We start from the raw sequence: 115,343 nt of genomic DNA on the forward strand, positions 1-115,343 counted from the left end.
AAAGTCGACACATTATTGAATTGGCTTCCATTACACCTTTTTCTGTTTACCGGATTGCAGTCGTTCGGCCAGGCGAAGCAGTTCATCCAGTTCTTCCTCGGATACGGATTCCTCGGAAGGTTGATCTTGTACGATCGGAATAGACGGCTTGGCAGGCCCATTGTTTTTGGCATACGTGCGGGATCTGCCTCCCGAAGAAGAAGCAGTAGACTGTTTTCCTTTTACCTTGGCTTGATCCCTTATATATTGAACGGCTTTTTCGTAAGTGTTTACCTGCTTTAGCAGCATGTTGGAGGCAACGGCCTCGACAAAGTTGCGGTTAATCCGTTGATCGCTCCCCGATACGAGCAGTGACATTAAATAATGGATCAGCACATTGATGACTTCACCAGGCAGCTTATAGCTGATATCTATCTTCTCGAATATATCCAGCAGGTTACCGGGAACCGTGCCAGGGAAAAAGGTTTGCAGCAAACGGCGATAAGGCTCGTTGCGCAGCATCATATTATATTGGTGAATGTCACACTTGGCTGTGAATTGTGGTGGTACCTCTACATAAAACTCCATTTCCACAGCCTGCTCTGCAGGCGGCTCATCAGGTGTGGAAGTTTCCCTCTGGCGCAAGGCAACCACCTTGGCGGCCTGCACCTGCTGTTCCTCCTGACGCTTCCGTTCCTGCCTGGAGTGCTGGCTAGCCCGAAGCTGAAGCTCGTCGAGCAATAAGTCACCTGCTTCGGTAAAAATGCCGTCCTCATCCAGCAAGCGGCTGATATCCTGTACAGAGAGATCAAATTTACGTACCACGTAATTGACCATACCTAATTGCTCGTGTTCAAATCGAAGACGCTCCACGTGCTTGCGATTGGCGGATTCACGCGGAAAACGAAGAATAATATCGGCATAGTTCAATGCTTCCTCCGATTCGGACGCTAATGCTCCAGTCTGACGGCTCGTGGACACCTCGGACAGCGCCTGTTCCAGCTCATAATCGATAACATGGGTGTTCAGCTCAAACAGCTCATAAAACGGAACCGAAATATTCTCTTTATTATGGGAAGATTGCGACCATTCGCTAGATTCCCTGCTCCACAACGATTCTCTCAGAGAAAGCACTGCAAACTTACCGATTTTGTCTCTCAACAAAAGGGTGAGGTGCTGCGTTCTGAAAAATTCAGCAGGTGCGAGCGGTGGCTGCATCTCATATTCATACATATAATCGTCCGTTTCAGGCGCATACAATCTGGACGTCTGCAACAGACCGACAGCCTCCAGCTTGGAGGTCTGTTCAATCAAATACTTGCGTCCCTTCTCACTTGGCTCCAGTCCCAGTGTCAGAAAAAGTCGACGTTGCTGTTCCAACGGCGAATAACCGATCTGTCCGACTGGCACATGCTGGAACAACAGTCGATATAGACTGACCGCAAATGCGCCTACCATCGGCTGATAGACACTTCCCAGCATCAATTCATCCAGTGCGCTCAAGCCAAATTCCCGATAAACGCAGTAGCGGTGGTTCTCAGTATAGTGCAGCAGGTTTTTCATCCGCATTCCGACATTCTTCCTTTCCTGACATAACGTTCTCCAAGATGTTTTACTATTCTATCATACTTGCCCTCGGGTGGGACCAACAAAATAAGGGCAATTGTCCTCCTTTTTGGCAGCCGTATTCGTCCGAGTTCTTCTTTTTTCGAGAATACTAACTATTTTATGACTTTTGTGACCTGCATCATGGAAAAATAATATTCTTCACACTTCTTTCATTGGTGAAAAGCTCCAAATTGAGCTACAATATAATGGTTAAACATCGTATTGGATACAGGAACGATATACGGAAGTACACATATTTCGGCTAAGCCGATTACATTTACAGATCGTAAAGGAGTGTAGATCGTGAATCAACATCAACCTCAACAAACCCCAGCAACACCCAACGAAGTAACCTCCACACTGGAAGGCTGGTATGCGCTTCACGATTTCCGGTCCATCAACTGGACGGCATGGAAAACCGCAGACGATGAAGAGCGCGCGGGAGCACTGGACGAGCTTCAAGAGTTTATGAAGGAATGGAGCATTACCGAGGAAGCAGGCCTGGGCAGCTCGGCTGTCTATACTATAGTCGGACAAAAGGCTGATTTTGTTATGCTGCACCTGCGTGAAACGCTGGAAGACCTTAATAAATTGGAGAATGAGTTCAACAAAACAACCTTCGCCAAATATACGACCAAAACTTATTCTTATGTAAGTGTGGTCGAACTGAGTAATTATTTGAGCAAGGAAGAAGATCCAATGCAAAATCCACAAATTGTCGCACGCCTGAAACCTGTATTAAACAAGGCTCGTTATATTTGTTTCTATCCAATGAACAAGAAACGTGATCTGGATGACAACTGGTACATGCTTTCGATGGACGAGCGTCGCACCTTGATGCGCAGCCACGGTTTAATTGGACGCAGCTATGCTGGCAAAGTAAAGCAAATCATCTCAGGTTCCATCGGCTTCGATGATTGGGAATGGGGCGTAACCCTGTTCTCCGACGACGCACTTCAATTCAAGAAGCTAATTTATGAAATGCGTTTTGATGAAGTCAGTGCCCGTTACGGTGAATTCGGCTCCTTCTATGTCGGCAGCGTGTTGAATGAAGAGACATTTGAAGACATGCTGAAGCTGTAAGACGCAGAAATCAACTCTTTACTGAAAAAAACCGAGGATTTCGTGAACTCCCACTTTCGGGACGACGGAATCCTTTTTTTATAAGATCTAAAACTATAATAGAAGAGAAAAGGCCCCCTCACGGGCGCCTGATAAAATGTATTTTTCATGATTGCCCAGGTAATAAGCCAAGAAATAATAGCTCAGATTATTGCATCACAGGCTCCACCACTACGGATGTATTCTCACTTTTCGCCAGCTTTCTTTTCTCCAGAGCAATCAAAATAAAGATAATAAGCAGCAAACCACTTAGTAAAACCAAAAAGCCTCCCAACTCGGGAATAAAATATTTTAAGCTCCCACCTTTAAAGCCCATACCTCTCAAAAACTTGAAATGCCAGGTCAATGGGAGAATGTTACTTACATATTGCAGCGATGGAGGCAGCATAGCCACTGGCAATTGAGCACCGCTCAGTAAAAACGAAGGCAGTATAATTAGCATGAGGCGTGAGGAAGCTTTTCCAGGATTCGCAGCATTCCACCCTAAAACCATCGCAAACAAACTCAACGTAATCGTGTATAGGAAAAATGGAATACTGAGCTGCCATACATTCGCTTCAAAGCGTAATCCCCCAATTTGCTTAAGTAAACCAATGGACAGGTAAAAGGACACACATCCTACTAACGCATACGGTAACACCCTAAGAATCAAGCTATACGAATGCTGAAGCTCCTCTTTTAATCTTCCTTGCTCCCGCAATCGCGGGACGATTGTCAGTACAGTAGCACCAATCAATGAAATCATGACCGTATTAATGAATCCCATAACCGAGGTCATCAAAGTAGCATTGGTAGGATTATATAACAGGCGCTGCTGAAGCAGCATATTAGAAGTAAGCCCTGTAACCTGGCTGTCACTCATTCCCATGCCCTTTAATCCACCACCAGCCAGCATCGCATTTTCCGTCGCCATAATCTCTGTGACTGCCGAGCGTAGATTTCCAGTAGCCTGACCTACCGTATTATCCACATAAAAACCGATGTTGCTCTGAACTCCTTTGATCCTATTTTCCTCCAACCCAGCCGGGAGGTAAATCACCGCAAAAAACTTTTCATTATATAAGAGTAAATTCGGATCGGCTTCATTCTCTTGCACATGGCGTACATCAATATACTGCGATGCATCTAATTTATTAATAAGCTGTCGGCTATAACTGCTATGATCTAAATCGACTACTGCTATAGAGGCATCGTTAAGCTGATTATTTTTAAAAACAAATCCAAAGGCTAGAGCTACTATGATAGGAACGAGCAGCATAACGAAAACCATCTTACCGCTGATCAACAGCTTCCATTCTTCTATAAACGCCTTCATTTCGTCACAACCTCTACCGTCATTCCAGGTAATAATTCAGATGTGCGCTGAACATCCACCCGTACTTGGAAGGAGCTTATATCCGACAGACCTTTGTCCCGACTCATTCTCATGTTGGTATACTGAGGAGCAGAAGTGATGTACCTCACCTTGCCTTGGACATCTTTATCTAAAGCTACAACGTGCGAAGTCACATTTCCCCCAGCTTTAAACTGTGACATGGAATCCTCACCCACATAAATATCGTAGTATAGCTGACTGGTTTCGATAACGGCGCCCGTTGCCCCCGTAGAAACGATCTCTCCCATTTTAGGTACAATACGCGACACCTTACCATCTGTGGATGCCTTCAGCACCATACGTCCCCGCTGTAATTCCAAAGTTTTGAGTTGAACACTTAATGCCTGCTTTTGTTGAGCCAGAAGATCCACATTGTATTCGCTATTCTTAACATCTTTTCGTGTTTGCGAGGTTTGAGTCAAGGCTTCCTTGGCTTTTTCTGTTTTGATACGAGCCTGCTGGCGTTCCTCAGCCGTTGCGCCAGCCTCCATTTTATCCAAAGCGGTTTGCTGCTGAGCGATCCCATTTCTAGCAATGTCCGATTGTTTGCTAGCCGCTGTAATCTGGTTATTAGAAATTTCAACCTGATCCTTAGCTGTATCCAACAAGATTTGGGCATTATCCAGTTGGTTTTTGGCGTTATCCAGTTCTGCTTTGGTTCCAGCTCCGGCATCATATAACGCTTTGATACGCTTGTAATTCACATTAGCCAAGTCCAGAGCCTGTTGTCTGGATGATACTGTTTTTTGCGCGATTTCCGCATTCCTTTTGGCTGTCTCTACTCCTGTCAGAGCTGCGTCCAACGATTGCTGTGCTGCTTCAATAGCCAGCTTTTGTCTTAGAATATCCTCCGCACGTGTTCCTTGATTTAATAAGGTCTCTCCTGCTTGCGCGGCTTGAATGTCCAATTGTCCCTGTTTTTCTGAAGTTGAAATTTTCTCCGACTGATTTTGCAGCCCGTCTTTAGCCTGTTTTATTTTCACATCAACCTGTGCGATATCCGTTTTTAATTTCTCAATTTGCAAATCAAGGTCTACAGGATCAAGAGTCATGATTACATCCCCTTTTTTCACCTGTTGTTCTTCCTTCACCTCAATCGTGTTTACTCTTCCCCCTACACCCTGAAAAGCAACATTCACGGTATCTGCCGTAAGCAGTGTGTTTTTTTGTTGGGCTGCCATACTCACAGCATCCTTGCCGCTCATTGCCATCAGCGTACCTCCAGTACCTAATGCGACAACAAGTAGCACGTACACAATGATCTTTTTATTCATTGCAACAAACTCTCCTTCATGATGATTTAACCAATGGTAGTTAAAAAAATAATTTTCAAAAACAAATAAGGAACCTGATAGTATGACGTCTAACTATTTAAGCCAGGAAATTAATTATTTCCGTTTTATCCGCTCAAGTCCTGAGGAAAGCTTATTTAATAACGTAGCAAATAGAATATGATCCTCCTGCGTAAATTCATTCATTAACTCCGAAAAAAGCTGGATGAACATCGGAATTTTTTCCGTCATTAACTGTTTTCCTTCATCAGTCAAGGAGATCGCAGTCATACGTCGATCCGTCAGCGTACTTCTGCGGATGATGCCGTCCCGTTCCAGCTTATCAATTACGCTGGTTACTGTTGAACGAGTAACCCCTGAATATTCAGCCAGCTCTGATGGAGTCAATGCACGTTCATGTAAAAACAATGGCACTAAAATTTTCAGGTTGCCTACAGATAACCCATATTCCGAGAGTCTGGAAGACACTCCATTGTACACTTCATGTGCTGCCTGCACGAAAAGTACGAACGTATTCAACGATTGGGAGTCCACATTTGGAAATTTTTCAGTCAATAAATTTATTCTCTTGGGATCGGCATTGATTTTAAAATCAGAATTCAACGTGAAGCTCCCCCTCTGTAATTAGTAATCATACTATACGTCGTCGAATAGTTATGAGTCAATATCTTTTTTTCGTTCACCTTAAAATAAAAAAGGTCTCCAAGCTCCTTTCAAGGAGTAATGGAAACCTTCTGACGTTAGAAAAACCGCCCTTTTTTCAGTACCAGTGGAATGCCGCCAATGATGAACAGATAGCGTAGATCTACGATTTTTTTCAACTGTGCGGCCACCCAGCCTTTGATTTTGCGTTTACCTACTACGGCGACGGCTTCGCCCTTTCCAAGAGATGCAACTGTACCCTTATTGGAGAATACGAACTTGTGCAGCTCCTTTTTGCGGAGCGTAGCGGCCAGATTCTTGGCACAAAGCACTCCTTGCTGCATTGCAATTTGGGCAGTCGGTGGATAAGGGCGGCCTTCGGGATTAAACATCAGAGAACTGTCCCCGATAATGAAAATATCATCGTGACCCGGTGCACGCAGAAAATCGTCGATTTTCACCCTTCCACGCATTACTTCGAATCCGGCTTTCTCGATCAAACCGTTCCCACGGATCCCACCCGTCCAGACGACCGTGCAGGCTTCAATTTTCTCACCCTCACCGACGATTACACCATCCTGCAGGCATTCCTTAATCGGAACTCCAATACGGAAGTTAACCCCTTTACGTTTGAGGACATCCATCGCATACTCCACCAGTTCAGGATCAAACCCTGGTAATGCTGTAGGAGCTGCCTCAACGTTAATGATTTGAATTCGATTAAAATCGATGTCGTAAGCTTTAGCCAGCTGTGGCAGACGATCCGCCAACTCCGCTACAAACTCAATGCCACTAAAACCAGCGCCCCCTACGACGAAATTTAGACGACCTGGCTTACCATCATTTTTATACAGGGCCAGCTGGTATTCAATATGCTCTCGAATCAGGCGCACAGAGTTAATACTGCGAATCGTCAGCGCGAATTGATCCATCCCTGGAATACCGAATGTTTCCGGCTCCCCACCTAGTCCGATAACCAAATAATCGTAGGATAGCGAGCCATCCTCCAGCACGATTTTTTTCTCCGTTGGTATGATTTCCTTAACTGTTCCTTTGACTAAATCCACCTTGAACTCATCGATGAGCTGCGCAATCGGAATCCTCGAATGCTCAATCGTATCCGTGCCTGCCGCAGGCATGTGAAGATGAGTCGTAATATAGTGGTAATCATGACGGTTGATTAGCGTGACAGTTGCCTCATTGTGCTTGAGCTCCTTTTGCAATTGCTGAGCCGTCAATATTCCGCCATATCCAGCGCCCACAATGACAATTTTGGGAATACTGCTCATGCTTCTACCCCTTCCGATATACATAATCATTCAATATTCACAACTTTTCTCTCAACACGGTTAATTTATACTCACAGGAAAGTCTTCATCAAATATTAATCGCTTTAACTTTGCAAGAGGAACCCAGCAGTTTATAATGATAAGCAGTGAATCATACGTTCGGCGGCTATCTGAACCTCTATGCGGCTGATTCAATATCTACAATTCATACTATCCCTTTCGGAGGTGTTTTTAGAGTGACAGCTCAATCCACAGGTGCGGAGATCCGCGATCTGATCATAATCGGAGGCGGTCCAGCCGGTATTTTCGCCGCTTTTTACGGAGGAATGCGTCAGGCATCCGTCACCTTAATTGAAAGTATGCCCCAACTGGGCGGCCAGCTTGCAGCCCTTTATCCTGAAAAATATATTTATGACGTTGCTGGCTTTCCTAAAGTGACTGCACAGGAACTGGTCAACAATTTGGTTCAACAAATGAACCATTTTAATCCAGAGGTGCAGCTAGAAGAGAAAGTTGTATCGTTAGAGAAGAAAGAAGAACGCCACTTCATCGTCAAAACAGACAAAGGTGGCGAGTATCATGGTAAAGCGGTTATCATTACCGCTGGCGTGGGTGCTTTCGAGCCGCGCAGACTGGAGCTTCCAGGTGCTGATCGTTTTGAAAAAACGAATCTGCATTACTTTGTCAGCGACCTGAGCAAATTTGCAGGCCGTAAGGTACTAATCAGTGGCGGCGGTGACTCTGCTGTAGACTGGGCCCTTATGCTGGAACCGATTGCAGAACAGGTTACATTGATTCACCGCCGTGACAAATTCCGCGCGCATGAACACAGTGTCGAAAACCTCCTCGCTTCCAAAGTAAACGTGATTACACCAACGGAAATTGCAGAATTGCATGGGGAAGATACGATTACGAAGGTCACTCTTGCTCATGTAAAAACCAAAGAAACTCAGGAAATCGAAGTGGACGATGTCATTGTTAACTTTGGATTTGTATCCACACTTGGCCCGATTGCTGAATGGGGAATTGAAATCGAAAGTAACTCCATCGTGGTCGATTCTCGTCAGGAGACGAATATTCCTGGCATTTTCGCTGCAGGAGACATCACCACCTATCCAGGCAAGCTCAAGCTGATCGCGGTTGGCTTTGGTGAAGCCCCTACGGCAGTCAACAACGCCAAGGTCTATGTAGATCCAGACGCCAAGTTGTCTCCCGGTCACAGCAGTAACATGAAAATGTAGTTAATTTAGACTATGACAAAAAAGGGTATTTTACTCCAGGTTTGAATCTCTGGAGTGAAATACCCTTTTTTACGGTGTGCCTATTCGTTGCAGTGATTGTCCGTAAAGTCATCCGAACCCTGAATGACTTTACAGTCGCAGTACGAGAGCTTGTCCGGTCTAATGAAGGACTACGGCTGTATTCATCTCTAGATTTCTTTTGTGAATTTCAGCCAGCAACAGTGCAATGAAGTCACATTCAAGTTTAAGCTCGATTGCCATCTGATAGGAATCCAAAAGCATTTCATCCGTCAGCATAGCCATCCTCGACACAACCTTTCCTTTTATTTCAAAATCTATTCTATCAAAATACCAAAAACGGAACAAGCGTTCTGTTATCCACAGTCAATTGTGGAAATCCTGTGTATAAATTGTTGGTAAGTGTCGTTAACCCTTATATGTGACAGGGGATAATGTGGACAATATTTATACACAGAATTTTGGCGATTAAACGCAAAAAAAATTTTTTTTATGTTTATACAAATATATTATATTTAGCATCTTGTTAATAGATTATAATGGAAACTTTTTGAAAAAAACATGAATTTATTGAGGCCTTGTGTTTACCTCTAAAATCCATATCCGTCCATTCCAATCAAGCCCGTAATCAAATCCCAGTTGTCCGATCCCGGGAAATCTCCTTTCGAGTATAGGAATACAGTGCTGTGTAAGTTCAACGATCTCCCGCCGCTTTCGTATAGCTAGCCGTCGCGGATATATCATCCGAAGTGCCTCTGTTCCCTTCAACAAAGTTCCTCCTTTGCACAGATTCGTTATGACCAGTCCGGGACGAGCATGACGCGCCACCACTGCACGAAACTCCCATTTCCCCCCTTCCTTTACGACTTTGACTCGATAGTCAACAGGTCTACCTTGGATACTTGCTAGTTGAATACCTTGCTGAATGAGATACGGACGTTGGATTCGGAGCTTATCGATTCCGACTACAAGCGCACTAAAATGGCTGAACCGATATGTTTGTTCCATACGCGTACAGGTATAGCCCCTCCCCTCCTTGGCCACGCGCATGACTCCGCCCCCTCCGCCTCCTTTTACGGGTTTTATAAATACAAAAGCATGCCGCCGCAGCATCATGCGCAATTGTTCTTCACTATATAGACAGGTTTCCGGTATATAAACGGCGGTATGTGGATGATGGAGGAGGGCCTTCGTCTTTAGCCATTTGCTGGCGAGTTGTCTCATCTAATTCTCTCCTTTCGCCGTCAGGTATACTTATACATACTCAATAGGGGTGTGCTATTCTTGGATGTTTGTCAGGATCATGTGTCTATTTCGACAAGATCATGGTGAACGGTAGCATGCACCGGACAACACTGGTACAATGACAATAATCTGAATACCATTTAGAACGGAGCAGTTGAATTTGCTGGCAAATGGTTTCTTTCAACAAGGAGGTCAACTCATGTATAGCAAAATTGGCATCATGGACATTGGCTCAAACTCTATACGTCTCGTGATCTATGAAATGACAGAGACAGGAGCTTATCGAATTGTGCAGGAATGCAAAGAAGCTGCTCGGCTGAGCGAAAAGGTTGGGGCCAACGGTCGTATGGAACGAGAAGCAATACGCAGCATCGCTCCATTGTTACGCCAATTTATGGAAGTTTGCCGTATGCACGGGGTTGTCCGAATGCGTGCAGCAGCAACAGCGGCCATCCGCAATGCGGCGAATTCGGACGAAATCGTTCAATGGATTGCGGAAGAGACAGATCTAACATTGGAAATCCTGAGCGGGGAGCAAGAGGGCTATGCCGGTTTTCTGGGCGTAGTGAATACAATGAATGTGAGTGACGGAATTATTATTGACATCGGGGGCGGCAGTACCGAAATTACGCTGTTCCGGGATCGGACACGACTGCATACAGTTTCATTTCCCTTTGGCGCAGTCAATATGAATTGGCGCTTTGGACGTGAGGTCAAGAATGGCGAATGGTCTCCTGGACAGATTGAGGAAATGGAGGGCTTTGTCCGTTCTTCACTGCAAAACCATGATTGGATCTTCTCCAATCCGGGTCTGCCGTTTATCGGGTTGGGTGGAACTCTCCGTACTTTGGCTAAAATCAATCAGAAACGGCGGGATTACTCGCTTCCTGTGACACACCATTACGAAATGACAATAGAAGATGTCGATTATTTCTATAGCAGTCTGCCTCATCTGCCCTATGAAAAACGCAAAAAAACAGCCGGCCTGTCCAAAGACAGAGCCGACATTATCGTACCGGGGCTCATTATATTGAAAACGATCTTTGAAGCTGCTCAAGGCTCCGCGTATTTGGTCAGTGGAGCGGGTCTGCGAGACGGCCTGTTTCATGAGCTAGTCAACGCTGAACAGCCTGTGGTGGCTAATCCGCTCATCGCGTCCATTCGCAATATCCTGTCGTTTGCTGTCCCGGTTAGCGAAGCGCATGTCAAGCGGGTTAACGAGTACGCCGTCCGGCTCTATGACACTTTAGCTGAAGGACCCTCAATCGCTATGGACAAACGCTTGTTACTGACCGCAGCAACTCTTTACAAGACAGGCGCAGCCTTGAATTACTATCACTTCCGCCAGCATTCCGTGTTCTGGATCTTGCACGCAGGCATTGGCGGCTTATCTCACCGGGAAACAGTGCTAGCCGCGCTGATCGCTGATTACCACCCCAAAAACCGGACCCCCCGCTTGCTGCGCACACATGCAGATATTTTGGAGCCTTCCGACGAAGAACGTGTACACCGGCTCGGCTCGCTGCTCCAGCTAGCAATCGGCATGGATCGTAGCGAATCCGGCATCATCTCCGACATCCATCCCACGACAGGAGACGATGCGCTGCATATTCGCCTGGAAAGCAAGAGTGAACCGATTCTGGAGCAACGGGAGCTGGTGGCTGTCGCAAAAGACTTTCAAAAGGCCTGGAATCTTACGTTGTCGTGGTCCATTCTTCCTTCTTCCAGTTTTTAACCTTCATCGCTTCGAATTGGCTCCTGATGGGAGCCTCTTCGTTGTTTCTTGCTACAAATTGATAGCTGCCATTCGGCATAAGCTGGCGCGCCTTTACATTATCTTTCAAGGATAAACGTAAAATATCCACTAGCATTTCTTTGATTCGGTCGTCATAAATTGGGCACATCAGCTCAATCCGGCGAGTCAGATTGCGAGTCATCCAATCCGCGCTGGACAAGAATAGCTCCGAATGACCTGCATTCTCAAAATAAAACAGTCTGGAATGCTCTAGGAAACGGTCTACAATACTGATAACCCGAATGTTCTCGCTAAAGCCCTCCACTCCAGGGCGTAAACAACAGACCCCTCGAATGATTAAATCAATCTTTACACCTGCTTGAGAAGCCGCATATAGTTCATCAATCATTTCCTGATTGGATAAAGAATTAATTTTGGCAATGATACGGGCTGGCTTGCCTGCAAGTGCTTGCTCCGCTTCCCTGCGGATCAGCTCAAACAGCTTATTTTTCATTCCCGTCGGGGCTACAGTGAAAGCTTGCGGTGTCTTGAGCGCCGAGAAGCCCGTAATTTCATTGAACAGCTCAGAGGCATCCTCACCCAGCACCGGATCCGCTGTGAATAACCCGATATCCGTATATACACGTGCCGTGCTTTCATTATAGTTGCCAGTTCCCACATGAACGTACCGTTTGAGCACGTTACGTTCATGGCGTACTATTAGAATAATTTTGGCGTGCGTCTTCAAGCCGACCAACCCGTATACTACATGACAGCCAGCTTTTTCAAGCGTACGCGCCCAAGCAATATTACGTTCTTCGTCAAAACGTGCCTTCAGTTCGACCACTACGGTCACCTGCTTGCCCGATTCGGCTGCACGTGCCAGAGCCGGAATGAGCTTCGATTCTCCATTGACACGGTACAGAGTCATCTTAATGGCCATTACATCTGGGTCCTCTGATGCCTCAATGATAAAATCAGTAACCGCATCGAATGATTCATACGGATGGTACACGAGCACGTCCCGTTTGCGAAGTACGTTAAAGATATCTTCTTGCGGAGGCAATTCTTCCGGATACAATGGTTTGATTGCCGGAAATTTAAGATGCGAATACCCCTCCAAATGATCAGCAAAAGACGACAAAAACGTCAGATCTAACGGACCGTCGATCTCAAACACATGATCGAACAGCTTGAATTCACGTTGAAGCTCCGTCAGAGCAAAGGGGCTAATCCCTTTCTCCACTTCCAGTCTGACCGGTGCTCCCCGCCGTCTTCGACGTAGTTCTTTTTCAATTTCTTCGAGCAAATCTTCGATCTCTTCTTCATTAATGGACAAATCAGAGTTACGCGTAACCCGAAAGGCATGAACCGCCTCGGGAATATATCCGGAAAACAGCGTTTGTATATGATGCTTAATCAGTTCCTCAATTAAAATAAATGATTTCTTCTTGCTATTGGAACGTAACGGCACCGAAACGACACGCGGAATATTGGAAGGCACCTGCACAATCGCAAAAAGCGGCTTATCCTCATCCGTATCTCCCGGACGTTTCAAGACAACTGCCAAATATACGTATTTATTATGAACCAGTGGAAAAGGACGGCTTTGATCGACCGCCATCGGTGTAAGCACCGGAAATATAATTTCATGAAAATATGCATCCAGCGACTTGCGCTGTGTCGTATTTAACTCATTATATTCAAGCAGCAAAAGACCTTTTTTTGTCAATAGGCGAGAAATATCACGATAGGTCCGGTATTGCTCGGATACCATCGAGACGGTACGCTTGATCAGGCGCTTGTACAAACCGGAGGGGGTATATCCCGTAAAATCCTTTTGCATAAAACCAGCTTTGATCTTCTCGCGCGTCTCTGCAACACGAACAGCCATAAACTCATCCAAATTGCTGGACACAATTGCTAAGAATTTGGCTCTCTCCAGCAACGGTGTATCTGCATCCTGAGCCTCCTGAAGCACACGGCGATTAAATTCAATCCAGCTTAAATCTCGGTTAAAGTAACGTTCTGACCCGGCTTTATCCTTCTTCTGACTCTCTATCAACATATGGCCTCCATCAATTTCATGCAGTATAGTTACCCTTTATTGTACTATTAGATGAAACGCACTAGCATCACAGAAGTGTAAACGCAATGTAAAATGTGTGTAAACACATAATGGATGTCGAAAAGGTCAAACGGATGCTTTACAAAAATAGCATTAAGCGGTACAGTGTTTACGTCTGTTTCATAGAGTATATTGACGAACCGTACCTTTTTCAGTTATTTAAGTTCATTATGATGTCTAATAACCACTTAGTAGCCACGTTCAATTGCTGATTTTCAAATGGCATGATATAGGGAGGATTTACGTTATGGAACCCAAGAAAACGCCACGTGTACTGCAAAAAAACATCGAATTTTTTACCGCGGCGCTGTCTCAACACCTCGTTTCGGTCTGGCAAGAAGACCCTGCAGGCGTATACTGTGAGATAGGCTGTGGCTATATCGAATTGTTCAGCAGCGAGATGATTCGGGTGCGCAATCAGGATGGGACCCCAAGCCATTATGACCGCAATATCACAATGTTTCAGCTAATCACGAAGGATCAGCCGATATAATTATTATATGCTATGTCTGCGCTGTTCTTCCAGATTAGAATGGTTATATGTTTAAACTACCAATTTTCATATCTGTTGAATCTTGCAGGTTTCTCCGAAAAAGCGCCATAGAGCGCTTTTTTTGTCGACTTTTTTTGAACATCGTTTGGAAAAGCAGTATGATAAGAAAGCATATTACCTAAATTTAAAGGGGAATCAACCGATGGAGCATACAACATCAGATGGGCGCATCCTGGTCATGACCGCGGTTGAAGGCGAACGGGAAGCTGTGCTGCGCGGCCTGAAAGGCGACACTCGCTTTGTGGTCGAACTGGCTGGTGTAGGCGCTCCGTCCGCAGCGGCTTCAACCGCGCTAGCACTGGCGACAGGCGACTACAGTCTGGTCATTAGCGCCGGAATTGGGGGCGGCTTCGTGGAGGCCGCTGCACTGGAGAGCGTCGTCGTCGCTGACGCGATTATTGCCGCCGACCTGGGGGCAGAGACGGCAGAGGGTTTCAGCAGCGTGGACGAGCTGGGTTTTGGCTCCAGCCGCATTGCCGTGAACGCTGCCACCACGCAGCGATTCGTTCAGGCGCTGCGTGATGCTGGCCAGACGGTCGTCGCCGGACCGATCCTGACCGTCTCGACGGCCACCGGCACGGCGGCAACAGCGGAACGCCTAGCCAAACGCATTCCCGGAGCTGCTGCCGAAGCGATGGAAGGTTACGGCGTTGCCGTGGCGGCCAACAGGTTCGAGCTGCCGATGATGGAGATTCGCACGATTTCCAATGCTGTTGGTCCACGTGACCGTGCAGCCTGGCGAATCAAAGAGGCTTTGCAAGCGTTGGAAGCCGCATTTTCTACATTAACGGAGGTTATATAGATGCAAATTGCTTTTTCACCTTGTCCTAACGACACTTTTGTCTTCCATGCCTTGGCTCATGGATTAATTCCGGGCGCACCCGCGCTGGACATTACATTCGCCGATATCGACATCACCAACAATCTGGCGATCACACCAGACGGACTTGATATCATGAAAATTTCGTATGCTGCACTTCCTTGGGTGCTGGATGAATACGCCCTGTTGCCTTGTGGCGGCGCACTGGGCCGGGGTTGTGGGCCGCTCGTGCTGACCAAGGAAGGTTCCACCGTCGAAGGTCCGGAAGCCCTGTCCGGCAAGCGTGTAGCTGTTCCGAGTGAACGCTCCACTGCTTATCTGCTGTTCCGCCTATGGGCGGCCAAGCATGTGCCTGGGGGTGTCGGCGAGATTGTCGTAATGCCGTTTGACCAAATTATGCCTGCTGTCCGTGACGGACATATAGATGCTGGATTGGTGATTCATGAAGCACGCTTCACATATCCATCCTATGGACTTAGCAAGCAAGTTGATCTGGGGAACTGGTGGGAAGAAGATACAGGACTGCCAATTCCGCTCGGAGCTATTATTGCCCGTCGTACGCTGGATCTGGATGCGATCACCAACTGGATACGCGCCTCTGTCGAATATGCCTGGAAACATCCCGAAGCTTCGCGTGAATATGTATTGTCTCATGCGCAAGAGCTATCACCCGATGTCGCCCAATCGCATATCGACCTGTATGTGAACGATTTTACCGCTAATCTGGGCGATAGCGGTTATGCCGCCATCGAAGCCTTGCTCGGTCGCGCCGCGCAGGAAGGGCTGGTGCCTTCGTTTGATTTAGCCAAACTGCGCCCTACGTCCACAACAACACGTTAAAAGGGGCAGACATGCCATGCGTGTTATCTCCTGAATAAAGCAGCTTAAACATATAAAACCTCCCGAACGAGCACATTGCCTAGCCATGCGCCCCATTCGGGAGGTTTTATGATTTCAATTCATGATGCAAATCTTCATGAGATCTCGCTTGATCTCTATTCTTAGCTCTGTTCTTGCTCCACGACCTCGGTCTTAAACACGTTATCCAGTTTGGTACCCAATCGTTTGACCAGCGGCACCTTGATATCCCGACTCAGCTCCTTGAAAAAAGCGTCCATGTCACAATTAATCTTATCCAACACGACCTTTACGGTGCCCTCTTCCAAAATCTGCTCATTCAGATCCTCAGGTACCGTAACCGAGATATCATACTTCTTGCATAACGTTTTAATGTAGCGGCTAAAGATTTCGATAAGCTCCTCATTGTTGAACTTCTCAACTGCAACTTGCCCTTTGTTCGTAAATTTCAAATTCACTCTCACGTTAGCATTTCCCCTTTTCCTTTTGACCATTTATTTTGGATAAACGTTGAACCCTTCAGAGGCTCTTCAAAGAAAGGGCCTTACCGGTCGTTTTAGACTCTTGTCCTTTGATATACTAAGTATAACACATTAAGTCCGTTTTCATTTCCCAACTTGTCGTTTTATGATAAAAAATGATACATTTTGCGCATTTTCAGCATAATTTCTTTCTTTTCATGCCAATCATTAGGAATAGTTTATACATAAATACACAAGAAAACGCCTATCTGGCAAAAGAAAGACGTCTCCACGTTGATGCTTAAGCAGTATGCATTTATAGAGGTTTCGTACATTCCCAACCGTGTGAACGATACTCACGCACAGCATCTCGTATATCCTCAATATCATCTGTATGCAGCAAAATGGCAGGTAGAATTACCCAGTACTCATTCTCCGCTAGATCAATAAATACGTCCTCGACATCATAATATTGCATATCGCCAAATGCCGTATCCCTGATTTTCTGTCCAACCAAAGGTGTAAAAGGGGAATCAAATGTTTTGGTCACCTTCGTATATTCCTTCACACCCGTTGCCGAGATTTGCTGTGAAACAATGACGCTCAATGGTGTTACCTCCCTGACCTAATAATGCTCATTATAACCTTCTCTCAGACCTTCTACAAAACCTTGCGCGAAAAAAATCATAAAAATCAACAGGCCAATGCCAATGGCGACGGAGCTGATGACGATAATCAGGATGCCCTGCGTGTTTCTTTGTTCCATCTTTCTAGTCAAAATTCCGAAAACAAGGCCGATAAGCCCAAACAAGCCTCCAATGACAAAAAAACTAAATACGAACCCCAAACCTGAAAAAATCCAGCCAAATAGAGCGAGCACCCAGCCCTGCGGCTGCGGCTCACTCTGTTTCATCTGCCAGCGTTCCCTCGCTGTAGGTGTGTATCTGTCCATTTCTTAGCTCCCCCGCTCAATTTACATTCCATAAGACAAAAATCTGTAATGCCCAGCATCGGATTAACGTTAGGTTCCTTCCTATTGCTGACCAGTGAGCTTAAAAGTGCCACCTTCCCGCTTACCAAGCGGATAATTTTGAACCGTCATTTCCACCTTCGTATTCTTATCCCATACCGGAAGCTTGTCAGATGTATTGTACTCTTTCATAGCTATGTTGATGACTTCCTCTGCCTTCTTCGTCAATGCAGCAGAAGACATATTATATTTGCCATAACCTTGATAAGCACCGCCAAAACCGAGATTAGGTTGGTTGTTCACATTCAGTAGCACACCCTTCAACTTGCCATCCTCTGCCACATTAAAAGTCACTTTTTCCAATACAAAATCATCAGTAACGACAGATGTCTGCTCTAACAGATGCGTTATGGATGACAGGTTGGCTGCTAATTTAACTTTTCCCAGTAGCGCCTCTGTATCATTTTGTTGCTTGGTTAAGACTTGTGTTGTCTGTTTTAGCGATGCATTCGCTATAGTTAAAGAATTGACCTTTGTATTCAGATTATAGTTCCATACCGCCAAGGCTATACAGCCTAGTACAGCTACTCCTGAAATGACCGTTGCCACAACTGCCAGCTTACGAATAGACTGTGGTTGCGACTCCATAGTCTGAGTATGACCGCTTAACTCTCCCATACCAAACTTCCTCTCTATTTATATAGTCACATTTTACTATTCTCCCCTCTGATATTCTAGTATATTTTTCCTAATTCTATATTTTCTAAGCATTTGTACAGGAATTCGTTTTATCAGCTTTCGAGCTTTGATTCGCTCTTTTCCCAGGAGAAGCTGTATTTACCAGATATACACTACCTGCAATCAGCACCAACCCTACTACAAATGTCAAAGTGAGGGATTCTCTGAGCATGACCATACTAAAGACCGTGGACAGTACCGGAATCATAAACGTATATGAGCCGACGGTTCCCGCATCTCCGTTGTCGATCAGTTTAAAATAAATCAGCCAGCCCATCGCAATCACGAATATTGAAATAAATAATAGAATCGTGATAAAGGAGGCTGTCCAGTGGATATCGCCCCATTTCTCGGTCGTAAACCCAATCCCGTTGAGTATGACCCCTCCCAGAATGAGTTGCATCGTCACCGCCCAAATGGAGTCCAGTTGTTTGCTTTTTTTCTTCATATAAATCGTTCCGAGCGCCCAGCATAGTCCTGAGGCTAGCCCCAACACAATGCCCAGCACAGACAAATGACCTGCCATTCCACCGGAGCTAATCACGATCACTCCGCCAAAACCCAGTACCAGTCCAATGACTTTCAGGGGAAACATACGCTCTCCTAACCACAACCAGGAGAATAATCCCAACAAGATCGGCTGAAGGAATACTAAAGTGGAGAACAACCCCGCGGGCAGATAACGCAGCCCTACCGTCTGCAAGCCATAGTAGCCTGCAATATTAAATATAGCCAGCACAAGATAAGTCCACGCATTTTGTCTAAGTCGTAAGGTTTTCCGGTTACGCATAGCGAACAACAGCAGAATTACACCACCCAGCAGCGTGCGGATTCCCGAAAAAAATATCGGCGGCGTATCTGGCAAAGCCAGCTTGGTCAACGGCCAGTTGATCCCCCATACCATCACTAATATCAAGACAAGCCACAACGTAGCTTTAGGCGTTAATTTTTTCATAGATGTCTCTCTCCTTAAAATTTCATTGCGCATTGCTTACGACTAAAATCTGAATAGCCGTTTGCAAAGTTTTGCTTTACTAGCTTATACTGTGGTCACTAATAAATAAAATGAATGTTTTCAATAAGGGAGATAACTTTTCACTTATGACTATAACTCAGATTATGATCTTTGTTCGCGTAGCTGAAACACTAAACTTTACTCAAACTGCTCATGAGCTGCATATGACGCAACCTGCGGTCAGCCATGCCATCGCTAGTATCGAGAACGAGCTTGATGTCCAGCTATTGCTGCGCGATCGAAAAAGAGGCGTGCTGCTGACAGATATTGGACACAAGGTGCTACTGCAATTTCGCATGATGCTGCAAAGCATGGAAAAAGTACAGCAGCAGGTGGCCGCTGAAAAAGGCTTGGACGTAGGTACAATCACGATTGGTGCCTTTCCTTCTGCCTCAGCCTATTTTCTGCCCCCCATTATTCATCATATTCGTCAGCACTATCCGAACCTTGTTTTCGATTTACATGAAGGCTCTACCAATGAGGTCAAGGAGTGGGTGCATACCAGAGAAATTGAAGCGGGAATCATCTTGTTGCCAGACCCTGAGGTAGATGTAATTCCTTTATGTCAGGATGACATGATTATTCTCTTGCCTGACGGTCATCCTTTTCAATCGCACGACAAAATCGCCATCCGAGACTTGAATCAACAGGAGATGATCTTTTGTAAAGGTGGACATGAAGTCGCCATTATGGAAGGGTTTGAACGCGAACAAAGTCAGTTGCAAGCACAATTTATTACTCACAATATCAGCACGCTGGTCAGCATGGTCCGACAAGGACTAGGTATGGGCATTGTCTCTTCACTCGCCTTATCTACGTTCCCCCATGATCTGACCGTCAAGGAAACCACGCCTCTAATCACGCGTCAAATCGGTATCGCTGTGCCTTCTCTACACAATGCTTCACTTGCTGTACAGTTATTTGTGCGAACCGCGCAGGAGCTGTTTACGGATTTAAAGCAATAGAGCAATGGTAACGGGATTTGGGTAGGTGTATAATGTTTCCATTACTTACTTGAATCATTGTCATAAGGAGGTCTATTCATATGCAGGTAAATCAAATCATTGAATACGAGGAAAAACTGCGTAAGGCGATGCTGACTAGTGATGTGAAGATCTTGGATGAGCTTATTCATGATAAGCTTATATTCGTGAATCACTTTGGACAGGTGTTGAACAAAGAAGCGGATCTGGAAGCCCACCGTTCGGGTGTTTTACATTTTACGGATATTCAAGTTCTTAATCAATCAGTAATTCCGCTGGATGATACTGTCGTTACGGTGACCCGCGTTTCTTTACGAGGAACGGTAGGCAATGATCCCATTGAAGATGAAATGTGCTATACACGCGTTTGGCACAATATAGATGGGGCGTTGAAGATCATTTCAGGGCATTGTTGCACGGTAAAATAAGATTAGTCGCGAATCCGCCATGGATGCGAAATCTGACTAAGGCAGGTGAGCAGCTACGGCAAGAATCTTCGTAATTAAATCAAATGGCACGGTGTAAGCACAAGAGCACTAACCATTTTAGGGATAGCGCTCTTCATTTTTACAGTCTTGTTAAGTCACTTGGTTGTAGCATCATACAAACGCTGTAAAAGGGTAACAGCTTCAGCACGTGTGACCTGTGCCTTTGGGCGAAGATATCCATTGTCAGCGGTAAGGACGCCCATCTTGGTAAGGGTGTAGAATGCTTCTGCCTTTTGATCCTGGAAATCTCCATCATAGGAGTACTCTTCTCCCGTTGTGTCGATGTACAGTACCGGATAGTAGGCTGAGAAATTGTCATTGTAATTTGCCTGACGAACTTTCATATCGTTGTACTGTGCAGCTGAGGAAATTACTTCGGCAATCTCAGGATGAAGAGTATGATTGGTATAATCTGTTCGAACAGAAGCAATCATCATCATATCCCAACGGGTCAGCGGTTTGTCAGGAGTAACATAGAATTGATAGTTTGGATATTTGCCCCCTACACTTTCAGCAAACGGCCACACATAATCCCCGTTGAATATAGCTGCAAAATCTTGATTCGCCCAGTGCTTGCGTGCATCTACAAACTCTGAGGATTTTCCAGCTGAATAATTGACTTCTGGAAAAAGTTTATGAAACATATGTACAAATTCTGCTTTTGTTATGGTTTTGCCTGGCTTGAAGGTCCCATCCTTATAGCCGCTGACAACACCTTTGTCGACCATCGAACGAATGGATTCGGCAGCCCATTCATATTTTGTACCATTCACATCAGGAAACGTATTTGCCGCCAATGCAGATTGACTGAACAACAGTGCCACCGCAACCACAGGGGTAATCAGCCATTTCTTTTTCAACATCTTGTTCCACTTCCTTTAGGTAAATTTACGTAGAAAATAGTTCTCCAGACTCAATGTTATATCGGTATTTCCTATGCAAAAGATGAACCTAAACACAAAAACGACCTTCGCAACGAGTAAAATTCGTTACAAAGGCCGTTATCCGTAACCTAAACGTGTATCTTTAGGAATAATTCAGACCACCATTCGAAAAATTAACAAGGCTCTTCGTTTGGTTTCCCTGCATCTGTAGCTGTACGGAAGCTTGAACCACAGCCGCATGTAGCTACAGCATTTGGATTATGAATTGTAAAGCCACCGGACATACCGGACTCTTCAAAGTCGATTTCCAGACCGTCCAGATAGCGGATGCTTTCCTTTTCCACGACTACTTTCATATCCTGTACATTCATATATATATCCTGATCCGTCTCGTTGTCGTCAAAGCCCATGGCGTACGAAAATCCTGTACAACCACCTGGCGTAACACCCAGACGTAAAAACATATTCGGCGTTTCCTGCTGCTCCAGCATTTCTTTCAGGCGTTCAGCAGCGGAATCGGTGATGTTAATCATAGCTCCATCCTCCTCTTTTACTTCATGCTCCCCTTCAGTATACTCTCTTATTTGCAGGTGCTCAAGTCATGGAATGTCCTTCCGTTACAGGCTTAAACACCTCTTTTTCTACTCGTTTGTATTGAACACCAGTGGTGTGAGGTTTATAATAGGTGAAGAGTGTGTTAAAGAAACTGTCGGAAATTTGTCATTTCAAAGGCGAAATTAAGAGACATTCGTCATTGTAGCCTGGCATTGTAACATTTTTCACATATCGTATATCCGCGCTGCCGGATTCTTACCGACGGAACGGGACATCCTGTGCGCATCAAGCGCTTGTGCCGCTAATTTGGCGGGCAGCCTCGCACAGAGCAACTTGAAGGAGGAATAGGCATGTCCACATTAGTTACACCTTTTACAGACCGCAGAATGGCGGAAATTGTGGAAAAGGTACAAAACGGGATTCGTTTGAACCTCGAAGATGGTATATATTTGTATGAAACTGACGATATTCTCACATTGGGCCAGCTGGCTAACGAAGCTAATTTACGCAAGAACGGAAAAAAGGTTTATTTTATTGAAAATATGAGCCTGTACTTCACCAATGTATGCGAAGCGCGCTGCGCGTTCTGCAATTTCCGCAAGGATCAGGGGGAGGAAGGCTCTTATACGTTGTCCGGACAGGAAATGATTGATTATGTAGAGCAACATATCCATCCAGGCGTAAGAGAATTCCATATCGTCGGCGGTCATAATAATCATGTACCTTTCCAATACTATGTAGATTCACTGAAAGCGCTGAACGAAAAGTATCCCAACGTTACACTGAAAGCATACACTGCGGCGGAAATTGACTTTTTCACACGCATAAGCGGCTTGAGTATTAAAGAAGTTCTTCAAGAGCTGCAAAAGGCAGGACTTCAATCTCTGACTGGTGGTGGCGCGGAAATCTTATCTGATGAATATCGGAAGAAGATGCGTGTTACCAAAGCCAATGTGGACCGTTATCTTGAAGTACATCGTACGGCCCATAATCTCGGTATGAAAACTCATACGACCATGCTGTACGGTTCAGTCGAAACTTATCAGGATCGTATTGAGCATATGCTGCAAATTCGTGAATTGCAGGACGAAACGAACGGATTTATGGTATTTATCCCACTGTCCATGCAGCCGAAAAGCAAAAACGCCAACATCATGCGTCGCAACTCTGCTTACGAGGATCTCAAAACCATTGCGATCAGCCGCTTGATGCTGGACAATATCGACCATGTTAAAGCTTACTTCATTAATATTGGTCCACAATTGACGCAGGTCGCTCTTACCTTTGGCGCATCAGATGTCCATGGTACGATTGTACGCGAGCAGATCAGCCATGCTGCAGGTGCGTTAACCCCTTCCGGCTTGACACGTAAAGAGCTAATCTGGCTGGTCAAAGGTGCTGGACGCATACCTGTAGAACGTGACACCTTCTATAACGAAATCGAAGTTTTCGAATAAGTGTAACATCGGATTCAGATTTCCCGCGTGCATTTTATCCCCATTACTCACACCATGCAGCCTCAAGCTGCCCCGGAACACACTGGTCTGTCTGCCAAAGGCAGGCCCGCTTTTCCGGGTTTTACAACAACAAAAACTTGTGGCTAGATCGACAAGACACCAGACCATTGCCGGGGACACGGTAACGAAAGGACGGCGGATTTTGATGAAAAATTTCGTTATTCTGGGGGGCGGCTATGGCGGCCTTACCATTGCCAAAGAATTGCTGGATAAACACATTCCCGACAATATTCAAGTTATTTTAGTGGATCGGATGCCCTTTCAGGGCTTGAAAACAGAATACTATGCCCTTGCGGCAGGTACCGTATCTGATTTTGATTTGCGGGTACATTTTCCCGATGAACAACGCCTTATTCGCAAATATGGAGAAGTCACATCGATGGATCTTGAGAATAAAATGGTCCATTTTCAAGACGGTGAGCCTTTGCCCTATGACCAGCTTGTCATTGCACTAGGTTGTACCGACCGCTTTCATAATACACCGGGGGCAGAAGAATACAGCTGTACAATCCAGTCCTTTAATCATACTCGCCAAACGTATCTGCGCTTGAATGAAATCAAGCCTTATGGACATGTCCATATTGTAGGTGGCGGCCTAAGTGGTGTCGAGATTGCTGCGGAGTTACGTGAAAGCCGCGCGGATTTGAATATTACGATTATGGATCGGGGCGAGCGGGTGCTATCAGCATTTCCGCAACGTTTGTCTGCGTATGTACATGCCTGGTTCAAGGAGCATCATGTGAATGCGCTAAACCATGTTGCGGTTTCCCGTATTGAGCCAGGAGCTATTTACAACCGTGACGAGCAAATTATGACCGATGCGGTTGTATGGACAGCCGGGATTCAGCCCGTTAAAATTGTACAGGATTTAGCAGTTCCTAAAGACCCTCAGGGTCGCATCGTGCTAAATGAATATTATCAAATACCGGATCATCCTGAAGTGTACGTCGTCGGAGACTGTGCGAGCCTTCCTTACTCTCCAAGCGCTCAGGCGGCAGAGGTGCAAGGAGAGCAGATTGCCCACATTGTACGCGACCTGTGGAAAGGCCAAACGCCTCACCCGCATCCTTTAAAGCTACGTGGTACATTAGGTGCGCTGGGCAAGAAGGCCGGATTCGGTTATGGCTTTATGGGCAGTACCTCATTGCGTGGACGAGTGCCACGTCTGCTGAAAAGCGGTGTGCTCTGGAAGTCCAAACGCCATTTTGGCTAATTGGATCTTTAATAAGCAAAAAGGACCTGCTTCCATAGCAGGTCCTTTTTGCTGGTGCATCTATGAATAATATATATTTTCTACAAGAGAAGGCTGGCCCTGCGGATGACTTCTATTTTCAATCCAAATCCAGGTTGTCCCATGCTTCGGCTTCTTTAATTTTGTTGAGAATCACTTCGTACAGAAGCTCTGCTGAATCTGCGGATACAATTTCACCGTTAACCATCGCATAAGGCTCAGCGTTACACTGACCGCAATTGCTTAGGCAGCCGTATTCAATCACATCATAATCTGGATTCTGTTCCAGTTTAGCCATAATCTCATCGGTACCAAAATGCATGTTACTGGTGCAAAATTCAATAATAGGTCTTAACATTTTTTTCACCTGCTTTGGATGACGGGCATTTTAATTTGGCCCGCTTTGTAATATAATAAACAAGGTATAGGAAAGGAGTTGAATTCTAATGAGCGAAGCACAAAGCGTTCAGATGTATGATGAAGTAGCAGACGTACTGGATAAGCTCCGTCCGTTCCTGCAACGCGATGGCGGTGACGTTGAGCTGGTTGACGTTGAAGACGGCATCGTTAAGCTGAAGCTGGTAGGTGCTTGCGGCAGTTGCCCAAGTTCTACAATTACGCTGAAAGCAGGGATTGAACGCGCTCTTCTCGAAGAAGTTGAAGGCGTCCAAGAAGTGGTACAAGTATTCTAATGCTAGATGCATAATGATCAGAGAGTCTTGAGTTCGGTAACGAAGCTCAAGACTCTTTTTTGTATTACAGCGTCTAAAGCTCTCTCAAGCTTATATGGTTGGCCTAATGGGGTCCAATCCTCCGGACACATCCATAATATTGCCTGTTATAAAATCTGAATGCTCCTCACACAAATAGCCGATCACTCGCGCAATGTCCTCTCCGCTTCCTGGACGCCCACGCGGTGTCTCTTTATCCCGCATGCCGATGACATCAGCAATCGACTTTTCCTTGTTCGCTCCTCGGATATCCCCTGGACAGATCATATTGACCGTGATGCCATAGGGAGCTTCCTCTACAGCTAGTGACTTCGTAAAAGACACCAGCCCCACCTTGGCAGCTGCGTAGACAGCCCGATGCGGCCAAGCCCTTGCTTCTCCAGCATGACCAAAGCCAAAATGAATAATACGTCCCCATTGCTGGCTACGCATGTGCGGCAATACCAAATGATCCAGCAACATGGTACCGACCAGATTCCCCTGTATCATGGCATGAATCTCAGCTACACTATAGTCCGCAAAAAGACGGCGTTCCCGGATGAAGGGTCCGGCATTGTTCACCATAATATCAACCCCGCCCAGACGATCCTGCACTTCACCGATCAGCCTCGTGATATCTTCCTGAACAGAGATATCTGCTTGTAAAGATAGACAGCGTACTCCCTTAGATTCAATTACCTGCTTAAGCGCTTCGGCTTCAACCTGGCTATGGACATAATTTAGTGCAATGTCACAACCTTCATCAGCCAAACGCAGAGCGGTCATTTTACCTAAACCTTTGGCACTGCCCGTTATGAGTGCGACTTTGTCTCTCAACAGTTTTCCTCCTCTTCACAGAGAACGGTCACCCCCAAGTATAAAATATTTAAGCAATCCCTACAACTCCAGCTAAGAAGAAACCCCAGTCCTCTTGTTCAAGAGAATCTGGGGTTTACGTTCAGCGGTTTCTTATTTTCTGCTTAAAATGCAGGGATAATTGCGCCTTGATATTTGTCTTCAATGAATTTTTTAGTTTCTGGAGATTGCAAAGCTTTAAACAATTTTTGGATCGCTTCGGAATCTTTATTGTCAGGTCGTGCTACCAGTACGTTAGCATATGGAGAATCTTTGTCTTCCAGTGCCAATGCATCCTTGGTCGGGTTCAGCTTGGCTTCCAAAGCGTAGTTCGTATTGATTAACGCAATATCTACTTCAGGCAACTGACGTGGCAGCATAGCTGCTTCCAGCTCTTTGAATTTCAGGTTTTTCTTATTTTCAGTAATATCTTTTACGGTAGCTTCAATGTTGCTTGCATCCTTCAGCTTGATCAGACCTTGTTTCTCCAACAGCAGCAATGCACGGCCTCCATTGGTTGCATCGTTCGGAATCGCTACTGTTGCACCGTCTGGAAGTTCATCAAGCTTTTTATATTTTTGGGAGTAGATACCGAATGGCTCCAGATGAACGGCGCCAATAGATACCAGATCCATTTTACGCTCTTTATTCATCACATTCAGGTAAGGTACATGTTGATAAAAGTTAGCATCCAGTTGCTTGTCGAACAATTGCACGTTCGGCTGTACATAGTCATTAAACTGAACGACTTGAAGGCGAACTCCTTCTTTTTCCAACTGAGGCTTGATCGCTTCCAAAATTTCCGCATGTGGCACAGGAGAAGCTCCAACTTTCAGTTCGACTTCACGTGGTGACCCGCCTGTATTTTCGGCCGCATTGTTTGTATCCGATGTAGTGCTCTTTGTACCGCAAGCAGCCAGTACCGCAATTAATGTCAAGCTCAATACAGCCAATACCCATTTCTTCATGTTGTTACCCCTCCAATAATTTGTAATATTCAGGATCAGACGTCCTGATCAATAAGGATATCTATATGTTTTCCCTATTTCCGAGTATAATGCCGCACAAGGCGATCTCCTGCCATTTGCAGCAATTGTACCAATACGACCATCAGTACGACTGCAACGATCATTACAGCCGTTTCGTAACGATAATAGCCGTAGTTGATTGCCAGCGTACCCAGCCCACCGCCCCCGATCATACCGGACATTGCCGTGTACGATACGAGTGTAACGACAGTAATGGTTAATGCGGCAAGCAGGCCCGGAAGTGCCTCACGCAACAGCACACGCCGGATAATTTGTCCTGTCGAGGCTCCCATCGCTTGTGCAGCCTCAATGACACCTTTGTCCACTTCACGCAGAGACGTTTCGACAAGACGTGCAAAGAAAGGGGCAGCCCCGATAACCAATGGCGGAATGGTTCCCAGCACCCCAGTCGAGGTACCTACCAACGATCGCGTAAAAGGAATAAGTGCAACGATCAAAATGATAAATGGTACGGAACGCAAAATATTAACGATGAAGGATAATACAATGTATATCACTTTCATCAGAGTCAACGAGGAGCGGCTCGCCAGAAACAACAATATACCGAGCGGCAAACCAATAACGAGGGTGAACAATGCAGATGCCCCGAGCATCTGAAGGGTTTCTAGAGTAGAATTCCCCAGCTCTTCCCAACTCACTTGCGAAAAATCAAGTTCGCTCATTGTCAATCACCTCCACATCAAGTCCTTGTCCAGATACTTCGCGCAGCGTATGCTCTATATCTGAATGGTTTCCTTCAAAACGAACGATCAGCTGTCCATACGGTACATTTTTAATCGTAGAGATGGTTCCCTGCAAGATTGCAAAATCAACACCTGTACTTCGAGCTGTACGCGACAGAATCGCATCATAAGTTTTGCTGCCCAAGAAGGAGATACGTACCACCTGTGCCGATTCCCCGCTACCTGCAGCTGCAATCGCTGCTTGTAACTCCTCGGGATGTTCTGCCTCCCGCTGGATAAAGTCCTTAGTTACCTGATGCTGTGGCTTCAAAAACACTTCCGCCACCGGACCTTGCTCCACGATATCGCCCTCATGAATGACGCCAACTCGATCACAAATGCTTTGAATGACATGCATCTCATGAGTAATCAATACGATGGTCAAATTAAAGCGTTGATTAATATCCAACAGCAATTTCAGGATAGACCCTGTCGTCTGCGGATCAAGCGCAGACGTCGCTTCGTCACACAGCAACACATGCGGATCACTAGCCAGTGCCCGTGCAATTCCTACCCGCTGCTTCTGTCCACCCGAGAGCTGTGACGGATATTTTCCACTGTGTTCTTTAAGCCCCACTAGTTCCAACAACTCACGAACTTTCTTGTCCATCTCCTGCTTAGGGGTATTTACCAGACGCAATGGAAACGCAATGTTGTCATACACTGTCGCCGAAGACAACAAATTAAAATGTTGAAAAATCATTCCGATTTTTCGGCGTTGCTTCTGTAACTGGGATTGACTCACAGTGGCAAGATTAACCCCATCTACCCATACTTCGCCTGAAGTAGGGCGCTCCAATAAATTAATACAGCGGATCAACGTACTTTTGCCCGCCCCGGAATGACCAATCACCCCGAATATTTCTCCACGCTTTATAGAAAGATTCAACCCGGACAACGCATTAACGCGTCGGTTGCCTTTACCATAATGCTTGGTTAATTGCTTAAGCTCTATCAACGTGCTGCGACCCCCTTCACTTCTTCCTTACCCTTTTAACCAATTGTCATCTCTCAGGATTGTATAAAATCGCTATTTATTTATACAAAAAAGAGCCCCTTTCACAGAATGAAAAGGGCCCCACCTTGCGAACCTTTTCTCATCTGCCAAAATCGCTATAACTCTAGCGGTTTTGTAGGAATTAGCACCATATGTTCCCTCCCGGTGCATTACACCGGGAAAGAACGGGTTGCCGGGCTTCATCGGGCCAGTCCCTCCACCTCTCTGGATAAGAAAAATATGTTAAACTCCAGCTTTAGCTGTCCGTTTAGTTTATATAAAAAAATAATTCAAGCATTTTTCTGAAACTAGGTTTCAGTATAGATAGTTTACATTGCTTTGTCAAAGGATATTTTCTGTCATAATTATGGGCGCACTGCCCGATTCTCCCATTGTTTCGCAGTATAAGAAAATGCATTTGATAGCGACCGGCATACCATTTCCAAGCCCTGCTGCAAATCTTCCAGATGGTGATCGAGGTCCTCCAGTTGGATTTTGCCATATAAAGCACGGTGACGTTGCCAGAGATCATCCTGCATTTCCGTGTTCATATAGTGTATCTCCGTATTTCGCCGCTTACGCAGGCGATTGATAGCATCGTTATATGTGTCCTTGATATCAATTAAATTATCGGTCAATATAGGATGCATTTTGAGATACTTCAGCTGTCGCAACACAGTAAAATACGAATAATGCGCCTTATACTGCCCTGTTTTCAAATCATACAGGTCATTCATCCAGTTACCCAACTTATCCAAAATAGAGAATACCCGCACAAATCCATCCTTATAAAAGAATACGTACAAGGCATAATCGGATTTTTCATCCTTGCTCATATCTTCAGCGTATCCGGCTTTTACTTTCATACGAAAAAAGGCGGCAGCATGATGGCTCTGCTCCAGTTCATCCAAAGACGACATCAGACCACGTGTTAAAATATCCGCCTTCCGAAAGTCATGAGTCGGATCACCACTGGCCTGGATTTGTCGTTCCAGCAAATGTAACATGTCTGACATGCTATTCATGGCATCCAGCAGGAAACCATTATTTACACGCGGGGGCTCGCCCAACAGCTTGCGTATCATGCTTCACGCCTCCTTGATATCTGTAAAATCCGGCTGTTAAGATGCTTTAATAGGCGTCAAGCGAAATAACTCGTCCATCGTTGATCTACAAGCTTAACAATATCTTCACGTGGCAGTACCTCATCAGGGTAGCCCGGCTTCATACGTGCATCCACCACAATCGGCAGCTTATAGTTCAGGTGATGCAAACGCACTTCGCTATCAGCGTACATATCTGTAGCCGGGTTAAAGCGTGTGAATACCGTCCACAGGAACGAAGCTTGGGAGCGAACAACTTCTTTGGCATCGTCCACGATAAAGACAAGTGGCCACTCTTGCTCACCCGCAGCTAATCGCTCCAATACACGCGCAGCGAGTTCAGGCTCCTGCTCAAAGGACGAGCCGGATACAACGAGGCATCCTCCGCAATAGGGTTCGATTTCACGAATGCCCGGCAGATTGCCGCCTTCATAAACGCGAGGCAATTCACGCACAGGCTCGCCTACCCCCATCAGAATCGCCTTGCTGCCGTGATTCAGCTTGCGGCCCGTGTAATCGAGTGTATCGTGAGACGTATGGTTGAAAATAAACAAATCTCTGGCTGGATTAAATCGTTCCAAAATGGTTTCGAGCAGCAGGTTAAAGTCGGATAAATCGATCACCCGATCCGTCAGCATCAGGAATTTGGTCAACGACAATTGACCTTGACCCAGAATGGTAAAGCCGGATACCAGCGCTTCACGGGAGTAGCTTTCACGTACGACTGCCGCTGCCAGCGCATGTACACCTGTTTCTGCATATGCCCATAACGACTTGACGGAAGGCATCACAAGCGGATAGGCGGGCGACAACAGACGTTGCAAAAATTCGCCGAGATAGTAGTCTTCCTGCCGTGGCTTACCTACAATGGTTGCCGGATAAATGGCATCTTTGCGGTGATGCATATGTTTGACATGAAACACAGGGAAATCATGTTGTAATGAGTAATAGCCAAAATGATCGCCAAACGGCCCTTCCGGGCGGCGTTCATGAGGCGGCACATAGCCGCTGATCGCAAATTCGGCTTCTGCCGGAATCCGGTGACCTCCGAGCGGGTCTTCCGTCATGGGCAGCTTGCCCCCCATAATCAGGGAAGCCAGCAATAGCTCAGGCAAATTTTCCGGGGCAGGAGCAATCGCAGATGCAATCAGAGCAGGCGGGCCACCGATGATGATCGTCGTAGGCAACGGCTCATTACGCAGCTCTGCTTCATGATAATGGAAGCCGCCGCCTTTATGGATCTGCCAATGAATCCCAGTCGTCTGATCATCATAAATCTGGATGCGATACATCCCCAAATTATGATCCTTGGACTGACCTGGCTTTTCGGTATACACGAGCGGAAGCGTAATGAACGGTCCTCCATCCTCGTGCCAGCTGGTCACTCTAGGCAGTGGAGCCAGCGGAGCATCAGTACGGCGAACGCCCAATACAGGAGCTTCGTTATGAGATACTGTTTTTAGACCTACTTTTAGCATGTCCTTAATCAGCCCACGTTCATTCCACAACGCTTTGGGGGTAGGTGGAAGCAACGTTTTGGTCGCACCTACAATTGCATCCATCAGTTGCTCTGGACGAGGGCCAAAAGCCATGTCCACACGGCGATTCGTACCGAACAAATTACTAGCTACAGGAAACGGGGTTCCTTTGACATTTGTGAACAGCAGCGCCGGACCTTCTTCCTCAATGACTCTTCGGTGGATCTCGGCCAGCTCCAAATAAGGATCGACAGGTGCTTCTATAATTTTAAGATCATTTTCTTTACGTAGCGCTTCAATAAATTGGCGCAAATTCTGGTAGATCAACTGGATGATTCCTCCTAAGCAAATCAAGCCCTCGAGAAACTCGTGGGCCTGGTTTGTTTCTTATGATGTTATTATACGTGTTCCAACGCCTCTTGGGCAAAAATACGCTTCATTATAATCTACAAAATGCTTAGGTACGCTGTGCTTGGGTCGGAACAAGCTTGCGGTCCGGTGACAATTGCCATACACGATAGCTCAGATAAGCCAAAATGGAGAACAACGATGCAATCACCAGCATATGTCCCAGCACGATAAACATGTAAATTTCAGGTCTGTTGACGTACAGCAAGATAATGCCAATCACCACTTGAAGAATAATCAATACGACCGATACGACACCCAGGGTACGAATATCCCGGTGATTCGGGTGATAACGGTATGAGTAGTGACCCACAGCCAAAATAATGACAAACAGCAGACCGGCTGAAATCTGATGAAGCAGCAGTGGAGATATGAAACCCCCAATATTTACAACCTTCTGGATGACCGAATGACTAAGCAACGCTCCTGAATAGACAGCAATATAGGTATAAATCGTTGATAGCCATATAAAGTTACGATAGCCGCGACTGACACGCCCAGGAATCAGACGGGGAGTGTAGCGTGAATCCGCATGCTCCTGCCAGGCCCCCAGCGTCATCATGGTCGCACTGGCAAAAGCAATAAGCGCAAAGCCAAAATGCAGCCCCATGACTGCAGCCGATTGGGAGAATATGACAGCCAATGCCCCCATCGCACCTTGTATGATAACAAACAATAGCGTGAGTAAGGAGAATAGCTGTAAATCCTTCCGATGCTTCATAAACAGCAAAAAGCCGACAAACGAGGCGATAGAAAGAATTCCGGCCATGGCACTGACGGAGCGATGAGAGAACTCAATAAGGGATGCGATGGTATGCGCCGGAACCAGCTTACCATTACAAAGTGGGAATTCTCTTCCACAGCCGAGACCCGAATCCGTTCGCGTCACGACCCCTCCACCGAAGGTGGCCAAAAACATGACAATACATGTTACGAGTGCCAGCCATTTTAATATTCTGATTTTGTTATTCAATGAATTCACCCGTATCCTTCCAAATATAATATTTATTCACTTTAGATGTTGTGAAATGATCACTTAAAGTAATTATAACTGATATATCGTTCCTTGACATACGAGCTTTGTTGACAAAATGTGAACGTGTCCGTAAGAAAGCCGCCTCCTTCGGAAGGAAGCGGCTTTCTGAATATCCTGATGATTAAGGTTCCCTGCGGAGCCCTCATACATACTATTATCTGTTATTTTGCCAAGTTAGCATGGACTTCTACAGCCCGGTCCAAAAACTGCTCAATTTCCTCGCGGGATTTACGCAATCTGTTCACCAGACGTACTAGTTCTCGCCCTTCACTGTAAGCGATAAAGCTAGGAATCCCTAGAACATTTTGCTCTTGGCTGACACTTTCGGCCTGTTCTACATCAATCTCAATTAATGTAAGCTTGTCTGCATATTGTTGCTCTACATCAGGCATGAATGGATCAATAAAATGACAATCCCCGCACCAGTCCGCCTTGAACACAGCTACAGTTACACCTGGAGTGGATATTGCCTTATTAAAGTCTTCATGAGAGACGATTTTTTGCATACATAATTCCTCCTTAAACTTCTTTTGTGCAGGAGATCCTGTACTTTCTATTGTAACGCCAAGTGAAGCTTTTGCACACTCCCCTATTATGCTCACATGCCGATTGGAAGCCCTCTCATTGAGACATACTATAGATATACTTAAGAATCCACATAGGCGACGACATCCCAATAGCATACCCAACATACTTGGTGGAATACGGGGATGCCTGCATTTGAAAGGAGGTTATTTAAACATGTCTCTCACCGAATGGCTCCATGTCGCATCTCGACAGCTTCAGGGGGGGCTCAAGTTACTGGGTTCCGTTCCGCGTGTTGCGGAGGAGGCATGGGAGGGCAAACGTGCGGCCTGGACCGAATCCCGTAAATTACGCTATCCCTTGCGTGATCTGCCGTGGGACTATCATTCGGCACAGGCCGCCATGAATGAAGCTGAAGCATTAATGTTGGTGAACGGACCCGCTACGCGTCCCTCTTCTCTAAATATGCCCTTATGCGAAACAGACTGTGAGCTGCTGGAGCGGATCAAAAACGATACAGCACAGGAGAATCGCAGCAACATCACGCGCACTGCCGCTTATCTTGAATGCTATCGTGGCTACCCGGAATTACACTGGGCATTACTGGCCCATCTGGTTTCTCGTAATGGCGGCTATAATATGACTGATCTGAAGGGGGAGCTCATTGGCAACCTGTTCGGCGAACAGGAAAAGGAGTGGCTATATCGGCTACTTGAGCGCTGTAACGCTCTTATTTTTCAAGACGCTTATCCACAGTTGCAGCTTTACATGCACAGCCGTCATTTGGGACGAAGTTGCTTCCATTTGTTGCCTCATTTTCACGTTTCGCCATTCATGAAGCCCTTTTGGGAACGTTTCTGGGCTTGGCGGGATAGTTCTCTTTTGACGGTGGCGCTCATTATTAATGAACAAAACTATATTGAAGGACGGGTTGTGAAAGACCCGTATTTTCAAAAATTTGTGACACATAAGCCAGGTTTTTATTTGCATGACTGGCTTCAGCTCAATCAGGTTATATTTCCGCTTGGGCTAAACGGTGGACTTGCCGGACTTGTCATGGAGCATTTCGGCCATCTGGACGAGCGGATCGGCTTTGGTAAAAGTCTTTACGCTATGTTATTTGGCCATCAGCAGGTACTGGATCAGGTATCCGCATTTGCAGCCAGCGTGCCGCATACCGGGTCTCGCAGCGACTATTGGCCCGGACTATTCACTCCGAATGTACAAAAAGCGCTGCGCTCTCCAGAAGAGAGTGCAACGCTTTTAGCACATGAATGGCTCCCGCCAAGTCAACGTCTGTACAGCCCGGAGCTGAACGCCGTCTGGTCAGATACAGCCTATGATCCGATTCCCCGTTATGACTGGTTTCAGGACGGTTCTACACTTGGGCATATCAGTGAACCAAGACGGCCTCTGTTATTTGCCATGCGCCATGAGCATCGCCATGGCATTCAAAAAACAGCAATGGCCCATGATGCTCATAACAGCTTAAGGTCCTTTCACTGAACAGATGAGAGGGCTTTTTTAGCCTCGTTGTCCAGTGGACTCACGCTGTAGGCGCATTAACGGACGCAATACCTTCTGCAACACGCGCGGATAGTTACCCAGCTCGTCCCTGCGCAATACGCGCAGTACAACCAGCAATACCAAGTAGCATACCAGTACAACCGCTCCGGCAATGCAGCACGCAATCAAGAAGGCTACACGCGCAGGCATCAGATGTACCAGCAAAATGCAGGCTTCATTTACTCCGTACCCGATAGCTCCCGAGACAACGACTGCGGTTAGGAAGCCAGCCCAGCGACGGCCCATGATTGAGAAGGAAACAATACCTTTCAGCACACGCAAATTCAGCAACGTAATGACGAGAAAACATAATCCGGTTGCGGCAATAATTCCGTAAATCCCTAGCCAACCAGCCAGCAGCCAGCTCGCTGCCAACTTCACGACGATCCCAACCATCACATTGACCATTGAAATACGCGGCTTCCCCATACCAATCAATATCGAATTAGAGGTCATCATCGTAATCTGAAAGATCGTTCCGAGTGTCAGAACAGCGATAATCCCGCTGCCTCCAAGCGAGCTGAACAGCAGGCCATTAATAGAATAGGCAGTCACACATAAAGCCAGCACAATCGGCATTCCAGTCAGAATAGAGATGCGCAAGGCAAGCGTCATCTGATTTTGTAAATGCTGTTCATCCTTACGGGCAAAAGCCGCTGAAATGATCGGAATGAGCGATTGACTGAGTGCAATGGCCAAAATCGGCGGAATGCCTGCCACACTCTGTGCCCTAGAGCCTAGATAACCCAACTGAGTAGTCGCCTGATCCAATCCCACTTGTCCAGACAGCAGTCTAACTACAATCGACGTATCAATAAAATTAACCGCCGGAACCGTCAGAGACGACAATACGATAGGAATAGAGAGTTTGAAAATATCTTTGTAAATGCGCATCATCGGTAGCGCGGAGCGTTCCTCTTGAAATTGCTCTTGACGATCTTGGCGATCCTGACGACGCAATTTCACCGTGTAGTACAGCATTACCGCCAGAGCGCCGAGACTTCCCATGACACCCCCAAAGGAGGCCCCCGCCGCTACCTCACGATCTCCATAGCCAAGCTTCAAAATAATAAAAGCGAGCAGAATTGCGGTGGCTACCCGTGCGACCTGCTCGACAATCTGTGAAATACCGCCTGCGGTCATATTACCGCGTCCTTGGAAGTATCCGCGCATCATCGCAATGGCAGGAAACAACAGCAAAGCGGGTGCCAAAGCCTGAATAGCCAAAGCAGACTGCGGAACCCCTGCTACATGCTCGGCAAAATAAGGCGCTCCAAAATACAGCAGCGCCGTAATGATAACACCGGCCACGGCCGCGAATATCAAAGCCGCACGATACACACGTCGCGCTTCCGCAGGACGATCCAGTGCGTAGCGTTCCGAAACCATTTTGCTCAGTGTGCTGGGAATGCCGGCCGTAGCGACCGTGAGCAGCATCAAATAAGCGTTGTTCGCAATAGTAAACGAGGCGTTCCCGACGGAGCCGAGCAAATGCTCCAATGGAACGCGCTGTACCAGACCAAGCACTCTGGCCACCAAGGCGGCAGCGGCTAAAATAAGCGTACCTTTAAGGAATGTTTCTTTATTGGACAAAATGCGTTCCCTTCTTTCTTGCTGTTCACATGCATGCAAAAGCCCCGCAACAAACAGTCATGGCCTGAGCCATCACCGGTGCGGAGCCGCATGTCGATTCTGTCTCTGCAAATCATAATAAACGAATCTCTGGTTAAAACACCCAAATCAAGAATACAATAATCATGGCAAGCTGCAAAATTACTTTCATCACGGTGCTAGTAAATAGACCCAAGACGGAGCCAAAGCCCACTTTTATAGCTCGATCCAGCGGGGCTTTGCCAATCAGCTCACCCAGCACAGCACCGATAAATGGTCCCAAAATCAAACCGAATGCTGGAATAACAAAGGGGCCGATTATGATTCCCACAGTACTAAGGATCGCTGACAGACGCGAGCCGCCAAATCGCTTGACTCCCCACGCATTCACAGCATAATCCGCAATAAAAAGGGCAACGACGATTAGTGTTTGTATAATCCAAAACAAAGCATTGTATGGAGCAAACGAGAAAAACCAGCCGTATACAAAAAATGCAAAATAAATGGCGAGCGCCCCCGGCAATACGGGATACACCGCTCCCGCCATGCCCACAATGAACAGTACAATGACAACAATCCAACCTACAACGTCCATGGGCCTCCTCCTTCTCGTCTATTCATCTTGCTTGTGCACCATCATTTTATTACACAAGCACATAATCTCGAATCACTTCTACAATGCCGTCCTCATTATTCGAAGCCACAACCACATTAGCGGCTTCTTTTACCGTATCCTGAGCATTCCCCATCGCTACGCCCAGTCCAGCCGCTTGAATCACAGCCAGGTCATTCAGACTGTCACCTACGGCAACCACCTGCTCCATGGTAATGCCGAGCAGGTCGCACACTTCAGCGATGCCACTGGCTTTGGATATACCGGCCGGATTAATTTCCAGATTCGTCATCGAAGAATTGGAAATTTCAAGTCCACCCATCTCCTGAAGCTTGAGCAAAATTTGATGGCGAATTTCGTCATTTTCCGTATTAAAACCGAATTTGAGCCATTCCTGTGTGTCCAATGTGTCCGGCCAACGATCTCTGTTGTATAACTCCTCGGTTGAGTAAGCCCAGAACCAGGAGCCTGTTTCTACGGCAATCTGGTGCATCTTGCGAATAAGCTCTTTATCAAGTAAATAGCGGCGCCACAATTCGTGAGGTGATTTCCATACTTCACTGCCGTTTACAGTTACCATTGGCGTCTCCAGACCGAGTTGCTGACCGTAAGGCAAAGCATGCATCGCTGCACGTCCGGTGGACAAGCATACATGAATCCCTTCCTGAATCGCCTTATTAATCCAGTTAATTGTTTCCAAGCTTATTTCATGATTATCATTCAGTAAAGTTCCATCCATGTCGAGCGCAAGCAGTTTGTATTTATATTGGTTTTCTCCCATGGTCTCTCTTCCTCCTGTTGTCCCTTATGTCCAACGACATTTTACCATGAAAAAGAGAAGCCCACAAAAGTATTCAAGTCCTTATTTCGCTACCAGAGGCTTTTTGGGAATACCATCAAGCCCGTATACTTCGTCATACGCATCAAATATTTTACGCGCAACCGGTCCCGCACTCGTCGCACCAAAGCCCCCTTCAGGAATGATAACCGCTACAGCCAGCTTCGGATTTTGGCGTGGAGCAAAAGCGATGAACACCCCATTATCTTTAACCGTACGTCCCACCACCTGCTGAGAAGTCCCCGTTTTGCGGGCATAATCATAGGGAAATCCGTTAAAGGCTTTAACATCGGTAGCCATGCCGCGAATCACAGTATTCCAGTACGTATCTGAAAAAGCGACCTCATTCAGCACCTTCGGCTTAAACTCACGTACGAGATTCCCCTGGTCATCCACAATTTTACTGACTAGATGAGGCTGCATTCGCTTGCCCTTGGTTGCCAGCACAGTCGTATACTGGGCCAGCTGCATCGCTGTATATTTCCCTTGCTGACCAAAGGATGCCTGTACCAAACGTGTCAGCGCACTTTCATGCTTGCTCGTATACTCAAGTCTGCCTGCCCACTCGCCCGGCAGATCGACTTCAGTCGGAACGCCTAATCCAAATTCCTTCATATACTTGTCCCATACATCAATTCCCTGATGCATATCTGCATTACTTCCGTATTTCGCATACAGTGGCTTGCCGATCATATCCACCATAAACGTATTCGACGAGACCTCAATTGCCCTGCTAGGTGTCAAAGAACCATACACATGTCCGCTAGAGTTCCCAACCCGGCTGGAGCGATTTTTGCCGTAATACGCACTTCCCGTATCCTGATAAGTCTGTCCGGGAGAAAACAGGTTTTCCTTCAACCCGATCAGCACGGTTAGCGGTTTAATGGTTGAACCCAGAATCACCGAAGATTCTGGATGTGGACCCGCTTTTCCGCTAGGTACGGATTTAATTGTTCCATTCCCCATTTTATGCTGAATTTCGTCATATACCGAAGGCGAGGTACTTCCACTTTTCCATACATTAGAGTCATAATCCGGCATGCTGGCCATTGCCACGACATTTCCAGTCTCTACCTCCATCGCTACAGCGAAGCCAGTGGTCGCGTCTTGATGAAGCTCCCCTGATACGGCATGAGTATGAAGCGAGCGAAGCTGATCCATAATGGCCTGTTCGGTTTTCTGCTGAATTTCCTTGTTGATGGTGGAGTATAGATGATGTCCTTTTTCCGGAGGAGTAATGGATTCAATACCCTCCGGCATGCTGCGCGGATTGACTTCTACCGTTTTATATCCGTTTTTTCCTCTCAGCTCATCCTGGTACTGAAGTTCCAAGCCATCATATCAGACCGTTTCACTTTCCGAATACACCTGTGCCGGTTTTAAAACCTCCGAATTAGCTTCATAGAGCTCTTTATATTTGGGCCGGTTCGTTCGAGCTCCTTTGAACTTGTACATATATCCAATCGTTTGTACCGCCACCCGATCCTGGTCATAATGGCGTACACTTTCTTCTACAACCTCTACACCAGGGAACTCTGTCCGATGTTCCAGAAAATAAGCGATTTCCTCCCGACTCAAGTCGGATTTGACCAAACGTGGGGTAAATCCCCTATATTGATTATAGTCCGGGTCCAGTCGCTTTTTTATTTCCTCTGCATTAAGCTGCTCTCCTTCGGTACGACCCAGTTCGTTTAATTTGGCAGCAAGCTTGGCAGCAAAAGCATTAAGCTCAGGGAGCAGCTTTTCCCCCGGTTTGCGATCTTTCTCCGTACGTTTGCTATAATCCTTAGATAAAGTTACATACAAGGACTGTACTGAAGTCGAATACGCCAGCTTAACCGTACCTGTGGAGTCATAAATCGTGCCGCGACTCGGGGCTAACGGGACATTTTTCATATTTACGGATTGCTGCTGGCCTTTGAGCTCCTCCGATTGTACAAACTGCAATACAGCTAGTCTGGTAATGATCAGGGCAAACAGCACAAAAGTACTAAAAAACAGTAGGTTGGTTCGTAAAACCGTCCGTTTTTTTCGTGACTCTTCATTCTCTTCAACATTTTTCTTTTTAAATGAAAACTTTTTATCCAAACTTCCTCTGTCCATATTAGCTGGTCATTACTCCTTTCAGTTAGGTTTTATATTCCTGATCCTACCATATCCAAAGCAATAAACGATGAATTCCCAGATGACAATTTTGTAAGAAAACGTAGAAAAAATACAAAAAAAGCTTCCCTTAGCCCAATGGCTAAGGGAAGCTTACCTGAAATAGTATCTGTATAAAAATAATTATGGCTGTTTGGCTGCATTGGAATCGGCTGTCGCTGCATCCTTTTTCTTAGGAACACCGTCCAGACCGTACACTTCGTCGTAAGCATCAAATATTTTACGTGCCACAGGTCCGGCGCTCCAAGCTCCGAAGCCTCCTTCAGGAATGACAACTGCTACTGCAAGTTTAGGATTCTGACGTGGTGCAAAGGCGATAAATACACCGTTATCTTTTAGTTCTCTGCCTACACTCTGCTGTGATGTCCCCGTTTTGCGAGCAAAGTCATAAGGGAAACCTTTAAATGCGCTGACATCTGTTGCCATCCCACGTATGACTTCATTCCAGTAAGCATCCGGAAATTTCACTTCATTCAGCACCTTCGGCTTAAACGTTTGAACCACATTACCGTTGGTATCTTTAATTTGACTGACCAAATGCGGCTCCATCCGTTTGCCCTTTGTTGCAATCATCGTTGTATACTGGGCAAGCTGCATAGGTGTATATTTACCTTGTTGACCAAAGGATGCATATGCCAGTCTGGAAAGGGCTGATTCTCCTTTATCGGTATATTCCAAAAGCCCCTTGAACTCACCTGGTAAGTCTACTCCAGTAGAAACGCCTAATCCAAACTCCTTCATATAACGATCCCATACGTTAATGCCCTGAGCTTCTGTGGCATTGTTAATGTATTTGTTATATAAACGCTTGCCAACCATATCGACCATAAAGGCATTGGAGGAATGACGAATAGCGGTAGCCGGGTCCATTGAACCGTACACATGACCAGAGGAGTTCCGCACCCGTGAAGAGTTGTTCCGTCCGAAATAAGCTGCTCCTGTGTCTTGATAGTACGTATTTGTTGTAAATAGTCCTTCTTCCAATCCAATAAGAACAGACAGCGGTTTAATAGTTGATCCGAGAAGCACGGTAGAATCTGGGTGCTGTCCAGATTGGCCTGAGCCAACGTTCTTTATTGTAGCGTTTTGATACACATGTTTTATTTCTTCATATTTGTCTTTTGAAATCGTACCCGTTTGCCAATAATTCGCATCATAATCCGGCATACTGGCCATCGCGACTACATTCCCTGTATCCACTTCCATGGCTACAGCAAAGCCTGTTTTCGCATAAGGATGAGTCCTGCCAGATACAGCGTGTGTATGGAGCCATCTCAATTGATCCATAATGGCATTTTCAGTCTTCACCTGAATTTCTTTGTTAATCGTGGAATAGACATTATCCCCTTTTTGCGGAGGTGTAACAGAATCTACACCCTCCGGCATATTACGCGGATCAATCGGAACCGTTTTATAGCCATTTTTTCCTCGTAATTGTTCTTGATATTGATATTCCAGTCCATCAAAGCCCACAGATTCATTATCCATATAGATGAGGCCCGGATCATTTTCAGCTGACATGGATTTTTGAATATTCTTATATTTAGCCAATGTTTCACGCGCACTTTTATAACTTTTAATATAACCGACCGCTTGAACAGCTACCGTATCAGGATCGTAATGACGTACCGTTTCCTCTACGACATCTACGCCTGGAAACTCACTTTTATGCTCCATAAAATAAGCGACTTCGTCTGGAGTAAGATTGGTTTTAATCAGACGCGGCGTAAAACCGCTAAATCGCTGATAGTTCCGATCCATAGCGTCCATAATTTGTTCTGCCGTCATTTGCGGCTCATCTTTATTACCATATTGGGCAAATCGATTTGCCAGCTTTTGTGTCATGTTTTCCAGCTCAGGCAATAGCTTTTTGTCATTATCACGCTTTTCTTCCATACCATCACTGTAGTTCTTGGAGAGCGTGATATAGAGCGACTGTACAGGTGTCGAATACGCCAGTCTGTTCTGTCCGGTTGAATCATAAATCGTTCCGCGAATCGGCGTAAGTGGTACATTTTTGGTAACATTACTGGCCTCCTGCTGTTTGAGCTGAGGGCCCTCCACAAATTGAAGTATCGCCAATCTTACAATGATGACTGTAAATATAATGAACGAGCTGAAAAAGAACAGATTGATCCGAAAGCTGAATCTTTTTCGATCAGACGTCCCATTGTCTGTTCCCTGCTCGTTGTCTATCTTTCTCATGTGCCCTTTTCCACTCCTTATTAAATCACTTTATCCTTGATATGTGTTTGGGCAAAACCAGGCGGATTAAACCAGTCCCCACTTTGCGCCCAGGTCGGGTCTAGCGGTACCCACTGATTCTGTCCGCTCAAATATACCTCATTCCAGGCATGGGACCCGTATCCTCCCTGTCCGTTGTACCCAAGGCCTGTTACAACCTTGACCTGTAGCCCCTGCGAACGAGCCATCATTGAGTAAAGGCGGGCATAATCAATGCACACTCCTTTACGTGTATCAAACGTATCTCTGGGAGTCTGTTCATGCCAGTCACCACGTTGCTCATAGGCTTCGACCTTACTGTAATCATAGCTAATACGGGTGCCTACCCATTCATACAACGCTCTAGCTTTTTGCTCGTCACCGCTAGCCCCTTCTGTAATCTTGGCCGCTGCCTGAACGATATCGCTTGGAATGTCCCGGTCGATTATTTCATATTTGCGCTGCATGATACCATTCAATTCCTTGGTAACAGCCTGCGTAAATACGGGCAGCTTATCCTTAATCAGAGTCCCGGACAACGGCTCAATGACCGATTGCGCACCTTGCTTATAAATCGGCGAAGCTTGCACGTAGCTGCTAAACCCGCTGTCTGGGTACAGACTAACGCCTATGAACAGCAGGGCTATGATCATCATGGCGCGAGCTCCACCAATAAGAGTACCTATTCCGGCCCCTGCCACCCTGCTGAAAAAGCCCGATTTTTTTGGATGCTCATGGAGGGAGGAATCTGACTTGCCACCTACCATCAACACATAAATGGCACGCAGTATAAACTGGGCAATAGCATAACTGAGCATGAACAATACGGCGAACCGCAGCAGCGGAAAACCCTCTATCCCCGCCACAAGCGTATAATAAAATTGCTCAATCCCACTTAGTTTTCGCTGTGGCAAATGCTCCATGTAAGCTGCCAGCCATTGTTGCACCTTCGGTGAAAGCCACATGGCTAATCCGAGCGAGCACAAAATACCCGCTACAGTCAGTATGCCATCCACAATAAGACTAAACAGCGCCCCTACAGATCTGGAAGCTCCTCGTCTCCAGCCCTGAATCAACGACAGCAGTACAATGACAATTAAAAACACCGTCACGCCATTCCAATGAAGAATAGGCTCCAGCCAGGATGGTTTCATTGTGTTCCTCCTGTCTCTACGGCGACTGTGGCGACTGTGTTACAGCCGAGCCTTTCGCACCTTCGATATATTTCTTGACGGTATCGCCCATACTCCACTCGCCCAGCGACATCCCCTGAAACCATACCTTGACCTTGTCACCATCAAATGGACCTTTCACTTCCAAGTTGGAGCTGGTTACCGAAAACGTACCATCCGCGTTGGACGTGTATTGGGCATCCCGTCCCTCTTTGATCATCATGTTCAAGGCCTCGCTCTGAACCTTGTTAATCGCATCATCCTTTGCCTGAGTAACGACCTTGCCGACCTGTTCAAAGGAAATGCCACTGTAGATAAGCAAGCCTGCAATTACGACGATGACAATCAGCCATTTTATGAGAGTTCTTACAACCTTCAATATGACTAACAATAGGACAAGCCCAATTAATATATACAGCCAATTATCTTGAACAATCTGCCAATTATGTTCCAAAAACTCTCTCCAGACGCCCTTATCCATTTCGCTACACTCCCGTTTTCAACTACATGATTCGAATTGCAAAATTGTCTCTGTAATTATACATGATTACGCAATGTCCTGTCAGCTTAGGTCTTATACATACCTTGTCTTTCAATTCTTGTCCATACAAAGTGGTCTATGTTCGTCCAATCCAGCGTACAACTTAGGAAGGGCCAATACGAAGTAACATGAAAGTTTACATTAGGGAAAGGGGGTCATTCACATGAAAACAGCCCTCTGGCTGTATCTCTTTTTGTTCATTGCCTTTTTTGATCTGCATGCGCAATATCCTATTTTGACGCCATTCGCCATCTCTCTGGGGGCAGCTCCTACCTTTATCGGTTGGATGATGGGGATTTACTCTCTGACTCACCTGCCTGGCAATTTGATGGCAGGTCCCAAAGTCGACAAACACGGCAGTCGCCGATATATTATGTTCAGCCTGACAGCTGCAGGCCTGATCCTGATCATTCAATCGTACATCCATACACCGTGGGAATTACTTTTTCTGCGTGCGATTAGTGGCTATGTGTTGGCCTTTTTATCTCCAGCCTGTCTGACCATGCTGGCGCAACTGTCTGATCATCCGGTTACCCAGGGCAAATATATGTCGGGACATGGTGTCGTCCACACGTTGGCCTCTGTTCTATCTCCAGCCGCAGGCGCATTTATCGTTGCCAGCTTTGGCTTTAGCGAGACATTTAGTTCCCTTGGTATCATTCTCGTAATCACGGGGCTTATGGCTTATTTCACCTTACCCAAAAAAGCACCCGCTCCGCAGGCCCAATTATCTGATGGTCATACGACACCCGCTCCACTCTCGCCAGCACAGACGCGGTTACCATTCAATTGGCGTTACCTGCTTTTACCTTTTGTTTTGGCGTGCGCACAAGGCATTTTATTTTACGAGATCCCATTACGAAATAACGGTTCTGCGTCCATGATGTCCACCGGATTGCTCTTTTCCATCATTAGTTTGGGAGCACTCTGTACGCTCAGTTTGCTTTTTCTGAACAAATATTCACCGATGGTAAGGCTACTTTGCGGCATTATTCTGATGTCTTTAAGCTTCTACGCACTCGCCACTACGCCCGAAGCGATAATAGGCATTATCCTGTTTATTTTGGGAACAGCCAAAGGCATCATTTTTCCAGCGCTGGCCTCTCTCTTCATACGGATTGGAGGTGCTCGATTGGGCAAAACCTTTGCCCTGCAATCCATTGCAACGTCTATCGGCTCCTTTGCCGGGCCTGTACTGGCGGGTCAGCTTCCGGATCACATATCTCCTTTTTTTATCGCATTTCTGATTCTGATGACTGGCCTGCTATTCGTTCCCATTCAGCGATTATCTCCTACACCACCACTGTCTGCCCCGGGTCCTTACCATTCCTAGTTACAACTAAGGGGACATGCTGAGATTCTACCTTTAAAGCCCAAAATACGTTCTAGAGGGCATACGCACAGTACCTAATCCCCTACTCAACATAGACTAATTTGACTGAACAATTTATTTACAAAGGGAGGTGCAGCCCGTGAGCCACTGTCATCCTGTAAGCCCTTGCCCTGTTTTCGGCACTTCGACTGGTATCATTCTTGTTCTTTATGTTCTGCTCGTCATCATTCTTCGTACTTGCTGGATCTGATGTCTGATATGCCCTAATATGCTGGCTATGTACCCATGCCTGCCACTTCTGGCAGGCTGTTTTGTTGTTTTTTGCATGAGAACCCCTTTTAGAGCTAAACTATACACATATTCTTTCATTTCCCGGGGAATTTCGAGCACAGGCATCAAGCAAGGGGTGAGCAAAATGGCGATAACCGTGATCGTCGAAGGAAAAAATGACCGCAGTAAACTCCGCCGATTACTCGATCCGGAGGTCAACATTTTATGCACCTTCGGCACACTAAACTCTATAAAATTGGAATCCCTCCGCCAGCGGACTAAGCATGACGAAATATATTTATTTATGGACAACGACAGCTCAGGAAAAAAAATAAGAGGGGTGCTTGCAGACGCTTTTCCAGATGCACTTCATATGTATACACGCAAAGGCTATGCTGGTGTAGAAGGTACTCCGGATGAATATGTGATTGCCCAGTTGGAAAAAGCAGGGCTTGAGGAATACATTATATACCCTCCTGTTCTTTAGTCCTGTAAATAAAAAAGCTGTCCTCAGGTCAATTTCATGCCTGTTGGACAGCTATATAGTGCACCATTACCAATGCCTCTAAGATTGGTATTAGAACTTATGAACCGTATCAACAATCATCAGCAAGAAGCTGAGTGTCAAATGGTTAATGGAAAAGAAAAATACTTTTTTTGCCCAAGAATCCGTTTCTTCTTCCTTAATCGTAAAGCCTTTAAAGGCATAAAACGCCCAAAGCACGGACAATAACACGGACACGATCATAAAAATCATACCGGCATATCCATAAGCATACATAAGGATGGGTACCGGAATCAGCAGCACAATATAAGGAATCATCTGAATCTTAGTCCGATGGATACCTTTTACGACTGGCAACAATGGAAATCCTGCTGCGCGATATTCCTCGACTCTGCGAATGGCAAGTGCCCAGAAGTGAGGCGGTTGCCATAAGAACAGTAGTGCGAATAAGAGCCAAGCGCCCATATCAATACGGCCCGATGCGGCCACATAACCAATTACCGGAGGCATAGCCCCAGAAATACCGCCGATGGATGTACTCCATGTAGACGAACGTTTCAACCAGAGCGTATAGATGCCAACGTAGACAATCATACCTAATATGCCCAGTAGCCCTGCCTTCACACCAGAGAAGGAGAATAAAACAGCCAATCCGACGATGCCCAAAATAATAGCGTATGACAGCACCGTTGTGGGGGTCAGACGCCCAGTCGGCAGTGAGCGATTACGTGTCCGCTCCATCTTCAAATCCAACTCACGGTCAAAGTAGTTGTTAAAAACACAAGAAGATGCCATAACCAACATTGTACCTAGAAGTGTAAGAATTAACTTTATATAGTCAACGTCCCATTGCGATGCTAACCAAAAACCACCGAAGGCTGCAACCAGATTAGTACGAAGGATGCCTGGCTTGGTAACTGTAATAAAATCTTTCCAAGTGCCCGCCTTGCCGGGTGGTTTAGATTTTACAGAATAGGTAGCCGCATCCGAAGAAGTCTTATAACTAATATTATCCATTGTGAGTAACTCCCCCTTAGAGATGTATGAATTCGGGAGTAAGTTGAACTCCGATATAAATTTTATCATATACCTACCCCAAAAAGTTTGACAGAAAACGCACAAAACGTTCACAATTCAGATGGCAAATCACCCCTGTTGATCGTTTACAGTAAATTTGGGTAGTAATAAGTACAGGAAACAATACAAAAGGAGCGACAGATATGGATACAGCCACACACTTTGTCATGGGAGTCGGGTTGGCCGGGCTGGCCTATACTGATCCTGTCGTCGCCGGAGATCCCAAGCTAGCAGCAGTCATACTGCTCGCTACAGTCGTAGGGTCACAAGCTCCGGATTTCGATACCTTGCTTCGGTTGAAAAATAATGCAGCCTATATTCGCAATCACCGTGGACTGTCGCATTCTATCCCCTTCTGGTTGATATGGATCTTGTCCATAACGGGACTGATTTGCCTGATCTTCAGGGATGTGCCCCCGGGTCATGTAGCATTATGGGTAACGATCGCCGTCTGCCTGCATGTATTCACAGATTTATTCAATACGTACGGAACCCAGGCATTTCGGCCGTTTACGAATAAGTGGATATCATGGAATATCATCCATATTTTTGATCCCTTTATTTTCGGCACCCATGTTGCTGCGATAATGCTGTGGATCACCGGATTAGTTCCGCCCGCTCCCTTATTTATTACGCTGTACGTCATTATTGGCCTGTATTACATTTGGCGAACCTGGAGTCATTTTATTACCAGAAAAGCGGTACGTGATATGGACAACAAGCGTCAGGAAGGCGACACCTATTATATCATTCCCACAGTATCATGGAACCGGTGGCATGTGGTAAAAGCTCATCAGAATGGAAGCTATGACATTGGTGGATTAAATGGTAAGCATTTATTTTGGACGAAACATGCAACTCCATCCACACACCCAGCCGTAGAAGCCTCCACATCCTATCGCGATGTGCAAGCATTTCGCTATTTTTCTTCCTTTGCCGTTGCCGAGGTGGAAGAACTGGAGTGGGGTTATATTGTGCGATGGGGAGACGTCAGGTATCGACACCGGAGGCAATATCCATTCGTGGCGGTGGTCGCGATGGATAAGCAATTCGGACTGATCAACAGTTATATCGGATGGCTCAGTGACGAAAAAATGCAAAAACGTCTTTCCCTGCATACGAATTAAAAACATTTACAAGCTAACAATAAGCCGCAGTGTATTACAGACAGCAAGTCTCCCTTAAACGGGGGCTTGCTGTTTTTTTGACCATTCCCGTAAAAAAAACATCTCATGTAAGCGCCCTCTTGACGAAGCAGACTGACGTGATTCACAATGGTCGTAAGCATGCGCAAAAAAATCCGGAGCATGATCGCTCCGGATTTCCTTCATCACAGCTGCTCATAATACAGCTTCCAAGATGGGAGTGTTTATGTGTATTACTGCAAGCGGCTGCTGCCCGACAAGGATTGTTCTGCTTGTTGGACCAGCTTTTTCGTGATGTATCCCCCAAGAGAACCTGTTTCGCGGGAAACGACATTACCGAAGTAACCGTCCTGAGGGATGGTGATGCCAAGTTCTTGAGCTGCCTCATATTTTAATTGTTGTAAAGCGGCGTTGGCCTGCGGTACTTGCAGGTTGTTTGAACGACGTCTGCTCATATTTGAATCTCCTTTCAGTTCTTTGTGAGTGAGGTTCATTGCAAGCTTGCAAGATTATTATGGCTCACTTACATCTACTTATTCCTGAAATTCAACATTCGAAAGCTGGAGGTTTTTACCATGAGCAAAGGTCTATCCCTATGGTTCGCCGTTTCATCCATTGTCCTGCTGACAGCAGCCGCTATATCCATCAGCTATTCTGCTTGGCTTGCTATATTACTGGGGCTTTTATCTGTCGGCAATATCGGTTGGGGCTTCGTAATCAAGGCCCGACAACGTCGTTCTTAAGTCAATTTGTAGAAAACCCCATCTGCCTTGTCTTCAATGGGCTCTAGCGTACACGTGGCAAAAAGCCCATGCGCTCTTTAACCGCAGACAGCGTGACTTCAGCAGCTTCTTGAGCACGCTCTGCGGATTGGGCCAAAATATGTCCAATTTCACCGGATTCCCGGATATCGCGATAGCGCTGCTGAATCGGTTCAAGCATAGCTACAACCGTCTCAGCCAGTTCTTTTTTAAATGTCCCGTACATTTGGCCTTCATAACGATCCTGCACTTCTTGGAGCGACAAACCGGAACACTGGCTGTAAATGCTCATTAGATTACTAATTTCCGGTTTATTGGCCGGATCATATTTAACTTCACTGCCCGAATCGGTAGTGGCGCGGCTGATTTTTTTGCGTATAACTTTCGGATCGTCCAGCAGCGCAATAAAACTGCCTGCATTCGGATTACTCTTGCTCATTTTTTTGGATGCATCATCCAGGGACATAATTCTCGCCCCTACTTCAGGGATATACGGCTCGGGAACAGTAAAATAATCTCCATAACGGTGATTAAAACGGCCCGCCAAATCCCGTGTCAGCTCCAGATGCTGTTTCTGGTCATCACCTACTGGAACAAGATCCGCATTGTAGAGCAAAATGTCGGCTGCCATCAACGACGGATATACGAACAGCCCTGCTCCTACGGAATCCTTGCCAGCAGACTTGTCCTTAAACTGAGTCATACGTTCGAGCTCGCCCATATTCGTCAGTGTCGTCATCAACCATCCCAGCTCAGCGTGCTGAGGAACATGGGATTGTAAAAAGACGTTGGATTTCTCTGGGTTAATACCCGCTGCGATAAATAATGCCGCCACCGCCTCCGACTGCTCGCGTAATTGAGCTGGTTCCTGCGGTACGGTAATCGCATGAAGATCTGGAACCATAAAGTAACATTGGTGGTCCTCTTGCAATTTAACAAAGTTTTTCATTGCGCCGATGTAATTACCCAAAGTAAGTTGTCCACTAGGCTGAATACCTGAAAGTACGGTTTTCATATTCTTCCTCCTCCGTTTATTTCAATATTTTAGAACGCAAAAAGGCCCCGCATCCTCAAGGGACGCGAGACCGTGGTACCACCCTTATTCATTGCCGTCAGCCTATTAGTTATCGGAGCTATCCTCCGTGGCCGCTGCAATCTTAAAGCTCCGTTAACGGGGAGCAATCGGCCGTCATACTGAGGAAAGCAAAATCCTGTTCTGTGCGGCACTCCAAGGTCCATTCAGCAGTGCAGGCTCACCGGTTCTCATCCACCACCGGCTTTCTGAAGAGCTTATGCAAAAGCTTACTTGTCCTCATCATCGTGTTATCCATGTCATTTCTTTCTAAGCTACATTAATGATAATTCCGCTTACTGTTATTGTCAAATGACGATTGTGCCATATGACCAAAAATCTGTTATCATAATGACACGAAGCTTCAACCGATTATAGTGGACAAAGGAGCATGAATATGAAACAAGTGACCAAAGAACACTGGAACGGTTACGACACGTATGTTTTACATAGTGGTGAATTGGAAGTTACAATGATCCCTCGTCTCGGGAATAATATTATTTCCGTGCGTGATCTGAAGCTGAACCGGGATATCGTACGTCGACCTGGCGAGGAAGAATTGGCATTTTATTTACAAAAGCCATATCATTTTGGCTTACCTATTTTGATTCCTCCTGGCCGAATTCGCAAAGGACAATTTGAGTTTGACGGCGTCCCATATCAGTTTGACCGTAATACAGCCAACGACAATCATATACACGGTCTGCATCGCAATCAATCCTGGCGTTGCAGCGATATTGAAGAGGATGAAGATGGTTGCAGCGTAACAACCGAGCTTCTGACAGAAAGTGATCCACACTGGATGGAACAATACCCCATTCCTTTGCGGCTGGAAATGACGTATCGTTTGCAGGGCACCGTATTAAGTCAAACTCTGCGCGTCACAAATCTAGGTAAAAAAACAGCCCCATTCGGCTTGGGATACCACACTTGGTTTATGGTGGATGGAGAACCTGAGCGCTGGCGCCTGAAGCTACCGGTGAATGGAGTATACGAACAGGATATTGAGCAGCTGCCTACAGGTGTCATTACTTCTTTAGATCATTTGGAACAGCTCTCCTCAGGTCTATCTCTGAAAGGAACAAACTTGGATACTGTGCTGCGAGCAACGGAAGGCCCTGCTGAAGCTGTTTTGACTCGTGATGATGGCTATCAAATCCGCTACACAGCAGATGAGCAATACTTTAAATATTGGGTGCTATATACCAAAGGGGAATGCGATCAGTATCTTTGCATTGAGCCTTATACCTGGCTATCTGATGCTCCCAATTTCCCAGACCCAGTCGGAGATGGTGGGTTGATCCGTCTAGAGCCTCAACAATCCATCGACCTCAAAACTCAGATTCATATCATATATCCGTAATTTCCCTATAGTCACTTTTCTTCCTTCGGCGCATATTTTCATAACTCTGTCGCATACTAACCTCATCACAGCCGAAGGAGGTGACTACACATGTATGAAGCCAATCAAGGCAGAGGACGTCGTAGCAATACTCTAGTCGTTCCTCAAGCCAACAACGCATTGCAACAATTGAAATATGAAGCTGCGCAAGAACTGGGCATCACCATTCCGGCAGACGGTTACTATGGTGATATGCCGTCCCGTGAAGCTGGGTCTCTGGGAGGCTATATCACTAAACGCTTAGTACAGCTGGCTGAACAGCAATTATCAGGTCGTTCAGGTCAATAAGCGTCATTATTCCACATGAGCATTCCGTTATCGTAATTTACCAAAATGCGTTATAACGGGTATATAACAAAGGCGGTCTTCCTTCGGAAGGCCGCTTTTCTTTGCTCTTTTTAATGTCGATGATTATTCAGATTTAGCCGCGCGATATGTAGGCTTGTTATAGCGGATCATGAGATTAGCCATGTTGTAGTTGGACTCTAAGGTTGCATCTACCAAGATTGTTCCTTGTCTGATGGCAAAATCGAAAGCAATCTCACCATGAGTCCAGCTACGCTTGTGATTTAGCGTTTCCAGAGCCATACGCCGAAAATGATCCCGATGCTGTACAGATAAGCCTGGTTCTACTGCTGCAAATGTGCCACCTTTGCCTGCAATTGGATTATGCCGAATCCCAAATTTACCAACTACATTATTCCGTATTTGTACAAATACGATGCCTGACGATAAACCCGCCAGTTCATTATCCAATTCTTTAAAAACGATATCCATCTGCCTCGCCAACGACAATCGACCTACTTCATCCATCAAAAAACCCTCCTATATACCTTGTATTAAAATATTTAATAGGTCTTACGACTCAATTATATGCGAAGGTTTTTAAGCTTACAATCAAATTCAACATAATTGGGTATTTATAACTATTTTCTAAGTATATCCATCATTTTAAATTTCGCTAACAGGTAGTGTCAATTACACTTCGACATTTTGCGACTTTATTCATCATCCTCTGCAAAAATTACAAAAAAGGCCCCCCTTACGGGAGACCTTCTAAAATAACTCGGTTATTTTGTCATTTGCAAAAATTGCTCAATATCCTGAACAGTAACTTGTGCGGCGTTACGCCAGAAGTCAGCCTGTGTTAAATCGGTACCCAAGTGCTTGGAGGCCAGTTCTTCTACTGTCATGCGACCTGTATCACGCAGCAAAGCATCATATTGGTCGGCAAAGCCATCCGAATTTTCCTTCGCAAAAGCGTAAATCCCTGCACTGAACATATACCCAAACGTGTATGGGAAGTTGTAGAAAGGAGTTTCCGTAATATAGAAGTGCAGCTTGGAAGCCCAAAAATGAGGATGAGCCTCATCCAGAACCCCACAAAACGCTTCACGCTGCGCTTCTTCCATCAACTCACTTAATTGCTGTGCTCCTACAACACCCTTTTTCCGCAGTTCGTAAAAACGGGTTTCAAATAGGAAACGGGCATGAATATTCATGAAGAAGGCTACACCACGCTGAATTTTATCCTCTAGCAAAGCTACCTTCTCCTGACCCTCAGCAGCTTCCAGCAAAGCATCTGATACAATCAGTTCTGCCAGCGTCGATGCCGTTTCAGCCACGTTCATAGCATAATTTTGATTCAATGGATGCAATTCATTCATCACATGCTGATGATAACCGTGTCCGAGCTCGTGGGCCAGTGTCGAAACGTTGGATGGTGATCCGGCATAGGTCATAAAAATACGGGTTTCTTTGCTTAGACGCAGAGATGTACAAAACCCGCCTGGACGTTTGCCTGGACGATCCTCTGCTTCGATCCAGCTTTTCTCAAAAGCCATCTGGGCAAAGTCAGCCATTCTCGAACTAAATTTACCAAATTGCTCAACAATCGTTGCAGCTGCATCGTCGTAAGGGATTTTAGTGGTTGATGTTCCCAGCGGAGCTTCAATGTCATGCCAGGACAGTTTTTCTAAGCCTAGAAGCTTGGCTTTCCGCTCCAGGTATTTAACTACAATAGGCTTGGTTTCATTAATCACTCGCCACATCGTGTCCAACGTTTGGGCTGACATACGGCTGATCTCCAGCGGTTCCTTGAGCACGTCTGTCCAGCCTCGGTTTTCATATAGCTTGAGGCGGAAACCTGCCAGATGATTCAGTGTATCGGCGCAATAGTCCTCAACCTGAGTCCATGCCTCTTCCCAACGTGCAAATACGTCTTTACGTACGCTGCGATCTGCTTCATCCAGCTTATTCGCTGCCTGACCCACAGACAAGTTTACAATCTCACCATTTTCAGGCACAGGGATCGTCATATTTTTGACAATGGTATCATAAAAGTCACCCCAGCCATGGTAACCATCCACTGCCAAATCCAATGCAAGGCTCTCCAGCTCAGGAGCCATTTTTTCACGCGCTTCGTTCCGGTATTCAGTCAGGACAAAAGAAATCGGCTTAATCGCTTCGCGCTCCATCCACTTCTGCCAAATGTCTTCACTGGTTTGTGCCAGCAAGTTCTGAAAAGCGACTAAAGCACTTTTCCCTTGGGCATATAACGAATTGACACGCGCCCCCAGTTGAACAGCCAGCTTGTCATGCTGATTTTGAGCAGTTAAACAAGATACAAAAGAACCTGCCTGCGATGCTCCATTAAACAGCTCCTGTATGCTATTCAGAACACTATCCAGACGCTCGGTATCCAACACCGTTTGTGGCACTTTGGCTACTTTAAGCTGGGATTGCAGCTGTTGGACCTTGCTCTCCAGTTCTTCCAAAAATGCATGAAATGAGGCAGAGGAAGAGCCTCCGCTAAAAATAGATTCCAGATCCCATGTTTGCTTTAACGGTGTTTTCATAATAGTTCCACCTTTCTTTTTTGGCGAATTCATGTGGTTTCATATACAATAAAGCTACATCGTGATGATACAATCACTACAATTAGGAGGAAAACAGGATGAGACCCTTACAAATTTCGCCGGAAACGGCTGTGAAATTATCCGAAAAACTCGGCATTCCGCTGGAACACCTTATGCATACACCCCAGCACATTTTGATGCAAAAGCTGGCCGAACTGGCTAAAGAAGACACCGCTGGCTCGAACGGCGGAGAATCGGACAAATCATGATTCCTTTTGATAAAACCTGGCCTTATGACATTGTCATGGGAGATGTTTATGTACAGTCTTGTCCGTTTTGCAATCATGATAACGTCTTGCTACCCCTGAAGCCCAAAGAGCTTAAGCTCATTCATGAAGGCATGAAAAAGCTGCTTGTGTTTCCATGCTGCCATAACAAGGTTACTTTGGTGGATTGTGACGACGATTATTTGCTGTCAGATACCACGTTGCGCCATCATTAACTTATGAGGCAGTTGCAAGATAACTCGTTTTACAAACAAGGTGTGAACCATGAGCCTAGATCGCTCATAGTGCACACCTTTATTTCTTCAAGAGGAGCTTGCGTTCTGCATTTCCTCAGGTAGCTGGAAGTTTTTTGCCAGCATTTGTTCACGCAGGACAGACCACTGTTCACGAGAAGCTCTAATCATCGCTGCATCCATAATTTTCTTGTCATTAATGACACGCGAAAACCAGCGCACTGCTTCGTTAAAGTTACCCGTACGTCGATGCAGTTCACCAATCAGATAAAGCAGTTTGGCATTATTCGCACCGACGCCCTCCAGCTCATAGACTCGAACATAGGAATCCAAACTAAATTTGAGAAAGCGAAGCTCCTGCTCCTCATTCCCCTGGTATCTGTACATCCATGCAATATGCTGCAATAGACTGGCTACTACGCGTTCCTTTTCTCCGATGACCTGTGCACAGAGTAAACCCAATTTGTACGTTTCTAATGCCTCTTCCCAGCTACGATGCCCGCCATATTCGCGAGGCTGCCAGCGATTACCGATTTTATCCTTAAATAGCTTGGTTTGCTGATCGCTTAACTGAACGGTAGAGTGCTCTGTCGAAGTAAATCCACAATGAGGACAGACCCGTACGACATAAAAATCCGGATTTTCGTTCTTATAATAAGCGCAAAAATCTGAATCGGTACGAATAGCCTTCTTTAGGCTTGGTCTGACACGGGATGTCTGAAATTCTTGTTCGCACTGTGGGCAGACGATTTTGATCTGATATAACGGTTCAAGTTCCAATGTTTTTACAACCCTCTCCAAAATTCGGCAATCCCCGAAAGCTTACGGGGTATTTACAAAATGATGCGCAGGACCGGACAAACGACTAAGTATGATGGAACGAAGCGGCTCCTCAATTCCCGTATCCGTTAACGCATCTGCCATACAAGACAACCATGCCTCTGCTCGCTCCTCCGTCACGGGGAACTTCATATGTCTGGCACGTAACATCGGATGACCATATGCATCAGAAAAGAGGGACGGCCCTCCAAAAAACTGGCTCAGGAACATAAACTGCTTTTCCTTTACCGGCTCCATGTCTTTAGGAAACAGGGGACTTAACAACGGATCTTTATAAACTCTCGGGTAGAAGGCCTCAATAATAGCACGAATACCTTCTGCACCCCCAAGGTTGTCATAAATGCTCAGGCTAGGATTCACTTTTCCTCCAACTTTCTGTGCTATGGTAATAAATATACACTCGTATTATAACAAAAAACAAAAAATGACGCTAAAAATAAGCGTCATTTTATCAATTTAACATATGAAGAGGTTTGCTTCGCTGCACATCGCTTCGTCATTCCATGATACCACTAATAACTCCGCCAATCCTCTTCACCGGGATGGACGAGAGAGGCACGAATTACATACACAAAAGCACATACAAACAGACCGGCAACGATACTCATCCTGATCACTCCATCCTTAAGGTTATGGAATCGTTGTTTTTTTATTTTAACATACTCTTTACAAAAAAACAGCATTCCATGTAATCGTTTTCTTTACTTTTTTGTACTCTTTGTCCATCCCCGACATAGGTATAATAGTACAACTCCAAAGGAGGGCCTCTATGTCGCTGTATCGCCGTTTCTCGCTTCCTTTGCTCATCCTTATGCTGTTATTCCTATTCATACTGATGGCCGCGTATCCGCAATCTTCTCTGAATGCCGGGCTTCGCGGTCTTGCCATCTGGTGGGATGTGCTATTCCCGTCCTTATTCCCATTTTTCGTTATTTCCGAGCTTCTTCTCGGCTTTGGAATTGTTCATTTCATAGGTGCGCTACTGGACCCACTGATGCAACCTCTATTCCGTGTACCTGGCTGCGGGGGTTTTGTCGCTGCGGTCAGCTGTGCATCCGGCTACCCTATAGGGGCCAAATTAACCGCAAAGCTGTGGGAGCAAAAATGGATCACACGCATTGAAGGTGAACGTTTGGTCGCGTTTACGACTTCCTCTGATCCGATATTTCTGATCGGTGCAGTTTCGGTTGGCTTCTTCCATCAACCCGAAATTGCACTCGTACTGGGAGCAGCCCATTACGGTGGTGTTCTCATCATCGGACTACTCATGCGTTTTCATGGTTCCCGTTCAGAAAAAAACGATATTCGCAGCGAACGTTCTCAGCCTCCTCAAAAAACCTGGTCGAAGTCTGCTAACACAATAACAACAGGTCGCAATAAGCAGCCTGGACCACTGCGCCAAGCGTTATATGCTATGCATACAGCACGTTTGGAAGACGGACGTCCATTGGGTGAGTTGCTTCGTCAGGCGATTGCTTCCTCCCTACGCCTTATTATTGTCGTAGGAGGGCTGGTTGTATTCTTCTGCGTCATTTTAGAAGCTTTGACGAACTCTGGCTTAATGAGCGGGCTACATCTGCTTACGGCTAGCTTATTGTCTGCCTGTGGTCTTCCTCCTGCATTAACAGAGTCCATCGTAGGTGGTATTTTTGAAGTCACTTTAGGTGCGCAAGCTGCAGGTGGAGCCGCAGCAGCGGCATTACCGTTCAAGGTAGCTGCAGCAGCTTTTGTTCTCTCCTGGGGCGGGCTATCGGTCCATGCACAGGTTGCAAGTATTTTAAATATGACGAATCTCCGCTATATGCCATTTTTGCTGGCCCGGGCTGCGCATGGGATCATCTCCGCACTGCTAGCTCTCGTGTTATGGCGCCCGTTAATGGGACAGGGAAGCTCTCCGGTCTTTTCTCCGGTACATGATATCGCATGGTCCCCTGGCTTCTCGTCCGCTATGCTACTGCAAAGTCTGCTGCTTCTTGCTTGTATACTGACTGGAATGCTGGCTCTCTCCTGGTTAAGCGTGGGTACAAATCGCTTATTCGTACGATTGAGAGGAATACACCGGCAATGAACGATTGTGTTCTTGCTCATAATTGATTATGATCGGTATATACCCATGACAAAGGAGCTTTTCATCTTGAGATATTATGTTCTGGATCGCGGGGATCAGCACTCCATGGACTTGAGTCAGCAATTTCACCGTCTTGCCCAAGAAAAGAATTTCAAGCTGGATGCCGAATCGCCGGAAATCGTCGTGTCTATAGGAGGCGATGGTACGATGCTTCATGCGTTTCATACCTTCATTGACCGCATTCCGGATATAGCCTTTGTTGGTGTACATACCGGTCATCTGGGCTTTTACGCGGACTGGCGCGCGGACGAGCTGGAGGAGCTAATCCACCTGATGAGCCAAAGCGGATCTGAGGGACCGCTTAACCCGAGAATCGTTAAGTATCCACTGATTGAGTTGGAAATTCACAAGAAATCAGGCAATGCTTCTTTTATTGCCCTGAATGAGTTTACGTTAAAAGGGGTAGATGGCACGGTCGTTGCCCAAGTAGATATTAACGATATCACCTTTGAAATGTTCCGTGGTGACGGTATATGTGTTTCTACACCTTCAGGAACGACCGCCTATAATAAGGCACTTGGCGGAGCTATGGTTCACCCTACCATCGAAGCATTGCAATTAACTGAGATCGCTTCCATTAATAACCGTGTGTACCGGACACTGGGATCACCACTGCTACTGCCAAAACATCATCATTGTGATATTTTTTCACGGAAAGATCAGCGTCTTCTACTGACAGTAGATCACCTGAACTTTCCTGTGGATGACTTAATCTCTGTTCGATGTCAGGTTGCAAGTCAGAAGATCAGCTTCGCTCGTTACCGTCCTTTCCCATTTTGGGATCGGGTACGCAACGCTTTTCTCAATTAGAACTTGTAAAAGAGCCGACTCCGGCTCTTTTTTTAATTGATCAGGAGGGCATATCCCCACTTTAAATAGGCAAAAAGTTGGTCATAACATTGCCAGCCTTGGAGAAACTTACAAACAAAACGGCTCCTGAAAATTCAGGAACCGTTTTGTTGTGGAGATGTAAATGTTTTATTTTTTTGACGCTGTCCCTCGGGTTCACGCGAGACACGAACTTGCCGTCCCTCCCGATTTTCCTTGGGCTGGCGATCATAACGTGGCCCACGCGATTCTTTTTTATCGAAATTCCCTTGCGGATTGCGCTGCCTACGTGGTTCACGGGCTTGCTGCCCTTCCCCCGAACTTCGCCCATCCTTTGCTTCACGCGGTTCTCTTGGCTGGCGGGAATCACGTGCTTCACGCTGCCGATTTCCTTCACGTCCTTCTCTGGATGGCCGACTTTCGCGAGCTTCACGTGGCTGTCGTTCACGTACTTCCTGAGCATCCTTCGGTTCCCTACGTTGCAACTCGCGTGGTTCACGGGCTTCTGAAGGCTGTTCCACTCGTGACTCCTCTGTAGCTGCGGAATCCTGCTGTGGTTGCGGCCATTCCGTTTGTCCAGCTGAAGGCTGCGATACCTCTTGGCGCTCTTCGGAATCTAACGTTCCCGCTTGTTCCCTTTGAGCATCTACCAACTGCTGGATGTCGGGAGGAACGAAGTCATCACTGGTGCCGTTCTTATTTTCAACTTCACGGCTTTTTTGCAGCACAAAATAGGCACAGCCAAAATTGCAGTATTCATTAATATAATCGTCCAATACCACAATGGATGTATCCTTATTGGCTTTGGGGTGCCCCTCTCGATAAAACCCCTTCAGGCGAAGCTGATTGTAACCCCAATCGCCAATAATGTAATCATAGCGATCCAACACTTCACTATAGCGATCACGAAAGGCTTCGGGATTCCACCCGTTCTTGTGATCCTGCAACACTTCATAGTTTTTACCACCGATTTGAAACAAGCTATTCTGACCGCCTTTCCCGGATCAAACCTGCGAAAGGGCGCTTTCTTCCTTATGCTGAGTGGCCGACTTCACCTGCTCATGCGCTTGGTAGGAGCTGCGGACCATCGGACCGGATTCGACGTGGCTGAATCCTCGCTGTAATCCCTCTTCCTTTAACTTCGCAAAATCTTCCGGTGGATAATATTTTTGCACATATAAATGTTTCTCGGACGGCTGCAAGTATTGACCAATTGTCATAATGTCACAATCGACTTTGCGCAGATCATCCATGGTTTGTATGATCTCGTCCCACTCTTCTCCGACACCTAACATGATGCTTGATTTCGTTGGGATCGCCGGATTTAATTGTTTTGCACGTTGAAGCAGCTCCAGAGAGCGATGGTATTTCGCTTTAGCCCGAACCTTGTCGGACATGCGTTCCACCGTTTCAATATTATGATTGAGAATATCGGGCTTGGCATCCATGACGATTCGCAGCGACTCAATGTCGCCCATAAAGTCGGGAATCAGTACTTCTACACTGCAAAAAGGCAATCGGCGGCGAATCGCACGAACCGTTTCTGCAAATATTGTAGCGCCCCCATCTTTCAAATCATCACGTGCCACACTGGTTACGACACAGTGCTTTAGATTCATGTTCTCAGCCGCTTCCGCGACGCGTTCAGGCTCCTGCAAGTCCAGTTCCGTAGGCATTCCCGTATTTACTGCGCAAAAACGACACGCACGCGTACAAATATCACCCAAAATCATAAATGTAGCTGTCCTGTTGGCCCAGCATTCATATATATTAGGGCACCGTGCCTCCTCACATACGGTATGTAATGTCTTGGAACGCATCATGCTCTTGATTTCCTGATAGTTATCGCCTGTCGTAAGTTTAATACGAATCCAGTCGGGCTTAGCTTCCTTCACTTTTTTAGACAATGGCATAGACCTTCTTTCTGATGTGCTTTAGCTGTCATTGCCATACATTATAGCATGAAAGCCATGGAAAAACCTCCATTCATTGTTCCCTTTTTGATATGACATTGATGCCGGAAAAAGTAAACTCTTGAGATGGATAAAAGCGGCGGATATGGCTCAATCTAATCAAAAGCGCCCTATTTACGCGAATACGGGCCAAGAATTTACCGGGCGGTTAAGCCCTTTTATAGGAGGTCGGTTCACGTGCCTTACCCTACGCGGGCAGTCCGCGCTGTTCGTCTGTTATCGCTGCTGTTGTGCGCTACTACACTGACAACGGCTTGTCCGCTTCCTGCTCATGCCTCTGCAGAGCACACAAAGTCCTCGTCAGCCGGAAATAACCTGACAGCAAATATCGATGCTTCACACGCTTCGTCTTCATTGTATACGTCCAGACTTGCTTTATATCACTCCATCGAAGCCCTGACAGGAGTCCCTTGGTACAGACTGGCTGCCATCGACCAGTACGAACGCACACTTACGGTGGCCCATCCCAAGGATCGCAAGCATGCGGAACGGATCATAGGTATTTTTGTGACAGGACCAGTATGGTCCGGTCTGTTGAACCCTGATTCCGAGGATCAAAATCCGCGTTCCATTGAACTATTTTCCGGGCTGGGACAAGACGGCTCAGGCGATGGAATCGCTGACCGCAATAATGACAAGGATTTGCTGTTCAGCATCGCTTCTTATCTCGGAAAGTATGGAAATAGCGAGGATGAATTTGGTATTGCCGTGTGGGAATATTACCATAACAGCCGCTCGGTTCAAAGAGTTCAGCAGTTTGCCAAGCTGTATCAGACGTATGGCAAGCTTGATCTGGTCAGTCAAGCTTTTCCGCTGCCTCTAGGCAGCATTTATAGCTACCGCAGCACTTGGGGAAGCCGTCGCAGCTGGGGCGGCTACCGTATACACGAAGGGACTGACCTGTTTGCAGGCTACGGAGTTCCGGTTCGCAGCACCTGCTACGGTGTAGTTGAAATGAAAGGTTGGAATCCCTTCGGAGGCTGGCGAATCGGTATTCGTGATCTCAACAACCGCTATCACTACTATGCACACCTTTCCGGCTTTGATAAAACCGTTCATAACGGAGACATCGTCAAGCCTGGTCAGACGGTTGGCTGGGTCGGAAGCTCAGGCTATGGAAAACCGGGTACCCAAGGCAAGTTTCCACCACATCTGCACTATGGTATATACCGGGACAATGGCTGGACAGACTGGTCCTTTGACCCATATCCGTTATTGAGACAGTGGGAGCAGAGCGAACGTAAAGCGCTCAAATCAGGAAAAACCAAAGGGACCTCCTCATAGGTCCCTTTGGTTTTTCCTGAGTATCTCACACCAATCCCCTCTTTGTTTATGGCGTTGGAGACTGCCTGAGGGAATTGGGTTCTTCCTGTATCTCTGGAACACTTTCTATGCTGGAATCTACAGCGCCGCTACTCTCTATAGAATGGGAAGGCAGTGCCAACTGCGGAGCGGTTGCACCATTTTTGCCGACGGGTTTACCCTGATTGTCATAGTAGTACATCGGGACGTTGCCCACCACCAACAGATAAGAAACCGGGATTTCCGTCTCCACAATCTGAGGTTGCATCTCAAACGGTATAACCACAGACACTTCCGTCGTAATTCGAATGTACACTTCCACCAAGATCATGTTTATGCCCGCATCCTGCTGACGTGTATTTAAATCCACCTTGATTGCTCCATGCGGCTCCACCTTTAGAGGGACCTTGGGTCCATAAGCTGCCAGCAGCGGACTCCCCAATGCCTGACCAATCGGAACGCTCTCGTCAAAATGACTCATACTGTCCATCGTTGCCTTGACTGCTTTGAGTGTGTCTGACGTAATTCTCATATGCTCCGCATAATTTAGAACAAATCCAGAGGTTCTCCCTTGTGTATCCGTTCTCCATTCGATCAAATTATCAGCAGTCTTCCCCTGCTCTACCTGCGCAGTAATTGCTGAATTAATTGCCTCCGTCGCCATTTGTTTGACCCGCACTTTAGCCAGATGCATCATGGGCGGCTTCAAATGCTGTTCCACATAAGCGGCCACCTGTACGATTCCTACCAGCAGCGCCAATGCCACAACGAGCCACATTCTGCGCCTGCCGCGTCGCCTTCTGCTCGGTCTGCTGTGCCATTGCGGTTTTCTATTCATTCTGATCCCCCCGCAGCGATGAGCTTACTTTAGAAGGATATGCCGCAAATAAACGAAAAAGAAGCCGCCCGTCCGGCAGCTCCTCCTGGTGTTAAACATATATGATTTCAAATCCGACTCAGTTCAACTCAACTTATTATTTGAAAATGTGGTCAATCTTTTCGATATCCGCCTGACTCAGTTGGACATTCAGCGTTTTCAGATTCGCCAGAACCTGCTCCGGTCCCTTCGCGCCTGGAATGAGGGCATCAATCGAATCGCGGGTCAAGTACCATGCAAGCACCACATGAGCAACCTCTGCATTCAACGCATTGGCAATCTCACGTACCTGCTCCACTTTGTCCAAATTACGGGCAAATGCATCTCCCTGAAACAGTGGATCTTTCGCTCTGATGTCCGTGAAGGTCATGTCTTTCGTATACTTACCACCTAGCAGTCCAGAAGCTAGCGGGAAATACGGCACAAACGAAATGCCATTTTCCTTAGTATAAGGCAGCAAATCCTTCTCAGCTTCCCGTTGCAACAGATTATAATGGGATTGAAGCACATCTACATAGCCGTCACTATTCGCATCTTTAAGTTGTTCAATGGTAAAGTTAGATACACCGATAGCCTTAATTTTACCTTCGTCTTTGAGCTTCTTCAGTTCTCCGACTGCTTCTGCCTTCGGTGTAGCTTCATCTGGGAAATGGATATAGAACAGATCAATATAATCTGTTTGCAATCTTTTCAGACTGGATTCGACGGATTCACGTAAAAAAGCAGGCGAGTTGTCAAAAACAACCTCTCCGTTCACAAACTTATGTGCTCCCTTGGTCGCTATGACAGCTTCCTCACGTTTGCCGCGCTCTTTAAGTACCTCACCGATCAACCGCTCTGAGTGCTCAGGCCCATAAATAAAAGCTGTATCCAGGAAGTTGATGCCGTTATCCAAAGCTGTGCGAACGACTTCTTTGCCCGTTTCATTGTTCAAACCGGAAAAAAGATTATGTCCTCCTACCTTATTCGCACCCAAACCGATTGGTTTTACATATAAATCTGTTTTGCCAATACGCACTTGCTCTGCCAATTCACGTCATCTCCTTTTCGAAAGTTACTTCCATTTTATTATTAAATTCCAAAAAAAGCAAAGTGCGTACCTGGCTGCTGCTCTTATCCCTTGATCCCCGTTAAGGCAATGCCTTCCATAAAATACTTCTGTCCTATGGCAAAAAGAATGATAGCTGGCAACACGACAATTAAAGAAGCGGCCATCAGAACACCCCATTGTGCCGAATATATTCCCTGAAACTGCTGTAGCCCAATCGCCAACGTAAATTTGCTTTCATCATTAAGATAAACGAGCGGTCCCATAAAATCATTCCATGTGTTCAAAAATGTAAACAATCCGATGACCAAAATCGCTGACCGGGACAAAGGTAAAATAATGCGAGTAAAGATCGTAAAATGGTTGCCTCCATCCACAAATACAGCTTCATCCAGCTCTCGCGGAAGAGTCATGTAAAATTGTCTAAGCAAAAAAATGTTAAAAACGCCTCCACCAAAAAACGAAGGTAATACCAATGGAACGTAGGAATTAACCATGCCTAATGCCTGCCAACCAATAAAAGACGGAATTAGCGTGACCGCAAACGGCAGCATCATACTGCTTAATAACACGGCAAAAACCTTATCTCTTCCTTTCCATCTCATTCGCGCAAAGCTATAGGCAGAAATGGTACTCGACAGAAGTACACCCACTAAAGTACCTGCAACGACGATAAATGTGTTCACAAAATAGCGCCCAAACGATAACTCTTCAAACGGCTGTAAAAAATTTTCGAATACAAAAGGCTCGGGAATCCATTTCGGTGGGATCAAAAAAATCTGACTTAAATCCATCATGGAGCTTCTCACCAGCCAGTAAAAAGGAAACATGCAAAAAAGTGACCCCACAATGAGCACTGTGTAGAGAAAAACTCTGCTCCAACGCAAGCCATGTTTTTTCATCCTCATGCCCCCCCGCCTTCGTAATACACCCATTTTCGGGCTGTCTTGAACAGAAAGGCAGTGAATGTTAAAACTACAATAAAGAGCACCCAAGCAATCGCACAGGCATAACCCATATTCGAAAAAGTAAATGCCTCGCGGAATAAATAAAATGTATAGAATAAGCTAGAATTGTTAGGTCCACCCTGAGTCATGACGTAAGGCTGGACAAACACCTGAAATCCACCGATGAAGCCCATAATCGTATTAAAGAAAATCGTAGGCGATGTCAATGGAATTGTGATATAGATAAGCTTATGAAGAGCGCTCCCACCGTCAATTTCAATGGCTTCATAATAATGCCTAGGTATATCCTGCAAGCCAGCCAGAAAAATAATCATCGTCCCCCCAACGGTCCACAAACTCATTAAAACCAGTGTAGGAACTACCGACCCTTCACTATAAATCCATTGACTTTCGGGCAAATGCAGCGCACGCAACACCACATTCAGCAAGCCAAGGTCCGGATCAAACAGCCACATCCAGATCATAGACGATGCTATGAGTGGGACAATCGTGGGCAGATAAAAAACGGTCCTGAAAAAAGCCAAACCTTTTACCTTTTGATTGAGCAATATGGCCAGAAAGAAAGCCACTATAATTTGCAGGGGCACACTCAAAAACACATAATAAAAAGTAACCCCAAGGGATTTGTAAAAAAATTGATCCGTACCGTCAAATAAGTGTACATAATTATCCAGACCAATAAAACGGGCCTGTGAAGCAACCTTGTAATCGGTAAGACTGAACCAGAGACTAGCGATCATCGGTCCCAGAACAAAAATGACAAAGCCCAGAATAGCAGGGGCGGCAAAAAGCCACCCCAACCCATTTTCCTTCTTACGAATAGAAGATAACGATTGCATTCTATCCCTCTCTTTCTGTCAAGACCCTCACCTTATTTTTTCGGATATGTTCCCTTAAATTCAGCGTTCGCCTTGGCGGAAACCTCCTTAAATGCTTGCTCCACCGTTTTCTTGCCCAGCCATACCTGATCTAGCGCCGGGTTAATAATAGCATTGATTTTTTCCGAGTTTTTCAGATAGTAGTCGTAAGAATTGACACCGTTATGCAACGTTTGGTTCATGACTGCATCCCGATATCCATCCGCATGGCCTGGCTTGACATCTGCCCATTTGCTAATCAAGTCTGGTTCGGTGTACCACTTTTTCATGACAGGCATCCACAATCCGCTGGAATGCATGTCAAGTCCGCTTTCAGCATCCAGCAAGAATTTATAAAACATCCATGCTTCTTTCGGATGTTTGGTTTTGGCAGAAATCACTTCCGGTTCACCAAACAGGATTGTTTTACTGCTTTTCAGTTTGGGTAACACGCCTACACCAAAATTCACCTTCGATTCTCCAAGATCCAATTGGACCCACTGCCCATCCAGATCCATCGCTACACGTTTGCTTTGCAATGCTACGGCCGGAGAAGGAATATTTTTGGACTGCGTCGGCGACGGTGCCACATGATACACGTTGATCAGATCCGCCATCTTTTGCACGGCTTCAATCACATCAGGGTTTTCAAGGTTAAGCGAGTCCCCTTTGTCGGAAATCACACTTGCGTTATTGGAAGGAACTAGCAGATGCCACATCCATGTGTCAAACCGAACTCCATACTGTTTGATGTTACTTGCATCAAAATTGGGGCTGAGCGCATTATTTCCCGCTTTATCAATGGTGAGCTTTTGTGCTGTCTCTAAGAACTGTTCCCATGTCCAAGCCTCTTCAGCTTTGACTGGCGGCAAGGCAACACCAGCCTCATCAAACAAATCCTTGTTGTAATAAAGCGCAAAGGCTTCCTCCGTCACCTTGACCCCTGCCACTTTATCCTTATCCCAATAGATAACTGAATTAGGAATGAGGCTTTCCTTCGTTAGCTCCTTATCCTCCTTCAAAAATTCATTTAAATTATATAGTTTGCCTTGTTCAGCCCATTGCAGAGCCTGTGCTTTATAAATAGGAAATACATCTGGTGCCTGGTTGGCGGCAAACATCGTCGTTAATTTAGTTACGTAATCCCCGGGGATGTGCATATAGTTGATTTTGATCCACGGATATTTCTCTGTGAATTTTTTGGCAATCTCCTGTTGAACCTTCTTTTCATTGGTGCTCCCCCAGCTGGCATAAGTCAGTGTCACTTGCTCGTGCCCCTGCAAATCTACTGGCTTGCTGCTCTCATTTGAACTACAGGCTGACATAAGTCCAACGATCAAGCACATGCAGACGATCCATAACTTTCGTTTTAACATGAGTAGCGCCCCCAAACCGTTTATTTTTTATCTTTTCGTTTGTTGCTTCGTCACTAAATCCATTCTAGCAAACGCTTACATTTTGAAAAGTCGTACTCTCATTGGATTGGTGTCATTTGATTAGATCTATGCGTTTCTCCGATTCGGATCAGGACAAATGTCCCCTTACCTTCTGGCGAGTGGAGCGCAATCCCATATTCCATCCCATATAACAGCCGCACTCTTCTATCTACATTTTTAATGCCCGTTGACCGGATTTCTCCAGCTTGAATTCGGCGTATATGATCTTCTTGAATTCCTAATCCATTATCCTCGACTTTAAAACACACCAATTGCGTTTCGATCCAGGCTGTGATCTTAATCTGACCGCCTGATTCCATTTCGGCGAAACCGTGAATAATTGAATTCTCCACAAAAGGCTGCAAGAAGAGTTTGGGAACCTCCATCTGAAGCAAAATGGGATCAATATCATATTCCACCGTGAACTTGTTCTCAAAGCGATTTTGCATAATGTAAATGTATTTTTCCAGCCAATTCAGATCGGTTTCCAGGCTCCATGTATCATTTTTGTTTTGAGTCGTAATTTGCAGCATTTCCGCCAGACTAATGATCAATTGGCCCAGTTCCTGTTGTTTATGCTCTAGTGCGATCCAATACATTGTTGTTAAGGTGTTATACAAAAAATGGGGATTAAGCTGTAAATTAAGTGCCATTAACTCCGACTCTTTGGCTCGCAGACGTGATTTGTAATTTTCTTCGATCAAATCTTTAATTTTCTCATTCATTTGATTAAATCGGATCACCAGGTCCCCCAATTCATCATAGCCACGTTCAGGAATTCGAATATCAAAATCTCCCTTCTCCATTACCTTCATCGCCTGTTTCATATCTGTAATGGGCTTACTGATGTATACAGACAGCAAATAAGCAAGGATAACAGCAATGAGCATCATAATGCCTAAAAAAAACAAGGTGTAGGTACGAATCGTTGACAGATGTCCCAGTACATCTTCCATGGGAATGGCTATATACGATACCCAGCCCGTCGTCTTCATCGCTTCGTAAACCAGTAATATGCTTTGACCCTTAACGTTTACCATTTTCGTCCCTTGTTCCGAAGTAATGGCCTTCTTCAGCCAATCTGCCACCGGCTCCCCCGCTTGTTGCTGTCGATCTGAACTCATGACTATCCCATTGTTATCGTGAATCATACCGTAGGATAGATGTGCAAATCCGCTGCGGGCTGCATAATCTTCAAAACCAACCTTTAGCAAATCAGGTCGGAAATTCAATATAAGTATAGGCTTTTCCTTGCCTTCAGGAAGCGTATGAAAGGTTCCAGCATCATCTAATGCAGTCAAATGAAGCTGCTTAACCACAGCAAATAAAGAACTAAAATCATAGGAACCTTGTTTTAAATCCTGCTGATGAAAGGTGTCGGCATACGAATAGGCAGGAATCCACTTGGTAGCCCCCTCTGCTTGCACCGCCGTTGTCGCCAAGGGAGAAGAATAGAACGGCAGAACGGGAATATACATCCGCTCTGTACTTCCGTATGCATACTTTTGCGTCATAATCTGAGAAGCGTATACTTCCTCTATATTGCCAAAGTATCTGTACAAAATTTTCGTAATGCTGCGATCAGCTCGTAAAAGCGATGAAGAATCCGTAGTATCCACGTCTGTGATGGTCTGTAAAAGATCATGATCAATTGGAATCATATCTACGGTTTTTTGAATAGCTGTCAGCTTGTTATCCAGCAGCTGGTTATTGCTACGCAATACACTTGTAACGCTCTCTGTTACGTTTGCAGTAATATTTCGCGCACTGGTTTCGAAGTAGACAAAGCCCAGGATCAAAACGATAAAACCAGACAACAAAAAATAGGACAGCATCAACTTCGTACGAAAGCTACTGTCCAAAAATTTTTGATATATATATTTGACTTGGCGCATTGTATCTTCCTTTCACCTAACGATTAAATGAATTTCCTACGAAACTCCTCGGGTGTGTGCTTAACGTTTTTTTTGAACACTTTAAAGAAGTACTTGGTATCTTTATAACCAACCTGTCTACTAATTTCTGCGACCTTGGCGTCTGTATGCAGCAGTAAGTGCTGAGCCTTTTGCATTCTGAGCTTCACCATATATTCCGTGAACGAGAGCCCAAAATAGTTTTTGAACAGAATGCTAAAATAAGACGCATTATAGTGAAAGCGCCGGGCCACAATCTCCAGACTTAGGTCTTCATGTAGATGTGTATCCAGAAATTCCTTGCATTTTTTCATGATGGGTTCACCTTTGGAGCTGCCATCAAGCTCAAGAATCAGCTCTTTTAACCATGCTGCAATACGATCCTCAAGATTTTGGAGAGATGTGGCCTCTTTGACAGCTCGATTCAACTGTTCCGAGTAACGTGAGTAGACTTCCTCACTCCACCCTATATTTAACCGTGGTAAACTAACTAGCAGAAGGTGTATTAATTTAGCTTTAAGCGCATCAGGTTGAGGATACCCTTGCGTCATTCGTCCAATGAAATGTTGCACCCGTTCCAATAGCTGATCGGGCTTCCGATTAGAGATAGCGCTTTCAATGGATTTCAGAAAGGCTATCTGTTCATGAGTGCTCATTTCCTGTATCGACTGTTCATCATCTAAAACGACAAGGTTCAAACATCTGGTGTGAGGTGTATAAAATCGCATGGAGATAAGGCGAACAGCCTTTTCGTGAGATTGGCTTATTTGCATTTCATCGAAGTCAAAAGGCTGACCCCAAGCAAACCAAATGGAGATAGCTTGCTGCTGCTCCACCTTTTTCAGTCCAGCTTGAAGTGCGCTTTTGGCCTCCTTGCCTTCAGCCCTTTCCCTCCAATTCACTACAACGACCATATGCTCTTTAGGGGTTTCAAGTGGGAACACGACAGAAGATGCCCACGGTCGCAATATTTCAACAACCGCGTTTCGTAGCTTAGAATCCCACGCATATATATCCTCGGGGCGGGATGCAGATGTCCCCAACGCGAGGACTTCTCCTACCCCCTGCCATCCAAAGTGACTCTTTAATAAGCTTTTCTCGTTAGGCTGTAACTTGTCTGTCACGCATCTGCTAAACAAATGCTCCACAAAGGCAGGCATGCTTTGCTCGATCTGATTCAACGCTGTTCGATTTTCACCGAGTGCTCCCTGCTCTTCTACAATGATTTTCTCCATCTGTTGAATCACTTCAATAAGCTGCTGTGATTGCACCGGTTTCACCAAATAATCATTCGCTCCGTACCGTACCGCCTGCTGTGCATAGCTAAATTCCTGGTAGACTGTCACTAAAATAACTTTGGTCTCATGCTGACCCGATATTCTCAATTGTTGTAGATATTCAATCCCATTCATAATCGGCATTTGAATATCTGTAAAAACGATCTGGATCGGCTGGGATAATGAAATGGTCAAAGCATCTTTCCCATTCTTGGCTTCCCATACCTCGTATTCTGGACGTAAATCCCGGATCATGGCAGCCAACCCACGACGCTGCCTAGTTTCATCATCTACAACAAGCACTCCCAGCGGGATCGAATTCACAGACTCCCCTCCTGTTGGTCTTATATACGTATGTTTTTTCAGTATAACACTTACAGGTGGGGACCCATCCTATTTTCTTTTTCGCTTCATACTACGAATGGTTGTTTTTGTGGCCTGATCCACCCGGTATGATTCTGTGATTTTTTGTAGAGCTTTATTGAAAGTAAAATCGTCTAATGTATTATGACTTAAATACGCCATCGTTACCTCTGGCAGCTTAATATAACAGATAGATATCGCCCATGCTACCGCCATTTGTACATAATAATCTTCCCGATGGGTCTGATCTAGCAAAGTAAGCACCCGGTTAATATACTGTTCCTCAATAAAAAAATTCAGAAGCATAACCACCCCAAACCGGATTTCATATTCTTTCTTAGAAAACAGGTAGGGCAGAATAAAATCCCATACTCTTTCTTTATGTTGCTTCGTAATTTTCAATCCGGCACAGAAACTGTCACATACGGACCAATTATCAATTTTAGGAACGAACTTGGCGGTATAACTCAAAACTTCCTCAATATCTGTTTTAACAGAACCAATCACCATACCTTGCAGCATCACTTCTTCAAAGTGTTCGCTTTCAGCGGTCTCCAGATAGAGGCGCCAATCTCCCTTGGCAATATTTTGAGCCAGCTTACGCAGTACTGGCAGACGTACACCCAGCACATTATTAATCGTTGGAAGCAATGCAGCCGTAAATTTCTGAAAATCTGTATCCACATGTGACAATATCTGTTCTCTGATGGTCTTCTCCATATTTTCCACTCCCTGTTTGTTAACGAAATGAAATGCTCCACAAATAAATAGAGGCCACTGAACCATAAGGCGAATACACTCGGCGATACTCCTCAAATTGCTGCTTGTTCAGTGTATCTAAATGGTACAGCTTCATCATTCCCCGCCGAATAGCCATATCGCCCCAACTGACGACGTCCGGACGTTCCATGCAATTAATCAACATCATTTCAGCTGTCCAAGGGCCTATCCCTTGTAGCGAGGATAATTTTTGGATCACCTGTGTATCGGAAAGCTCATATAATTCCTGTAAATCCAACAATCCCTGCTCGATCGTTTGGGCTATATTCAGGATACATGCTGCTTTTTTCATGGTTATGCCACAGCTTTGAATTTCCTGAGCCGTCTGAACGGCTATATTTTGTGGAGTGATCGCGCCTAATTTCTCCTGCATCCTTGTCCATATGGTCTGAACCGCCTTGGCGGAAATAAGCTGCCCCACAATCGCATGAACAAGCGCCGCAAACAGGTTGGGAATGATTACGCGTTCTACCTTGCCCATTTGCGTTATAGCGGCACCAAGTACGGTATCTACCGTTTTCAGGTAGTTGATTTCCTTTTCTCCATAGTCAAAGTTTTTGGTCATGACCGTTTCCATTTGTTCTCCCGCTCCCCTTGTATGGTACACTCTTCATTTTAATTGCATAGGCTGCTTTCATATCAGGGCTCAAATCCTTCTTTGCTCACATAGAGCTGTTCTTCGGGAAAAACATGAAGAAAACGCTCATAAACCGCCTTATAGGCGGCAGGGTGATACCATTCTTCCAGCCCCAATGACTCGTACAGCGCACCAATGTTCAAGCTGCGCGTCCGCCTTCCCCCGCTGCCGTCTCCCATAAAATAATCATCAATACAGACACGATTGACCAGAGGCACAAGCTTGTCTGCAAAATGCTCACTGCTTGGCAGCATCGGAGCAATAGTAGCTTGCGTCGGTACACCTGCCTCTTTTAAAAGTTGCAGCGTTTGGAGACGAGCCTGGATGGGAGGAGCTTCCGGAGTGAAATGTTTGCGTATATCCTCGCGGTCTGTTTCTACCGTGATACTCACACGTACACGTTCCTTCAATTGGAGCAATAAATCAACATCTCGTCGTACAAGCGGACTACGCGTCTGTACAAACAGAAAATCCGGCGGATCTTCCACCATCACTTCCAGCAGAGATCGGGTCACCTCTTCTTTGTACTCGGCCGGCTGATAAGGATCTGTGCTTGACGACATAAAAATCGTAACTTTACCTTTGGATTTGGTCCTGCGAAGCTCCTTGCGAAGAATATCTGCCGCCTCTTTTTTAATATCAACCCATGTTCCCCAAGCTTCCTTCCGAAACGTAGAGACTGGCAATTGACGTACATAACAATACGAGCAACCAAAGGTACAACCTGTATACGGGTTCAACGAGTGTGTATACCCTGACAAAAAGCCGGTCCCTTTATTCAAAAGAGTCTTGGGGGATTTGTAATATTCATTTTTCATATCTAACCCCCCAGGCTACAAACGAACTGACTGTCGTGTACGATTTTTTTCCAGCTGCAACAGTTTCACCTTCATGTCCAGACCCCCACGATACCCGGTCAAAGCTCCATTCTTACCAATGACCCGGTGACAAGGGATCGTGACCAAAATCGGATTAGCGCCGATGGCAGCACCTACCGCACGAACAGAGGATGGCTTTTGAATCGCGTGGGCAATGTCTGAATAAGATTGTGTTTCCCCATACGGGATATTACACAGGGCGTTCCATACAGCCATTTGGAATGTAGTCCCATGAAAGTCAACAGGCAACGTAAAATGTCTACGCTCTCCTTGGAAATATTCAATCAACTCCTTGGCATAGGGCTGTAAAACGGTATCCTCTTCAACGAGAGAACTGCCGGGAAATCGACTTCCTGCCCATGCAATCAATTCCTCTACAGGTTGATTAAGCGAACCGACATAACATAATCCATCCGATGTAGCTGCAATATATAAATTCCAATCCTCATGCCCCAATAATGACCAATAGATCGTTTTATTCATTTGATATACCATGCTGTGTATCTCCTTTTTGAGTTACTATGGATTCGAGTTGGCGATATTGCAATGGAGTGTAGCCTGTATTCTTTTTAAACAACGTAATAAAGTAAGGGGTATTGGACAGACCTACATTCTCCCCCACTTCCGCAACAGATTGTTGTGAGCAAATAAGCAGCTTCTTCGCTTGTTCCAACCTTGTACACTGTATATATTCCATCGGAGTTACATGCATGATTCGCTTGAAGGTACGATGTAAATGATACGGACTTCCATGACAGATCTCTGCCAGGACGTTCAATGTTAAGCCCTTCATATAGTTCGAATCTATGTATTCTGCAACTCCTGCGATCCAGTCGTGATCAGGCAATCGTTGTCTTGTTGGTTTACATCTTTTGCATGGACGAAAATGCTCAGCCAAAGCCTGCTCTGCTGATATAAATAAACGGATGTTCTCTCTTTTAGGAGGTCGGGATTTGCAGGAGGGGCGACAAAATATTTTCGTTGTCTTCACAGCATACAAAAATACCCCGTCATAAGACTTGTCATTTTCTACAATAGCTCTCCACTTCTCGTCTGTTATGGATAAATCGGATGTGCTCATGTTAATCCCCTCTCTTGTGCAATGTCCCCCTCCTCATATCCAAATTATAAACTAAATAGTGAACATATGTACCCCTCCTGGATTGTAAAAGCAAGATAACGAAAAAAAGATGACTCCGCGCGGAGCCACCTTTGATTTTAGTTCTCTATCTTATTTAGGCTTGAAGCTTACCCGGTTCAACCGTGATCGTCAACTCATCCGAAGGATGCTGATATGCCTGTGACCAATAATCTGCATTTGAAATTCCCGCCTGCTTCGGGTCAAATACCGGGTCAAGCCCTTGGCGCCGTTGCCGCTCGTAATCCTTAAGCACGAGAAGCGCAGGCTTGGCCAAAAGGATCATAGCAATCAGATTCACCCACATCATAATACCGACCCCCATATCCCCCAGTGTCCACGCCAAGGCCGATTCTTTGACGACCGTTCCATAAAAGGTCGAACCCAGAATAACCAACTTTAACAGGAACATAGGCCATTTGGCTTTACGATCGGCAATCAGGTAGGCCATATTCGTTTCAGCGATATAATAATAGGCGATAATGGTGGTAAAGGCGAAAAAGAACAATGTAATGGACAAAAGACTCGACCCAAAACCCGGAAATACCGATTCGATGGCAGCCTGTGTATATTGAGTTCCTTCTTCAACACCCGGAAGATGCTGCACAATATAACCCCCACCTGGTCCCTTCACATTGTACATCCCTGTAAACAAGACCATGAAAGCCGTAGACGTACAGACTAAAAAAGTATCTACATATACGGAAAAGGCCTGAACCAGCCCCTGTTTTGCCGGATGGGACACTTCTGCTGCGGCTGCCGGATGCGCACCAGAGCCTTGTCCCGCTTCATTAGAATAAATGCCTCGTTTAACACCCCAAGCAATGGCTGTACCTGCTATACCGCCGAACACTGAATCTACACCAAAAGCACTGCGAAAGATCAGGGCAAATACCTCGGGAAGCGCAGTAATGTTCGTCATCATAATGTAGAAAGAGACAAGGATGTAGCCTAGTGCCATAAACGGTATGACAACCTGAGCCACATTGGCAATTCTTTTGACACCGCCAAAAATGATAAGCGCCAGCAACACGACCACTAATATCCCAGAAACCTTCATATCCATACCAAACGAACTATGAAAGGCTACGGCGATGGAGTTCGATTGAGTTCCTGGCATCAACAAACACATAGCGACCAACGCTACTACCGCAAAAATAACGGCAAACCATTTTAAGCCTGTTCCTTTTTCAATATAAAAAGCCGGGCCGCCTCGGTACTGACCATCACGCTTTACCTTATATACCTGAGCCAGTGTAGATTCTACAAACGCAGTAGCCGACCCGATAAAGGCCATGACCCACATCCAAAATATCGCCCCAGGCCCCCCCATACCGACTGCCAATGCAATCCCAGCAATGTTCCCCGTCCCTACACGTCCCGATAGCGCCATCGTAAAGGCTTGAAAAGAAGAAACGCCTGCCTCTGAGCTTTTTCCTTTAAAGACAAGGCGAATCATCTCTTTGAAATGCCTAATTTGTAAAAATCGAGTCATGATCGAAAATAATAACCCCACGCCCAAACAGACATATACCACAGGATTGCTCCAAATGACGCCATTTACTGCCTCTGCCCACTTCTCTAACATTCCTTGCATTTCCCCCCTGATCCATCAATTCATATTTTAGTTTACGTTTTCAGAAAATTTGCATAATTACAAGAAATTATAGATTAATTTTTACAAGCGTACAAGTTAATTTAATTGACATATTGTCAATTACAAATCGACTTATCTGCTACCTGAAAGGACGACAAAAAAGCTCTGACGATCCAGGAAAGTGGATCATCAGAGCTTGGTCTTTAAAATATTTTAGGCGATGCCTTCTTGCTCATTTGGAGCGCCAGACAGTTTCAACAGGGGGGCTTGCTCCGCTATCTGCCCTTGAGGGATGGGGAGGATTTCTGTATATTCAGAAGAATTTGTGATGATAACTGGCGTAATCGTAGGATAACCCTCTGCCTTGATTTGCTCCACATCAAATTCGAGTAGCAGATCTCCTGCCTTTACTTGATCGCCTTCTTTAATATAGGAAGTAAAATGTTTGCCGTCCAGCTTAACCGTATCTACTCCGACGTGAATTAGAACTTCTGCGCCCTGATGCGAAACTACTGCCAGCGCATGCTTTTTCTTGAACGCCACAGTAATGGTTCCGTCGAACGGGGCTACGACTCTGCCCGTTGTCGGTTGGATGGCGATACCTTTACCCATAGCTTCTGAAGCAAATGCAGGATCGGGAACTTCCGTTAGAGCGACCACAGTTCCTTCAATCGGGCTTAATACCTCCTCATTAGAAACGACAACTGTAGAAGTCGACTCTTTAGTCGAATTGTCAGTGGTTTCTTCCTCTTCAACTGGATCTTCGAAGCCTAAAATATAAGTCAAGATAGCTGAAATCAAAAATGAAACAGTAATCCCTAAAATCAATCCCGGGAAACCTTGTCCGCCAGGACCGTAAAAGATCGGCAAGGTCAGCAATCCAGGTGCGCCAGAGGCAAATGCCTGCGTCCCAGCTTGGCCGATAATGGCACCACCGACAGCACCGCCGATAATACCTGCAATAAACGGACGTTTCAGCGGTAGCGTAACCCCATAGACCGCTGGCTCTGTGATACCGAACAACGCTGTAAGCGTAGCGGAACCCGCTAGCGTTTTCAGCTTTTTATTTTTCGTTTTCAGCATAACACCAAACGCTGCACCGGTTTGAGCAAAGATTGAAGCTGCAGCAGAAGGCTTAATACCGTCTCTGCCGTTAACAGCAATGTTATTAATAAATACAGGTACAAGACCCCAGTGAACCCCGAAAATAACGAGCAACTGCCAGCAAGCACCAAGAATTGCTCCAGCCAGCAGCGGACTAATGCTGAACGCAGCAACGAGCGCGGTAGCGATTGCGTTGCCCACATACACCCCGACTGGACCAAAAACCATCAGGGTCAGAGGAAGCATAATTACAAGTAGAATTAAAGGTGTAATAAAGTTTTTGACACTCTCATGGATCAGTCGATTGCACCATTTTTCCAGCTTACTCATGACGATCACGGCTAAAATAATCGGAATAACGGTAGATGAATAACTCATCATCACAATAGGAATACCGAAAAAGTCTGTAGGTGTACCTTCTGTTTTCAGCGTGACAATCGTCGGATAAAGCAGCCCTCCGGCGATGGTCAGAGCAACGAAGATATTACCTCCGAATTTCCGTGCCGTTGTAACCGCTAACAAGAGCGGCAGGAAATAAAACAAGCTGTCGGCCGCAGCATACAAAATCATATAGGTAGTGTCTTTCGGAACCAGCCAGCCAAGGTTGCTCGCAATCAGCAGCAGTCCTTTCAAAATACCGGACCCCGCCATAACTCCGAGCAACGGTGCGAAAATGCTGGAAATTACGTCGATTACAGCGCCAAATCCTTTCTTGCCTTTAACTGAATTCTCTTCTTTTCCAGTTTCATTCAAAATGTTGGATACTTGGCCGATGGCATTATATACTTCTGGTACTTTGTTACCAACCACAACCTGGAATTGGCCACCGCTCTGCTTGACCGTAATAATTCCATCGGTTTTTTCCAGCTTTGCCTTGTCTGCTTTTGCCTCATCTTTTAGCACAAAACGCAGGCGCGTGGCGCAGTGTACGAGCGATACTACATTTTTTTCGCCGCCTACCAGGTGCACAATTTCTTTAGCCAGTTTTTCATAACTCATGATGGACACCTCCATGTTCTAAGGGGCTTTTTACCATATTTAGGCACACAAAAAACCTAAGCCTTGAAAAATGGTGGGCACTTGAGTCCCGCAATTTTTCATGACTTAGGTTTTGCCTGCATAACCAGTAACAATCCCAGTTAAAACTTATTAAATTCCTGTTACTCACATAATATAATTAAACTACCATATTTGTCAACAAAAACATTTAATCTTTTATTTTGATCTTTTTTCGAATAAAAGGTTTAACTTATCTATTCACCACTCGTTCAATATGCACAGTCAAATACAGCTTTTCTTCGTTCGTCAATTCGTGACCGTATTCTTTTTTTACAAAGGTTCCGATTTTCTCCGTACAAGCGGCTGCTTCCTTGTGCTTTTCCTTAATCATGTCATATAAATGATCATAGTTATTTTCATAGTGATTTCCCTTAAATACGCGCTGGGCGAAAAATTTCAGATGCGTAATAAAGCGGAAATAACTCAAAGAATCCTCGTCAAAATCCACCTTAAAATGGTACTTGGCGATATTGATAATTTGCTGGATGAACTTCGTAATACTCATGGTCGTAATGACTTCCTCGTTCATTTCAGCATTCACAATGTGAAGAGCAATATAAGCCGCTTCATCCACAGGCAGTTCAATGCCGAGCTTTTGTTTGATTTGTTCCAGCGTTCTCAGACCAATAGCGAATTCTTCTTTGTACAGCTGCTTGATTTCCCACAATAACGCGTTTTTGATTTCCAGTCCTTCCCGGTACCTTTCAATAGCAAAATTGATATGGTCGGTCAGAGAAACATAAATATTTTCGTTCAGCTTTCTATTCAGATTATGCTTGGCGTCATTAATGACTTCCTCCACAATCACGATCAAATCCATCGGTACCTCGCGCAGCAGCATTTTGAAGTTATCGGATGTCTGCTTGTTTTTCAGCGCAAATACCTTCTGAATCCTGGTTTCGTCTACTTTGTCTCCTGGCTTTTTCTTAAACGCAATCCCTCGACCCATGACCACGAGTTCTGTACCGTCTGTCTGGTAGACACTAATTACATTGTTGTTGATGACCTTTGCTATATTCATCTCGATCCCCCGTTCCCTATGCCAGCAAGAGCCACTCATGCTCCATCCACTTTATTGCAAACAAAAAAAACCGAAGCACGCCAAATAAACAAGACTGTAAAATCCGCTTATTCGTTGCTTAGGTTTTGCCTGCTCTGCAGTAACAATCCTAAAAATGATGGAATTGCGTCAAGTATAGCCCGAAAAGGAACGATTGTCAACGCTTTCAATTGAGAAACGAGGATCGGAAATTCCCGTTGATTCAGGACGTCCGATCCTATTTTCTTGTCGTACGATTATTCGCCGAGATTTTCACCATCGGAATGAATTACGTTTTTATACCAGTCAAAGCTCTTCTTTTTAATACGTTTCAACGTACCGTTGCCTTCATTGTCACGGTCTACATAAATGTAACCATAGCGTTTTTTCATTTCTCCAGAGGATGCGCTGACAATATCAATAGGTCCCCAGCTGGTGTAACCGATAATTTCGACGCCGTCTTGAAGAGCCTCACCCATTTCAGCAATATGTCGCTTGAGATAGTCGATTCGGTAATCGTCATTCACTTCTCCTTCAGGTGAAACCACGTCATTGGCACCAAAGCCATTTTCCACTACGAAAAGAGGCTTTTGGTAACGGTCATGCAATTGGTTGGCTGTAATGCGGAATCCTTTTGGATCGATCGTCCAGCCCCATTCGGATTTGTCCAAATATGGATTAGCCACGGAGCCGAATACATTACCACTGGTCATATTTTTGACAACTTCCGGGTCTGTGCTGGTTGTCCGGCTCGAATAGTAGCTAAATCCGATGTAGTCGACGGTATGGTCTTTCAAAATGGCTGCGTCGCCGGATTCCATCTCGATGTTTAGTCCATGATCCTTGAAGAAGCGTTTGGCATAACCAGGATATTCGCCGCGTGACTGTACATCAATGAAGAAGTAGGACTCACGGTCTTTTTCCATCCCCTGATACACATCTTCGGGATTACATGTATACGGATAGAAGCTGCCAGCAGCAAGCATACAGCCAATTTTCGCATCTGGAATGATCTCGTGACATGCTTTTACAGCCAGCGCGCTTGCAACAAGCTGATGATGCGCAGCCTGGTACTGAATTTGTTTAACGTTTTCGCCTTCTTGGAATACAAGCCCGGCACCGAGAAACGGCAAGTGGAGCAGCATGTTGATTTCATTAAACGTCATCCAGTATTTCACTTTATCCTTGTAACGAGTGAATACGGTTTTGGCATAGGTTTCAAACAGACCAACCAGTTTCCGGTTGCGCCAGCTTCCGTATTTCTCGATCAGGGCTACCGGCACGTCAAAATGAGCAAGGGTCACAACCGGCTGAATGCCATGTTTATGCAATTCATCGAACAAATCATCGTAAAATTGCAGCCCCGCCTCATTGGGAGTAGCGTCTTCCCCAGTTGGAAAAATACGAGCCCAGGCAATGGAAACACGCAGTGCTTTGAAACCCATTTCTGCAAATAGTGCAATATCCTCGCGATATTGGTGATAGAAGTCAATAGCTTCATGGGAAGGATAGAATTCGCTTTCAAGTGGGGTTAGCGAAGGAACATTCCCTTTCATTATGCTTCTTCTCTTCTCTCCGGTAGGCAGCAGATCCACCAGGCTCAATCCTTTACCGTCTTCCAAATAAGCCCCCTCGGCCTGGTTGGCTGCAAGAGCACCGCCCCATAAAAAGTCTTTAGGAAAAATATAACTGGACATAAACGTTCTCCTTCCAAATGTGTGATAAAAGGGATACAGAAAGGGTGATGAGTAATAAAAAAACCCAAACCAGCCTGATTACACTTGCAGTGTAAACAAGCCAGTTCAGGTTATGCCCTATCGGTAACATCCCATGAAAAGGTTATTCATATTTGATTGAAACTCTAACAAAGATTTAGGAGCCTGTCAAATTTAATAGATATGATACATACGCTATTCACTCTAAACAAAATACGAATTTTTAGTTTATTTTCGCAAAACAACTAAACTAAACAACTAATTTTTTATAAATAAGCTAATTGACAGCGGTTTACAGAGGTGATACGATGACTTTGAAAATAAAACTTTATATAATTTATCCCCTTTAGTTTAGTTTTGTTTAGCGTAATTTTAATTTGTTTACTTCTAGTACAAGGAGAGTTATTCATGAAAAAGCTGAAACTGGGTTATGCGCCTACTCGACGATTCACCTTCAGTGCTGAAGATGCATTCCGCTACAAAGTTGCCATTCGCCAACAAATCGAGAGCTTCGGAATGAACATTGATATCGTGGATTTGGAAGGACTTAATGAGGAAGGTTTGCTGTATGACGATCATATTAACGCGGACTTGATCGTCAAACGTTTCAAGGAAGAGGAAGTGGACGCCGTTTTCTTCCCCCACTGTAATTTTGGTACCGAGGATACGGTTGCCCGTGTGGGCAAGGCGATTGGCAAGCCGGTTCTATTGTGGGGTCCACGTGATGAGGCTCCTCTAGCCGACGGCATGAGATTACGGGATACCCAGTGTGGATTGTTCGCCAGCGGGAAAGTGCTTCGCCGCTTTAATGTCCCTTTTACCTATATCACAAACAGTCGTGTGGCTGATCCGGTATTTGAACGAGGCTTTAACAACTTTATCTCGGCTGCCAATGTAGTACGACAGTTCAAGAGTTTACGGATTCTCAAAATAGGTCCTCGTCCTGCTTCCTTTTGGACCATGATCTGCAATGAAGGGGAACTGTTGGAGCGATTCGGTATTGAAATTCATCCAATCACACTAGTAGATATTCAGCTCCGTTCAAAGAAAATTGCCTCCGGAAGCAGTGCTGAGCTTTCAGAAGCGATTGATTATATCAAAGAGAAGCTGGACTACAGTGAAGTCACCGAAGAAGATATCAGACGTATCGCTGCACTTAAAGTAGCCATGAAATCCTACGCTATCGAAACGGGAAGTACAGCTATCGCCATCCAATGCTGGTCCTCCCTCCAGGAAGCCATGGGAATTATGCCTTGTCTGGCAAATGCTATTTTGACAGATGAACAAATTCCGGTCACCTGCGAAACCGATATTCACGGAGCCATTACTTCGGTTATGGTGCAAGCGGCTGCGATGAACGAACTGCCAACCTTTTTTGCTGATATTACGGTACGTCACCCTGAGAATGACAATGGAGAACTTTTATTCCACTGCGGAAACTTTCCAGTCTCCATGTCTATTGAGAACAAACCCAAACTGCGCAAGCACTTCCTGTTCGATGATCACGCACCAGGCACACATGAAGGACAAATCAAAGGCGGCGGCATGACCATCGCTCGTTTTGATGGTGATCATGGAGATTATTCCATTTTTCTCGGCAAAGCTAAAGGAATTGAGGGACCTTATACCCGCGGCTCGTATGTCTGGGTAGAAGTCAACGACTGGCCGTTATGGGAAGAAAAGCTCGTCAAAGGTCCTTACGTCCATCACTCTGTTGGCATTCACGCTAACGTCATCCCAGCTCTGTACGAGGCCTGCAATTACCTTCCAAGCGTTAAGGCAGATCCGGTAGATCCTACCGAACAGGAAATCCAACGCTGGTTGCGCGGTTCCGATCTCGCTGTCACCAAGTCGGGTATTCTGGTTTAACTATATTTTTTCAGGAGGACACTATGGAAATCCTAGACTTGAAAATCAAAGCCGCACAAATCCGTAAGGACCTGCTCACCATTATTCATCGTGCCAAAACAGGACATACAGGAGGCTCACTGAGCAATACGGATATACTCACCGCCCTATACTACGAAATCATGAATATTGATATCGCTAATCCTAAATGGGAAGAACGCGACCGCTTTATTGCCAGCAAAGGACATTCCGTCGAATCTTTATGGTGTATTCTGGCAGACCTTGGTTTCTTCCCTAAAGAAGAACTGGAAACCTATAGCCAATTCGGTACCCGTCTGATTGGGCATCCGAACAATAAAGTTCCCGGTGTTGAGATGAATACAGGCGCATTGGGCCATGGCCTCCCCATCTCAGTCGGCATGGCACTGGCTGCCAAGCGTGACGGGCGATCCTACCGTGTATTCTGTCTAATGGGTGACGGAGAGCAAGCTGAAGGCTCCAATTGGGAAGCCGCTATGGCAGGTGCCCATTACAAACTGGATAATCTTGTCGGCATCATTGACCGCAACGGCCTGCAAATCAGCGGTACAACCGAGGAGGTTATGGGACTTGAGCCGCTGGAGGAGAAGTGGGCCGCCTTCGGCTGGAATGTTATCTCCATTGATGGCAACAGCATGGAGGAACTAATCCATACATTCCGCAATGTCCCCGAAATTGAAGGCAAACCAACGTTGGTGCTGGCAAACACGATCAAGGGAAAAGGAGTATCCTTTGCCGAGGGTGTTCCAGGCTGGCACCATCGTATTCCAAGTGATGATGAACTTGAACGCGCACTGGCGGAACTAACGCAAGAAATAGACGAATTATCCGGGGAAGGACAGGTGAGATAAACAATGAACAAAATCCCTAATCGCCAGGTCATCTGTGAAACGTTGCTTAGTCTTGCCAAAGAGGATCGGGATATTATGGTGTTGGCTAGTGATTCTCGCGGCTCTGCTGCTATGGCCCCCTTTGCCGATGCCTATCCGGAACAATTTGTGGAAGTAGGCATTGCCGAGCAAAATATCGTCGGTATGTCTGCCGGACTCGCACACAGCGGTAAAAAGCCGTTCGTCACCTCTCCTGCCTGCTTCCTGAGTATGCGTAGTATTGAGCAAATCAAGGTAGATGTAGCTTATTCCGGAACCAATGTAAAACTGATTGGGATAAGCGGTGGTGTTAGCTACGGCGCACTGGGGATGTCTCATCACTCTGTCCAAGATATTGCTGTGGCCAGAGCGATTCCTGGTTTGATGGTCTTACTCCCCGCCGATCGTCATGAAACCAAGAAAATGACCGAAGCGCTGGTTCAGCATGAAGGAGGCGCATATGTACGGATCGGACGTAATGCTGTTGAGGATATCTATCCGTCCGATGATTATCCATTTGAGATTGGAAAAGCTGTCACCTTGCGAGAAGGATCAGACATTACTCTGATTGGCGCTGGTGAGACCGTCCGTATCATTCTGGATGCGGCTGAGTTGCTCCAGCAGATGGGTGTGAAAGCTCGTGTTCTCAATATGCACACCATCAAGCCACTTGATGAGGAAGCGATCATCGCCGCAGCTCGGGAAACGAAAGGTATTGTCACTGTAGAGGAGCATAGTGTATTCGGAGGCCTGGGTGCCGCTGTAGCAGAAGTGGTTGTTCAACATCAACCCGTTCCTATGAAAGTACTGGGCATACCAGATGAACCAGCGATTGCTGGCAAAACAGCTGAAGTCTTTAAACATTATGGACTTACCCCTGAGAATATCAGCAAGATTGTGCTCGAATTGATGAACAAGTAAGGAGCTGTAGCTGTAATGAATATCGAGACCTATATTCTGGCGATCGATCAAAGCACTTCCGGAACCAAAACACTGCTGGTTAATCAGCAGGGCGAAGTGATTACCCGTTATTCTTTGGAGCACAAACAATATTACCCACAGCCGGGCTGGGTTGAACATGACCCGCTTGAGATATATCACAATGTACTTATTGCTGCGAAAGGCGTACTGGAGAAAGCCGGGCTTTCTCCTTCCTCGCTGGCCGCAGTAACCATTACGAATCAGCGAGAAACGGCTCTGATCTGGGACCGTTCTACTGGCTTGCCTATCTATAATGCCATTGTATGGCAGTGCCAGCGAACGGTAGAGGTCTGCACACGGCTGAAGAATACTGACTATGAAGATATTATACGCTCCAAGACAGGTCTAATGCTCGATCCTTATTTCTCTGCCGCCAAGTTCAATTGGATTTTGGAACATGTACCTCATGCCCCCCAATTGCTTGCTGAAGGTAAACTACTTGCAGGGACCATTGACAGCTGGCTCTTATGGAAGCTTACGGGCGGTCAAATACATGCAACCGATTACAGTAACGCCAGCCGGACTTCCCTCTTTAACATTCACACGCTGGCTTGGGATATGGATTTGTGCAGTATATTTGGTGTTCCTTCCTCCATACTCCCTGAGGTAAAAGCATCCGATGCCTTGTATGGCTATACACAGGAAGCGGAATTATGGGACGAACAAGTAGCGATATCAGGGATAATCGGAGATTCACAGGGCGCACTGTACGGACACCGTTGCTTCGAGACTGGCGACGCCAAAGCGACATATGGGACTGGAACATCTGTACTTATGAATATTGGTTCGCAACCCGTGCAGGGCGGTGAAGGCTTGGTCACAACGATTGCCTGGGGGGCTTCAGGAAAGGTTACTTATGCATTGGAAGCCGTTATACGTACAACCGGAGACAGTATAAAATGGACACGGGACAATTTAGGATTATTCTCTTCATTTGAGGAAATGCAATCCATGATCACCGAATTGCAGGACAATGAGGGCGTATATCTGGTCCCTGCTTTTGTCGGTTTGGGCGCTCCTTACTGGAATCCCTCTGCACGTGCTGCAATTGTGGGGATGACCCGCGGAAACGGCAAAGCACATATTGTGCGCGCAGCGCTGGAGAGTATCGGGTACCAAGTGAGAGATGCGGTACAATTTATACGTGAACAATCCGGTGTGCCACTAACTAGTTTACGTACGGATGGCGGAGCCTCATCTAACAGCTGGCTCATGCAGTTTCAGGCAGATATTCTGGGTAGCCACGTTACCCGCTCTACCTGTGCCGAGCTGTCTGCAATGGGTTCTGTGTATCTGGGCGGTCTCGGTGTCGGATACTGGTCAGATCCTAAAGGCATCGTCACGGGAAATGCCTCTGATCAGAATCTGTATGAGCACTACACTCCTAGTATGGATGAAATTAGCCGCCAGCGGCTTTATGCAGGTTGGCAGAATGCAGTGCAGATGGTAATACGTTCAGAACAACCGCTTACACCATCTTCTTCCGCTCATTGTTGATGAATTTTCCTCATTTATTTTTAGGCTTACTACAAGCTTCCGATTATTTTACAGGTGTTACACTTGGATAATCGGAGGTTTTTTATGTACACTGCATGTATTCCGTTTTACAGAAAGGGGGAAACCTTGAATGAATGCACGCATGGTTTCAATTCTTCAGCACTTGCTGGCTGCCGATGCTCCTGTCAAAAGTGATTATCTCGCCAAATTGATTCAGGTTACTTCACGTACCATCCGCAGCGATATCCGGGAACTGGATGAATTTCTATCCAAGCACGGGGCAGCAATTGAACCTGTTCGTTCAAGGGGATATGAACTAAAAATTACGGATAATCGTAGCTTTCGTGCGTTGCTGCAGCAGCTATTCCTGTCCGGCGAGCCCGATGATCCAGGTTCTCCCGGCTATCGGCAATTGTATTTAATCAAGCGTCTCCTGCTCGCTGATCATTATGTGAAGCTGGAAGACCTCGCAGATGAGCTATATATAAGCAAGTCTACGGTGCAGAATGATTTCAAAGAGGTTAAACAAACCCTACAAAGCTACGGAATCACCATTGATAAACGGCCCAATTACGGAATCAAACTGAAAGGTGATGAAGTTCAGCTTCGGTTCTGCTTGTCCGAGTTTATTGTAAGCCGTTCCGAAGAACAAGGTGGAACACTTCATGCAGCGCTGCGCATCGTCACCCCGCGCGAAATGACGCTGATTTGTGGAATCGTTCTGGAACAGACTCAGAAATATGAAGTGACGCTCTCCGATATCGCGTTCAGCAATTTATCTATTCATATTGCGATCGCCTGCAAGCGCATCCGTGACGGAAACCAGGTAGCTATGCTCTCGACGGAAATAGGAGATCTGCGAAGCACCGATGAATTTCGAGCTGCCGAGCATATTGTCGAGCTGATCGAAAAGGAATTGCAGTTGTCTTTTCCCGAAGATGAAATCGCCTACATTGCCATGCACCTTGCCGGAAACAAGTGGTTTGTCGGGTTTGAAGGACACCAAATAGAGGACATGGAACCCGAGAAGCTGCTGGACTGGAACATCTATGAACTGGGCAAGGAAATGCTCGCCGAGATCGACAGGGATTTGAATCTGAATCTCAGCCGTGATACAGAACTGCTCATAGGCATCTGCCTTCATCTGAAGCCGGCGCTGAACCGGGTAAAGTACGGGATGAACATCCGAAACCCCATGCTGGATCATGTCAAGAGCAACTACCCTCTGGCTTTTCAAGCGGGAGTTATTGGTGCCAAGCTGATCGAGAGCAAGCTGAATATTGCCATCCCGGAAGCGGAGATGGGCTATCTCGCCATTCATATCGGAGCAACCGTCGAACGACAGCGTATGAACACCCGACCAAAACGCTGTCTGGTCGTCTGCACTTCAGGCGTCGGAAGCGCCCGGCTGCTCAAGTACAAGCTGCAAAGCACTTTTGGCAGCTCGCTTGAAGTGGCGGGTACAACGGAATATTACAAGCTTCAGCAGGTTCCCCTCCACGACATTGATTTCGTGGTGAGCACCATTCCCATTCAGCTGCCATTATCCGTTCCAGTCGTGGTCGTGCAGACTCTTCTTGGCGGCAGTGATATGGGCAAAATTAGAAGTTTGCTGGCTGGTGAAGCCGAGTATACTTTTCACTACATCCGGGAGGAACTCGTATTTTTGAGACAAAATTTTACCACCAAGGAAGAGGTCATCTCGTTTCTGGGCCAAAACATATATGCTGAAGGGCTGATCCGCTCTGCCGAAGGCTTTATTGGACTCGTTCTGGAACGGGAACAGGCTGCACCCACGGCTTACGGAAATTTGGTAGCCATTCCCCACCCTATCATTCCGCAAAGCAATCAAACCGTATGGGCGGTCTGCACCCTTCAACAGCCTATCGAGTGGGGCGACAAACCGGTGCAGTTCATCTGTCTTCTCAGCATTGAAAGAAACGGTAAAGAGCCACCGACTAAAATGTATAACCAGCTCATGGAACTGGTCGACAATTCGGATATCGTCCAGCAGATGTTAAATTGCGAAACGTACGAGGAATTCTCCAGGATTATCGTTAAATATAAGCTGTATTGAACCAAGCTCCGCAGTGCATCCAGCTTATAGCCACAGAACAGGTGCTGCTTCGGAGCTTTTTAAAATGGACGAGTAACAGCAATGAATGATTTTCCGCTACTGGCGGAAAAGACTTGGGTTTAGATCTCGGCAGTAAACCTATACACTGAAACTGTAAGTTAAAGAGAAAAAAGCATGAGGTGAACGAGATGGAGGAGTATCAAGAAATCATTATGGGGATTATCACCAACTCAGGTGTTGCCAAGAGTAAAGCGATGGAAGCAATCGCTCTTGCTCAAAAGGGTAACACACAGTTGGCGGCAGAGCGGCTTGAAGCAAGCAAAGCCGAGTTGGTTAAAGCTCATAAATCACAAACGAGACTGATTCAACAGGAAGCTGGCGGAACCGCCCACGAAGTCACACTGCTTATGGTACATGCTCAAGATCACCTTATGTCAGCCATCACAACTAAAGATCTGGCGGGACATATGATTGAGCTTTACAACAGATTGAATCGCTATGAATATATAACAAATCACACTTCCAACGGAGGGAACAACGGATGAAACAAATTACACTCGTATGTGCTGCAGGAATGTCTACAAGTATGTTGGTACAGAAAATGAAAAAGGCCGCCCAAGCGCAAAACCTTGAGGTTGAAATCAGGGCGACTTCCGAAGGTTCGTTTAAAGAATATGCTGACAAGACGGATGTACTGCTGATTGGGCCACAGGTCGGCTACCTACAGGATGATTTCAAGGCAAAATATGAACCTAGAGGCATTAAGGTAAGTGTTATCAATATAGTAGACTATGGAATGATGAACGGCGAAAAAGTGCTAGGAGATGCGCTTAAGCTGTAAAGCTCAGAGTCAGGTGCTCATCACCAGCCCGAACAAGGAGGTTGATCAAATCGGGCAACGATATATGATGTTCTGCATGGTGTTTCACCAAATGAAAGCGTTCTCTAAGTTATTATATAGGCGGATGAAAGCCTATCGTAGGAGTTGAATAAATATGGCTAGCCAACAAAAATTCTCTTATAAGCTTCAAAAAGTGGCGGGTACAATTCAGCAAAACCGTTACATGAGCGCAATTTCCAACGGACTGATGTCTACCCTTCCTTTTCTGATTATCGGAGCATTTGCAACCCTCTTCTCTGCACTTGCTTGGGAGCCTTACCAGAATCTTATTGCGCCCGTAAAGGCCATAATCGGGTTGGCATCGACGATGACCACTGGCATCATTGCTCTGTATGCGGTATTTTTTATCGCCTACAGACTGGCGCAAGCTTTTGACAAGGACCCCCTTGTGCCGGCGGCAACCGCCCTTCTCTCTTTTCTTATCGTTACTCCGATCCAAACCTTTGATAAAGTCCGTGCCCTGCCACTTCAATGGCTCGGCGCGCAGGGATTGTTCGTTGCCATGCTCGTCGGTTTGGTTGCTGCACGGTTGTATATTTGGATTGTCGACCGCAATTGGACAATTAAAATGCCTGACGGGGTCCCGCCTACCGTTGTCAAAACCTTCTCAGGCTTGATCCCGGCCGTCTTGGTAGCCCTTGTGTTTGTTATCGTTGCTGGTTTGTTTATGCAGACTCCATTTGGTACAGTTCACGATTTTATCTACACTTATCTCCAAATACCATTGGAAGGGTTGGGCGGATCACTCGGCGCTTTGATTATCGCGCTGATCATTATGCAGGCTCTGTGGATGTTCGGAATTCACGGTGCAATTGTTATACTCGCTATCGTTAAACCCATCTGGATGAGTCTGGATCTAGCCAACCTTGACGCTTTCCAGGCAGGCGCTCCACTTCCAAACACGATCGGGCTGGCCTTCTGGTCCATCTACTGCAACTATGCACCGATGCTTGGATTCGCCCTGCTATTGGTTTTCCTGGCCAAGAGCAAACAGCTTCGCACGATCGGCAAGCTTGGTCTTCCGGGTACCTTTTTCTCCATTCACGAGCCGTTGATCTTCGGAATTCCAATGGTATTGAACCCGTTGCTAGCCATTCCATTTATCGTTGCTCCCATCATTTGTGCGGTACTCGGCTATATTGCCACCAACATCGGCTTGTTGCCTGCACCCATCGGAATTTACCCGCCTTTCGGCACCCCTATCTTTGCTCTGGGCTTCATTGAAGGCAGTTGGAAACTAGCCGCCGCACAACTGGTACTCATTCCGATCAGTATGCTGATCTACTACCCGTTCTTTAGAGCACTGGACAAGCAGGCTCTGAAAAAGGAACACGAAGCACAAGAGCAATTGGAAAAGCAAGCAAGTGAAACCACAGCAAGTCCCGTTATCCTATAATAGAAAAAAGGCAGAAGCGGCGGACGGATACACAGTCGCCGTTTCTGCCATGACAATCGTTAGGAGAGGAAGCTTTTGATTCAACTGAGTATCGCTGAGAACAAACGATATTTCATGAATGAGGGTAACCCCTTTTTTTATTTGGCGGATACGGTTTGGAGCGCATTTACCAACATCACGCTGGAGGAATGGGCCTATTATCTGGATTACCGGAAAAGTCAGAGCTTCAATGTCCTGCAAATCAATATGCTGCGCCAGTGGGATGCAAGTGGAAGCGATTTGAACTATGAGCCTTTCGCATATGCCGAGGATGGCAGCTACAATTTCTATATGCCGAACGAAGAATACTTTACCAGAGCCGAGACGATGATCGAAATGGCTGTAAACAGAGGTTTTGTTCCAGCACTGGTCCTACTATGGTGTAATTATATCCCGGATACCTGGGCAGCCAAGCTTCGTGAGGAGAAAAAAATGCCACTTGAGGCTGTGGAGCCTTATGTGCGTTATGTTACCGATCGGTTCTCCAAGTTCTACCCTATTTATATTATAAGTGGTGACACCGATTTCCCTTCCGAGCGTGCCAACCAATATTACCGACTTGCTCTTCATACCATCAAACAGCACAGCCCGCAGTGCCTGACCACCCTGCATATTCAAGGAAGATTAGCTTCACTGCCAGAGGAATTTATTAATGACCCCCATTTGGATTTTTACATGTACCAGTCAGGACATAATTCACAATTTCAACCAACAGCGTATACACTCGCACTGGATTTCTGCAATAAGTCTGTCACACGACCGGTGCTCAACTCGGAGCCCTGTTATGAACAAATGGGATACAGTCGAAAAGTCTATGGCCGCTTCAGCCGCGCCGATGTTCGTAAGGCAGCCTGGCAAAGTCTTCTGTCCGGGGCGTCTGCGGGCATAACCTATGGAGCCCACGGTATTTGGAGCTGGCATCGAAAAGGCAAAAGGTTCGGGGTAACTGGGGAGGGATTCGACAGTCCATATGATTGGCAGTCTGCACTTAAGTTTGAAGGGGCATGGGATTATGGATTGGCCAAATGGCTCTTCGGGATATATGAAATTACAGATATGCAGCCTTGGAACATAGTGCTTAAAAATACGGAAGAAATTCGTGCGGCTGTAAGCACCGATTACACCAAGGTCGCCATCTACGTTCCAATCAACACGGTGCTGAAGCTAAACGTGGATTTGAGCGAATACGACTTCACGGTCATTGACCTGGAGAATCGTCGTTTTGGCACAGCTTCAATCTCTGTGCAAGAGCAAATCACGATCATTGGGATGCATGATTTTGAAGCTGATGTCTTGCTGATTGGCATAAGAAAATAACCGTGATTACTTACCGTCTTTTTCACCATTTCACCTACTATGTACAACATACAAACAGCCCCGCAATCAAGAATTTTCTCATCGGGACTGTTTGTCTTACTTCTTGTTTTAACAAGCAAAGCACTCCATAGTGTTCAAGAAATATATCTCAATTTAATACGTTGGGAAGCTCTGTGAAGCGAAGACTTCACTGCATTTTCACTCTTGTTTAAGATTCTAGCCGTTTCCTTTATGGAGTATCCTTGGACTAATCGCAATTCAAGTACCGTTCTTTGCTCTGTATTACTAGCCAGCAAAAGAATTCGATTGACCTCTTCCTGAATTTCAAAATCGAAGGTATCCCAGTGGTAGTAGAGCATTTCCTTACGCAAAGTATATTCATCCATTTTTTTTCGTTTTCTCATTAAATCTATAGCTAAATTTTTGGCAATTCTCAAAAGATAGAATCGAATACGATCTTCGGGTAAATCAGGAGAAGCTCTTATGAACCGAATAAAGCATTCCTGCAACAAATCTTCGGCATCCTGTTTGTTATGCAACATCCTCAATAGATAACCAAACAGATCTGATTTGCAAGATACATATAGATCCTCCAGATCTTTAATATCCATATTATTGCTTATCCCTTCTGTTTTGATTGAATCGGTACGTTACTTGATAGTTTTAAATTCATATCCCTGCTTTTTTAAATATCTTATGATTTCAGGCAAGGCTTTGGCTGTTTCTTCCTTCCCGTAAGTGTCATGCATGAGTACCACTGCCTTTTCTCTATTCCCCATATTCCTCATGAATTCGCTGATTAATTGCTCAGCATTCTTAGGTGCACCTTCTGCATCTTTAGGTAACACATTCCAGTCAATCTGATGATAATCCTTATCATGTAGAGCTTTGTCCAGTACTCCCATACCATCGGGGTCGTTTTTCTGCCATGTCATATGACCGCCTGGAAATCGAATCACTCTTGTCGAAAAATTCTGCCCCAGTACTTGTTTTAAAATTTGATTTGTTTTTTCAATATCGCTCATAAAAATGCTCGAATTCACAGTCTGACTCGGATATAAATAACTGTAGTCATGGGAGTAGGTATGATTTCCGATCGCATGTCCTTCCTTAACCAATCTTTTTGTTATTTTTTTAGTCACTTCATTTTCCTCTACTGCTTTTCCTACCACAAAAAATGTTGCTTTCACATTTTCTTCTTTAAGAACATCTAATATTTTAGGCGTTACGGTAACCGATGGGCCATCATCAAAAGATAAATAGACTACTTTTTTTCCGTCAATCCCCTCAGGCCGCTGCCCTTGCATTTGCTGATTCAAGTACTTTTCAACAAATGCTGCATCTTCAACACCCGAAACATTTTGTAGAGAGGATTCGCTCCCTTTGGATTCGTTATTTAATTTGTCGGTTGATACTGATTCTATTTTTTCTGCATATTCAACCGTTTTTACTGGCTGTGGTTTACTACTGAAGATGTCAAAGAGTTTTATAATAACTAGAACAATACAAATGATAATAATAAACAGTAGTCTTCTTCTCTTCCTCTTTATCCGATGAGCCCTGGTTCTATTTTGCACATAGCTTTTGACATAGCTTTTTTCCATAGTATTTGTTCCTCCAAAAATCTAGAAGCAGTTCACGTTTTATGTTGCGACCATATGCTCATTCAATTATTCGTATCTCAAAGCATCTATTGGTTTTAATCTTGCTGCTTTATAAGCCGGGTATACCCCAAATAGAATGCCTGTGCCTGCGGAGCTAAGAAACGAGTATAGGATCGGCGAGATTGTAAATTCAATGGTCATGTGTGCTGTTGCTTCGATTATTTTGGAGGCGCCTATGCCTGTAACCACCCCGAGCATCCCCCCCAGCAGACCAAAAATGACGGCTTCGGACAGGAATTGAATCATAATATCTCTTGGCTTGGCACCGATGGCTTTTCGAATCCCAATTTCTTTCGTGCGCTCTATAACCGATACCATCATAATATTCATAATTCCGATTCCCCCTACCACGAGCGAGATCGCAGCTACACCTCCCAGCAAGCTGGTCATGATATTATCTACACCGGATGCTGCACCTGCTGCTTCGGACAGACTCATTACTTGGAATTGATCCGGTTCCGAAGGTTTTAGCTGATGCGTCACACGCAAGCTTTCCAATATGTCTGATTGAGCCTGACCCATCAAGCCTGGTGACTTGGCGGATACCTCCAGACCAGTTATGTTTTTCTCACCCAAACGGTTCATCATGGTTGTAGCAGGGATATAGATTTGATCATTCGTACTGTAGCTAAAATTCGTAACAGGTTGAGAATTCAATACTCCGATTACTTTGAAAGGGATCTGTTTGATTTGAATCGTTCGTCCCAACACTTTTTGGGTATCCCCACCAAAAAGACGCACAACCGCTTGGCTTTCCAAAATGGCAACATTCCTACGTTTATCCATCTCATCGTTGGTAAATGTTCTGCCCTCGGCAAAGGAAAACTTTTTGGCCTTATAAAATGAAGCAGATGTCCCTACAATGGTTGCATTATAGTTATATCGACCCCACGCAGCTTTTGAACTGTTTGAAATGCGGGGCATCATTGCTGCAATCGAACTCTTTTGTTCCAATGCCTCGACATCTGTCCAAGTAAAAGAGGGCAAGGTGTCCTGATTTATTTCTTCCTCGGTCATTGGCATGACGGGAGCAACCAGAAGCACGTTATTCCCTAACTTATTGATTTCCTCCTTAATACTGGCCTTTGAGCCGTTTCCGATGGCCATAATGGCAATCACCGCTGCCACCCCGATAATAATACCGAGTATCGTTAAAAATGAGCGCATCTTATTGGTAGTTAAGCTATTCATCGATACACGGATCGTTTCCATCACATTCATAGGCTTACCATCCTTGATGAAATTCGTCTATTCGCAATAGGCTCATCTCGCTCAATGTTACCATCCCGAAAGCTAATCAATCGTTTGGCATATTCAGCTATTTCCAGTTCATGAGTAACCAGAACAATGGTTTTTCCCTGTTCATTCAAACCTTGGAACAGCTCCATAATCTCGATGCTTGTCTTCGTGTCCAGTGCGCCTGTAGGCTCATCCGCCAGCAGAATGACTGGATTATTCACCAATGCCCGGGCGATGGAAACCCGCTGCTGCTGGCCGCCAGAAAGCTCATTAGGCTTGTTGTACATCCGTTCTGCAAGGCCAACGCTGCGTAGTGCCTCTACGGCTCTTTCCCGACGCTCCTTGGCAGGTACACCTGCATACATCATAGGCAGCTCTACATTTGCTAATGCTGTAGTTCGGGGAAGTAGATAGAATTTCTGAAATACAAAACCCAGCTTCTGGTTTCTAATCTCCGAAAGCTCGTTCTCTCTAGCATCCAATATGGAGTACTCATCCAGGTAGTACTCTCCGGTATCGGGATGATCCAGGCAGCCAATGACATTCATCATGGTAGACTTGCCCGAACCAGAGGGCCCCATGATAGCAACAAACTCCCCTTCGCTAATAGATAAATTAACACTGCGCAGAGCCTGAATCTTCTGACCGCCTACCTCATACATTTTTTTCAGTTCTTTAATTTCGATTACAGCTTTATGGGATTGAGTTTCACTCATTGTGCCTGCCCCCCATCAGGGTCTTGACCCTCTGGACTGCCATTCGAACCAGCACTACCACCCTGAGGTGGGATCACAATGGTCTCACCGTCCTTGACTCCAGACTTGATTTCCGCCTGATCTGCTGTATAGACACCCAGTTTCACGGGTCTAAACTCATAATCCGCCGGATTCGCCGCGTTCTTCGCCACATATACTCCATCCACACCGCCTTCAGATCTCAGTGCAAACAGCGGCACAGACAGCGCATTTTTGTGTTCAGCTAACAGTAGCGATACATCCATATTCATCCCCGGTTGCAGTCTTATGTTTTGGCTATCCAAAGACAATTCAATTTTGTATGTAGTCACATTGGCTTCCGTCACCGGCTCTGGAGAAACAAAGCGTACTTCGCCTTTAAATTGTTTGTCCGGGAATGAATTCGAGTGCATTGTCGCCTGAAGTCCGGTCTTTAATTTAGCAATATCACTTTCGTTCACCTTGGCAAGAACCTTCATAACCCCTGTGTTGGAGTTATTCATGACAATAAAAGGTGCAGTAGGACTAGTGCCCACATCGCCGTTGACCTTCAAAATGATCCCGTCCCACGGCGCCGTAACCTGTAATTTACTTAGAACACTTTTCTTCTGCTCTAATGCCGTTTCAGCCTGCAATAAAGAAGCTTGTGCAGATTGGATGTTGGAAGCTTCAGGTGGGGACTGTGCAGCCTTTAATTGTATTAATGCTGTTTTATAGCCCATTTCCGCTTCTTCGATCGCCTCAGTTTGCTTGGTCTGTGCCTTCTTGTACTGCAGCTCTGCATTGCTCATATCCAGTTTTGCCTTATCCAGATTTTGCTTGGCTGTCGCCAGGTCACTTTCTGCTGCCGCATCATTCTGAACCAGATAAGCCTGGTCATCATAATCCTTCTGGGCTTTATCCAAAGTCACCTTGGCTGCCTCCTTTTGCGCAGCAGCTTCCTCCAATTCCATCGCGTTCTTGGCTGTTTTAATCGCCATCTGTGCCTTTAAGACATTTGCTTTCTGTAGCTCGATATCATTCGTTTTGGGTCCGCGCTTGGCTTCGTCCAGTTTGGCCCTTGCAATTGCGACATTAGATTCGGCATCCTTAATTTGCAGCCTGGCATCTGAATCATCTAGTCGTGCTAGCACCTGACCTGCCTTGACGCTATCTCCTGCTTTGACATTGACAGCGACGAGCTTGGCACCCTCGACATTTGTAAAATTAATATTTACTTCCTTGGAAGCCTGAACGGTTCCAGTCACGCTAAGCGACTCGGTTATGTTAGCTTTCTGTACCTGTACGACCTGATTCGCCGGAGCCTCCACAGGCTTTTCCTGGCCCCTTTTCATGTAGAGCGTACCGCCAATTCCCGCTATAATGAGCAAGATCAGAATACCTATGCTCCTTTTCACTCTTCTTTTTTTTCTTAATACTTGTAATGAATCTTTATCTTTCTTTTCTGTTTCCGACAATGTTATATCCCCTTAAATTGTATTTTTGCTAAATCCTATACACTCCACGGCTTGTTTAAGGCATGTTGCAGCAGCGTCATTTGAACAATGAGTTCATCCATATTCCGTTCGATTTGCTTTACTTTCAACTGATTCGTGGCGACCTCCGTACCTGTTGCAAATCCACGTTCCTTTCTTTTGCGAGAAATGTCCAACACTTTATTAAGGTTCTGTAGATTACTTCGCATTTGCTCGTATTGTTCTTCATTTTGCTGTAAATTAAAGTACATACTCTTCAGTGTTTCTGCCAGTTGATCCTTGGTATTTTCCAGTCCGCCTTGTGCTGAATCTACATCTATCTGTTTAATTTCATAGTCATCCGTTCCCGAGTTCCATGTGTAATATTTAATTTCCATTTTGGCCAGCTTGACTGCCTCCTCCTGTCTCCATACCGAAGGACTCGCTGAGATGGCGCGCGACACTAGCGTATCCAGATTCGTGTTATCCATTTTCCGGTAAACGGGTCTGTCCACCAGTTCATATAAATTTCCTTGTGACTGTCCCATTTGTGTATTAAGCGAATCCTGCGCTTTTTGCAGTGCAGCTTTAGCAATGTCTACATTCTTTTGAGCCTCTATACGAGTCTGAATAATCGTACTTCGATCACCTGGAGAAATTTTTCCACGGTTGGCCTTCGCTTCAGCAGCTTTTTCCTCCAATAGCGCGAGCGAAAGTGCATCCTCACTACTCTTTACTTTGTTATCAGCCAGAAGTACGTCATAATAATTCTTCATTGCAGTGTAATCTGTCTGATCTTGGGCAAGTTCGATTTGCTTTTTGGATTCCAAATAAGAAACTGTCGATGAAGCATACCCCTTCCATGCTGAACTACTAGCCGCATCTTCTTCACCGTTGCCTTGACCTGCCGGAATGAAATCCAGATTCTTGCCTGCATTTTTCAGCATAATCCGGTTGCGATCTATCGTTTGCTGGGCTTCCTTCAAGCTAAAACTATTGGATCGTGCCCACTGCTGGGCTTGACTCAATGTTAATTTCACACTTGCTTTGGTAACCTGCTGCTGCGCCTCCTCTGCTTGAACAAAGGGCTCTGATAAAGAACTGGCCGACAAGGCGAGCAGCAATAAAATGAACATACGTTTTTTCATAGATATCCCCACTTTAAAAATATGGTATCGATTTAAATATAGTTTATAATTACGTTGTTATACGAATTATGTGTTTTCTTCTGTATCCCCCTTGAGACCTTATCTTCTCTTCAGTGCAAAATTCCAGAAAGGTGGAACTTCATCCTACCCTTCTGCAACTTTTTACACACAACTTATCCTTCCTTACAGTATCTTTAAATCTAATTGACGAAGATACAGGGAACGTACAATAAGAAAGGAAAGAAACTGGATGGACCAGAAGCACAGCATAATCTGAATCAGCGTAAGATGAACGGGTAATCCATATATTCCAGACGGTTCTGACATCACTAAACAAAGCACTATTCCTATAGATGATACGACTAATGGCAAAAGAAATAGGAATGCAATTTGTCTGGAGGCAGCTTGTCTCATTTCCCTTGAGTTTAGTCCAATTTTCGATAAAGCTCGGTATATTTCCTCATCCCGCTGAAGATCTACATACAATCTGAAATACAGCAGGCTTACCGTGCTTGCCAACATAATAATGGCGATAAATCCGCCAATAAATTCACTAATAACCAGATCCATTTCTGATGTCAAATAGTCTACGGCCCTAGAGTTAAGCACTCCTTTATTCACCTTGTTGGCCAACACAGAATACAACCATACCTCTTGTTGAGTTTCAGAAGTTTCTAAGGAAAGCTGGCCATTCTTCCATTTGGGCACAAAATAATAAGTAGATTTATATGCCAACGGATCATTGAAATATCGATGTTCAATTAAATAGTCGTAAGTTCGATCAGAAACAACAAGTAGCCTTCCTAGTTCAGAGACGATATTTCCATCAAACTTCAGGTTATGATCTATTATCTTAGTATCCATAATCTGAAGATTCATCATATGAGATTTCCCTTGCTTGTAAGTTAGCTTTTTTTCAAAAAAGGTTTTCTTTTCTTCGAAAGACATCCCGTTTGGATCGAAAAGGAAAAAACCTTGATTTTTCCGAAGCGTAGGTACCTGTTGTAGCTTCTTAAACTTGGAAGCAAGTGCTTCATAGTTGGATTGTTTCATCACTGGCGCGATCTGTTCCCGAAAGGGGAAGACTAACACTTCACCTTTCGCATAATCCACTCCAGCCGTATACAGATTTTGGTCAATCTCTTTTTCAAGCTCGTTAGAACTTACAACATCAGAAGTAAATGCAAATGAATAAGACTGCTCCCTAAGAAATCTTTTTTGCTGCTGCATGGAGTCAAAGGTTGACGCTGCTCCTACACAGGAAATGATAGAAATGAGGGTAATCAATGAAAAAAGCCCGGCATTATTTCGCATTTTATATGTGATCTCAGATAACCATAACAAACGCGATCCGCTCCAAGACCATTTCCTGTTAGCTCTAAGCAATTGAATGAATAGTACACATGATTGAGTATAAAATAAGTAAATACCCAGAGATCCCATTATAATTGTATATTTAAAGGTGTCTCCGACCGAATAGTGCAATATATAAAAAGAAAGGGTCCCTAAACGATACGGTGCCAGATAAATGTATGGTGAAAAATCAAGCTTCATTAAACATACAGCTGCTCCTATGAATACTATGGCAAGAATGGACAGACTCCAAAAAGCTTTAGGTTCTTTGTTGAGCTGAGGAGCCTTGCTAAAAAGCTGCTGTAGTTTAAAACGTCGGATAAAGAAAACAGACACAAGTGAGATCAATATAAACAAAAACATAAAGCCGATTCCTGTAAAAACTAGTGCCTTCCAGGGAAAATAAAATCTTAAATACATTCCTATGACATTGGAACCCATAAGCAGGAAAAACTTCGCTGAAACAAATCCTCCGATCATCCCGGTAACCAATGATAAAAAGCCTATAATTAGATTTTCAAAAGCTACCAAAAAACAAATTTGCCTATGACTTGCTCCTAAAATGGTGAGTATACCAAATTCTTTCTTACGTGCAGCAACAAAGATATTATTTGTGTATAATACGAAAAAAAAGGAAAATACAAAAATCAATAGATCCGCAACCTGTAATCCCTTTTTTACATTAGCTGCTGTGATTACATTCGAGACATCCGGGTGAAAAATAAATACCGCATATACGAAAAAAATCGTAATCATCAAGGAGCTGCTTAAATAATAAGGAACGTAAGCACGCGCATTGCGTTTGAGATTATTCCATGCTAACAGACGAAAGCTCATGTGCATGTCTACTTCCCCCCAAAAAGGAGAGCATATCTATGATTTCCTGAAAAAATATTTGCTGACTATGACTACGACGGATTTCATTATATAACTCACCATCTTTAATAAAAATTACCCGGTCGCAATAGCTGGCTTCCAAGGCGCCGTGTGTTACCAGCACAATTGTAGAATAGTCTACACGGTGGACAAGGCTCAGCATTTCCATTACAACACGCGAAGACTTGGAATCGAGATTTCCGGTTGGTTCATCTGCAAGCAGGAGCGAAGGAGAGTGAATCATAGCTCTGCCTATGGCTGCACGTTGTTTTTGTCCCCCTGACACCTCATAAGGCCGTTTGTCCAAAACATCTGTAATATCCAGTTTTTTCGCTACTTCTTCCAGTTTGTGCTCCATTTCCTTTAACCCTTTTTTATTCAGCATCAGAGGAAACAGTATGTTCTCTCCCAAAGTGAGGGTTTCCAACAAATTATAATCTTGAAATACAAGCCCCAGTTCTTTGCGGCGAAATAAAGCCAGCTTATCCTTCTTGAGCAGATGTGGATTTTCCCCTTTAATGCTAACCTCGCCAGAAGTCGGCATATCAATGGTCGAAATCATATTTAATAATGTTGTCTTCCCACTACCGGACGGACCCATAATGCCAACAAACTCACCTGGTTGAATCGTTAAATGGATATTGTTGAGAGCTCGGTGTGGAACCTTACCATAGTATATTTTGGTAACTTGATCCATTCGTACAATCTCCATCGTTCATTCCTTTCTTTTTCCTATGTCATGATCATAATCCATCCGGAACAGAGCGTCGATCGATTAACATTACAAAAACCTTAAATGTGTTGTAAGGTTTCTTATGGGTGTATGGGAAACAGAATCTCAACCGTCGTTCCTTCACCTACCGTCGATGTGAGTTGAATGTCATGATTCAGCCTTTTGCAGATTTCTGCCACCAAATAGAGTCCCATCCCCGTAGATTCACTATACTTCCGTCCATTTTCACCTGTGTAATAAGCCTCAAATACCCGCTCTATATCTTTTTTAGGGATACCAATCCCTTCATCCTGTACTTTCAACACAATCACATGATCTCTTACGTCAGATATCAATTTCAGGCTGTGGGCATAACCTGAAGAATACTTTATCGCATTAGTCACCAATTGATTAATGATAAATCTTAACCATTTGGCATCGGTAATCACACTCAACTGCTCGTCAACTTCATTAGAAGGATAAATTTCGTTGCGGATCAATAATCTCTTGTTATCAAAAATCACTTCACTAACCAGCTTTCGTAATACAACAGGTTCTACATGAAAGTCTGGTTCAAAGGATTCCAGTCGTGACATATACAAAATCATGTCCAGTCCTTTTCCCATTCGATCAATCTCATCGTGAATCTGATCCGACTCGGGATCTATTTTTCCTTTGAGAATTAAATGAATCACAGATAGGGGCGTTTTCATCTGGTGAACCCACTGGTTAATGAATGTGATGTGATCACGCTGCTGATGCTCCAATTGATGAATCCGAGACTGGTACAACTGGTAGAACTGCAAAAGCAAATGCTGTAAAGAAGAGGCTAACGGATTAAGTACCTTCATCTGAATAAGCTCATCTAAATCTCTAATGTTAGCAGTGGATAATATTCGATATAAACCAGAATACATGACGTACCGAAATAGCAAATAGACCAGCAAAAGGATAAACCCAAAAAAGACCGAATACAAGGCGGTCGACAAGTTACGATAACCATCCATCCAGTAAATACTCAACACAAGAAAAAGTTGGATAATATTAAAAATGATCATGGAAAAATGATCACGCCAAAACAGCTTCACTGTTCTTCCTCCTCAGTCAAGTGCAGCCGGTATCCAGCTCCTCTAACCGTTTCTATAATATCCTCCAACCCCAGTTCGCTCAGCTTTTTACGGACACGGGTAACATAAACGTTCAGCGTATTTTCTCCTACATATTGGTAATCATCCCATAACGCTTCTAAGAGATGAACTCTCCCTACAACCTGCTTGGGATATGTCATCAGTAGCTCCAGTAGTGCAGCTTCTTTATGGCTCATTTCTACTTGCTTGTCATGAAACACCAGCTCCATAGTATCAGGATATAAAGTTAAGCCTGACACTGTTATGGTGCGTGATTTTTGGGCAACTGCATATAAACCATAGGCACGTCGCAGATTGCTTTCTACCTTGGCTAACAGTACTTCGGGATGAAACGGTTTGGTAATGTAATCATCTGCTCCGTTTTGCAAAGCAATGACCTGATCCATTTTATCATCACGCGCGGACACAAACAGGATGGGACAAGTAGATTGAGTACGAATTTGCCTGCACCAATAAAATCCATCAAAACGAGGTAAATTCACATCCAGTATGACCAAATCAGGCTTTACCTTCTGGAAAACACCTAAGACTTGATCAAAATTTGAAACGACAACTCCTTGATAACCATATTTCTCAAGATAGGATTGGAGTAAGGAGCTAATTTGAGGGTCATCCTCTACGATTAATATTTTATGCATCGTGTTTTCTACCTTCTTAGTGCTTGAATTTTAAATCACATGATTTTCTATATATAATGCCTTTATTTGATCGTCCAAGCAATAACAACAACCGAATTCCTTTTATTTGTAGCTTAGGAGAGTCTCATGGTGTAAATTGAATCCCGAATGATATGCATGGTGCCAAACACCAGAGTGATTAACATGATAATTATAATGGCGATAACTATTACTGTAATCATGATCTCTTTATAGTTTTTTAACGTTTCATTACAACATAATTTCGACTTAAATACCTCTTTAATTTTATGCTTTGAATATTTCATACTTTGCTCACTTCTCTCCTCGGCTCGCTATTTTCCATACTAATTAGCTTCTATCTAAGGAACAACAGCCAAAGCTTACAAAAACATTACTTTGTTGTAAGGTATAAAGAATTCAGATCATCAGAAGCGTGTGTCTTTATAAAAAAATGAGTCGGGTTCTATGACCCGACTCATTTTCCGTATTTCTACTAATCCCCATAGGAATGTCCCGCGCTTATGCCTCTTAATTTTGACTTGATGCACCTCTCTCTTGAAGTGATCTACACTTCAAACTTATTTAGATAAAGAAACTGCACCTCTGTTTGTCGTATCCCCTTGTTGTTCCGCTAGTGATATACCTAGCTTCAACTCAGAAAGAATGCTCTCAAAATCACGGATCGTACTTTCAATGGAAATTGTGAAACTTTACATATTTATGCAGTCCAGTTCGCGAGTTGTTTGTTTAGTGTCAACAAAAGTTCTTCCTTCAATTAGTTCAGATTTAAACTCTGCGATACGTAATGGAGCAAGATTCCCCCCATACTACCTGACATCCACAAAGTTGTTCCGGAGAATATCTTCTTGTAATTGGAGCTGAGGAATGTTAAAAGCCCTCAATTTTTGTTATAAAGATACAACTTCCTTCCTATTAATGTCACTCATTTCTTAACTTTCACAAAATCAATCTCAAACCAAAAAGTTAAGCTTAAGGTATTCATTTGATACAATGCCATGCTTAAGGAATCTATAGTTGTAGTCAAAGAATAGCAAGACTTATAGTATAAACTCTTTTCAAAAAATTTCTTTACCAAGTTTAGTGTCCTTATTATCTCTTATTAAGAATTCTATATTTTTGCGGAGATATTCCCTCCCAGTTCACAAACCACCCTGTAAACGACGATGAATTCTCTAATCGCAATTCTTCACTAATATCAGACATGGACCACTCTGTTGACTTGAATACATGTTTCGCCTCTTTCAATCGAAGTTCAGATATGTGTACTGTTGGGACGACCCCATAACGTGAGACAAATCATAGTGAGCTGACAAATGAAACGAAAGCTTCAGACCGGATGAATCAGTCTGAAGCTTTCTTTGTTTCGTTTATCGCGTTTTACTTAACTATATCAAACACCATACACTCTGTATTGCTCTCCCTACCAAGGCGTTTCCGTTTTGTGTTCAATCACTTTCAATACTTTGGGTGCAAGAATCCGTTTCAATAGTTCCAGCGTACGATCGTCAACAGTAGCTCCACCATGCGGATCGGCTTGGATTTGTTTTTTAGCCTGCGTACTTGCGATAACGTCCATGACTTGTTGTTTGGAAATCTTTTTAGATGCTGCGATCTCGACGACAGATGCCCCCTTTGCCAATTCTTCTTTCAAGTCTGCTGGACTCATGTGAAGTAAAGAAAGGAGCTCTTCATCGTTTAAAAAGGCATCTGCAGTATAGTCAGGCTTGCCGTTAGTCATGAAAAAGCCTTCCACGGATGGAGCAGGGCCGCCTCCGATCAGAGAAACGCTGATCGTATTCCCTTGAACGAATGCCTGATAAAACGGCGTTGTTGATCCCTTTTCGGTGTAGTTTAATATAAATGTTTTTTGGTCCGATGTCTGCATCGGCTCCATGTTACATTCGTACTTACTGGAGCTGCCGTACAGTTTGTTAATGAGGTCATCTACTTTCGATTTGATTTCTTGATCGGTTAAGGAGATGACCGGCTTCTCCTGAGGCTCCCAATTCTCTTGGTTCACTTGTTCGATTTCACCCGTGATACCGTTCAAATCAAGTCGGACCTTTTTGCCGTGAGCTCCCTTTTCCTGCAGCACGATGCTTGTTTGAATGGCTTTCCCCTGACTTGTATTCGCGGGGTCTCCTCCAATCTGGCTGGCGTCGATAATTTCAAACGACTTGGTTTCCGGATAAGAGCGATACAACTTTTCAAGCGCTGCTTGGCCAACCGCATCCATCTTGACTTGTTTGGCTGTCATCGGTGTTCTCGTAATCATTTCAATCAGGGGAGGGGCCGCGAATGCCGCGGTTGGAATCATAATTACTGCAGCGATGATGCCGCCGATCAATCGTTTTTTCATCGTTTTTTTGCTCCTTTGCCGTTGTACGTATTGAGAATAGGATTGTTCGACTCGTTTGGAAACAGCCGGGGGGCATTCCATGGTCTCTGCTTCTTGGTGCAGGTACTCGCTGATTTGGCTTTCAATAGGCATTGTTCTTTTCCATCCTTTCCAAGGAGAGATTTCCCAAGTGTTTTCGAAGCGACTGCAGGCCGGCATGATATCTGGACTTAACTGTACCCAGCGGAATATCGAGTAATGTCGCAATCTCCTCCAGCCTATAGTCGTGGTAAAAGCGGAGTATGATCACCGTTCGCTGTTTATCGGTCAGCTTGTGCATGGCCTTCGATATTTCAGGGTCTGTCCCATCCGTCCTCACCGTGGTCTGATCCCAATGACGCTCTTCCCGAGAAAAGACACGGATGCGTTCGAAAATTCGGAATCTCCTCCAGCTTTTCACCCGGAATCTTTGCACTTGTCGGATGACCAAGCCGTGCAGCCAGAAGTGGAAAGGACGATTCGGATCGTAGTTGGGAAGCGAGGTCCACATTTGCATGTAGATCTCATTCATAATATCTTCGCGATCCTGCGGATGATCCACCAGAAAAGAGACGGTCCGATAGACATCCTTATAGGTGGCATCATACAACGTGTGAAACGCCTGCTGATCTCCTTCAATCATTTTTGTGAGCACGTGGTACATAGATTCACTTTGCATTCAGAGGGCCCTCCTAAGTAAGCAGCTTACACCCTATATTGTCGCTCGATGGAAAAAAGGTTCGGTTTTTATGTTCTCGGTTGGGAGTCTATGGATTGCGGGAAGGCGAGCAGTGGCATGAAAGTGTGGAAGACATCTTGTTCTTTCCGTCAGATTGAACGGTGAGCTCAAAGAATTGGGCCTGCTGTCGGACGATTATAACAAGGTCTGGAGATGTAAAAATGGCCTTCATGCAGCAGGTTATATTTCTACTAAAATCAGAGACAATAATTTGTTAGGTCAAATTGAATATGGCTACCAATACCCCCAATTTGCAAGAGACGAAGCCAACAAAACGCAACACTGGCTGCTATGCAGCTTAAGTTTCCAACTATGATTACAATTGTGAAGGCCCCTGTTGCTTAACGACGTAGCAGATCCCAAAACGTGAGACACATCAAAACATCTTCAAGAGAATCAAGCCATGTCGTAAGATATGGAGATAACCTTGTAGGTGTTTTTACGTCTGAGATTAATCTGGACTCAAGCTCATCAACTTGTACGCTGAAAAAAACTATGCTTCTATTAATGCTCCTTGTGATACCCCAATGATCTGTGAGAATTCAGTTTGATTATGTTGTTCCTCATTAGTCCTCCTTCTGTCTAAAAATTAAAAAACAGCCCCAAAAATAATTTTATTTATCGGGACTGTCAAGTTAGCTAAGCTATTAAGTTATTCTTATGAAGAGGTTTATCTTACAACATCATATATAAAATACCCTGTCCATTTTCACTATAAAAACATGAAAACTCGAATCAGTGAATAATAAACACTCAGGTATTAGCTTCGCTGTCTCATCGCCTCGAATAATAACACCGTAGAGGCCATGGCTGCATTCAGTGATTCCGCTTGTCCCTGCATTGGAATGAATACTGATTCATCCACCATACTTGCAGTAGCAGCAGAAATACCCTGGCCCTCGTTGCCAATCACGAGCCAAGTGGATACACGCAAATCTATGGTATAGCATGATAAGCTTGCATCGAGCGAGGTGCTGAGCAAGCGGACACCTTTGCTTTTGGCCTGCGGCAAAAGCTCTTCCAGACTGCCTTCGATCACCGGCAGATGAAACAATGATCCCATCGTGGATCGGATCGTTTTGGGATTATATAGGTCGGCGCAACCATGACCCAATATAACGCCTACGGCTCCAGCAGCGTCCGCACTGCGAATGATAGTGCCTACATTGCCGGGGTCCTGCACACCGTCCAGCACCATCACCAGCGCATCTGGTTGCTCCAGCAATGCTGCGAATGCGCTACGCTCCTCCTTACGCACGATGGCAAAGACAGACTGCGGCGTCTTGGTATCGGTGCATTTGGCAATGACCGCCGCCGACACGGGAATCCATTCCACCGGCTGATCGGCTGAATCCAGACCATTCAGCTCGGCAGGAATCCCCTTGTCCAAATCATAGGCGACGCTTTCAACAGCCGCGTTCGAACGCAGCGCTTCCTGCACTAGATGAATACCCTCGACAATATATTTATGCTGCCGTGTGCGATGCTTTTTTTCGAGGAGTTGCGACCATTCTTTTACACGTGCATTATTCGGTGAAATGATTTCCATTGGTTTAACCTTCCGTTTCTAGGTCTGTTTCTTTAAAAATAAATGGTGCATCACTTGTACTTGAACATCAAACCTCTCTAAGCTGCAAAAGCCAGCTCCAGCTTGGTTAGATCGTCCTTGTGACCCACAATGACCAGCACATCACCCGCTTCCAGACGATCCTCGGCATACGGTGAAATGTTCATCTCCTGGTTTCTGCGGATCGCCATTACATTGCAGCCGAAGCGTGCCCGTATGTCTAGCTCCTTCAAATTTTTGCCGATCATGGAATCAGCGGCTCGCATCTCCAAAATACTGTAGTCCTTGGACAGCTCAATATAATCCAAAATATTAGGAGACGTTAAATGGTGGGCTACCCGCAGTCCCATATCCCGTTCAGGATAAACCACTTTATCCGCACCTATTTTTTGCAGCACTTTTCCGTGCAGTTCATTTTGTGCTTTGACCACAAGAGCAGGCACACCCATGTCCTTGAGAATCAATGTCGTTAGAATGCTGGCTTGTATATCTTCACCAATTGCGACTACAATTACGTCAAAATTGCGGATACCCAGTGCTCGCAGTGCTTCCTCATCGGTCGAATCGGCAGACACTGCATGCGTCACAATATTCGACATTTCCTGTGTACGCTGCTCGTCCGAATCGATAGCAAGTACATCAAACCCCATCTCACTCAGCGCGCTGGCAACACTGGAACCAAAGCGCCCCATGCCAATGACCGCATACTGTTTTTTTGCCATTCCTTCTTTACCTCCCGCTCACCATACTGTCCGTCATAGTATAGCATATCATGCTACAAACATAAATTTTGACATCCTTATTCCAAATGCTTCTCCATGTATACTGGGCCACAGCCCAAGCCATAATACATTCGATCACTATTACAACATACGGGAGGTACACATGCCCATTACAATGGATTTACGACAAGCGATTGTTCACAAAGTTCACGGCAAATCAGAGGCTGATCTTACGGATATGATTATTGGGTCAGTGGATGGACCGGAAGCCGCTTTGCCTGGATTAGGTGTCATTCTTGAAATCGCATGGAAGCATATGAGTCCAAACCAGCAGCAGGATTTCGTCCATTTGGCACATGAACAAATCGATAAAATCAAACCCGTGCCCTTAACCTAACCCTAGCTATTCAACTTCTTGTTATGCTTTAATTGTGCTCATTATTTTTACCCGTATTCGAAAATGAGAATAGTCCACTCGCATTCATGTCGAGTGGACTATTCGTGGTATATATCAAATGACTGAGATCAGATTGCTCTGCATATAAAATTTTATGGAGCCATTTCCAAAAACTTAGCGGTCGGATTTTTTTCTATAGCCGTACGCATGGCATACTCATTTTCGAACAAGGCTACATAATTGCCTTTTTTATCTTTTACCAGCGTAGAGTTGATACGGAACTTGCTCGGATCAATCTGCTCATCCACAATCCAACGTGCAAATTGGAACGGCATACGTTGAAGCTGTACATCTACCCCATATTCACCCTTCATGCGGTATTCAAATACTTCAAATTGCAGTTGGCCGACTACACCTAGTAGCGTATCATCAAAGCTTACCGTACGGAACACCTGAATCATACCTTCTTCGGTCAACTGGTCGATACCTTTCAGATACTGCTTGTGCTTCAAAGCATTTTTTACAGTAACCTTGGCAAAAATCTCAGGTGAGAAGGTCGGCAGTTCATCAAATACAACCTCGCTGCCTTGACTGAGTGAATCGCCAATGCGGAAAATACCCGGATCAAACAAACCAATAATATCTCCAGGAAATGCCTCTTCGACAATATCACGGTCCTGTGCCAAGAACTGCTGTGGTTGGGACAGCTTAATTTCCTTGCCCATCCGAACATGCTTAACACTCATCCCGCGTTGGAACTTACCAGACACGATACGCAAAAATGCAATCCGGTCACGGTGGGCCGGATTCATATTGGCCTGAATTTTAAATACATAGCCGGTAAACTTCTCGTTCGTTGGCTCAATTTCCCCCACTGTACTGTGGCGCGGTTCCGGCTTAGGAGCAAGCTGAAGGAAGTTTTCCAAAAATGTTTGCACACCAAAATTATTAATCGCACTTCCAAAGAATATAGGCGTTAATTCTCCACGCTGTACTTTTTCCATATCAAAAGGGTCACCTGCGACATCAAGCAACTCTAAATCTTGGCATAATTGGTCGTGCAAATATTCGCCCGCCATCTCGCGAATAATCGGATCATTGTAACCTTCCACTTTTTGTACTTTGATCGTGGAATGGTCATCTCCCTGAAACAACTCAACCTGATTTTTGACACGGTCATAAACACCGCACAGATCACGCCCTGTACCAATCGGCCAGTTCATAGGCACTGAACGGATACCAAGCACCTGTTCCAGCTCCTCCATCAGATCAAAGGGACTGCGTCCTTCACGGTCCAGTTTATTAATGAAGGTGAAAATCGGTATTCCGCGCTTCGCACAAACCTGAAACAGCTTGATCGTTTGCGCTTCCACACCTTTCGCTACGTCAATCAGCATGACCGCACTATCTGCGGCTGTTAATGTGCGATACGTGTCTTCACTGAAGTCCTGGTGACCCGGGGTATCCAGAATATTAACGCGATGCCCATTATAATCAAATTGCATCACTGAGGATGTTACCGAAATCCCCCGCTGTTTTTCAATCTCCATCCAGTCACTCGTCGCATGCTTGCTGGCTTTACGAGCTTTGACTGTACCTGCAAGACGAATAGCGCCCCCGAACAGCAGCAACTTTTCCGTCAGTGTCGTTTTACCCGCATCCGGGTGAGAAATAATCGCAAACGTACGCCGTTTGTCGACTTCCTGTTGAAGTATATCTGTTGTTTTACTCATTTCACATATCCCTTCATGATCAAATCCCTTGCATTTCTGCTCAAGCTATTCATAAAAAGGCCATGATGCACGCCTATTTTCATAAGTTCATCGGCTCATTGGCGTTAGCTCCAGTATTCGGCATACTCCGTCACCATATTCATGATAAATACGATCTATTTACATGTTTTAGCCTGCCTTTAACGTATAATCAGTTGCAAACTGAAAACCTGAGACTAAGCTATTATAGCATACTCCGAACGCAAAGCATCCCCTTACATCCTAAACAGGACATAGGGGGATGCATGACAAATCGGGATTACTGAGTGCCGCCTACTCGCCAGATGACATTATCTTCATCCTGACCGCTAACCGGCCACCACTTATAACCATCCTGCTCTAACAGCTTGTGAGCACCATCAGGTCCCCATGAGCCTGCTGCATAGGTTTCCAGTGTATCCGGGGTTTGCTGCCATGCTTTGGCGATTCGATCAACGAATCCCCACGCTGTAGCAACCTCATCCCACCGCGTGAAGTACGTCGAATCACCCTCGATCGCATCCATCAGCAACCGTTCATACGCCTCCGGTGAGTTGATCCCCACCATACAGCTTTGGCAAAAATCCATAGCCAGCGGCTCAATATCTGATTCCGAACCGGGTTTCTTGGCATTAATTTTAATGTAAATGCCCTCCATTGGATTGACCCGAATGACGAGCAAGTTTGGTTCCAGCTTATGCTTTTGACCGAGATATACATTGGTTGGCATGCTCTTAAACTCCACAACGATCTCCGTAGTTTTTACAGGGAGACGTTTGCCTGTACGAATGTAGAACGGTACACCAGCCCAACGGAAATTATCTACAAACACACGTGAAGCAAAATAAGTCTCTGTATTCGATTGTGGATCAACCTTGTCTTCTTGACGATACCCTGGCAACTGCTGACCTCGGTAACTGCCTTCAGTATATTGACCACGTACCACGTTGGTCTTCACATCCTCAGACGATTCAAAAGGTCGTAGTGAACGCAACACTTTCACCTTTTCATCACGGATATCCTCTGGTAACAAACGACTAGGCGGTTCCATCGCGATCATCGTAAGCATTTGCAGCATATGGTTCTGTCCCATATCACGCAAAGCGCCAGAATGATCATAGTAACCTCCGCGTTCCTCCACCCCTACCGTTTCACTCAGCGTAATTTGCACATTGGCAATATGCTTGTTATTCCATAGTGGTTCAAAAAAGGCGTTAGCGAAGCGAATTACCTCGATATTTTGAACCATTTCCTTACCGAGATAGTGATCAATTCGATAAATTTCTTCTTCGGCAAATACTTCACGTATTTCAATGTTCAATTCTTGTGCAGACTCGAGGTTGTAACCGAAAGGCTTCTCTATAACTAGACGATTCCAGCCCTTGCCGTCCAACATGCCTCCCTCTTTCAAGCTCTTCGACACACTTCCGAATAATTCAGGCGCCAAGGCCAAATAAAACAGCCGATTTCCCGGTATGTTAAACTTACCTTCTATAGCCTCCGTCTGCTGTCTCAGCTCATGAAACCCATCGACATTGTTGATATCCAGCGATTTATATTCAAAATGCTCGGCAAATGCCTGCCATTCTTGATCATTTTCTGCTTTATAGCGACTAAACTCCTGTATGGAAGCGTACAGGTCATTACGGAATTCTGCTTCTGTGCGAGGACGTCTTGCTACACCAATAACAGCAAAATCTTCAGCAAGCTTGCCTTCGCGGTACAAGCTGTAAATAGCAGGAAATAACTTACGGCGAGCCAAATCGCCCGTAGCACCAAAAATAAACAGAACTGCACCTTGTGTCACAAGAGATTCTTTAACAGGTATGTCAGCCATGAAGTACCTCATTCTTCCCATGTCAAGATTCCGCAATCCACAATCCTCGAAATCCGCATGTAGTATTGTGTATATTTATACAAGATCATACTTGATTTTCGAAAAACATGGAACTAAAGATTTGATGACATTTTAACATATTCCACATGGATAAGCTATCCGATGAATCATAAATTTACCTTATAAGTCAGTATTCAATCGTGATAAGCGGAAAACCGAGTGTTATACGTTTATCCTGCTGCTCCTTATTTTCATGTACAGCCATCTGCATCTGGACTTGATGCTCACCGCTTTGAACCATTAATGGCAGGTCTGGAGCTTCATAAGATACGGCTACTGTATTTACATCTGTGTATCTTTCTTTAGCCTGCATAGAGATGGTCCCTGCTAAGCTCGCTTCTGTTTGGTTCATCAGTTGATCCACGCTTTCCTTTGCTTGCAGCGAACGCTGAACGGAGGTGTTCCACTGCGCTTGAACCCCTATAGAATTTAATTGCTCAGCACAAAGCTTATGAAGTTGAATCAATTGCTCACGTCCTGTGTCACTGCTTTCTAGCTGAACGACTACATACCATTGTCCAGTTTGACGTTCCATCACATTTAAACGAATTTTCAAATCCTCACGATCACGAACAGAACGATAAAGTGTATGTCCATTTTCCACGAGTTTACTTGCTGTGGGTATATTCAGTTGATCAGCTATCTGTGCCGCTATATCTGCCGGATCTCCATGATTAGGAATCCAATCGCCTTGCCATTTTACAACTAGCTTATCCAGTGTACCCGGGGTTTGATCCGATAGGAATAACAACGAGCGTAAAGCCGTTTCTGCCTCGCGGGAATCAGTTCCGTTGGTCTGAAGAGTTCCGTAACGCCAGCCAGCCAGTACCAACACCGTTCCTAATACCAAAATCGCAATAACTCCCTTTTTAATCATCTCTACTTTTAACATGGACGTTCCTTCCCCTCCATAACCATACGTTCTCCGCATATCCACGATAGAATGCTTCTTTTTTCGGCTCGATTGAAATCTATGAATCTATCAATAGCATGCCCGTTGCCAGAGGTTTTATACGCAGAGGAAGTCAGCACAACCTTTCAGAAATATTCATTCGCCTACTGGGTGTTCGACCATACACCGTAGGCACGATAAGAATAGACTATAATCACAACGCATCTTACACCAAAAGAGGTGAAATCATGTTTCCCATTTATCCAGTAAATGAAGCCAATGTGGCACCTCATGGCGGACGGATGGTCTGTGCCGTTATGCGTGATGGTACACGACACATTGGCATCTTAAGTGGGTGTAGCAAAGGCAAGCTGATGTTGAATGGATATCCATCCTCCTTTCCTGGCAGTCTCTATGCCGGAAGCTACAGTAACAAAGGAAAACAAAAAGCTAAAAAAATCTCCTCTAAAAAGCAAAAAAAGAACTCTAAAAACAAAGCTCGTTCTTCTGCCAAGCTAAATTCCTTTAATAGACCGCCGGACGAACTTCTAAATCCATACTTTCCTTATAACGTAGGCGCATTTGATTCAAATGGAAATAGGGGTTATGGAAACGGCAGAGCAGGCTATCGTGGTAGATATGGATACGGGGCAGGACTTGCACTAGATCTGGCTTTAATCGCCTTTCTATTCCTCCTTATCTAAACACCGTGTTACAGAACACAAAAAAACCGGAGGACCATTCATCGTCTCCGGTTCTTTGTATTCATCGTTTTACAATTTACTCTGCTAAGCCGTTCTTATAAGCATAGATTGCCGCCTGTGTGCGGTCTTCCACTCCTAATTTGGCGAGAAGGTTCGTGACATGGAATTTTACCGTCTTAATCCCGATAATCAGTTCATCTGCGATATCCTGGTTAGACTTCCCTTGTGCCAACAAGCGAAGAACCTCCATCTCACGATCTGTTAGCTCCGTATGTGCGGGCGCTTCAGCCTGTGGCTGGCGAAACCGATTCATCATCTTAGAGGCCACCTGCGACTCTAGTACGGACTGTCCACGTGCAGCTGCACGGATCGCATCCGCGATCTCGGAAGCACGAGACGTTTTAAGCAAATAGCTGAATGCCCCTGCCTCAATGACCGGATACATTTTCTCATCATCCAAATAACTCGTCAGTACAATCACCTTTGTCTCTGGAAGTAGGCGTGTCACTTGGCGTGTCGTTTCGATACCATCCATGCCATCCATGACCAAATCCATTAAAATCACATTTGGTTTGTACTCTGATGCTAAGCGTATGCCTTCTTCTCCGCTTCCGGCCTCGCCGACCACTTCAATCCCTTCTTCTGTCCCCAGCACCGCCGCAAGCCCGATCCGCACCATTTCATGGTCGTCTACCAGCAATACGCTAATCGGTAATTCCGTTTCCATGATCATCGTTCCTTCCGCTTTCATCATAAATAACTGGCACAGACACCTCGATCCGTGTCCCTTTTCCCGGAGCCGTTATATACTGAATAGCTCCCCCAATTTCACTGACCCGCTCCTGCATGGTGGATAATCCATATGATGTCTGCTTTTTCTCATCCATTTCAAAACCAATACCATTATCCCGAATCGTCAACCTAATGGAATCCGGGCGTTGCACAATACGAATTTCCATACGAGTTGCTTTGGCGTGACGCAATGTATTAGACATCGCTTCCTGAACAATGCGAAACAAGTGATTTTCAATGCCCTTAACCAACTGTACTCCGCTTTCCATCTCAAAATCAATCTCCATCGGTACCTTTGCCTGTAATTCCTGTACCAAATCACGCAAACCCTGCTCAAGCCGTTTTCCTTCCAGATAGACAGGCCGTAGATGAAGTAGTAACGCCCGCATTTCGGATTGTGCCACGGAGGACATTTCTTCAATTAATGCAACTTGACGCTGCGCTTTATCAAAATCCTTGTCCAGTGTCCTGCCCACAGCCGTCGCTGTCATTGAAAT

General features: G+C 45.3%; 107 protein-coding genes, 3 pseudogenes, 1 riboswitch and 1 other annotated feature (1 of these 112 running past the window's edge). Of the genes and pseudogenes, 34 read left to right on the top strand and 76 right to left on the bottom strand.

From position 1 onward, the window contains the following. Nucleotides 1-30: 30 nt before the first annotated feature. Nucleotides 31-1,548, bottom strand: a complete 1,518-nt coding sequence (locus tag OIU26_RS17325) for a DnaD domain protein (RefSeq protein ID WP_264217518.1) — start codon at nt 1,546-1,548, stop codon at nt 31-33. Nucleotides 1,549-1,890: 342 nt separating this feature from the next. On the opposite strand from OIU26_RS17325, the gene hemQ reads away from it, so the two are divergent. Then, nucleotides 1,891-2,670, top strand: coding sequence for a hydrogen peroxide-dependent heme synthase (gene hemQ, locus OIU26_RS17330; protein ID WP_264217519.1), 780 nt, complete (start codon nt 1,891-1,893; stop codon nt 2,668-2,670). A 187-nt stretch (nt 2,671-2,857) separates the two neighbouring features. On the opposite strand, the gene OIU26_RS17335 is transcribed toward hemQ, so the two are convergent. The 4 genes from OIU26_RS17335 to OIU26_RS17350 all read right to left on the bottom strand — a co-directional run bounded on the left by OIU26_RS17335 (nt 2,858) and on the right by OIU26_RS17350 (nt 7,307). Next, complete coding sequence (locus OIU26_RS17335; protein WP_031462159.1) at nt 2,858-4,024, bottom strand: ABC transporter permease; 1,167 nt, start codon at nt 4,022-4,024, stop codon at nt 2,858-2,860. Further along, entirely contained in the window at nt 4,021-5,358 is a 1,338-nt protein-coding gene (locus OIU26_RS17340) for a TolC family protein (RefSeq protein WP_264217520.1), read from the bottom strand. Before OIU26_RS17340 ends, OIU26_RS17335 begins: the two co-directional genes overlap by 4 nt. Before the next feature lie 114 nt (nt 5,359-5,472). Then, nucleotides 5,473-5,979: a MarR family winged helix-turn-helix transcriptional regulator gene (locus OIU26_RS17345; RefSeq protein WP_165081583.1), complete on the bottom strand. Its 507-nt coding sequence runs from the start codon at nt 5,977-5,979 to the stop codon at nt 5,473-5,475. 137 nt (nt 5,980-6,116) lie between these two features. Beyond that, the gene (locus OIU26_RS17350; protein ID WP_165081581.1) at nt 6,117-7,307 is read right to left on the bottom strand and encodes an NAD(P)/FAD-dependent oxidoreductase; all 1,191 of its coding nucleotides are present in this window, start codon (nt 7,305-7,307) and stop codon (nt 6,117-6,119) included. Between the two features lie 236 nt (nt 7,308-7,543). Here OIU26_RS17350 and OIU26_RS17355 point away from each other — a divergent pair, with 236 nt between their 5' ends. After that, nucleotides 7,544-8,548: an NAD(P)/FAD-dependent oxidoreductase gene (locus OIU26_RS17355; protein ID WP_013372889.1), complete on the top strand. Its 1,005-nt coding sequence runs from the start codon at nt 7,544-7,546 to the stop codon at nt 8,546-8,548. A gap of 159 nt (nt 8,549-8,707) precedes the next feature. Here the strand turns inward: OIU26_RS17355 and OIU26_RS17360 are convergent, their stop codons facing one another. Then, nucleotides 8,708-8,851 carry a sporulation histidine kinase inhibitor Sda gene (locus OIU26_RS17360; RefSeq protein ID WP_007431918.1) on the bottom strand — a complete coding sequence of 48 codons (144 nt, stop codon included), beginning with the start codon at nt 8,849-8,851 and terminating at the stop codon, nt 8,708-8,710. A gap of 282 nt (nt 8,852-9,133) precedes the next feature. Next, nucleotides 9,134-9,790, bottom strand: coding sequence for a YheC/YheD family protein (locus tag OIU26_RS17365; RefSeq protein WP_264217521.1), 657 nt, complete (start codon nt 9,788-9,790; stop codon nt 9,134-9,136). 220 nt (nt 9,791-10,010) lie between these two features. Here OIU26_RS17365 and OIU26_RS17370 point away from each other — a divergent pair, with 220 nt between their 5' ends. Further along, nucleotides 10,011-11,546: a Ppx/GppA phosphatase family protein gene (locus OIU26_RS17370; protein ID WP_264217522.1), complete on the top strand. Its 1,536-nt coding sequence runs from the start codon at nt 10,011-10,013 to the stop codon at nt 11,544-11,546. Here the strand turns inward: OIU26_RS17370 and ppk1 are convergent. Continuing rightward, the gene (gene ppk1 / locus OIU26_RS17375; protein WP_264217523.1) at nt 11,506-13,614 is read right to left on the bottom strand and encodes a polyphosphate kinase 1; all 2,109 of its coding nucleotides are present in this window, start codon (nt 13,612-13,614) and stop codon (nt 11,506-11,508) included. The two genes, OIU26_RS17370 and ppk1, sit on opposite strands and share 41 nt — an antisense overlap. A 307-nt stretch (nt 13,615-13,921) precedes the next feature. Between ppk1 and OIU26_RS17380 the strand changes: the two genes are divergently transcribed. The 3 genes from OIU26_RS17380 (at nt 13,922) to OIU26_RS17390 (ending at nt 15,887) form a co-directional block, all read left to right on the top strand. Further along, nucleotides 13,922-14,167: a hypothetical protein gene (locus OIU26_RS17380; protein WP_016820022.1), complete on the top strand. Its 246-nt coding sequence runs from the start codon at nt 13,922-13,924 to the stop codon at nt 14,165-14,167. Between the two features lie 202 nt (nt 14,168-14,369). Then, entirely contained in the window at nt 14,370-15,029 is a 660-nt protein-coding gene (locus OIU26_RS17385; protein WP_264217573.1) for a futalosine hydrolase, read from the top strand. Continuing rightward, nucleotides 15,030-15,887, top strand: a complete 858-nt coding sequence (locus OIU26_RS17390) for a 1,4-dihydroxy-6-naphthoate synthase (protein WP_264217524.1) — start codon at nt 15,030-15,032, stop codon at nt 15,885-15,887. Nucleotides 15,888-16,048: 161 nt separating this feature from the next. On the opposite strand, the gene OIU26_RS17395 is transcribed toward OIU26_RS17390, so the two are convergent. The 5 genes from OIU26_RS17395 to OIU26_RS17415 form a co-directional block, all read right to left on the bottom strand. After that, nucleotides 16,049-16,369, bottom strand: coding sequence for a hypothetical protein (locus tag OIU26_RS17395; RefSeq protein ID WP_013372898.1), 321 nt, complete (start codon nt 16,367-16,369; stop codon nt 16,049-16,051). A 313-nt stretch (nt 16,370-16,682) separates the two neighbouring features. Continuing rightward, entirely contained in the window at nt 16,683-16,973 is a 291-nt protein-coding gene (locus OIU26_RS17400) for a hypothetical protein (protein WP_013372899.1), read from the bottom strand. 18 nt (nt 16,974-16,991) lie between these two features. After that, entirely contained in the window at nt 16,992-17,318 is a 327-nt protein-coding gene (locus OIU26_RS17405; protein ID WP_264217525.1) for a hypothetical protein, read from the bottom strand. A gap of 81 nt (nt 17,319-17,399) precedes the next feature. Beyond that, a complete protein-coding gene (locus tag OIU26_RS17410; protein ID WP_264217526.1) occupies nt 17,400-18,014 on the bottom strand; it encodes a hypothetical protein in 615 nt (204 codons plus the stop codon). Between the two features lie 85 nt (nt 18,015-18,099). Continuing rightward, on the bottom strand, nt 18,100-19,029 hold the full coding sequence (locus OIU26_RS17415) for a DMT family transporter (protein ID WP_264217527.1): 930 nt from the start codon (nt 19,027-19,029) through the stop codon (nt 18,100-18,102). A 146-nt stretch (nt 19,030-19,175) separates the two neighbouring features. Between OIU26_RS17415 and OIU26_RS17420 the strand changes: the two genes are divergently transcribed. Then, nucleotides 19,176-20,054, top strand: a complete 879-nt coding sequence (locus tag OIU26_RS17420) for a LysR family transcriptional regulator (protein WP_264217528.1) — start codon at nt 19,176-19,178, stop codon at nt 20,052-20,054. Nucleotides 20,055-20,134: 80 nt separating this feature from the next. Further along, nucleotides 20,135-20,500 carry a nuclear transport factor 2 family protein gene (locus tag OIU26_RS17425; protein WP_264217529.1) on the top strand — a complete coding sequence of 122 codons (366 nt, stop codon included), beginning with the start codon at nt 20,135-20,137 and terminating at the stop codon, nt 20,498-20,500. Nucleotides 20,501-20,655: 155 nt separating this feature from the next. Here OIU26_RS17425 and OIU26_RS17430 read toward each other — a convergent pair whose 3' ends face one another. Then, nucleotides 20,656-21,423 (bottom strand): S-layer homology domain-containing protein, encoded by a 768-nt coding sequence (locus OIU26_RS17430; protein WP_264217530.1) that lies wholly within the window; start codon nt 21,421-21,423, stop codon nt 20,656-20,658. Nucleotides 21,424-21,617: 194 nt separating this feature from the next. Continuing rightward, nucleotides 21,618-21,977 carry a HesB/IscA family protein gene (locus OIU26_RS17435; RefSeq protein WP_264217531.1) on the bottom strand — a complete coding sequence of 120 codons (360 nt, stop codon included), beginning with the start codon at nt 21,975-21,977 and terminating at the stop codon, nt 21,618-21,620. 372 nt (nt 21,978-22,349) lie between these two features. Here OIU26_RS17435 and mqnE point away from each other — a divergent pair, with 372 nt between their 5' ends. Together mqnE and OIU26_RS17445 are read left to right on the top strand one after the other, a co-directional pair. Next, nucleotides 22,350-23,456, top strand: coding sequence for an aminofutalosine synthase MqnE (mqnE, locus tag OIU26_RS17440; RefSeq protein WP_013372907.1), 1,107 nt, complete (start codon nt 22,350-22,352; stop codon nt 23,454-23,456). Between the two features lie 205 nt (nt 23,457-23,661). Continuing rightward, entirely contained in the window at nt 23,662-24,729 is a 1,068-nt protein-coding gene (locus OIU26_RS17445) for an NAD(P)/FAD-dependent oxidoreductase (protein WP_013372908.1), read from the top strand. 118 nt (nt 24,730-24,847) lie between these two features. On the opposite strand, the gene OIU26_RS17450 is transcribed toward OIU26_RS17445, so the two are convergent. Further along, complete coding sequence (locus OIU26_RS17450; protein ID WP_013372909.1) at nt 24,848-25,105, bottom strand: YuzB family protein; 258 nt, start codon at nt 25,103-25,105, stop codon at nt 24,848-24,850. An 88-nt stretch (nt 25,106-25,193) separates the two neighbouring features. On the opposite strand from OIU26_RS17450, the gene OIU26_RS17455 reads away from it, so the two are divergent. Then, entirely contained in the window at nt 25,194-25,439 is a 246-nt protein-coding gene (locus tag OIU26_RS17455; protein WP_013372910.1) for a NifU family protein, read from the top strand. Between the two features lie 90 nt (nt 25,440-25,529). Here the strand turns inward: OIU26_RS17455 and OIU26_RS17460 are convergent, their stop codons facing one another. The 8 genes from OIU26_RS17460 to OIU26_RS17495 all read right to left on the bottom strand — a co-directional run bounded on the left by OIU26_RS17460 (nt 25,530) and on the right by OIU26_RS17495 (nt 33,611). Next, nucleotides 25,530-26,294: an SDR family oxidoreductase gene (locus tag OIU26_RS17460; RefSeq protein WP_264217532.1), complete on the bottom strand. Its 765-nt coding sequence runs from the start codon at nt 26,292-26,294 to the stop codon at nt 25,530-25,532. Nucleotides 26,295-26,437: 143 nt separating this feature from the next. Continuing rightward, a complete protein-coding gene (locus OIU26_RS17465) occupies nt 26,438-27,280 on the bottom strand; it encodes a MetQ/NlpA family ABC transporter substrate-binding protein (protein WP_013372912.1) in 843 nt (280 codons plus the stop codon). A 74-nt stretch (nt 27,281-27,354) separates the two neighbouring features. Next, nucleotides 27,355-28,023, bottom strand: a complete 669-nt coding sequence (locus tag OIU26_RS17470) for a methionine ABC transporter permease (RefSeq protein ID WP_013311839.1) — start codon at nt 28,021-28,023, stop codon at nt 27,355-27,357. Then, nucleotides 28,010-29,041, bottom strand: coding sequence for a methionine ABC transporter ATP-binding protein (locus OIU26_RS17475; protein WP_264217533.1), 1,032 nt, complete (start codon nt 29,039-29,041; stop codon nt 28,010-28,012). Before OIU26_RS17475 ends, OIU26_RS17470 begins: the two co-directional genes overlap by 14 nt. Nucleotides 29,042-29,177: 136 nt before the next feature. Next, a riboswitch (SAM riboswitch) is annotated at nt 29,178-29,316 on the bottom strand. A 129-nt stretch (nt 29,317-29,445) separates the two neighbouring features. Then, the gene (locus OIU26_RS17480) at nt 29,446-30,165 is read right to left on the bottom strand and encodes a Cthe_2314 family HEPN domain-containing protein (RefSeq protein ID WP_025674141.1); all 720 of its coding nucleotides are present in this window, start codon (nt 30,163-30,165) and stop codon (nt 29,446-29,448) included. Between the two features lie 56 nt (nt 30,166-30,221). Further along, complete coding sequence (locus tag OIU26_RS17485) at nt 30,222-31,988, bottom strand: UbiD family decarboxylase (protein ID WP_264217534.1); 1,767 nt, start codon at nt 31,986-31,988, stop codon at nt 30,222-30,224. A 130-nt stretch (nt 31,989-32,118) separates the two neighbouring features. Beyond that, nucleotides 32,119-33,051 carry a COX15/CtaA family protein gene (locus OIU26_RS17490; protein WP_013372916.1) on the bottom strand — a complete coding sequence of 311 codons (933 nt, stop codon included), beginning with the start codon at nt 33,049-33,051 and terminating at the stop codon, nt 32,119-32,121. Nucleotides 33,052-33,266: 215 nt separating this feature from the next. Then, nucleotides 33,267-33,611 carry a thioredoxin family protein gene (locus OIU26_RS17495; RefSeq protein ID WP_013372917.1) on the bottom strand — a complete coding sequence of 115 codons (345 nt, stop codon included), beginning with the start codon at nt 33,609-33,611 and terminating at the stop codon, nt 33,267-33,269. 235 nt (nt 33,612-33,846) lie between these two features. On the opposite strand from OIU26_RS17495, the gene OIU26_RS17500 reads away from it, so the two are divergent. Then, on the top strand, nt 33,847-35,136 hold the full coding sequence (locus tag OIU26_RS17500; protein WP_264217535.1) for a DUF2515 domain-containing protein: 1,290 nt from the start codon (nt 33,847-33,849) through the stop codon (nt 35,134-35,136). 18 nt (nt 35,137-35,154) lie between these two features. Here the strand turns inward: OIU26_RS17500 and OIU26_RS17505 are convergent, their stop codons facing one another. The 7 genes and pseudogenes from OIU26_RS17505 to OIU26_RS17535 form a co-directional block, all read right to left on the bottom strand. Continuing rightward, nucleotides 35,155-36,789: a polysaccharide biosynthesis protein gene (locus OIU26_RS17505; RefSeq protein WP_264217536.1), complete on the bottom strand. Its 1,635-nt coding sequence runs from the start codon at nt 36,787-36,789 to the stop codon at nt 35,155-35,157. Nucleotides 36,790-36,922: 133 nt separating this feature from the next. Further along, entirely contained in the window at nt 36,923-37,402 is a 480-nt protein-coding gene (locus OIU26_RS17510; protein ID WP_013372920.1) for a DUF456 domain-containing protein, read from the bottom strand. A 49-nt stretch (nt 37,403-37,451) separates the two neighbouring features. Then, nucleotides 37,452-38,201 carry a Cof-type HAD-IIB family hydrolase gene (locus tag OIU26_RS17515; RefSeq protein WP_013372921.1) on the bottom strand — a complete coding sequence of 250 codons (750 nt, stop codon included), beginning with the start codon at nt 38,199-38,201 and terminating at the stop codon, nt 37,452-37,454. Between the two features lie 81 nt (nt 38,202-38,282). Beyond that, a pseudogene (locus OIU26_RS17520) lies at nt 38,283-40,361 on the bottom strand (peptidoglycan D,D-transpeptidase FtsI family protein). Between the two features lie 183 nt (nt 40,362-40,544). Then, on the bottom strand, nt 40,545-42,626 hold the full coding sequence (locus OIU26_RS17525; RefSeq protein ID WP_264217537.1) for a penicillin-binding transpeptidase domain-containing protein: 2,082 nt from the start codon (nt 42,624-42,626) through the stop codon (nt 40,545-40,547). A gap of 20 nt (nt 42,627-42,646) precedes the next feature. Further along, entirely contained in the window at nt 42,647-43,798 is a 1,152-nt protein-coding gene (locus tag OIU26_RS17530) for a transglutaminase domain-containing protein (RefSeq protein ID WP_264217538.1), read from the bottom strand. A gap of 16 nt (nt 43,799-43,814) precedes the next feature. Next, nucleotides 43,815-44,297: a hypothetical protein gene (locus OIU26_RS17535; protein WP_029518209.1), complete on the bottom strand. Its 483-nt coding sequence runs from the start codon at nt 44,295-44,297 to the stop codon at nt 43,815-43,817. Between the two features lie 223 nt (nt 44,298-44,520). Here OIU26_RS17535 and OIU26_RS17540 point away from each other — a divergent pair, with 223 nt between their 5' ends. Continuing rightward, nucleotides 44,521-45,690 (top strand): MFS transporter, encoded by a 1,170-nt coding sequence (locus tag OIU26_RS17540; protein WP_264217539.1) that lies wholly within the window; start codon nt 44,521-44,523, stop codon nt 45,688-45,690. A 415-nt stretch (nt 45,691-46,105) separates the two neighbouring features. Beyond that, entirely contained in the window at nt 46,106-46,447 is a 342-nt protein-coding gene (locus tag OIU26_RS17545; protein ID WP_040102932.1) for a toprim domain-containing protein, read from the top strand. Between the two features lie 90 nt (nt 46,448-46,537). Here OIU26_RS17545 and cyoE read toward each other — a convergent pair whose 3' ends face one another. Beyond that, nucleotides 46,538-47,482 carry a heme o synthase gene (cyoE, locus tag OIU26_RS17550; RefSeq protein WP_013372928.1) on the bottom strand — a complete coding sequence of 315 codons (945 nt, stop codon included), beginning with the start codon at nt 47,480-47,482 and terminating at the stop codon, nt 46,538-46,540. A 203-nt stretch (nt 47,483-47,685) separates the two neighbouring features. Here cyoE and OIU26_RS17555 point away from each other — a divergent pair, with 203 nt between their 5' ends. Then, complete coding sequence (locus OIU26_RS17555) at nt 47,686-48,669, top strand: metal-dependent hydrolase (protein ID WP_064963472.1); 984 nt, start codon at nt 47,686-47,688, stop codon at nt 48,667-48,669. Between the two features lie 251 nt (nt 48,670-48,920). Here OIU26_RS17555 and OIU26_RS17560 read toward each other — a convergent pair whose 3' ends face one another. Continuing rightward, nucleotides 48,921-49,142, bottom strand: a complete 222-nt coding sequence (locus tag OIU26_RS17560; protein ID WP_013311857.1) for an alpha/beta-type small acid-soluble spore protein — start codon at nt 49,140-49,142, stop codon at nt 48,921-48,923. Nucleotides 49,143-49,262: 120 nt separating this feature from the next. Between OIU26_RS17560 and OIU26_RS17565 the strand changes: the two genes are divergently transcribed. After that, nucleotides 49,263-49,430 (top strand): hypothetical protein, encoded by a 168-nt coding sequence (locus OIU26_RS17565; protein WP_016324694.1) that lies wholly within the window; start codon nt 49,263-49,265, stop codon nt 49,428-49,430. A 43-nt stretch (nt 49,431-49,473) separates the two neighbouring features. On the opposite strand, the gene trpS is transcribed toward OIU26_RS17565, so the two are convergent. After that, nucleotides 49,474-50,463: a tryptophan--tRNA ligase gene (gene trpS / locus OIU26_RS17570; protein WP_058830386.1), complete on the bottom strand. Its 990-nt coding sequence runs from the start codon at nt 50,461-50,463 to the stop codon at nt 49,474-49,476. A 55-nt stretch (nt 50,464-50,518) separates the two neighbouring features. Then, nucleotides 50,519-50,776 (bottom strand) — a binding site (T-box leader). 141 nt (nt 50,777-50,917) lie between these two features. Here trpS and OIU26_RS17575 point away from each other — a divergent pair. Next, the gene (locus tag OIU26_RS17575) at nt 50,918-51,883 is read left to right on the top strand and encodes an aldose 1-epimerase (protein WP_264217540.1); all 966 of its coding nucleotides are present in this window, start codon (nt 50,918-50,920) and stop codon (nt 51,881-51,883) included. Between the two features lie 90 nt (nt 51,884-51,973). Further along, the gene (locus tag OIU26_RS17580; RefSeq protein ID WP_013372934.1) at nt 51,974-52,210 is read left to right on the top strand and encodes an alpha/beta-type small acid-soluble spore protein; all 237 of its coding nucleotides are present in this window, start codon (nt 51,974-51,976) and stop codon (nt 52,208-52,210) included. 123 nt (nt 52,211-52,333) lie between these two features. Here OIU26_RS17580 and OIU26_RS17585 read toward each other — a convergent pair whose 3' ends face one another. Next, nucleotides 52,334-52,735, bottom strand: coding sequence for a hypothetical protein (locus tag OIU26_RS17585; protein ID WP_058830384.1), 402 nt, complete (start codon nt 52,733-52,735; stop codon nt 52,334-52,336). A gap of 257 nt (nt 52,736-52,992) precedes the next feature. After that, entirely contained in the window at nt 52,993-54,780 is a 1,788-nt protein-coding gene (locus tag OIU26_RS17590) for a M3 family oligoendopeptidase (RefSeq protein ID WP_264217541.1), read from the bottom strand. A gap of 98 nt (nt 54,781-54,878) precedes the next feature. On the opposite strand from OIU26_RS17590, the gene OIU26_RS17595 reads away from it, so the two are divergent. Together OIU26_RS17595 and OIU26_RS17600 are read left to right on the top strand one after the other, a co-directional pair. Then, the gene (locus OIU26_RS17595) at nt 54,879-55,049 is read left to right on the top strand and encodes a YycC family protein (protein ID WP_013372937.1); all 171 of its coding nucleotides are present in this window, start codon (nt 54,879-54,881) and stop codon (nt 55,047-55,049) included. Continuing rightward, on the top strand, nt 55,046-55,282 hold the full coding sequence (locus OIU26_RS17600) for a hypothetical protein (RefSeq protein WP_013372938.1): 237 nt from the start codon (nt 55,046-55,048) through the stop codon (nt 55,280-55,282). The genes OIU26_RS17595 and OIU26_RS17600 overlap by 4 nt, the downstream gene beginning before the upstream one ends. 87 nt (nt 55,283-55,369) lie before the next feature. Here the strand turns inward: OIU26_RS17600 and OIU26_RS17605 are convergent, their stop codons facing one another. Together OIU26_RS17605 and OIU26_RS17610 are read right to left on the bottom strand one after the other, a co-directional pair. Then, nucleotides 55,370-56,080 (bottom strand): DUF2225 domain-containing protein, encoded by a 711-nt coding sequence (locus tag OIU26_RS17605; protein WP_017427265.1) that lies wholly within the window; start codon nt 56,078-56,080, stop codon nt 55,370-55,372. Between the two features lie 42 nt (nt 56,081-56,122). Then, nucleotides 56,123-56,500, bottom strand: coding sequence for a globin (locus OIU26_RS17610; protein WP_013372940.1), 378 nt, complete (start codon nt 56,498-56,500; stop codon nt 56,123-56,125). Nucleotides 56,501-56,909: 409 nt separating this feature from the next. Between OIU26_RS17610 and ylbJ the strand changes: the two genes are divergently transcribed. Together ylbJ and OIU26_RS17620 are read left to right on the top strand one after the other, a co-directional pair. Continuing rightward, nucleotides 56,910-58,208, top strand: a complete 1,299-nt coding sequence (gene ylbJ / locus OIU26_RS17615; protein ID WP_064963476.1) for a sporulation integral membrane protein YlbJ — start codon at nt 56,910-56,912, stop codon at nt 58,206-58,208. Nucleotides 58,209-58,274: 66 nt separating this feature from the next. Beyond that, nucleotides 58,275-59,078: an NAD kinase gene (locus OIU26_RS17620; RefSeq protein ID WP_013372943.1), complete on the top strand. Its 804-nt coding sequence runs from the start codon at nt 58,275-58,277 to the stop codon at nt 59,076-59,078. Between the two features lie 134 nt (nt 59,079-59,212). Here the strand turns inward: OIU26_RS17620 and OIU26_RS17625 are convergent, their stop codons facing one another. Then, the gene (locus OIU26_RS17625) at nt 59,213-60,076 is read right to left on the bottom strand and encodes a YutD family protein (RefSeq protein ID WP_013372944.1); all 864 of its coding nucleotides are present in this window, start codon (nt 60,074-60,076) and stop codon (nt 59,213-59,215) included. Between the two features lie 24 nt (nt 60,077-60,100). After that, entirely contained in the window at nt 60,101-61,003 is a 903-nt protein-coding gene (gene lipA / locus OIU26_RS17630; protein WP_264217542.1) for a lipoyl synthase, read from the bottom strand. A 243-nt stretch (nt 61,004-61,246) separates the two neighbouring features. On the opposite strand from lipA, the gene OIU26_RS17635 reads away from it, so the two are divergent. After that, complete coding sequence (locus OIU26_RS17635) at nt 61,247-62,353, top strand: M23 family metallopeptidase (RefSeq protein WP_013372946.1); 1,107 nt, start codon at nt 61,247-61,249, stop codon at nt 62,351-62,353. 46 nt (nt 62,354-62,399) lie between these two features. Here the strand turns inward: OIU26_RS17635 and yunB are convergent, their stop codons facing one another. The 16 genes from yunB to OIU26_RS17715 all read right to left on the bottom strand — a co-directional run bounded on the left by yunB (nt 62,400) and on the right by OIU26_RS17715 (nt 81,039). Then, nucleotides 62,400-63,149, bottom strand: a complete 750-nt coding sequence (gene yunB / locus OIU26_RS17640; RefSeq protein WP_025674172.1) for a sporulation protein YunB — start codon at nt 63,147-63,149, stop codon at nt 62,400-62,402. A 196-nt stretch (nt 63,150-63,345) separates the two neighbouring features. Beyond that, the gene (locus OIU26_RS17645; RefSeq protein WP_013372948.1) at nt 63,346-64,278 is read right to left on the bottom strand and encodes an aldo/keto reductase; all 933 of its coding nucleotides are present in this window, start codon (nt 64,276-64,278) and stop codon (nt 63,346-63,348) included. A gap of 83 nt (nt 64,279-64,361) precedes the next feature. After that, the gene (locus tag OIU26_RS17650; RefSeq protein ID WP_016324698.1) at nt 64,362-65,198 is read right to left on the bottom strand and encodes a carbohydrate ABC transporter permease; all 837 of its coding nucleotides are present in this window, start codon (nt 65,196-65,198) and stop codon (nt 64,362-64,364) included. Nucleotides 65,199-65,200: 2 nt separating this feature from the next. Further along, nucleotides 65,201-66,103 (bottom strand): carbohydrate ABC transporter permease, encoded by a 903-nt coding sequence (locus tag OIU26_RS17655; protein ID WP_025674174.1) that lies wholly within the window; start codon nt 66,101-66,103, stop codon nt 65,201-65,203. Nucleotides 66,104-66,135: 32 nt separating this feature from the next. Beyond that, nucleotides 66,136-67,497 carry an ABC transporter substrate-binding protein gene (locus tag OIU26_RS17660; RefSeq protein WP_264217543.1) on the bottom strand — a complete coding sequence of 454 codons (1,362 nt, stop codon included), beginning with the start codon at nt 67,495-67,497 and terminating at the stop codon, nt 66,136-66,138. Between the two features lie 98 nt (nt 67,498-67,595). Continuing rightward, nucleotides 67,596-69,452 (bottom strand): sensor histidine kinase, encoded by a 1,857-nt coding sequence (locus OIU26_RS17665; RefSeq protein ID WP_264217544.1) that lies wholly within the window; start codon nt 69,450-69,452, stop codon nt 67,596-67,598. A gap of 23 nt (nt 69,453-69,475) precedes the next feature. Next, the gene (locus OIU26_RS17670; RefSeq protein WP_264217545.1) at nt 69,476-71,071 is read right to left on the bottom strand and encodes a response regulator; all 1,596 of its coding nucleotides are present in this window, start codon (nt 71,069-71,071) and stop codon (nt 69,476-69,478) included. Nucleotides 71,072-71,140: 69 nt separating this feature from the next. After that, complete coding sequence (locus OIU26_RS17675; RefSeq protein ID WP_165083715.1) at nt 71,141-71,830, bottom strand: DNA alkylation repair protein; 690 nt, start codon at nt 71,828-71,830, stop codon at nt 71,141-71,143. A gap of 19 nt (nt 71,831-71,849) precedes the next feature. Then, a complete protein-coding gene (locus OIU26_RS17680; RefSeq protein ID WP_264217574.1) occupies nt 71,850-72,467 on the bottom strand; it encodes a DNA-3-methyladenine glycosylase 2 family protein in 618 nt (205 codons plus the stop codon). 62 nt (nt 72,468-72,529) lie between these two features. Beyond that, nucleotides 72,530-73,345: a radical SAM protein gene (locus tag OIU26_RS17685; protein ID WP_264217546.1), complete on the bottom strand. Its 816-nt coding sequence runs from the start codon at nt 73,343-73,345 to the stop codon at nt 72,530-72,532. A gap of 15 nt (nt 73,346-73,360) precedes the next feature. Then, a complete protein-coding gene (locus tag OIU26_RS17690; RefSeq protein WP_264217547.1) occupies nt 73,361-73,900 on the bottom strand; it encodes a methylated-DNA--[protein]-cysteine S-methyltransferase in 540 nt (179 codons plus the stop codon). Continuing rightward, entirely contained in the window at nt 73,881-74,486 is a 606-nt protein-coding gene (locus OIU26_RS17695) for a bifunctional transcriptional activator/DNA repair enzyme AdaA (RefSeq protein ID WP_264217548.1), read from the bottom strand. The genes OIU26_RS17690 and OIU26_RS17695 overlap by 20 nt, the downstream gene beginning before the upstream one ends. A 154-nt stretch (nt 74,487-74,640) precedes the next feature. Beyond that, nucleotides 74,641-76,131, bottom strand: coding sequence for an alanine/glycine:cation symporter family protein (locus tag OIU26_RS17700; protein ID WP_264217549.1), 1,491 nt, complete (start codon nt 76,129-76,131; stop codon nt 74,641-74,643). Nucleotides 76,132-76,353: 222 nt separating this feature from the next. After that, the gene (locus tag OIU26_RS17705; RefSeq protein ID WP_264217550.1) at nt 76,354-78,243 is read right to left on the bottom strand and encodes a beta-glucoside-specific PTS transporter subunit IIABC; all 1,890 of its coding nucleotides are present in this window, start codon (nt 78,241-78,243) and stop codon (nt 76,354-76,356) included. A gap of 250 nt (nt 78,244-78,493) precedes the next feature. Beyond that, a complete protein-coding gene (gene licT, locus OIU26_RS17710; protein WP_013372961.1) occupies nt 78,494-79,324 on the bottom strand; it encodes a BglG family transcription antiterminator LicT in 831 nt (276 codons plus the stop codon). 275 nt (nt 79,325-79,599) lie between these two features. Further along, entirely contained in the window at nt 79,600-81,039 is a 1,440-nt protein-coding gene (locus OIU26_RS17715) for a 6-phospho-beta-glucosidase (protein WP_017427249.1), read from the bottom strand. Nucleotides 81,040-81,465: 426 nt separating this feature from the next. Between OIU26_RS17715 and OIU26_RS17720 the strand changes: the two genes are divergently transcribed. From OIU26_RS17720 to OIU26_RS17760, 9 genes are all read left to right on the top strand, one after another. Then, nucleotides 81,466-82,926, top strand: coding sequence for an L-fucose/L-arabinose isomerase family protein (locus OIU26_RS17720; protein WP_264217551.1), 1,461 nt, complete (start codon nt 81,466-81,468; stop codon nt 82,924-82,926). Between the two features lie 23 nt (nt 82,927-82,949). Then, nucleotides 82,950-83,795, top strand: coding sequence for a transketolase (locus OIU26_RS17725; protein ID WP_013372964.1), 846 nt, complete (start codon nt 82,950-82,952; stop codon nt 83,793-83,795). Nucleotides 83,796-83,798: 3 nt separating this feature from the next. Then, a complete protein-coding gene (locus tag OIU26_RS17730) occupies nt 83,799-84,734 on the top strand; it encodes a transketolase C-terminal domain-containing protein (protein WP_264217552.1) in 936 nt (311 codons plus the stop codon). A gap of 15 nt (nt 84,735-84,749) precedes the next feature. Beyond that, complete coding sequence (gene glpK, locus OIU26_RS17735; RefSeq protein ID WP_264217553.1) at nt 84,750-86,291, top strand: glycerol kinase GlpK; 1,542 nt, start codon at nt 84,750-84,752, stop codon at nt 86,289-86,291. 130 nt (nt 86,292-86,421) lie between these two features. Further along, a complete protein-coding gene (locus OIU26_RS17740) occupies nt 86,422-88,368 on the top strand; it encodes a BglG family transcription antiterminator (protein ID WP_264217554.1) in 1,947 nt (648 codons plus the stop codon). Nucleotides 88,369-88,556: 188 nt separating this feature from the next. After that, nucleotides 88,557-88,913: a PTS lactose/cellobiose transporter subunit IIA gene (locus OIU26_RS17745; protein WP_264217555.1), complete on the top strand. Its 357-nt coding sequence runs from the start codon at nt 88,557-88,559 to the stop codon at nt 88,911-88,913. Beyond that, nucleotides 88,910-89,209: a PTS sugar transporter subunit IIB gene (locus tag OIU26_RS17750; RefSeq protein ID WP_264217556.1), complete on the top strand. Its 300-nt coding sequence runs from the start codon at nt 88,910-88,912 to the stop codon at nt 89,207-89,209. Before OIU26_RS17745 ends, OIU26_RS17750 begins: the two co-directional genes overlap by 4 nt. A gap of 154 nt (nt 89,210-89,363) precedes the next feature. Then, nucleotides 89,364-90,665 (top strand): PTS transporter subunit EIIC, encoded by a 1,302-nt coding sequence (locus OIU26_RS17755; RefSeq protein ID WP_264217557.1) that lies wholly within the window; start codon nt 89,364-89,366, stop codon nt 90,663-90,665. A 75-nt stretch (nt 90,666-90,740) separates the two neighbouring features. After that, nucleotides 90,741-92,021: an apiosidase-like domain-containing protein gene (locus OIU26_RS17760; protein ID WP_264217558.1), complete on the top strand. Its 1,281-nt coding sequence runs from the start codon at nt 90,741-90,743 to the stop codon at nt 92,019-92,021. Between the two features lie 134 nt (nt 92,022-92,155). Here OIU26_RS17760 and OIU26_RS17765 read toward each other — a convergent pair whose 3' ends face one another. The 15 genes and pseudogenes from OIU26_RS17765 to OIU26_RS17835 form a co-directional block, all read right to left on the bottom strand. Continuing rightward, on the bottom strand, nt 92,156-92,632 hold the full coding sequence (locus tag OIU26_RS17765; RefSeq protein WP_064963494.1) for an RNA polymerase sigma factor: 477 nt from the start codon (nt 92,630-92,632) through the stop codon (nt 92,156-92,158). Nucleotides 92,633-92,671: 39 nt separating this feature from the next. Then, nucleotides 92,672-93,625 (bottom strand): polysaccharide deacetylase family protein, encoded by a 954-nt coding sequence (locus OIU26_RS17770; protein WP_264217559.1) that lies wholly within the window; start codon nt 93,623-93,625, stop codon nt 92,672-92,674. Nucleotides 93,626-93,691: 66 nt separating this feature from the next. After that, nucleotides 93,692-94,906, bottom strand: a complete 1,215-nt coding sequence (locus OIU26_RS17775) for an ABC transporter permease (protein WP_264217560.1) — start codon at nt 94,904-94,906, stop codon at nt 93,692-93,694. After that, nucleotides 94,903-95,640, bottom strand: coding sequence for an ABC transporter ATP-binding protein (locus OIU26_RS17780; protein WP_264217561.1), 738 nt, complete (start codon nt 95,638-95,640; stop codon nt 94,903-94,905). Before OIU26_RS17780 ends, OIU26_RS17775 begins: the two co-directional genes overlap by 4 nt. Then, nucleotides 95,637-97,115, bottom strand: coding sequence for an efflux RND transporter periplasmic adaptor subunit (locus OIU26_RS17785; RefSeq protein ID WP_264217562.1), 1,479 nt, complete (start codon nt 97,113-97,115; stop codon nt 95,637-95,639). Before OIU26_RS17785 ends, OIU26_RS17780 begins: the two co-directional genes overlap by 4 nt. A gap of 35 nt (nt 97,116-97,150) precedes the next feature. Further along, on the bottom strand, nt 97,151-98,260 hold the full coding sequence (locus OIU26_RS17790) for a TolC family protein (protein ID WP_264217563.1): 1,110 nt from the start codon (nt 98,258-98,260) through the stop codon (nt 97,151-97,153). 183 nt (nt 98,261-98,443) lie between these two features. Next, nucleotides 98,444-100,456: an ABC transporter permease gene (locus tag OIU26_RS17795; RefSeq protein WP_436449162.1), complete on the bottom strand. Its 2,013-nt coding sequence runs from the start codon at nt 100,454-100,456 to the stop codon at nt 98,444-98,446. Then, a complete protein-coding gene (locus tag OIU26_RS17800) occupies nt 100,422-101,201 on the bottom strand; it encodes an ABC transporter ATP-binding protein (RefSeq protein WP_013372981.1) in 780 nt (259 codons plus the stop codon). The genes OIU26_RS17795 and OIU26_RS17800 overlap by 35 nt, the downstream gene beginning before the upstream one ends. Nucleotides 101,202-101,302: 101 nt before the next feature. After that, nucleotides 101,303-102,289, bottom strand: a complete 987-nt coding sequence (locus tag OIU26_RS17805; RefSeq protein WP_264217565.1) for a sensor histidine kinase — start codon at nt 102,287-102,289, stop codon at nt 101,303-101,305. After that, on the bottom strand, nt 102,286-102,987 hold the full coding sequence (locus OIU26_RS17810) for a response regulator transcription factor (protein ID WP_013372983.1): 702 nt from the start codon (nt 102,985-102,987) through the stop codon (nt 102,286-102,288). The genes OIU26_RS17805 and OIU26_RS17810 overlap by 4 nt, the downstream gene beginning before the upstream one ends. A gap of 1,110 nt (nt 102,988-104,097) precedes the next feature. Then, nucleotides 104,098-104,292, bottom strand: a pseudogene (locus tag OIU26_RS17815) (helix-turn-helix domain-containing protein); the annotation flags it as partial. 136 nt (nt 104,293-104,428) lie between these two features. Continuing rightward, entirely contained in the window at nt 104,429-105,499 is a 1,071-nt protein-coding gene (locus OIU26_RS17820; protein WP_264217567.1) for a hypothetical protein, read from the bottom strand. Beyond that, a complete protein-coding gene (locus OIU26_RS17825) occupies nt 105,489-106,064 on the bottom strand; it encodes a sigma-70 family RNA polymerase sigma factor (RefSeq protein ID WP_013372986.1) in 576 nt (191 codons plus the stop codon). Before OIU26_RS17825 ends, OIU26_RS17820 begins: the two co-directional genes overlap by 11 nt. 820 nt (nt 106,065-106,884) lie before the next feature. Beyond that, nucleotides 106,885-107,673 (bottom strand): TrmH family RNA methyltransferase, encoded by a 789-nt coding sequence (locus OIU26_RS17830; protein WP_264217568.1) that lies wholly within the window; start codon nt 107,671-107,673, stop codon nt 106,885-106,887. 77 nt (nt 107,674-107,750) lie between these two features. Next, nucleotides 107,751-108,419: pseudogene (locus OIU26_RS17835) on the bottom strand (potassium channel family protein); the annotation flags it as partial. A 157-nt stretch (nt 108,420-108,576) separates the two neighbouring features. On the opposite strand from OIU26_RS17835, the gene OIU26_RS17840 reads away from it, so the two are divergent. After that, nucleotides 108,577-108,810 carry a small acid-soluble spore protein SspI gene (locus tag OIU26_RS17840; protein ID WP_013372990.1) on the top strand — a complete coding sequence of 78 codons (234 nt, stop codon included), beginning with the start codon at nt 108,577-108,579 and terminating at the stop codon, nt 108,808-108,810. Between the two features lie 152 nt (nt 108,811-108,962). Here OIU26_RS17840 and OIU26_RS17845 read toward each other — a convergent pair whose 3' ends face one another. The 3 genes from OIU26_RS17845 to OIU26_RS17855 all read right to left on the bottom strand — a co-directional run bounded on the left by OIU26_RS17845 (nt 108,963) and on the right by OIU26_RS17855 (nt 113,350). Then, nucleotides 108,963-110,543, bottom strand: coding sequence for a peptide chain release factor 3 (locus tag OIU26_RS17845; protein WP_058830355.1), 1,581 nt, complete (start codon nt 110,541-110,543; stop codon nt 108,963-108,965). Nucleotides 110,544-110,841: 298 nt separating this feature from the next. Further along, nucleotides 110,842-112,398: a glucose-6-phosphate dehydrogenase gene (gene zwf / locus OIU26_RS17850; RefSeq protein ID WP_013372992.1), complete on the bottom strand. Its 1,557-nt coding sequence runs from the start codon at nt 112,396-112,398 to the stop codon at nt 110,842-110,844. A gap of 187 nt (nt 112,399-112,585) precedes the next feature. After that, on the bottom strand, nt 112,586-113,350 hold the full coding sequence (locus OIU26_RS17855; protein WP_436449164.1) for a YwmB family TATA-box binding protein: 765 nt from the start codon (nt 113,348-113,350) through the stop codon (nt 112,586-112,588). A 248-nt stretch (nt 113,351-113,598) separates the two neighbouring features. Here OIU26_RS17855 and OIU26_RS17860 point away from each other — a divergent pair, with 248 nt between their 5' ends. Beyond that, nucleotides 113,599-114,054, top strand: a complete 456-nt coding sequence (locus tag OIU26_RS17860; RefSeq protein ID WP_040102899.1) for a hypothetical protein — start codon at nt 113,599-113,601, stop codon at nt 114,052-114,054. Between the two features lie 76 nt (nt 114,055-114,130). Here the strand turns inward: OIU26_RS17860 and OIU26_RS17865 are convergent, their stop codons facing one another. Both OIU26_RS17865 and OIU26_RS17870 read right to left on the bottom strand, forming a co-directional pair. After that, entirely contained in the window at nt 114,131-114,781 is a 651-nt protein-coding gene (locus tag OIU26_RS17865; RefSeq protein ID WP_013372995.1) for a response regulator, read from the bottom strand. Continuing rightward, a protein-coding gene (locus OIU26_RS17870; protein WP_013372996.1) for a sensor histidine kinase crosses the window boundary here: on the bottom strand, nt 114,759-115,343 show its 3' portion. It continues 495 nt past the right edge of the window; only the last 585 of its 1,080 coding nucleotides appear in the window; its start codon lies beyond the right edge, outside the window; its stop codon occupies nt 114,759-114,761. Before OIU26_RS17870 ends, OIU26_RS17865 begins: the two co-directional genes overlap by 23 nt.

Origin of the sequence: Paenibacillus sp. BT-177 (assembly GCF_025846815.2) — a bacterium.
Lineage (GTDB): Bacteria > Bacillota > Bacilli > Paenibacillales > Paenibacillaceae > Paenibacillus > Paenibacillus polymyxa_C.

Excerpts from the sequence above, each read along its gene's own strand:
- glpK (WP_264217553.1), top strand. The coding sequence starts at position 84,750 with ATGAATATCGAGACCTATATTCTGGCGATCGATCAAAGCACTTCCGGA.
- OIU26_RS17825 (WP_013372986.1), bottom strand. The coding sequence starts at position 106,064 with ATGCAAAGTGAATCTATGTACCACGTGCTCACAAAAATGATTGAAGGA.
- OIU26_RS17725 (WP_013372964.1), top strand. The coding sequence starts at position 82,950 with ATGGAAATCCTAGACTTGAAAATCAAAGCCGCACAAATCCGTAAGGAC.
- OIU26_RS17350 (WP_165081581.1), bottom strand. The coding sequence starts at position 7,307 with ATGAGCAGTATTCCCAAAATTGTCATTGTGGGCGCTGGATATGGCGGA.
- OIU26_RS17685 (WP_264217546.1), bottom strand. The coding sequence starts at position 73,345 with ATGAAAAATGAATATTACAAATCCCCCAAGACTCTTTTGAATAAAGGG.
- OIU26_RS17335 (WP_031462159.1), bottom strand. The coding sequence starts at position 4,024 with ATGAAGGCGTTTATAGAAGAATGGAAGCTGTTGATCAGCGGTAAGATG.
- OIU26_RS17720 (WP_264217551.1), top strand. The coding sequence starts at position 81,466 with ATGAAAAAGCTGAAACTGGGTTATGCGCCTACTCGACGATTCACCTTC.
- OIU26_RS17595 (WP_013372937.1), top strand. The coding sequence starts at position 54,879 with ATGAGACCCTTACAAATTTCGCCGGAAACGGCTGTGAAATTATCCGAA.
- OIU26_RS17680 (WP_264217574.1), bottom strand. The coding sequence starts at position 72,467 with ATGGAAACGGTCATGACCAAAAACTTTGACTATGGAGAAAAGGAAATC.
- OIU26_RS17445 (WP_013372908.1), top strand. The coding sequence starts at position 23,662 with ATGAAAAATTTCGTTATTCTGGGGGGCGGCTATGGCGGCCTTACCATT.
- OIU26_RS17435 (WP_264217531.1), bottom strand. The coding sequence starts at position 21,977 with ATGATTAACATCACCGATTCCGCTGCTGAACGCCTGAAAGAAATGCTG.
- OIU26_RS17745 (WP_264217555.1), top strand. The coding sequence starts at position 88,557 with ATGGAGGAGTATCAAGAAATCATTATGGGGATTATCACCAACTCAGGT.
- OIU26_RS17740 (WP_264217554.1), top strand. The coding sequence starts at position 86,422 with ATGAATGCACGCATGGTTTCAATTCTTCAGCACTTGCTGGCTGCCGAT.
- OIU26_RS17465 (WP_013372912.1), bottom strand. The coding sequence starts at position 27,280 with ATGAAGAAATGGGTATTGGCTGTATTGAGCTTGACATTAATTGCGGTA.
- OIU26_RS17700 (WP_264217549.1), bottom strand. The coding sequence starts at position 76,131 with ATGTTAGAGAAGTGGGCAGAGGCAGTAAATGGCGTCATTTGGAGCAAT.
- OIU26_RS17585 (WP_058830384.1), bottom strand. The coding sequence starts at position 52,735 with ATGGATGAAGTAGGTCGATTGTCGTTGGCGAGGCAGATGGATATCGTT.
- OIU26_RS17865 (WP_013372995.1), bottom strand. The coding sequence starts at position 114,781 with ATGGAAACGGAATTACCGATTAGCGTATTGCTGGTAGACGACCATGAA.
- OIU26_RS17705 (WP_264217550.1), bottom strand. The coding sequence starts at position 78,243 with ATGAGTTATGAAAAACTGGCTAAAGAAATTGTGCACCTGGTAGGCGGC.
- OIU26_RS17665 (WP_264217544.1), bottom strand. The coding sequence starts at position 69,452 with ATGCGCCAAGTCAAATATATATATCAAAAATTTTTGGACAGTAGCTTT.
- OIU26_RS17510 (WP_013372920.1), bottom strand. The coding sequence starts at position 37,402 with ATGGACGTTGTAGGTTGGATTGTTGTCATTGTACTGTTCATTGTGGGC.
- OIU26_RS17650 (WP_016324698.1), bottom strand. The coding sequence starts at position 65,198 with ATGAAAAAACATGGCTTGCGTTGGAGCAGAGTTTTTCTCTACACAGTG.
- OIU26_RS17770 (WP_264217559.1), bottom strand. The coding sequence starts at position 93,625 with ATGGAAAAAAGCTATGTCAAAAGCTATGTGCAAAATAGAACCAGGGCT.
- OIU26_RS17765 (WP_064963494.1), bottom strand. The coding sequence starts at position 92,632 with ATGGATATTAAAGATCTGGAGGATCTATATGTATCTTGCAAATCAGAT.
- ppk1 (WP_264217523.1), bottom strand. The coding sequence starts at position 13,614 with ATGTTGATAGAGAGTCAGAAGAAGGATAAAGCCGGGTCAGAACGTTAC.
- OIU26_RS17385 (WP_264217573.1), top strand. The coding sequence starts at position 14,370 with ATGGAGCATACAACATCAGATGGGCGCATCCTGGTCATGACCGCGGTT.
- OIU26_RS17540 (WP_264217539.1), top strand. The coding sequence starts at position 44,521 with ATGAAAACAGCCCTCTGGCTGTATCTCTTTTTGTTCATTGCCTTTTTT.
- OIU26_RS17860 (WP_040102899.1), top strand. The coding sequence starts at position 113,599 with ATGTTTCCCATTTATCCAGTAAATGAAGCCAATGTGGCACCTCATGGC.
- OIU26_RS17430 (WP_264217530.1), bottom strand. The coding sequence starts at position 21,423 with ATGTTGAAAAAGAAATGGCTGATTACCCCTGTGGTTGCGGTGGCACTG.
- OIU26_RS17340 (WP_264217520.1), bottom strand. The coding sequence starts at position 5,358 with ATGAATAAAAAGATCATTGTGTACGTGCTACTTGTTGTCGCATTAGGT.
- zwf (WP_013372992.1), bottom strand. The coding sequence starts at position 112,398 with ATGGCTGACATACCTGTTAAAGAATCTCTTGTGACACAAGGTGCAGTT.
- OIU26_RS17580 (WP_013372934.1), top strand. The coding sequence starts at position 51,974 with ATGTATGAAGCCAATCAAGGCAGAGGACGTCGTAGCAATACTCTAGTC.
- OIU26_RS17425 (WP_264217529.1), top strand. The coding sequence starts at position 20,135 with ATGCAGGTAAATCAAATCATTGAATACGAGGAAAAACTGCGTAAGGCG.
- OIU26_RS17775 (WP_264217560.1), bottom strand. The coding sequence starts at position 94,906 with ATGAATGTGATGGAAACGATCCGTGTATCGATGAATAGCTTAACTACC.
- OIU26_RS17420 (WP_264217528.1), top strand. The coding sequence starts at position 19,176 with ATGACTATAACTCAGATTATGATCTTTGTTCGCGTAGCTGAAACACTA.
- ylbJ (WP_064963476.1), top strand. The coding sequence starts at position 56,910 with ATGTCGCTGTATCGCCGTTTCTCGCTTCCTTTGCTCATCCTTATGCTG.
- OIU26_RS17655 (WP_025674174.1), bottom strand. The coding sequence starts at position 66,103 with ATGCAATCGTTATCTTCTATTCGTAAGAAGGAAAATGGGTTGGGGTGG.
- OIU26_RS17715 (WP_017427249.1), bottom strand. The coding sequence starts at position 81,039 with ATGTCCAGTTATATTTTTCCTAAAGACTTTTTATGGGGCGGTGCTCTT.
- OIU26_RS17855 (WP_436449164.1), bottom strand. The coding sequence starts at position 113,350 with ATGTTAAAAGTAGAGATGATTAAAAAGGGAGTTATTGCGATTTTGGTA.
- OIU26_RS17755 (WP_264217557.1), top strand. The coding sequence starts at position 89,364 with ATGGCTAGCCAACAAAAATTCTCTTATAAGCTTCAAAAAGTGGCGGGT.
- OIU26_RS17660 (WP_264217543.1), bottom strand. The coding sequence starts at position 67,497 with ATGTTAAAACGAAAGTTATGGATCGTCTGCATGTGCTTGATCGTTGGA.
- OIU26_RS17500 (WP_264217535.1), top strand. The coding sequence starts at position 33,847 with ATGTCTCTCACCGAATGGCTCCATGTCGCATCTCGACAGCTTCAGGGG.
- OIU26_RS17690 (WP_264217547.1), bottom strand. The coding sequence starts at position 73,900 with ATGGTATATCAAATGAATAAAACGATCTATTGGTCATTATTGGGGCAT.
- mqnE (WP_013372907.1), top strand. The coding sequence starts at position 22,350 with ATGTCCACATTAGTTACACCTTTTACAGACCGCAGAATGGCGGAAATT.
- OIU26_RS17530 (WP_264217538.1), bottom strand. The coding sequence starts at position 43,798 with ATGAAACCATCCTGGCTGGAGCCTATTCTTCATTGGAATGGCGTGACG.
- OIU26_RS17415 (WP_264217527.1), bottom strand. The coding sequence starts at position 19,029 with ATGAAAAAATTAACGCCTAAAGCTACGTTGTGGCTTGTCTTGATATTA.
- OIU26_RS17830 (WP_264217568.1), bottom strand. The coding sequence starts at position 107,673 with ATGGAAATCATTTCACCGAATAATGCACGTGTAAAAGAATGGTCGCAA.
- trpS (WP_058830386.1), bottom strand. The coding sequence starts at position 50,463 with ATGAAAACCGTACTTTCAGGTATTCAGCCTAGTGGACAACTTACTTTG.
- OIU26_RS17840 (WP_013372990.1), top strand. The coding sequence starts at position 108,577 with ATGCCCATTACAATGGATTTACGACAAGCGATTGTTCACAAAGTTCAC.
- OIU26_RS17470 (WP_013311839.1), bottom strand. The coding sequence starts at position 28,023 with ATGAGCGAACTTGATTTTTCGCAAGTGAGTTGGGAAGAGCTGGGGAAT.
- OIU26_RS17780 (WP_264217561.1), bottom strand. The coding sequence starts at position 95,640 with ATGAGTGAAACTCAATCCCATAAAGCTGTAATCGAAATTAAAGAACTG.
- OIU26_RS17810 (WP_013372983.1), bottom strand. The coding sequence starts at position 102,987 with ATGCATAAAATATTAATCGTAGAGGATGACCCTCAAATTAGCTCCTTA.
- cyoE (WP_013372928.1), bottom strand. The coding sequence starts at position 47,482 with ATGGATAATATTAGTTATAAGACTTCTTCGGATGCGGCTACCTATTCT.
- OIU26_RS17455 (WP_013372910.1), top strand. The coding sequence starts at position 25,194 with ATGAGCGAAGCACAAAGCGTTCAGATGTATGATGAAGTAGCAGACGTA.
- OIU26_RS17790 (WP_264217563.1), bottom strand. The coding sequence starts at position 98,260 with ATGAAAAAACGTATGTTCATTTTATTGCTGCTCGCCTTGTCGGCCAGT.
- OIU26_RS17325 (WP_264217518.1), bottom strand. The coding sequence starts at position 1,548 with ATGCGGATGAAAAACCTGCTGCACTATACTGAGAACCACCGCTACTGC.
- OIU26_RS17450 (WP_013372909.1), bottom strand. The coding sequence starts at position 25,105 with ATGTTAAGACCTATTATTGAATTTTGCACCAGTAACATGCATTTTGGT.
- OIU26_RS17515 (WP_013372921.1), bottom strand. The coding sequence starts at position 38,201 with ATGGGAGAAAACCAATATAAATACAAACTGCTTGCGCTCGACATGGAT.
- OIU26_RS17675 (WP_165083715.1), bottom strand. The coding sequence starts at position 71,830 with ATGGAGAAGACCATCAGAGAACAGATATTGTCACATGTGGATACAGAT.
- OIU26_RS17800 (WP_013372981.1), bottom strand. The coding sequence starts at position 101,201 with ATGGAGATTGTACGAATGGATCAAGTTACCAAAATATACTATGGTAAG.
- OIU26_RS17370 (WP_264217522.1), top strand. The coding sequence starts at position 10,011 with ATGTATAGCAAAATTGGCATCATGGACATTGGCTCAAACTCTATACGT.
- licT (WP_013372961.1), bottom strand. The coding sequence starts at position 79,324 with ATGAATATAGCAAAGGTCATCAACAACAATGTAATTAGTGTCTACCAG.
- OIU26_RS17750 (WP_264217556.1), top strand. The coding sequence starts at position 88,910 with ATGAAACAAATTACACTCGTATGTGCTGCAGGAATGTCTACAAGTATG.
- OIU26_RS17495 (WP_013372917.1), bottom strand. The coding sequence starts at position 33,611 with ATGCAAAAAATCGTCTCTCATGAAGACTTTAATAAGGCAATATCCACT.
- OIU26_RS17380 (WP_016820022.1), top strand. The coding sequence starts at position 13,922 with ATGGAACCCAAGAAAACGCCACGTGTACTGCAAAAAAACATCGAATTT.
- OIU26_RS17535 (WP_029518209.1), bottom strand. The coding sequence starts at position 44,297 with ATGGATAAGGGCGTCTGGAGAGAGTTTTTGGAACATAATTGGCAGATT.
- OIU26_RS17390 (WP_264217524.1), top strand. The coding sequence starts at position 15,030 with ATGCAAATTGCTTTTTCACCTTGTCCTAACGACACTTTTGTCTTCCAT.
- OIU26_RS17360 (WP_007431918.1), bottom strand. The coding sequence starts at position 8,851 with ATGGCTATGCTGACGGATGAAATGCTTTTGGATTCCTATCAGATGGCA.
- OIU26_RS17590 (WP_264217541.1), bottom strand. The coding sequence starts at position 54,780 with ATGAAAACACCGTTAAAGCAAACATGGGATCTGGAATCTATTTTTAGC.
- OIU26_RS17575 (WP_264217540.1), top strand. The coding sequence starts at position 50,918 with ATGAAACAAGTGACCAAAGAACACTGGAACGGTTACGACACGTATGTT.
- OIU26_RS17695 (WP_264217548.1), bottom strand. The coding sequence starts at position 74,486 with ATGAGCACATCCGATTTATCCATAACAGACGAGAAGTGGAGAGCTATT.
- OIU26_RS17410 (WP_264217526.1), bottom strand. The coding sequence starts at position 18,014 with ATGGGAGAGTTAAGCGGTCATACTCAGACTATGGAGTCGCAACCACAG.
- OIU26_RS17845 (WP_058830355.1), bottom strand. The coding sequence starts at position 110,543 with ATGAGTAAAACAACAGATATACTTCAACAGGAAGTCGACAAACGGCGT.
- OIU26_RS17820 (WP_264217567.1), bottom strand. The coding sequence starts at position 105,499 with ATGCCTATTGAAAGCCAAATCAGCGAGTACCTGCACCAAGAAGCAGAG.
- yunB (WP_025674172.1), bottom strand. The coding sequence starts at position 63,149 with ATGTGGCTCGTTGTGGCATTGGCGCTGCTGGTAGGAATCGTACAGGTG.
- OIU26_RS17565 (WP_016324694.1), top strand. The coding sequence starts at position 49,263 with ATGAGCAAAGGTCTATCCCTATGGTTCGCCGTTTCATCCATTGTCCTG.
- OIU26_RS17560 (WP_013311857.1), bottom strand. The coding sequence starts at position 49,142 with ATGAGCAGACGTCGTTCAAACAACCTGCAAGTACCGCAGGCCAACGCC.
- OIU26_RS17545 (WP_040102932.1), top strand. The coding sequence starts at position 46,106 with ATGGCGATAACCGTGATCGTCGAAGGAAAAAATGACCGCAGTAAACTC.
- OIU26_RS17730 (WP_264217552.1), top strand. The coding sequence starts at position 83,799 with ATGAACAAAATCCCTAATCGCCAGGTCATCTGTGAAACGTTGCTTAGT.
- OIU26_RS17405 (WP_264217525.1), bottom strand. The coding sequence starts at position 17,318 with ATGGACAGATACACACCTACAGCGAGGGAACGCTGGCAGATGAAACAG.
- OIU26_RS17600 (WP_013372938.1), top strand. The coding sequence starts at position 55,046 with ATGATTCCTTTTGATAAAACCTGGCCTTATGACATTGTCATGGGAGAT.
- OIU26_RS17525 (WP_264217537.1), bottom strand. The coding sequence starts at position 42,626 with ATGAGAAAGATAGACAACGAGCAGGGAACAGACAATGGGACGTCTGAT.
- OIU26_RS17365 (WP_264217521.1), bottom strand. The coding sequence starts at position 9,790 with ATGAGACAACTCGCCAGCAAATGGCTAAAGACGAAGGCCCTCCTCCAT.
- OIU26_RS17480 (WP_025674141.1), bottom strand. The coding sequence starts at position 30,165 with ATGATACGCAAGCTGTTGGGCGAGCCCCCGCGTGTAAATAATGGTTTC.
- OIU26_RS17555 (WP_064963472.1), top strand. The coding sequence starts at position 47,686 with ATGGATACAGCCACACACTTTGTCATGGGAGTCGGGTTGGCCGGGCTG.
- OIU26_RS17795 (WP_436449162.1), bottom strand. The coding sequence starts at position 100,456 with ATGCACATGAGCTTTCGTCTGTTAGCATGGAATAATCTCAAACGCAAT.